The sequence below is a fragment of the Rhodococcus sp. NPDC059968 genome (assembly GCF_042738615.1).
Taxonomy (GTDB): Bacteria; Actinomycetota; Actinomycetes; order Mycobacteriales; family Mycobacteriaceae; genus Rhodococcus_F.
In genome coordinates, this window is sequence record NZ_JBHWUE010000010.1 from 1 (window position 1) to 111858 (window position 111858).

General features: G+C 67.9%; 110 protein-coding genes and 1 riboswitch (1 of these 111 only partly in view). Of the genes, 49 read left to right on the top strand and 61 right to left on the bottom strand.

What is annotated here, in order from left to right:
* A partial coding sequence (locus ACFWAY_RS11800) for a family 1 encapsulin nanocompartment shell protein (RefSeq protein WP_378510734.1) occupies nt 1-498 on the top strand: 498 nt, incomplete at its 5' end.
* Between the two features lie 15 nt (nt 499-513).
* On the opposite strand, the gene ACFWAY_RS11805 is transcribed toward ACFWAY_RS11800, so the two are convergent.
* From ACFWAY_RS11805 to ACFWAY_RS11820, 4 genes are read right to left on the bottom strand one after another with little or no spacing between them, the layout of a single operon-like run.
* Nucleotides 514-1848 (bottom strand): hypothetical protein, encoded by a 1335-nt coding sequence (locus ACFWAY_RS11805; protein ID WP_378510735.1) that lies wholly within the window; start codon nt 1846-1848, stop codon nt 514-516.
* Entirely contained in the window at nt 1845-2207 is a 363-nt protein-coding gene (locus ACFWAY_RS11810) for a hypothetical protein (protein WP_378456019.1), read from the bottom strand. The genes ACFWAY_RS11805 and ACFWAY_RS11810 overlap by 4 nt, the downstream gene beginning before the upstream one ends.
* Entirely contained in the window at nt 2207-2401 is a 195-nt protein-coding gene (locus ACFWAY_RS11815) for a hypothetical protein (RefSeq protein ID WP_378456020.1), read from the bottom strand. The genes ACFWAY_RS11810 and ACFWAY_RS11815 overlap by 1 nt, the downstream gene beginning before the upstream one ends.
* Nucleotides 2398-4248 (bottom strand): hypothetical protein, encoded by a 1851-nt coding sequence (locus tag ACFWAY_RS11820; RefSeq protein ID WP_378510736.1) that lies wholly within the window; start codon nt 4246-4248, stop codon nt 2398-2400. The genes ACFWAY_RS11815 and ACFWAY_RS11820 overlap by 4 nt, the downstream gene beginning before the upstream one ends.
* Before the next feature lie 263 nt (nt 4249-4511).
* Here ACFWAY_RS11820 and ACFWAY_RS11825 point away from each other — a divergent pair, with 263 nt between their 5' ends.
* Complete coding sequence (locus ACFWAY_RS11825) at nt 4512-5024, top strand: CGNR zinc finger domain-containing protein (RefSeq protein WP_378456022.1); 513 nt, start codon at nt 4512-4514, stop codon at nt 5022-5024.
* Between the two features lie 10 nt (nt 5025-5034).
* Here ACFWAY_RS11825 and ACFWAY_RS11830 read toward each other — a convergent pair whose 3' ends face one another.
* From ACFWAY_RS11830 to ACFWAY_RS11840, 3 genes are read right to left on the bottom strand one after another with little or no spacing between them, the layout of a single operon-like run.
* Nucleotides 5035-5466, bottom strand: a complete 432-nt coding sequence (locus tag ACFWAY_RS11830; RefSeq protein ID WP_378510737.1) for a VOC family protein — start codon at nt 5464-5466, stop codon at nt 5035-5037.
* A gap of 9 nt (nt 5467-5475) precedes the next feature.
* Nucleotides 5476-5928 (bottom strand): helix-turn-helix domain-containing protein, encoded by a 453-nt coding sequence (locus ACFWAY_RS11835; RefSeq protein WP_378510738.1) that lies wholly within the window; start codon nt 5926-5928, stop codon nt 5476-5478.
* Nucleotides 5929-5947: 19 nt separating this feature from the next.
* On the bottom strand, nt 5948-7117 hold the full coding sequence (locus tag ACFWAY_RS11840; RefSeq protein WP_378456025.1) for an LLM class flavin-dependent oxidoreductase: 1170 nt from the start codon (nt 7115-7117) through the stop codon (nt 5948-5950).
* Nucleotides 7118-7252: 135 nt separating this feature from the next.
* On the opposite strand from ACFWAY_RS11840, the gene ACFWAY_RS11845 reads away from it, so the two are divergent.
* From ACFWAY_RS11845 to ACFWAY_RS11855, 3 genes are all read left to right on the top strand, one after another.
* Nucleotides 7253-8578, top strand: a complete 1326-nt coding sequence (locus ACFWAY_RS11845) for an MFS transporter (protein WP_378510739.1) — start codon at nt 7253-7255, stop codon at nt 8576-8578.
* A gap of 107 nt (nt 8579-8685) precedes the next feature.
* Nucleotides 8686-9393 carry a TetR/AcrR family transcriptional regulator gene (locus ACFWAY_RS11850; protein WP_378456027.1) on the top strand — a complete coding sequence of 236 codons (708 nt, stop codon included), beginning with the start codon at nt 8686-8688 and terminating at the stop codon, nt 9391-9393.
* Entirely contained in the window at nt 9390-11045 is a 1656-nt protein-coding gene (locus ACFWAY_RS11855; protein ID WP_378456028.1) for an FAD-binding dehydrogenase, read from the top strand. The genes ACFWAY_RS11850 and ACFWAY_RS11855 overlap by 4 nt, the downstream gene beginning before the upstream one ends.
* A 43-nt stretch (nt 11046-11088) precedes the next feature.
* On the opposite strand, the gene sfnG is transcribed toward ACFWAY_RS11855, so the two are convergent.
* On the bottom strand, nt 11089-12204 hold the full coding sequence (gene sfnG / locus ACFWAY_RS11860; protein ID WP_378510740.1) for a dimethylsulfone monooxygenase SfnG: 1116 nt from the start codon (nt 12202-12204) through the stop codon (nt 11089-11091).
* A 126-nt stretch (nt 12205-12330) separates the two neighbouring features.
* On the opposite strand from sfnG, the gene ACFWAY_RS11865 reads away from it, so the two are divergent.
* Nucleotides 12331-13542, top strand: coding sequence for an SfnB family sulfur acquisition oxidoreductase (locus ACFWAY_RS11865; protein WP_378510741.1), 1212 nt, complete (start codon nt 12331-12333; stop codon nt 13540-13542).
* A 60-nt stretch (nt 13543-13602) separates the two neighbouring features.
* Here ACFWAY_RS11865 and ACFWAY_RS11870 read toward each other — a convergent pair whose 3' ends face one another.
* The 4 genes from ACFWAY_RS11870 to ACFWAY_RS11885 all read right to left on the bottom strand — a co-directional run bounded on the left by ACFWAY_RS11870 (nt 13603) and on the right by ACFWAY_RS11885 (nt 18228).
* A complete protein-coding gene (locus ACFWAY_RS11870; RefSeq protein ID WP_378454265.1) occupies nt 13603-15075 on the bottom strand; it encodes a DUF4185 domain-containing protein in 1473 nt (490 codons plus the stop codon).
* A gap of 286 nt (nt 15076-15361) precedes the next feature.
* Complete coding sequence (locus tag ACFWAY_RS11875) at nt 15362-16438, bottom strand: VIT1/CCC1 family protein (RefSeq protein WP_378454266.1); 1077 nt, start codon at nt 16436-16438, stop codon at nt 15362-15364.
* A 66-nt stretch (nt 16439-16504) separates the two neighbouring features.
* Entirely contained in the window at nt 16505-17173 is a 669-nt protein-coding gene (locus ACFWAY_RS11880) for a vancomycin high temperature exclusion protein (RefSeq protein ID WP_378510742.1), read from the bottom strand.
* A 20-nt stretch (nt 17174-17193) separates the two neighbouring features.
* Nucleotides 17194-18228, bottom strand: a complete 1035-nt coding sequence (locus tag ACFWAY_RS11885; RefSeq protein ID WP_378510743.1) for an ABC transporter permease — start codon at nt 18226-18228, stop codon at nt 17194-17196.
* Between the two features lie 94 nt (nt 18229-18322).
* Between ACFWAY_RS11885 and ACFWAY_RS11890 the strand changes: the two genes are divergently transcribed.
* Together ACFWAY_RS11890 and ACFWAY_RS11895 are read left to right on the top strand one after the other, a co-directional pair.
* Nucleotides 18323-18922, top strand: coding sequence for a TetR/AcrR family transcriptional regulator (locus tag ACFWAY_RS11890; RefSeq protein ID WP_378454269.1), 600 nt, complete (start codon nt 18323-18325; stop codon nt 18920-18922).
* 5 nt (nt 18923-18927) lie between these two features.
* On the top strand, nt 18928-19317 hold the full coding sequence (locus ACFWAY_RS11895; protein WP_378510744.1) for a hypothetical protein: 390 nt from the start codon (nt 18928-18930) through the stop codon (nt 19315-19317).
* Nucleotides 19318-19323: 6 nt separating this feature from the next.
* On the opposite strand, the gene ACFWAY_RS11900 is transcribed toward ACFWAY_RS11895, so the two are convergent.
* Nucleotides 19324-20736 (bottom strand): FUSC family protein, encoded by a 1413-nt coding sequence (locus ACFWAY_RS11900; RefSeq protein ID WP_378510745.1) that lies wholly within the window; start codon nt 20734-20736, stop codon nt 19324-19326.
* 66 nt (nt 20737-20802) lie between these two features.
* On the opposite strand from ACFWAY_RS11900, the gene ACFWAY_RS11905 reads away from it, so the two are divergent.
* A complete protein-coding gene (locus ACFWAY_RS11905; protein ID WP_378454389.1) occupies nt 20803-21327 on the top strand; it encodes a MarR family winged helix-turn-helix transcriptional regulator in 525 nt (174 codons plus the stop codon).
* 11 nt (nt 21328-21338) lie between these two features.
* On the opposite strand, the gene ACFWAY_RS11910 is transcribed toward ACFWAY_RS11905, so the two are convergent.
* Nucleotides 21339-22397: an SDR family oxidoreductase gene (locus ACFWAY_RS11910; RefSeq protein WP_378510746.1), complete on the bottom strand. Its 1059-nt coding sequence runs from the start codon at nt 22395-22397 to the stop codon at nt 21339-21341.
* Nucleotides 22398-22484: 87 nt separating this feature from the next.
* Here ACFWAY_RS11910 and ACFWAY_RS11915 point away from each other — a divergent pair, with 87 nt between their 5' ends.
* On the top strand, nt 22485-22802 hold the full coding sequence (locus ACFWAY_RS11915) for a helix-turn-helix transcriptional regulator (protein ID WP_095862339.1): 318 nt from the start codon (nt 22485-22487) through the stop codon (nt 22800-22802).
* Between the two features lie 5 nt (nt 22803-22807).
* Here the strand turns inward: ACFWAY_RS11915 and ACFWAY_RS11920 are convergent, their stop codons facing one another.
* Entirely contained in the window at nt 22808-23281 is a 474-nt protein-coding gene (locus tag ACFWAY_RS11920) for a hypothetical protein (RefSeq protein ID WP_378510747.1), read from the bottom strand.
* A gap of 152 nt (nt 23282-23433) precedes the next feature.
* On the bottom strand, nt 23434-24249 hold the full coding sequence (locus ACFWAY_RS11925; protein ID WP_378510748.1) for a DUF72 domain-containing protein: 816 nt from the start codon (nt 24247-24249) through the stop codon (nt 23434-23436).
* A gap of 83 nt (nt 24250-24332) precedes the next feature.
* On the opposite strand from ACFWAY_RS11925, the gene ACFWAY_RS11930 reads away from it, so the two are divergent.
* The 4 genes from ACFWAY_RS11930 to ACFWAY_RS11945 all read left to right on the top strand — a co-directional run bounded on the left by ACFWAY_RS11930 (nt 24333) and on the right by ACFWAY_RS11945 (nt 27378).
* Nucleotides 24333-24653, top strand: coding sequence for a GYD domain-containing protein (locus tag ACFWAY_RS11930; protein WP_378454275.1), 321 nt, complete (start codon nt 24333-24335; stop codon nt 24651-24653).
* 80 nt (nt 24654-24733) lie between these two features.
* Nucleotides 24734-24943: a hypothetical protein gene (locus ACFWAY_RS11935; RefSeq protein ID WP_378454276.1), complete on the top strand. Its 210-nt coding sequence runs from the start codon at nt 24734-24736 to the stop codon at nt 24941-24943.
* Nucleotides 24944-24999: 56 nt separating this feature from the next.
* A complete protein-coding gene (locus tag ACFWAY_RS11940; protein ID WP_378454277.1) occupies nt 25000-25854 on the top strand; it encodes an LLM class F420-dependent oxidoreductase in 855 nt (284 codons plus the stop codon).
* Between the two features lie 117 nt (nt 25855-25971).
* The gene (locus ACFWAY_RS11945; RefSeq protein WP_378454278.1) at nt 25972-27378 is read left to right on the top strand and encodes an ABC1 kinase family protein; all 1407 of its coding nucleotides are present in this window, start codon (nt 25972-25974) and stop codon (nt 27376-27378) included.
* An 11-nt stretch (nt 27379-27389) separates the two neighbouring features.
* Here the strand turns inward: ACFWAY_RS11945 and ACFWAY_RS11950 are convergent, their stop codons facing one another.
* The 7 genes from ACFWAY_RS11950 to ACFWAY_RS11980 all read right to left on the bottom strand — a co-directional run bounded on the left by ACFWAY_RS11950 (nt 27390) and on the right by ACFWAY_RS11980 (nt 35868).
* Nucleotides 27390-28958 carry a TerD family protein gene (locus tag ACFWAY_RS11950; protein WP_378510749.1) on the bottom strand — a complete coding sequence of 523 codons (1569 nt, stop codon included), beginning with the start codon at nt 28956-28958 and terminating at the stop codon, nt 27390-27392.
* Nucleotides 28959-28966: 8 nt separating this feature from the next.
* Nucleotides 28967-30214 carry a TerD family protein gene (locus ACFWAY_RS11955; RefSeq protein WP_378454280.1) on the bottom strand — a complete coding sequence of 416 codons (1248 nt, stop codon included), beginning with the start codon at nt 30212-30214 and terminating at the stop codon, nt 28967-28969.
* A gap of 62 nt (nt 30215-30276) precedes the next feature.
* Nucleotides 30277-31155 (bottom strand): HAD family hydrolase, encoded by an 879-nt coding sequence (locus ACFWAY_RS11960; RefSeq protein ID WP_378454281.1) that lies wholly within the window; start codon nt 31153-31155, stop codon nt 30277-30279.
* On the bottom strand, nt 31152-32261 hold the full coding sequence (locus ACFWAY_RS11965) for a cysteine protease StiP family protein (RefSeq protein ID WP_378510750.1): 1110 nt from the start codon (nt 32259-32261) through the stop codon (nt 31152-31154). The genes ACFWAY_RS11960 and ACFWAY_RS11965 overlap by 4 nt, the downstream gene beginning before the upstream one ends.
* Nucleotides 32258-33541, bottom strand: coding sequence for a phosphoribosyltransferase family protein (locus ACFWAY_RS11970; RefSeq protein WP_378510751.1), 1284 nt, complete (start codon nt 33539-33541; stop codon nt 32258-32260). The genes ACFWAY_RS11965 and ACFWAY_RS11970 overlap by 4 nt, the downstream gene beginning before the upstream one ends.
* Entirely contained in the window at nt 33538-34734 is a 1197-nt protein-coding gene (locus ACFWAY_RS11975; protein ID WP_378510752.1) for an HpcH/HpaI aldolase/citrate lyase family protein, read from the bottom strand. The genes ACFWAY_RS11970 and ACFWAY_RS11975 overlap by 4 nt, the downstream gene beginning before the upstream one ends.
* Nucleotides 34735-34746: 12 nt before the next feature.
* On the bottom strand, nt 34747-35868 hold the full coding sequence (locus ACFWAY_RS11980; RefSeq protein ID WP_378510819.1) for a hypothetical protein: 1122 nt from the start codon (nt 35866-35868) through the stop codon (nt 34747-34749).
* A 258-nt stretch (nt 35869-36126) separates the two neighbouring features.
* On the opposite strand from ACFWAY_RS11980, the gene ACFWAY_RS11985 reads away from it, so the two are divergent.
* The 6 genes from ACFWAY_RS11985 (at nt 36127) to ACFWAY_RS12010 (ending at nt 40468) form a co-directional block, all read left to right on the top strand.
* Entirely contained in the window at nt 36127-36702 is a 576-nt protein-coding gene (locus ACFWAY_RS11985; RefSeq protein WP_255971481.1) for a TerD family protein, read from the top strand.
* 119 nt (nt 36703-36821) lie between these two features.
* Nucleotides 36822-37964, top strand: a complete 1143-nt coding sequence (locus ACFWAY_RS11990) for a DUF475 domain-containing protein (RefSeq protein WP_378510820.1) — start codon at nt 36822-36824, stop codon at nt 37962-37964.
* 80 nt (nt 37965-38044) lie between these two features.
* The gene (locus ACFWAY_RS11995) at nt 38045-38668 is read left to right on the top strand and encodes an AIM24 family protein (RefSeq protein ID WP_378510753.1); all 624 of its coding nucleotides are present in this window, start codon (nt 38045-38047) and stop codon (nt 38666-38668) included.
* Between the two features lie 5 nt (nt 38669-38673).
* Entirely contained in the window at nt 38674-39372 is a 699-nt protein-coding gene (locus tag ACFWAY_RS12000; RefSeq protein WP_378454285.1) for an AIM24 family protein, read from the top strand.
* Complete coding sequence (locus tag ACFWAY_RS12005; RefSeq protein ID WP_378510754.1) at nt 39369-40124, top strand: AIM24 family protein; 756 nt, start codon at nt 39369-39371, stop codon at nt 40122-40124. The genes ACFWAY_RS12000 and ACFWAY_RS12005 overlap by 4 nt, the downstream gene beginning before the upstream one ends.
* 110 nt (nt 40125-40234) lie before the next feature.
* Entirely contained in the window at nt 40235-40468 is a 234-nt protein-coding gene (locus ACFWAY_RS12010; RefSeq protein ID WP_378510755.1) for a hypothetical protein, read from the top strand.
* Between the two features lie 83 nt (nt 40469-40551).
* Here the strand turns inward: ACFWAY_RS12010 and ACFWAY_RS12015 are convergent, their stop codons facing one another.
* Both ACFWAY_RS12015 and ACFWAY_RS12020 read right to left on the bottom strand, forming a co-directional pair.
* Nucleotides 40552-41034, bottom strand: coding sequence for a hypothetical protein (locus tag ACFWAY_RS12015; RefSeq protein ID WP_378510756.1), 483 nt, complete (start codon nt 41032-41034; stop codon nt 40552-40554).
* Nucleotides 41035-41086: 52 nt separating this feature from the next.
* Nucleotides 41087-41536, bottom strand: coding sequence for a PPOX class F420-dependent oxidoreductase (locus ACFWAY_RS12020; RefSeq protein ID WP_378510757.1), 450 nt, complete (start codon nt 41534-41536; stop codon nt 41087-41089).
* Between the two features lie 239 nt (nt 41537-41775).
* Here ACFWAY_RS12020 and ACFWAY_RS12025 point away from each other — a divergent pair, with 239 nt between their 5' ends.
* The gene (locus tag ACFWAY_RS12025) at nt 41776-43116 is read left to right on the top strand and encodes a potassium channel family protein (protein WP_378510758.1); all 1341 of its coding nucleotides are present in this window, start codon (nt 41776-41778) and stop codon (nt 43114-43116) included.
* A gap of 4 nt (nt 43117-43120) precedes the next feature.
* Here the strand turns inward: ACFWAY_RS12025 and ACFWAY_RS12030 are convergent, their stop codons facing one another.
* Genes ACFWAY_RS12030 through ACFWAY_RS12040 form a run of 3 tightly spaced genes read right to left on the bottom strand, consistent with a single transcriptional unit; the run spans nt 43121 to nt 45330 of the window.
* Nucleotides 43121-43525: a RidA family protein gene (locus tag ACFWAY_RS12030; protein ID WP_009475147.1), complete on the bottom strand. Its 405-nt coding sequence runs from the start codon at nt 43523-43525 to the stop codon at nt 43121-43123.
* A 46-nt stretch (nt 43526-43571) separates the two neighbouring features.
* Nucleotides 43572-44321 (bottom strand): IclR family transcriptional regulator, encoded by a 750-nt coding sequence (locus ACFWAY_RS12035; protein WP_378454290.1) that lies wholly within the window; start codon nt 44319-44321, stop codon nt 43572-43574.
* Nucleotides 44322-44325: 4 nt separating this feature from the next.
* On the bottom strand, nt 44326-45330 hold the full coding sequence (locus ACFWAY_RS12040; RefSeq protein WP_378510759.1) for a sugar kinase: 1005 nt from the start codon (nt 45328-45330) through the stop codon (nt 44326-44328).
* 220 nt (nt 45331-45550) lie between these two features.
* Here ACFWAY_RS12040 and ACFWAY_RS12045 point away from each other — a divergent pair, with 220 nt between their 5' ends.
* From ACFWAY_RS12045 to ACFWAY_RS12060, 4 genes are read left to right on the top strand one after another with little or no spacing between them, the layout of a single operon-like run.
* Entirely contained in the window at nt 45551-46873 is a 1323-nt protein-coding gene (locus tag ACFWAY_RS12045; RefSeq protein WP_378454292.1) for an amino acid deaminase, read from the top strand.
* 22 nt (nt 46874-46895) lie between these two features.
* Nucleotides 46896-48515: an amidohydrolase family protein gene (locus ACFWAY_RS12050; protein ID WP_378454293.1), complete on the top strand. Its 1620-nt coding sequence runs from the start codon at nt 46896-46898 to the stop codon at nt 48513-48515.
* Complete coding sequence (locus ACFWAY_RS12055; protein WP_007297628.1) at nt 48512-49141, top strand: bifunctional 4-hydroxy-2-oxoglutarate aldolase/2-dehydro-3-deoxy-phosphogluconate aldolase; 630 nt, start codon at nt 48512-48514, stop codon at nt 49139-49141. The genes ACFWAY_RS12050 and ACFWAY_RS12055 overlap by 4 nt, the downstream gene beginning before the upstream one ends.
* Before the next feature lie 42 nt (nt 49142-49183).
* Nucleotides 49184-50575 carry a GntP family permease gene (locus ACFWAY_RS12060; protein WP_378510760.1) on the top strand — a complete coding sequence of 464 codons (1392 nt, stop codon included), beginning with the start codon at nt 49184-49186 and terminating at the stop codon, nt 50573-50575.
* Here the strand turns inward: ACFWAY_RS12060 and ACFWAY_RS12065 are convergent.
* On the bottom strand, nt 50572-51423 hold the full coding sequence (locus ACFWAY_RS12065) for a spermidine synthase (protein ID WP_378510761.1): 852 nt from the start codon (nt 51421-51423) through the stop codon (nt 50572-50574). The two genes, ACFWAY_RS12060 and ACFWAY_RS12065, sit on opposite strands and share 4 nt — an antisense overlap.
* 120 nt (nt 51424-51543) lie before the next feature.
* Here ACFWAY_RS12065 and ACFWAY_RS12070 point away from each other — a divergent pair, with 120 nt between their 5' ends.
* From ACFWAY_RS12070 to ACFWAY_RS12085, 4 genes are all read left to right on the top strand, one after another.
* A complete protein-coding gene (locus tag ACFWAY_RS12070; protein WP_378454297.1) occupies nt 51544-51873 on the top strand; it encodes a hypothetical protein in 330 nt (109 codons plus the stop codon).
* A 108-nt stretch (nt 51874-51981) separates the two neighbouring features.
* Nucleotides 51982-52049: riboswitch (cobalamin riboswitch) on the top strand.
* 64 nt (nt 52050-52113) lie between these two features.
* Nucleotides 52114-53163, top strand: coding sequence for an ABC transporter substrate-binding protein (locus ACFWAY_RS12075; RefSeq protein WP_378510762.1), 1050 nt, complete (start codon nt 52114-52116; stop codon nt 53161-53163).
* Nucleotides 53145-54200: a FecCD family ABC transporter permease gene (locus tag ACFWAY_RS12080; RefSeq protein ID WP_378510763.1), complete on the top strand. Its 1056-nt coding sequence runs from the start codon at nt 53145-53147 to the stop codon at nt 54198-54200. Before ACFWAY_RS12075 ends, ACFWAY_RS12080 begins: the two co-directional genes overlap by 19 nt.
* Nucleotides 54197-54985: an ABC transporter ATP-binding protein gene (locus tag ACFWAY_RS12085; RefSeq protein ID WP_378510764.1), complete on the top strand. Its 789-nt coding sequence runs from the start codon at nt 54197-54199 to the stop codon at nt 54983-54985. The genes ACFWAY_RS12080 and ACFWAY_RS12085 overlap by 4 nt, the downstream gene beginning before the upstream one ends.
* 21 nt (nt 54986-55006) lie before the next feature.
* On the opposite strand, the gene ACFWAY_RS12090 is transcribed toward ACFWAY_RS12085, so the two are convergent.
* On the bottom strand, nt 55007-56086 hold the full coding sequence (locus ACFWAY_RS12090) for a PQQ-dependent sugar dehydrogenase (RefSeq protein WP_378510765.1): 1080 nt from the start codon (nt 56084-56086) through the stop codon (nt 55007-55009).
* Nucleotides 56087-56190: 104 nt separating this feature from the next.
* On the opposite strand from ACFWAY_RS12090, the gene ACFWAY_RS12095 reads away from it, so the two are divergent.
* Genes ACFWAY_RS12095 through ACFWAY_RS12105 form a run of 3 tightly spaced genes read left to right on the top strand, consistent with a single transcriptional unit; the run spans nt 56191 to nt 58462 of the window.
* On the top strand, nt 56191-56781 hold the full coding sequence (locus ACFWAY_RS12095) for a hypothetical protein (RefSeq protein ID WP_378510766.1): 591 nt from the start codon (nt 56191-56193) through the stop codon (nt 56779-56781).
* 31 nt (nt 56782-56812) lie between these two features.
* Nucleotides 56813-57637, top strand: coding sequence for an arylamine N-acetyltransferase (locus ACFWAY_RS12100; protein ID WP_378454303.1), 825 nt, complete (start codon nt 56813-56815; stop codon nt 57635-57637).
* A gap of 45 nt (nt 57638-57682) precedes the next feature.
* Nucleotides 57683-58462, top strand: coding sequence for an IclR family transcriptional regulator C-terminal domain-containing protein (locus ACFWAY_RS12105; RefSeq protein WP_378454304.1), 780 nt, complete (start codon nt 57683-57685; stop codon nt 58460-58462).
* A 36-nt stretch (nt 58463-58498) separates the two neighbouring features.
* Here the strand turns inward: ACFWAY_RS12105 and shiA are convergent, their stop codons facing one another.
* On the bottom strand, nt 58499-59857 hold the full coding sequence (gene shiA / locus ACFWAY_RS12110; protein WP_378510767.1) for a shikimate transporter: 1359 nt from the start codon (nt 59855-59857) through the stop codon (nt 58499-58501).
* Nucleotides 59858-60135: 278 nt separating this feature from the next.
* Here shiA and ACFWAY_RS12115 point away from each other — a divergent pair, with 278 nt between their 5' ends.
* Nucleotides 60136-61551: an amino acid permease gene (locus tag ACFWAY_RS12115; RefSeq protein WP_378510768.1), complete on the top strand. Its 1416-nt coding sequence runs from the start codon at nt 60136-60138 to the stop codon at nt 61549-61551.
* Nucleotides 61552-61665: 114 nt separating this feature from the next.
* Nucleotides 61666-62643 (top strand): Gfo/Idh/MocA family protein, encoded by a 978-nt coding sequence (locus ACFWAY_RS12120; RefSeq protein WP_378510769.1) that lies wholly within the window; start codon nt 61666-61668, stop codon nt 62641-62643.
* 10 nt (nt 62644-62653) lie between these two features.
* Here ACFWAY_RS12120 and ACFWAY_RS12125 read toward each other — a convergent pair whose 3' ends face one another.
* From ACFWAY_RS12125 to ACFWAY_RS12165, 9 genes are all read right to left on the bottom strand, one after another.
* A complete protein-coding gene (locus ACFWAY_RS12125; protein WP_378454308.1) occupies nt 62654-64189 on the bottom strand; it encodes a phospholipase C in 1536 nt (511 codons plus the stop codon).
* 56 nt (nt 64190-64245) lie between these two features.
* Nucleotides 64246-65112 (bottom strand): TauD/TfdA dioxygenase family protein, encoded by an 867-nt coding sequence (locus ACFWAY_RS12130; RefSeq protein WP_378454309.1) that lies wholly within the window; start codon nt 65110-65112, stop codon nt 64246-64248.
* Between the two features lie 270 nt (nt 65113-65382).
* Nucleotides 65383-66144, bottom strand: coding sequence for an SDR family NAD(P)-dependent oxidoreductase (locus ACFWAY_RS12135; protein WP_378454310.1), 762 nt, complete (start codon nt 66142-66144; stop codon nt 65383-65385).
* Nucleotides 66144-66635, bottom strand: coding sequence for a nuclear transport factor 2 family protein (locus ACFWAY_RS12140; RefSeq protein WP_378454311.1), 492 nt, complete (start codon nt 66633-66635; stop codon nt 66144-66146). The genes ACFWAY_RS12135 and ACFWAY_RS12140 overlap by 1 nt, the downstream gene beginning before the upstream one ends.
* A gap of 47 nt (nt 66636-66682) precedes the next feature.
* Nucleotides 66683-67513, bottom strand: coding sequence for a mycofactocin-coupled SDR family oxidoreductase (locus ACFWAY_RS12145; protein WP_378454312.1), 831 nt, complete (start codon nt 67511-67513; stop codon nt 66683-66685).
* A 2-nt stretch (nt 67514-67515) separates the two neighbouring features.
* On the bottom strand, nt 67516-68316 hold the full coding sequence (locus ACFWAY_RS12150) for a mycofactocin-coupled SDR family oxidoreductase (RefSeq protein WP_378510770.1): 801 nt from the start codon (nt 68314-68316) through the stop codon (nt 67516-67518).
* Between the two features lie 12 nt (nt 68317-68328).
* On the bottom strand, nt 68329-68583 hold the full coding sequence (locus ACFWAY_RS12155) for a hypothetical protein (protein WP_378454314.1): 255 nt from the start codon (nt 68581-68583) through the stop codon (nt 68329-68331).
* A complete protein-coding gene (locus ACFWAY_RS12160) occupies nt 68584-70275 on the bottom strand; it encodes an FAD-binding protein (protein WP_378510771.1) in 1692 nt (563 codons plus the stop codon).
* A 118-nt stretch (nt 70276-70393) separates the two neighbouring features.
* On the bottom strand, nt 70394-70912 hold the full coding sequence (locus tag ACFWAY_RS12165; protein WP_378510772.1) for a flavin reductase family protein: 519 nt from the start codon (nt 70910-70912) through the stop codon (nt 70394-70396).
* A gap of 130 nt (nt 70913-71042) precedes the next feature.
* On the opposite strand from ACFWAY_RS12165, the gene ACFWAY_RS12170 reads away from it, so the two are divergent.
* Nucleotides 71043-71780 (top strand): PadR family transcriptional regulator, encoded by a 738-nt coding sequence (locus ACFWAY_RS12170; RefSeq protein WP_378510773.1) that lies wholly within the window; start codon nt 71043-71045, stop codon nt 71778-71780.
* Here the strand turns inward: ACFWAY_RS12170 and ACFWAY_RS12175 are convergent.
* The 5 genes from ACFWAY_RS12175 to ACFWAY_RS12195 all read right to left on the bottom strand — a co-directional run bounded on the left by ACFWAY_RS12175 (nt 71777) and on the right by ACFWAY_RS12195 (nt 77027).
* Nucleotides 71777-72730 carry an alpha/beta hydrolase gene (locus ACFWAY_RS12175; protein ID WP_378510774.1) on the bottom strand — a complete coding sequence of 318 codons (954 nt, stop codon included), beginning with the start codon at nt 72728-72730 and terminating at the stop codon, nt 71777-71779. The genes ACFWAY_RS12170 and ACFWAY_RS12175 overlap by 4 nt on opposite strands.
* Before the next feature lie 20 nt (nt 72731-72750).
* A complete protein-coding gene (locus ACFWAY_RS12180; protein ID WP_378510775.1) occupies nt 72751-73542 on the bottom strand; it encodes an IclR family transcriptional regulator in 792 nt (263 codons plus the stop codon).
* A 171-nt stretch (nt 73543-73713) separates the two neighbouring features.
* Entirely contained in the window at nt 73714-74619 is a 906-nt protein-coding gene (gene bphC, locus ACFWAY_RS12185) for a biphenyl-2,3-diol 1,2-dioxygenase (protein ID WP_378510776.1), read from the bottom strand.
* A 37-nt stretch (nt 74620-74656) separates the two neighbouring features.
* Complete coding sequence (locus ACFWAY_RS12190) at nt 74657-75838, bottom strand: acyl-CoA dehydrogenase family protein (protein WP_378510777.1); 1182 nt, start codon at nt 75836-75838, stop codon at nt 74657-74659.
* Between the two features lie 28 nt (nt 75839-75866).
* Nucleotides 75867-77027, bottom strand: coding sequence for a Rieske 2Fe-2S domain-containing protein (locus tag ACFWAY_RS12195; protein WP_378510778.1), 1161 nt, complete (start codon nt 77025-77027; stop codon nt 75867-75869).
* 226 nt (nt 77028-77253) lie between these two features.
* On the opposite strand from ACFWAY_RS12195, the gene ACFWAY_RS12200 reads away from it, so the two are divergent.
* A complete protein-coding gene (locus ACFWAY_RS12200) occupies nt 77254-77760 on the top strand; it encodes a hypothetical protein (protein ID WP_378510779.1) in 507 nt (168 codons plus the stop codon).
* A gap of 73 nt (nt 77761-77833) precedes the next feature.
* Here ACFWAY_RS12200 and ACFWAY_RS12205 read toward each other — a convergent pair whose 3' ends face one another.
* The 3 genes from ACFWAY_RS12205 to ACFWAY_RS12215 form a co-directional block, all read right to left on the bottom strand.
* Nucleotides 77834-79456 carry a flavin-containing monooxygenase gene (locus ACFWAY_RS12205; RefSeq protein WP_378510821.1) on the bottom strand — a complete coding sequence of 541 codons (1623 nt, stop codon included), beginning with the start codon at nt 79454-79456 and terminating at the stop codon, nt 77834-77836.
* 155 nt (nt 79457-79611) lie between these two features.
* Nucleotides 79612-80388: an RsiV family protein gene (locus tag ACFWAY_RS12210; protein WP_378510780.1), complete on the bottom strand. Its 777-nt coding sequence runs from the start codon at nt 80386-80388 to the stop codon at nt 79612-79614.
* A gap of 32 nt (nt 80389-80420) precedes the next feature.
* Nucleotides 80421-84947: an amino acid adenylation domain-containing protein gene (locus ACFWAY_RS12215; protein ID WP_378510781.1), complete on the bottom strand. Its 4527-nt coding sequence runs from the start codon at nt 84945-84947 to the stop codon at nt 80421-80423.
* Nucleotides 84948-85146: 199 nt separating this feature from the next.
* On the opposite strand from ACFWAY_RS12215, the gene ACFWAY_RS12220 reads away from it, so the two are divergent.
* On the top strand, nt 85147-86130 hold the full coding sequence (locus tag ACFWAY_RS12220; RefSeq protein WP_378510782.1) for an LLM class F420-dependent oxidoreductase: 984 nt from the start codon (nt 85147-85149) through the stop codon (nt 86128-86130).
* Between the two features lie 110 nt (nt 86131-86240).
* Nucleotides 86241-87245, top strand: a complete 1005-nt coding sequence (locus tag ACFWAY_RS12225; protein WP_378510783.1) for an LLM class flavin-dependent oxidoreductase — start codon at nt 86241-86243, stop codon at nt 87243-87245.
* A 34-nt stretch (nt 87246-87279) separates the two neighbouring features.
* On the opposite strand, the gene ACFWAY_RS12230 is transcribed toward ACFWAY_RS12225, so the two are convergent.
* The 6 genes from ACFWAY_RS12230 to ACFWAY_RS12255 all read right to left on the bottom strand — a co-directional run bounded on the left by ACFWAY_RS12230 (nt 87280) and on the right by ACFWAY_RS12255 (nt 95671).
* The gene (locus ACFWAY_RS12230; RefSeq protein ID WP_378510784.1) at nt 87280-88392 is read right to left on the bottom strand and encodes an NDMA-dependent alcohol dehydrogenase; all 1113 of its coding nucleotides are present in this window, start codon (nt 88390-88392) and stop codon (nt 87280-87282) included.
* A gap of 23 nt (nt 88393-88415) precedes the next feature.
* Nucleotides 88416-89924 (bottom strand): aldehyde dehydrogenase family protein, encoded by a 1509-nt coding sequence (locus ACFWAY_RS12235; RefSeq protein WP_378454329.1) that lies wholly within the window; start codon nt 89922-89924, stop codon nt 88416-88418.
* A gap of 116 nt (nt 89925-90040) precedes the next feature.
* Nucleotides 90041-91696, bottom strand: coding sequence for a sigma-54-dependent Fis family transcriptional regulator (locus tag ACFWAY_RS12240; RefSeq protein ID WP_378510785.1), 1656 nt, complete (start codon nt 91694-91696; stop codon nt 90041-90043).
* Between the two features lie 157 nt (nt 91697-91853).
* Complete coding sequence (locus ACFWAY_RS12245; protein WP_378510822.1) at nt 91854-92996, bottom strand: lipase family protein; 1143 nt, start codon at nt 92994-92996, stop codon at nt 91854-91856.
* Between the two features lie 93 nt (nt 92997-93089).
* On the bottom strand, nt 93090-94415 hold the full coding sequence (locus ACFWAY_RS12250) for an MFS transporter (RefSeq protein WP_378510786.1): 1326 nt from the start codon (nt 94413-94415) through the stop codon (nt 93090-93092).
* A complete protein-coding gene (locus ACFWAY_RS12255; RefSeq protein WP_378510787.1) occupies nt 94412-95671 on the bottom strand; it encodes a M20 family metallopeptidase in 1260 nt (419 codons plus the stop codon). The genes ACFWAY_RS12250 and ACFWAY_RS12255 overlap by 4 nt, the downstream gene beginning before the upstream one ends.
* Nucleotides 95672-95719: 48 nt before the next feature.
* Between ACFWAY_RS12255 and ACFWAY_RS12260 the strand changes: the two genes are divergently transcribed.
* Nucleotides 95720-96394, top strand: coding sequence for an Lrp/AsnC family transcriptional regulator (locus tag ACFWAY_RS12260; RefSeq protein WP_378510788.1), 675 nt, complete (start codon nt 95720-95722; stop codon nt 96392-96394).
* Nucleotides 96395-96436: 42 nt separating this feature from the next.
* Nucleotides 96437-96976 carry a DinB family protein gene (locus ACFWAY_RS12265; protein ID WP_378510789.1) on the top strand — a complete coding sequence of 180 codons (540 nt, stop codon included), beginning with the start codon at nt 96437-96439 and terminating at the stop codon, nt 96974-96976.
* 1 nt (nt 96977) lies between these two features.
* Here the strand turns inward: ACFWAY_RS12265 and ACFWAY_RS12270 are convergent, their stop codons facing one another.
* Entirely contained in the window at nt 96978-97739 is a 762-nt protein-coding gene (locus ACFWAY_RS12270) for a class I SAM-dependent methyltransferase (protein ID WP_378510790.1), read from the bottom strand.
* Nucleotides 97740-97822: 83 nt separating this feature from the next.
* On the opposite strand from ACFWAY_RS12270, the gene ACFWAY_RS12275 reads away from it, so the two are divergent.
* Entirely contained in the window at nt 97823-98164 is a 342-nt protein-coding gene (locus ACFWAY_RS12275) for a TraR/DksA family transcriptional regulator (RefSeq protein ID WP_378510791.1), read from the top strand.
* On the opposite strand, the gene ACFWAY_RS12280 is transcribed toward ACFWAY_RS12275, so the two are convergent.
* Nucleotides 98161-98445 carry an ANTAR domain-containing protein gene (locus ACFWAY_RS12280; protein ID WP_378510792.1) on the bottom strand — a complete coding sequence of 95 codons (285 nt, stop codon included), beginning with the start codon at nt 98443-98445 and terminating at the stop codon, nt 98161-98163. The genes ACFWAY_RS12275 and ACFWAY_RS12280 overlap by 4 nt on opposite strands.
* 217 nt (nt 98446-98662) lie before the next feature.
* Here ACFWAY_RS12280 and ACFWAY_RS12285 point away from each other — a divergent pair, with 217 nt between their 5' ends.
* From ACFWAY_RS12285 to ACFWAY_RS12300, 4 genes are all read left to right on the top strand, one after another.
* Complete coding sequence (locus ACFWAY_RS12285) at nt 98663-99145, top strand: YybH family protein (RefSeq protein WP_378510793.1); 483 nt, start codon at nt 98663-98665, stop codon at nt 99143-99145.
* Nucleotides 99146-99303: 158 nt separating this feature from the next.
* A complete protein-coding gene (locus ACFWAY_RS12290; RefSeq protein ID WP_378454339.1) occupies nt 99304-99522 on the top strand; it encodes a ferredoxin in 219 nt (72 codons plus the stop codon).
* Nucleotides 99512-100876: an NAD(P)/FAD-dependent oxidoreductase gene (locus tag ACFWAY_RS12295; protein WP_378510794.1), complete on the top strand. Its 1365-nt coding sequence runs from the start codon at nt 99512-99514 to the stop codon at nt 100874-100876. The genes ACFWAY_RS12290 and ACFWAY_RS12295 overlap by 11 nt, the downstream gene beginning before the upstream one ends.
* Before the next feature lie 14 nt (nt 100877-100890).
* Nucleotides 100891-102102 (top strand): cytochrome P450, encoded by a 1212-nt coding sequence (locus ACFWAY_RS12300; RefSeq protein ID WP_378510795.1) that lies wholly within the window; start codon nt 100891-100893, stop codon nt 102100-102102.
* A gap of 228 nt (nt 102103-102330) precedes the next feature.
* On the opposite strand, the gene ACFWAY_RS12305 is transcribed toward ACFWAY_RS12300, so the two are convergent.
* Both ACFWAY_RS12305 and ACFWAY_RS12310 read right to left on the bottom strand, forming a co-directional pair.
* The gene (locus ACFWAY_RS12305) at nt 102331-103770 is read right to left on the bottom strand and encodes a DUF222 domain-containing protein (protein WP_378510796.1); all 1440 of its coding nucleotides are present in this window, start codon (nt 103768-103770) and stop codon (nt 102331-102333) included.
* A 65-nt stretch (nt 103771-103835) separates the two neighbouring features.
* Nucleotides 103836-104783: an AraC family transcriptional regulator gene (locus ACFWAY_RS12310; RefSeq protein WP_378454343.1), complete on the bottom strand. Its 948-nt coding sequence runs from the start codon at nt 104781-104783 to the stop codon at nt 103836-103838.
* A 239-nt stretch (nt 104784-105022) separates the two neighbouring features.
* Between ACFWAY_RS12310 and ACFWAY_RS12315 the strand changes: the two genes are divergently transcribed.
* The 4 genes from ACFWAY_RS12315 to ACFWAY_RS12330 all read left to right on the top strand — a co-directional run bounded on the left by ACFWAY_RS12315 (nt 105023) and on the right by ACFWAY_RS12330 (nt 108970).
* On the top strand, nt 105023-105595 hold the full coding sequence (locus ACFWAY_RS12315) for a flavin reductase family protein (protein WP_378454344.1): 573 nt from the start codon (nt 105023-105025) through the stop codon (nt 105593-105595).
* Nucleotides 105596-105616: 21 nt separating this feature from the next.
* Nucleotides 105617-107233 (top strand): 4-hydroxyphenylacetate 3-hydroxylase family protein, encoded by a 1617-nt coding sequence (locus tag ACFWAY_RS12320; RefSeq protein WP_378454345.1) that lies wholly within the window; start codon nt 105617-105619, stop codon nt 107231-107233.
* Between the two features lie 21 nt (nt 107234-107254).
* On the top strand, nt 107255-108103 hold the full coding sequence (gene catA / locus ACFWAY_RS12325) for a catechol 1,2-dioxygenase (RefSeq protein WP_378454346.1): 849 nt from the start codon (nt 107255-107257) through the stop codon (nt 108101-108103).
* Between the two features lie 72 nt (nt 108104-108175).
* Entirely contained in the window at nt 108176-108970 is a 795-nt protein-coding gene (locus ACFWAY_RS12330) for an alpha/beta fold hydrolase (RefSeq protein WP_378454347.1), read from the top strand.
* A gap of 17 nt (nt 108971-108987) precedes the next feature.
* Here ACFWAY_RS12330 and ACFWAY_RS12335 read toward each other — a convergent pair whose 3' ends face one another.
* The 3 genes in view from ACFWAY_RS12335 to ACFWAY_RS12345 are tightly spaced (each overlapping or abutting the next) and all read right to left on the bottom strand, a layout consistent with a single transcriptional unit that may run on beyond the window.
* Entirely contained in the window at nt 108988-110694 is a 1707-nt protein-coding gene (locus tag ACFWAY_RS12335; RefSeq protein ID WP_378510797.1) for an AMP-binding protein, read from the bottom strand.
* A complete protein-coding gene (locus ACFWAY_RS12340) occupies nt 110691-111539 on the bottom strand; it encodes an alpha/beta fold hydrolase (RefSeq protein WP_378454349.1) in 849 nt (282 codons plus the stop codon). The genes ACFWAY_RS12335 and ACFWAY_RS12340 overlap by 4 nt, the downstream gene beginning before the upstream one ends.
* Nucleotides 111536-111858, bottom strand: partial view of a hypothetical protein gene (locus tag ACFWAY_RS12345; RefSeq protein WP_378510798.1) — the 3' portion only. It continues 481 nt past the right edge of the window; only the last 323 of its 804 coding nucleotides appear in the window; the start codon falls outside the window, past its right edge — the gene reads right to left on this strand; its stop codon occupies nt 111536-111538. The genes ACFWAY_RS12340 and ACFWAY_RS12345 overlap by 4 nt, the downstream gene beginning before the upstream one ends.

The window sequence follows — 111858 nt, forward strand, 5'->3', positions numbered from 1 at the left end:
TGGCAGCCCGTCAAAGACGCGGCGAAGGCCGTCGCGTTCGCGGAAGACCAGTCGATCTTCCAGGGATTCGACGAGGCGGGCATCCGCGGACTCGGGCCGTCCAGCGACAACCCGGTTCTCAGTCTGCCGGAGGATCCGCTGCTGATCCCCGACGCCGTCGCGTCCGCGTTGTCGGCGCTGCGACTCGCCGGTGTCGAGGGACCGTATTCGGTGGTGCTCGACGCCGACGCGTACACCGCGGTCAGCGAAACCCGCGACGAGGGGCATCCCGTGTTCCACCACCTGCGCGACCTGGTCACCGGCGACATCATCTGGGCACCCGCCATCAGCGGCGGCTACGTGCTGTCCACCCGCGGCGGCGACAACCAGCTGACCCTCGGCACGGATCTGTCGATCGGCTACGACAGCCACACCGCCACCGAGGTCACGCTCTACCTCGAAGAGACGTTCACGTTCGCCTCGCTCACCGCGGAGGCGGCGGTCGTCCTCGCACGCTGACGCACGCCGGGGTCGTCAGCCGCCGAACAGCAGGTACAGCCCACCGAAGGTGTATGTCACCATCGTGAACAGCAGTGCCAGCTGCCCGGTCAGCTGATGACCCCGGGGCAGGACCCGCACGGATTTGTCGTGTGCCGCAATCACTCCGAGTACGTGTCCGGCGAGGACGCACATCACCTTGATCGATGCCGTCGCGGCCGGGTGCTCGGACAGCACGTACCAGACCTCGGCGTCACCGAGCCCCAGCGGGTTCCATCCGCGCCCCATCGGGTCGGCCAGCAGGATCACCGTCGCCTGCCCCTTCTCCACCAGATACGTCAGATAGTGGGCGAAGACGTAGCCGATGATGATCGGGATCAGCGAATGCGACAGCAGCCCCGGGAGAGCGGCGCGCTGTTCGGGCCGTAGTCCACCCGTGGCCCGCGAGGCCACCCAGAACGACACCCCGACGAAGCCGATGAAGACCAGGAGCCCGGCGGTGCGTGCGAGGGTGGCGCCGATCGGGGATCCGATTCCGTCCACCAGCCGTGACCACCACGGGAACGCCGAGAAACTGTCGAAGGCCGTGGATCCCAGCAGCGTTGCCATCAGCGCCACCGATCCGGCGCGAACGGGCATCGAACCCAGGTGGCCCAGCGGATTGCGCAGCACGATCCGGCCGTCGTGCCGGTCCCGGCTCAGCGGAGACAGCCGGGAGGCCAGCGTGCTGTACACCTCGAACGGATCGCCCCGCTCACACCAGCGCTCGCCGCACGCGAAGGCCCCGGCCGTCGTGACCACGACGTAGACCAGCAGCCAGGTACGCACGGCGGCAACGGAACCCGGGTCGGCGGAGGCGAGTTCGAGCCAGACGAAGGCGAACAGTCCCGCGACCGCGGGCCGATACCCCCACGAGTCGCGGTATCGTGCATTGCCTTCCGCCGGCGAGCGCCCGATCGCCGCGCACACCGACCGGTGAAGCGTGCGGACCGGGGAGAGCACTCGCCACACCGGTCCGAACGCCAGCGACACCGCGACCAGTCCCACCCAGAGCAGCACGTAGAACACGCCCGGCAGTGCATTCTCCGACGATGCCGCGGGTCCGAAGAACGCGGCGAGCGCCACCCATACCGCGAACACCACACCGAACGCCGCCAGCACGTTACGCGTGATCGGCGCGTCGGCAAATCGCGTCACCCAGCCCGGCAGTCTGCGACCCGGACTGTCCGGATCCAGTTTCGGGGTGCGCCACGCGAACGCCAGGACCACGAACGAGACGGTGAGCGCCCAGCTCGCCCCGATCAGCGCATACGTGAACGGGATCGGAAGGTCGGTGGATCCGCCGAGGCCGTGCGCGAGAACAACGGTCATGGACGCACGAGCAGGGTGGCCACCGTCTTACCCGTGTCGTGCAACTCCACCGCCACCTGGCCCGGAACATCCACGGAGAACTGGGTTTCCTGCGTTCCGGGGTGAATCTCGAACGAATGCTCCGGCACGGCGTGCACGTGCAATTCGTCGTCGGCGTCGCTCTCGATCCGCACGGTGACGGTCTCCCCCACCGTGGCCTCGATGCGCTCGTTGTTCGGCGTGACCGATCCGCTGGCGATCACGACGTCGATCACGGCACCGTCCTCCGTTGCCGGCGTGTTGCTCTCGCCTCCACAGCCCGACACCAGAGCGACCACGACAGCAGGTACCACGACAACTCCGGCCAACCGCCTGATCACTAATTTTCCTCGTCTTTCTCATTCGGGCCGTGTTTCGCACTCTCGGCATTCTCGGCGGCTTCCGCCTTGCGGTCCCGGACCGCCAGGTAGATGACCAGGCCGGCCACCAGGAAGGCGGGGACGAACGCGGGAATCGCCAGCAGCACCGAGTGATCGGCGAGGTAGACGACGCCCGGGTCGTTCACCGGATTCATGTCACCTTCACGTCCTCGCGGGTGCCGGTGGTCGCCTGTCCCTGCGTGTATTTGCTGATCCGGCCCGCTCCCCAGGCCAGCGCGGTGATCAGCGCAAGAGTGCACACGAGCACGACCAGCGACGCGGCACCGAACAGCCAGGACGGGTGGTCGAAGTTCCGCTCCCGCTGCAGGATGGTGATCTCCGGGACGAAGTCGCGGGTCGAGGATGCGACGGCGGGGAGTTCCTCGGCGCCGATGCCCGGGTCGCTGGGCAGGTAGATGGGGACGGCTGTCATCGTGCGCCCGTCCTGTACGCGCAGCAACGTCTTCCACGTTCCGTGGACCGGCACAGGTTCGTGAGTCCGGTAGGCGCCGGGCCCGGTGCGTTCGAGTCGGTCGACCGTGAAACCGTTGCCCAGTCCGGGTCCGCCCTGCCAGGACAGAATGGACACCCATTCAGGATTGTCGCCGGCGAGATCGGGTGGGTCGATGCGAACCTCCGCGTCGACCATCCGGCCGCCGTCCGGGGCGGCCTCCGTGAGCGCGATTGTCGCCGTGGCGTTCTCCGGGACGGTCGCGACGAGTCCGTTGGCGGTGGCCCCGGCGATCACCACGACCGTGGCGACGACGATGGTGCGGCTGATCGCGGGGCGCGGAAGTCCCTCGGATCGGAGCACCCGTCCGAGCAGCGCTCCGCAGGCACCGGCCGCGATGCCCACGGGCACGGCCATGACCAGCGCCTCCGGCCACATGCTGGTGGGCCAGGGGTAGATGTATACGGCGCCGATCCACAGCGACTCGAGCCACAGCCCGACCGTCGCGACGAGGAGTCCGCCGACGGCACCGAAGGCCACCCGATTCTTGATCAGCGGTGTCAGGGCGAGCAGTTCGATCAGCACGGCGGCGCCGAGGCACAGTTCGAACACGTTCGTGGGGGCGCCGAGAACCGGTCCCACCATCAGTGCCGTGATCGCGCGCACCACGCCGGCCACCGCCACGGCCACGATCGCCGCGAACGGTCCGAGAACGATGCGCGCCGCCACCAGGGTGAACGCGGCCGCGCCGGCGATCATCATCGGTTGCAGGACGAGGCGGAACTGTTCGACGCCGAAGTCGTATTCGATCTGGAAGACGGACAGGCCGATGAGCAGGCCACCGAACGTGCCGCACCGCAGGAACCAGATCAGCCTGCTGTCCTCCTTCGCGTCACCCGGGGTCGCCATCCGGCCCTCGTAGTCAAGGAGCAGGACGCCGATCAGCGACAGTCCCGCACCGCCGATCAGCATCAGGTGCGTCGGCCCCCACAGCGTGACGTCCTGACCGAAGATGCGATGCCAGACGTCGTCGAGCGGGAACCCGATGAGGGCGTACAGCCCCGCACCGGCCACCAGGACGCCGCCGACCGGGACGTACCAGGTGCGGGTGATCTTGATTGCTGCCGGACCGGGTTTCTCGTCGCGCGGCAGGATCATCGCCAGCATTCCGGTGATGAACAGCAGGAAGAGTCCGACGAGGATGAAGTAGTGCGCGGGGTTCGCGAGCGGCCCGTCGTCGCGGCCTCGCCCGATGTGCAGGCTGACGTCCCAGATGAAGCCGAAGAACGCCGTCAGGATGGTCCCGACGAAAGTCACCAGGGGCAGGGCCACCCACGGGGGGCGGTCGAGCGCGCGTGCCGCCGTGTCGGCGGTCGTCTGTAGCCACGTGATCCTGCGTGTGCGGTGCAGGTACGCGATCCACAGCAGACCCACGGTGATGATCGCCGTCGCCACCGTGATCCCGATGATCTGGTCGAACGCCGCACCGCCACCCTCTCCGCCCGATTGGGCAAGAATGAGTGAACTCGGAGTAACAGTAACTTGGCTCACGTGGTGATTATGTGCGCCGCATCCCGAAAACGCCAGACCCTCGACCCCGCACACGGCGGTTCGTAGGCAAATCTATTCAGATCTGCGATCGAACGTAGATATGGCTAGATTCCTCTAGCGACGCCTCGACCAGCGATAACTGCCACCGCCCGCACGGGCAGCCGAGGTAGGTGACGACTCCCGTGCTCGTCCGATGCCGAGATACTTCCTGCCAATCGTGTTCGTGATGTCCGTTCATGCACCCAGCGTGATGTAATGGCATTGTGCATCTCAACCCTTACGGCGAATATGCGGTCACACTCGCCGCCGACCTCGCCAATCACAAGCCCGACTCCACCGGCGAACTAATCGACCGGTGCGTCGAGGCGGGGATCGTCGTCGACTTCCCCGTCACCGACGACGACCTCGCCGACGTGCTCGCGATGCTGGACCAGTGGTCGTCGATCGCGGACACCACGAGCGACGAAGCCCGGGCCGAACAGGTGAACCTCATGCTCACGAAGGCGTCCGCCTACCCGCGACTGACCAACCACGTCGGCGACGGCTGGCACCTCCACTACCGCGACGACCAGCAGTCGCTGGCGGGCGTGCTCGAGGCGCTGTTCTCGGTCGGCACCGCACTGCACCTCGTCGGCCGCGGCATGCACCGGCTCGGCCGCTGCGCACTCGAGGAGTGCACCGCCATCTACGCCGACACGTCCCGCAACGGCCGTCAGCGGTACTGCTCGCCGAAATGCGCGAACCGGGACGCCGTGCGACGCCACCGGGCGCGCTGACCCCTATCGCTCAGTGCGGGAAGTCTTCGCCGGTGTACGCACGCTTCTCCACCAGCACCAGCCAGTTGCCGGAGTTGTCCCGCATCACCGCCTCGACGCCGTAGGGGCGTTCGGCCGGAGGCTGGGTGAACTCGACGCCCTTGGCGACCAGATCCTCGTACGTCTGATGACAGTCGGTGGTTGTCAGCCCGAAACCGCCCATCGTTCCGGCGGCCAGCGACCGGCGGATCGCCTCCGCCATGTCGGCGTCGAGCGGCGGCCCGGGCTTCATGAGCGTGACCTCGAGTTCCGGGTGGTCGGGGTGCAGGATCGTCACCCACCGGAACCCGTCGCCCATCGTGACGTCGGTGCCCTCGGCGAAACCGAGCGTGTCGATGTAGAACTTCTTGGCGTCGTCCTGGTCGGTGACCCACAGGGTGACGAGAGAAACATTGGTGATCATGCGACCAACCTATGTCCGGCGCGACTGCCTGCGCTTCTCGGAAATTGCGGCATTTCTGTCGCTCAGCCCGTGCATGAACACATAGCAGCCGGGGATCCGCGGCGCCCCGTGCTCGGCGAACTTCGCCTGGTACACCGACGGTGACGTGCCGACCAGCTGACGGAACTTGGCACTGAACGACCCAACGCTGGTGTACCCGACGAGGTGGCAGATCTCGGTGACCGTCAGGTTCGTCGACCGTAGCAGGTCCTGGGCGCGCTCGACGCGACGCTCCGCGAGATAGACGCCCGGAGTCCTGCCGTAGACCCCCGCGAAGCAACGGAGGAAGTGGTACTTCGACACCCCCGCCGTCGCCGCCAGTTCGCCGAGGTCGAGCGGTTGCGCGTAGTCACGGTCGGCGAGGTCGCGGGCACGGCGCAGGTGCGGGAGCAGTTCCCTCGGCACTCGCGCAGTTGCTGGCATGCCCTCAGTCTGGCAGTGACTACCGACTCGAGGACAGGAACGCCGTCGACCCGGACAGGTCGCCGGGGCGGTGACTACGCGACTGCACGAGCCCGCGACGTTCGAGGATCGGCCGGACCCCTTCGCCGAAGTTGAAGGCCTCTTCGAGGTGCGGGTAGCCGGAGAGGACGAAGTGATCGAGCCCGAGCGCCGCGTATTCGGCAATGCGGTCGGCGACCTCCTCGTGGGAGCCGACCAGCGCGGTGCCTGCGCCGCCGCGGACCAGTCCGACACCGGACCACAGGTTCGGGGCCACCTCGAGGGCGCGCGCTCCAGCCTCCTTCGAGTAGGCGCTCCCGCCGCCGTGCAGTTCACGCATGCGGCGCTGGCCTTCGGAACCCGACCTGGCCAGACTCTGCTGCGCCTGCTCGACCGTCGCCGGGTCGAGCGCGGAGAGCAGGCGATCGGCCTCGGCCCACGCCTCCTCGGACGTGTCGCGGCTGATCACGTGCAGCCGGATGCCGTAATCGAGCGTGCGGCCCTGGACGTCCGCGAGGTCGCGGATCCAGGCGATCTTCCCGGCGACGGCGCTCGGCGGCTCACCCCACGTGAGGTAGGTGTCGGCGAACTGGGACGCGACGGTTCCCGCGGCCGGCGACGACCCGCCGAAGAAGATCGGCGGCACCGGGTCGGGGATGCGCTGCAACTGGGCGTTCTCCACCCGGAGGTAGTCGCCCGCGTAGTCGACCGGTCCGGTTCCCGCCCACAGCTGCCGGATGACGTCGAGGAACTCGCCGCAGCGGGCGTAGCGCTGGTTCTTGTCGAGGTAGTCACCGTAGGTGCGCTGCTCGTGGTCCTCACCGCCGGTGACGACGTTGAGCAACAGCCGCCCCTGCGACTGCCACTGGAACGTCGCCGCCATCTGTGCGGCCAGCGTGGGGCTGAGCAGGCCCGGCCGCAGCGCGACCAGGAACTTCAACGTCTCGGTGGTCTCCAGCATCATGGCCGTGGTGAGCCACGCGTCCTCGCACCACGCACCCGTGGGCGTCAGGACCGATTCGAAGCCGTTCGACTCCGCCGCCGCGCCGATCTGATTGAGATACCGCAGCGTCGCCGGACGGTCTCCTGCCATGGAACTCCCGTGACCACCCGCCATCAGGTTGCGGGAATCACCGTAGGTGGGAAGGAACCAGTGGAAATGCAGAGACACGCGCGATCCTCTTGTCGACGACAGATGGGCAGCGCAGGACAGTTCAACAACGACGAAGCCGGCGCGCGAGGGTTTCGATCACCGTGATTCGGAGTAGTGCCCGACCGCGGCGAGCAGGGTTACGGTCGCCGCGCTATGACTACGCTGTCCGACGCCCCGTACACATCCTCGACCGAATCCGACCTCGAGCGGCGCAAGCGGCTCCGCACCGTCGTCGCCGCCAGCCTCCTCGGGACGACCGTCGAGTGGTACGACTTCTTCCTCTACGCGACGGCCGCCAGCCTGGTGTTCAACCAGCTGTTCTTCCCCGATCAGAGTTCGTTCGTCGGCACCATGCTGGCGTTCGCCACGTTCGCGGTCGGTTTCGTGGTCCGGCCGATCGGCGGAGTCGCCTTCGGCCACATCGGCGACCGCATCGGACGCAAGAAGACACTCGCGCTCACCATGTTCATCATGGGCATCGCCACCGCTCTGATGGGTGTGCTGCCCACGGCCGCGCAGGTCGGGGTGATCGCGCCGATCCTGCTGCTCCTGCTGCGCATCCTGCAGGGGTTCGCACTGGGCGGTGAATGGGCGGGCGCAGTGCTCCTCGCCGTCGAACACAGTCCCGCGAAGAAGCGCGGCATCTTCGGCAGCATCCCCCAGATCGGACTCGCGCTGGGGCTGGCCCTGGGCACCGGCGTCTTCGCCGCGTTGCAGGTGATCTTCGACGACGCCCAGTTCCTCTCCTACGGGTGGCGAATCGCCTTCCTGCTGAGCCTGATCCTCGTGTTCGTCGGATTCGTGGTCCGGCTGAAGGTCGAGGAGACTCCGGCGTTCCAGGAGGTGCACGACCTCTCGAAGCGCTCCTCCGCTCCACTGAAGGACGTGTTCCGCGGCCGGGTGCGCCGGGGCACCGTCCTCGGCCTGCTCTCTCGCTGGGGTGAAGGCGCCGCGTTCAACACGTGGGGTGTCTTCGCGATCACGTACGCGACCAAGAACCTGGAGTTCGCGAAGATTCCCGTCCTGCTGGTCGTCACCGTCGCCTCGACGGTCATGGCCGTGCTCCTGCCGTTCTCCGGTCTGCTGGTCGACCGGTACGGCGCCAAGAGGATCTACCTCATCGGGATCGGGGCCTACGGACTCGCGGTCTTCCCCGCGTTCGGGTTGTTCGGCACGGAGAATCTCATCCTGTTCGGTGTCGCGATGGTGCTGGTGTTCGGCGTCATCCATGCACTCTTCTACGGGGCGCAGGGCACGCTGTACGCGAGCCTGTACCCCACCGAGATCCGGTACACCGGTCTGTCCGTGGTGTATCAGTTCTCCGGGATCTACGCGTCGGGCGTCACGCCGATGATCCTCACCGCCCTGATCGCCGTCGGCGGCGGAACTCCCTGGCTGGCCTGCGGATACCTGGTCGCCACCTCGGTCGTCAGCGTCGTGGCGACGGCTCTGATCCGAAAGCAGGACCTCTACCTCTGAGACCGCCGAACTCTCCGAACAGGCTCTGACAGCCAAGTTCGATACACTGGTGTATCCGATACGCTAGTGTATCGACGGCTGCTGTCGACCCGATCGGAGGAGGGACCATGCCGACGTCACCGGCGCGCTCCTCCGAGCCTGCCACCGACACACCCCGCCGGGTGACGAAACGGCGAGGCCAGACTCGCCGGCGTCTGCTCGACGCCGCGGTCGAGGTGTTCGCCGAAAACGGCTTCGGCCGGTCGACGGTCGAGCAGATCTGCGAACGCGGCGGCTACACCCGCGGCGCCTTCTACTCCAACTTCGCCTCGCTGGACGAGATGTTCTTCGCCATGTGGGAACAGCGCTCGAGCGCGATGCTCGCACAGATCCGGGTGGCCGCCGACTCGTCGAGCATCGACCTCTCGGGGCTCACGCCTGCCGAAAAACTGCGCGCCGGTACCGAACTGGTGCTCGGAGTCGTCCCCGTCGACGACCAGTGGTACCGGATCAACGCGGAATTCACCGCACACGCCCTGCGCAACCCGTCGCTGAAGAAGGCCCTCGCAGCGCGTGAGGACACGATTCTGGAGACCATCGTGCCGATCCTCGAGAAGGCGCTGCACCGGCTCGGGCGGCGCGTCGTCGGCGATCCCCGGGTGCTGGGCCGCGCGCTCGTGGCCCTGCACGACGGCACGAGCGTCCAGTGCCTCATCGAGGACGACGACGCGTCCGCCCGGGACCTGCGTCTCGAACTGTTCACCCACATCGTGGCCGCGTACACCGAAACCGACACCACCCACACCCACACACACCGGAAAGAGGGGTCCTCGTGACCGAACAGGCTGATGTGATCGTCGTCGGCGCCGGACTGGCCGGACTCGTCGCCACCTACGAGATGGTCAAGGCGGGCCGGAAGGTCCTCGTCGTCGACCAGGAGAGTTCCGCGAATCTCGGCGGGCAGGCCTTCTGGTCGCTCGGCGGCCTGTTCCTCGTCGACAGCCCCGAACAGCGGCGCCTCGGCATCAAGGACTCGTACGAACTGGCGATCCAGGACTGGATGGGCACCGCCGCGTTCGATCGCGCCCGCGAAGACCAGTGGCCGCGGCTGTGGGCCCAGGCGTACGTCGAATTCGCGGCAGGCGAGAAGCGTCAGTACCTGCACGACCTCGGGCTGCGTCTGATGCCGAACGTCGGGTGGGCCGAACGCGGACGCGGATCCGCTCTCGGACAAGGCAATTCCGTTCCGCGCTTCCACATCACCTGGGGCACCGGTCCGGGTGTCGTCGAAGTCTTCCTCACGCGCGTGATGGCCGCGTCGAAGCGGGGCCTCGTCACGTTCAAGCACCGTCACCAGGTCGACGAGATCGTCGTCACCGACGGCGCCGCCACCGGCGTGCGCGGCACCGTCCTCGAACCGTCCACCGAAGCACGCGGTGTGAAGAGTTCGCGTACCGCGGTCGGGGAATTCGAATTCTCCGCGCAGGCCGTGGTCGTCACGTCCGGCGGCATCGGCGGCAATCCCGAACTGGTCAAGAAGAATTGGCCCGCCCGCCTCGGCAAGGCTCCCGAGAACATGCTCGCCGGCGTCCCCGCGCACGTCGACGGCCGCATGCTCGAGATCACCGAGAACGCCGGCGGCAACATCGTGAACCGCGACCGCATGTGGCACTACACCGAGGGCATCCAGAACTGGGACCCGATCTGGCCGAACCACGGCATCCGCATCATCCCCGGACCGTCGTCGATGTGGTTCGACGGCAACGGCAAACGCCTCCCCAGCCCCAACTTCCCCGGTTTCGACACCATGGGAACCCTCGATCACATCATGAACAGCGGCCACCACCACACGTGGTTCGTCCTCGACCAGAAGATCATCGAGAAGGAGTTCGCGCTGTCGGGCTCCGAGCAGAATCCCGACATCACCGGCCGCGATTTCAAACTGCTCGCCGAACGCCTCAAGAAGGGCGCACCCGGTCCCGTCGAGGCGTTCAAGCAGCACGGTGCGGACTTCGTCGTCCGCGGCAATCTTCGCGACCTCGTCGACGGCATGAACGCCCTCACCCCCGAGGCACCGCTGAAGTACGAGGACCTCGAACGCGAAATCGTGGCCCGCGACCGGGAGGTGAAGAACAGCTACACCAAGGATTTCCAGATCATGGCGATCCACAACGCACGGAATCTGCTGGCCGACAAGATCACCCGCGTCGTGAGCCCCCACGAACTTCTCGACCCCAAGAACGGGCCGCTGATCGCGGTCCGGCTGCACCTGCTCACCCGCAAGACCCTCGGCGGCCTCGAAACCAACCTCGATTCGCAAGTGATCAGGCCCGACGGCACACCGTTCGAGGGTCTCTACGCGGCCGGTGAGGTCGCCGGATTCGGCGGCGGCGGCGTCCACGGTTACAGCGCACTCGAGGGCACCTTCCTCGGCGGCTGCATCTTCTCGGGCCGGGCCGCGGGTCGCGCGCTGGCCCGGCACCTGTAGGCGGCTCCGCCACCCGTGCGCGGTTGACGAGTCCCTGGACTCGCTAACCGCTCACGGGTGCAAGTCTCTCGGACGCCTCGAGTTCGCGGACCAGCGGCAGAACGTTGGCGCCGAAGTACTCGATCTCCTCCTGGAAGTGCAGGAAACCGCCCAGGATGAGGTCGACTCCGCGACGACGGTATTCGACGATGCGCTCGGCGATCTGCTCCGGCGTACCGACCAGCTGGGAGCGGAATCCGTCGTTGTACTGGACGAGATCCTCGAACGTGGAGTCGGCCCACATCCCCGACTTGTCGGCGGTGGACGCGCCGGCCTGCTGGACGGCGGACCTGAATCCCTCGACCGCGGGCTTGTTCGCCTTCTCGATGATTTCGCGGAGGGTGTCGCGCGCTTCCTTCTCGGTGTCGCGGGCGATGATGAACCCGTTGAGCCCGAACTTCACTTCCCGGTTGTGCTCGCGCGCCACCCGTCGCACGTCGACGATCTGTTCGGTGACGCCGTCGTAGTCCTTGCCGTTGCTGAAGTACCAGTCGGAGTACCGGCCCGCGTTCTGCCTCGCGGCGGCGGAGTTGCCGCCCTGGAACAGTTCGGGGTTCGGACGGTCGGGCGTGTTCAGCGGCTTCGGCTTGAGGGTGAAGTCGTGGATGCGGTAGAAGTCGCCACGGAAGTCGACGTCGTCCTCGGTCCAGATCTTGCGGAGCACCTGCAGGAACTCGGCGCTGCGCCGGTACCGCTCGTCGTGCTCGAGCCACGGCTCCCCGAGGTGGGTGAATTCATCCTTGAACCAGCCGCTCACGACGTTGACGGCGAACCGGCCGTTCGACAGGTGGTCGGCCGTGGCGCCCAGCTTCGCCAGCACCGCGGGCCGCCACAGACCTGGGTGGACGGCAGCGATCACCTTCAACCGTTCGGTGGCCAGCAGCAGTGCGAGGCTGAAGCTGGTCGACTCGTGCTGGTACTCGGCCCCGTAACTGGCCTCGTACCGGACCTGGCTGAGCGCGTACTCGAAACCGTTGTTCTCGGCGGTCTGGGCGAGCTTCTTGTTGTACTCGTAATCCCAGCTGGTCCGCTGTTCGATGTCGGACGTGACGAGCCCGCCACTGACGTTGGGCACCCAGTAGGCGAACTTGATCTGCTCAGCGATGTGTTCGGTTGACATACCCAGCATGCAACCCGCCCATGCAGCGCACGCCCACCCTTCCGATCAGCGCGCGTACAACCCTTCACCCGGCTCGCGGGTCCGTGTGAGGTTCGACGGCATGACCGCAGTACAGGGAGATCAGGCATGACCGCCGTTCAGAGCGCCCACCGCATCAGTGACGAGGCGGAAGCCCTCGCCGTCGCTGCCGATCTCGCCACAGAATTCGCCGAGGAGGCGGCGGCTCGCGATGCCGGACGGCAACTCCCTTACGAACAGGTAGGCGCTCTCGCCGCGTCCGGGCTGCTCGCACTCGGTGTTCCCCGAGAGCACGGTGGCATCGACGCGCGGACCGAAACCCTCGCCGAAGTGTTCCGCCTTCTGGCCGAGGGCGATCCGAGCATCGCGCAGATCCCGCACAGCCACTACACGTTCCTCGAGGTGCTACGTCACCAGGGCACGCCGGCGCAGCAGGAATTCTTCTATTCCGAGGTACTCGCGGGGCGCCGGTTCGCCAACGCCCAGAGCGAGCGCGGAACGAAGACGATCGACATCGACGCCACGACGCTCACCGAGCAGGGTGGCGACTTCGTCGTCGACGGTCGCAAGTACTACAGCACGGGCGCACTGTTCGCCGACTGGATCGCAGTACGGGCCACCCTGCCGGGGACGACGACGCCGACAGGGAAACCCGCCAAGGCCGTCGCCTACCTGCCGAGCACCGCCGCCGGGCTGTCGATCGTCGACGACTGGGACGGCATGGGCCAGAAGACCACGGCGAGCGGAACCGTCACCCTGGACGCCGCCCGGGTGCCCGCATTCCACGTCGTGCCGTTCTCCCCCATCTTCGACACACCCACCACGTACGGGTCGCAAGCCCAGATCCTGCACGCCGCCATCGACGCCGGGATCGCCGCAGCAGCGCTGAACGAAGGCGTGCGATCCGCGCGTCAGGCAAGGCCCTATTTCGAGGCGGGCGTCACCGACGCCGTCGACGATCCCCTGCTGATCCAGCTGGCCGGAGAGGCGGCGGTCACCGTCCGGTCCGCAACGGCACTCCTCGGGGAGGGTGCGCGCAGCATCGACGCAGCGCGGCGCGACCTCACCGAGCAGAGCGCCGCGGTCGCCTCGATCGACGCCGCCGCAGCCAAGGTCGCCGCCGCCCGCGCGTCCCTCGAGGCGTCGAGCGTGCTGTTCGAACTGGGCGGCACCCGCAGTGCGTCGGAGGCGTCCAACCTGTCGCGGTACTGGCGCGACGCCCGCACCCACACCTTGCACGACCCCACGCGGTGGAAGATCCAGCACATCGGCAGGTGGACACTGTCGGGCACCGTCCCGCCCCGCCACGGCCTGCTGTAGGGCCCTCCGGGCCTGTGCGCCTTTCTGGTTGCCGGAGCTACCAAAAAGGCGCACGGGGCGCTACGCGCCTAGATCCGCCTTCATGAGGAAGACGTTGTAGTCGGACCACGTCGACATGGTGAAGTACAGATCGTCGCCGCTCGACCACGGGTGGATGAAGCCGCCGTACAGTTCCGGGTACTCGACAGCGCTGACCATCGGTGCCCCGCCGGACCAGACGCCCTGCGGCGAGTCGGACTCACGGAGAACGATCGCCGCCTGGGACGTGTCGAGGTACGCCATCTGCCACTTGCCGGTGGCCTCCTCGTAGCGCACGGACAATTCGGCGGCGGGCGCGTCCACGATCGGCGTCGCCTCCGTGTAGCCACCGACCGGCGTCCAGTTGCCGTTCTGCCAGTACTGGTACGCGGACGTGTTCAGCACGTCGGCGGCCGGGACACGGGCCAGGCCGATGGCTCCGAGCCTCGTGTTGGGGGTGCCGAACATATACACGAAGTCGCCCGCCGGGACCATCGACGCGACCTGGAACTTGGTGACCCCGAAGATGTTGTCCCACTTCGCATACGGATCCTTGGTCCACGTCGAGCCACCGTCGTCCGAGTAGGCGATGCCGCCGTAGTTCGTCCACCACGTCGCGGGGATGCTGTTCCAGGTGCGGATCGACATGTAGCTCATGTACTGCCGGTTCCCGACGGCGAAACCGGAGGTCGGGATGGTGGTGATCTCCACGTTGTCGAGCTTGCGGCTGTCGAGCAGTTCCGCCGCGTGGCACCGGCTGTCCTGCACCATGCTGTCGAGGCTCATGCCGTCGGACAGGTTGCGGTCGGAGCTGAAACCGAGGACGTTGCTGCGCCAGTCGTCGCCCTGACCACCGGGCGGCTGAAATCCCTTGCCGACGGTGTCGCCGAACGCGACGGCGATCTGGTCGGGGGCGCTCTCCCACATGATGCCGAGGTCGGTGCCGTTGACCTGGTAACGCTTGTCGGTGCGACTGACGGAACCGGACCCGGTCACCTTGGCCACGCGGGTCACGTCGCCGATCTTCGGGGTTGCCGGGGCCGCGCTGCGCGGCGCCTCCTCGGTCGCCGGGTGCACGAGGGGCGGCCGCGGGGGCAACTGGATGTCGGCGCCCGGGACGGGAATGCCGAAGTGGAAGGGCGTGAACTTCACGCTGACGTCCGGAATGTTCAGCACGCTCGACAGGTTGCCCGGGGCCTTGTCGGTCTCGTCCGTGAGGTCGGGGCACGGATCGGTGCACGTGTCGGCGGGCAACGCCTGCGAGACGCGGACAGGATCCGTGACGGGAGCGGGATACGGCACCGTCGTGATCTTCGGGTACGGGATCGGAATCTCGAGCTTCTCCGGAATCAGCGAGTGCGTCTCGTTCGACACCTCGCTCGCGCAGGAACCGCTGCCGGGAATGCCGTTGGACACCGGCTCGGGTTCCGCGACGGCAGCGCTCTGGTTCGAATAGGCGATCATGCCCGAGCCGATCGCCACTGCCGCGACCGACGCGACCCACCTCTTCGACATCCCCGACCCCTCCGTCAACTCCGGCCACTCCCGGCGGGGGGAACATAACATCGCCTTGTACGCTCGCCGGTTCCCACACGCCATACCTGGCGGTAACATTTCCGTCCCGATCCGGCGGTAGACGCTCGAATTTGTCTCCGTCCTGGCCGCTCTCGCCGATCCCCTGCGACTGCAGGTCGACCGCGGCATTTCCCGGATGGCCCAGCTGCGGAGATTCGACATCGGGTGGGCTCCGCCGCTCGTGCGCCTTTCTGGTAGTTCCGGCAACCAGAAAGGCGCACGGGTGCTACGCGCCTGTCCCGAACAGCATGCCCAGCAGGTAGGTGGCGGCGGCTGCGCCGTACCCGATTGCCAGCTGGCGTAGCGCCCGTTTGACCGGGGGTCCACCCGACAGCAATCCCACCACCAGACCGGTCCCGAGCAGCGCGACGCCGACCAGCGCCGCCGCGACGATGAGCGCGGCGGTGCCTTCCATGCCGAGGAGGTACGGAAGCACGGGGATCACCGCACCGGACGCGAAGAAGCAGAAACTCGCGGCGGCCGCACCGAGCCCGGTGCCGATGGCCTCGTGCTCGTCGACGGCCTCCGTACCCGAAACGGGCTCGGGCTGAACGGCTCTCCGCAGCACGTCGGCCGCGCGTTTCTCGGCGTCCTCCGCGGGCATGCCCCGCGCCCGGTACACGAGTGCGAGTTCGTTCGCGTCGACGTCGAGGAGCGGCACCGCCTCACGGGCGCCCTGCCCCGGTGCCGAAGCCTCGAGCAGTTCACGCTGTGACCGCACGGACACGTACTCGCCCGCGCCCATCGACAACGCCCCCGCGAGCAGACCGGCGAGCCCGGTCAGCAGGACGATGTGATTGTCGACGCCGCTACCGCTGATGCCGAGCACGAGGGCGAGGTTGCTGACCAGGCCGTCGTTGGCACCGAACACGGCGGCACGGAACGTGCCGGACAGACGATTTCGCCCGCGCGCCGCCAGCGCCCGCACCACCTCTTCGTGGATGCGCTCGTCCGCGCCCATGGCGTCGGTGGCGTCGACGTCCGTCGGATACGGCGACCGGGTCTCCGCACGCTGCGCGAGTGCGAGCACGAACACCGATCCGAACCGCCGGGCCAGCACACCGAGGATGCGTGTGCGGACGTCACCGCGCACGGGCTTGCCGACGTGTTCGCCGAGCAACTCGCGCCAGTGCGCCTCGTGCCGTCCCTCGGCGTCGGCGAGCGCCAGCAGAATCTCGCGTTCCTCACCGGTCCGGCGTTTCGCGAGGTCGCGGTAGACGGCCGCCTCGGCACGTTCGTCGGCGAGGTAGCGGCGCCACTTCCGGACTTCACGCGGACCGGGATCCGGTCTTGCACCAACCATCGTCAACCTCCCGATCGTCGGGGAGAAGCCTACCGACGAGTCTCTCCCCAGCGCGGCGGTTCGAGGTCAGTCCTCGGCGGCGAGAGCCTTCCCGAGTGAGTCCTCGGGTTCGGAGACCACCACGGGATCGCGTCCGGACAGGATGTCGAGGACGGCCTTCGGCCGGGCCAGCGATTCGCGCACGGTGTTCCTGACCATCGTGATCGTGCGGCATTCGCAGCCGGCGTTGACTCCGGCGACGTCGATCCCGGCACCGCGACACAGCGCGACCGCGCGGGGGACGTGGAAACCCTGCGTGACGATCAGCGCCTTGGTCACTCCATACGTGTGGACGGCCCGCACACACGTGTCGTAGGTGTCGAGCCCGTATCGGTCGCCGACGATCTTGTTGCGGTCGATGCCCTTCTCGACCAGGTATTCCGTCATTGCCGCGATCTCGTCGCCGGATCTGCCTGCGCCGTCGCCCGAGACGAGCACCGCCCGGGCCCGGCCGTCCTCTACGAGGCGGACGGCGACGTCGAGGCGCCCGGCCAGGTACTCCCGGGGTTTGCCGTCGCGCACCTGCGCACCGAGGACGATGACCACCGGCGCTTCGGGTGCGTCGTCGACGTCGTAGACGTGACCGGAGGACTCGCGTGATATCCACACCGTCGAGGCCGCGACGACGAGGACCGCGAGCGCGCCGAGGCCCGCTCCGATGCCGACCAGTCGGCGGACGATCCGTCGTTCCCCCATGCCGTCATCAAACCACAGGCTCAGGCGACGACCGGTTCTTCCCCGGCGCGCCGCTCACGCAGTCCGGATACCAGGCACAGGCCGAGCCCGAACAGGACCCAGCAGGTCAGCACGAGCACTGCCGCACCGGCTCCGTGTCCGTCGAAGAACGCCGTCGACCGCACCATGGTTCCCGCCGCTCCGGACGGCAGCAGCTGACCGAATGCGCCCCACCCCGACGGCAGCCACGCCGCGGAGGTCGCCAGGCCGGACAACGGGTTGGCGAGGAAGATCATGGTCACCGCGCCGAGCGCGAACCCCGCTGTGCCCAGCACGGATTCGAGCCCGAGAACGGTCAGCGAGATGGCGGCGATGCCGAGCACGACGGCGCCGGTGGTCGTCCAGTAGTTGCCGTCGACGCTTCCGAGACCGAACTGCAGAATTGCCGTCAGCACCACCCCGGCACTCACAGCGAACAGCACCGCCCCCGCCACCCGCCGACCGACACTGCGCGGAAACAGCCGCACGAGCGCAAGCGCGGGGATCATTCCGCCGAAGACGAGGGGAAGCGCCAAAGCACCCAGACCGACACCGGCGGGATCATCGGCCGTCAACGGAACGACGTCCTCGACCGGAACGGGTCGTCCCGCAGTCTTGCTCATTCCCGCCGCGAGACCGTTCATCGTCTGCGCGACGGGCGCCCCACCGGCGCCGGCAGACAGGACCGTCATACCGTCCGGTGTCGCGACGATTCCGCCGACCACCTCCCGGTGTTCGATCGCCGTCCGGACCGCATCGGAGTCGGGGAAGCGCTCGGTGACGAACGCGCCCGGGTGTCCCGCGGCGAGCGCGCTGTCGATCCGGGTGACGGCCGCGTCGGGTCCGGCGACGCCCAGTCGGAGGTCGTGCGGGCCGCTGTTGACGGCGGGCAGCGCGAACGCCAGCAGCATCAGCGCGATCACCGCGGTGAGTCCCAGCACGACAGCGGTCAGTTTCACGGGATCCGCCGGGCGGTGCGCAGACGGCCCGGCGGGCTCCGTGCGCGGCTCGAGTGTCCCGGTATCCGAAGTGCTCATCGGACTCCCCTTCACTAAGTGGAGGAATTTCCTCCGGTACTTGTGGAGAATATTCCTCCGGTTATGCTGGGTTGTCAACGGAAGAGGTGAAATCGTGCGGGCAGATGCGCTGGAACGACGCAACATCCTGATCAAGGCCGCCCGCGCGGTGTTCGCCGACCGCGGGCACGATGCGCCGCTCGACGCCATCGCCGCAGAAGCGGGCGTCGGGATCGCCACCCTCTACCGGAACTTTCCGAGCCGGGACGAACTCGCCCACGCCGTTGCCCGCACGACGCTCGCCGAGGTCCGCGAACTCGCCGTCCGGGGACTGGACGAATGCCGGGACGACCCGGAGGGAGCGTGGCGGCGATTCGTCGACGCTGTGGTCGAACTGCGCATGGGAGCGTTGGTTCCCGCACTGGTCAACAGCCTCGACGAGCTGCCACCCGACGTCCGCGAATCGAGGGAGCTGACGAAGGCGACGGTCACCGACCTCATCCGCAGGCTGCAGGACGTCGGACTGGTGCGCGAGGACGTCGTGCCGCTCGAGATCATCATGGGGATCGCCATGCTCACCCGGCCTCACGTGCTGATGTTCGAGGACACGACGGCGAATCTCGTTCCGCGGCTGATCACGGTGTTCCTCGCCGGATTGCGCCCGGACGGCGCTCCGTTACCGCCGCCGATCCCCCCGGAGTCCGTTGTACTGTGACGAACATGCAGCCAGGGGGGCCTCTGCCACATCCATGGAATCACCTTCGTGCGGGTGACGATCAGCCGCCGCTGAACGGCTGGGACGTGGCGGTGTCGGCGGCCGCGCTCGTCGTCGCGGTCGCCGTCGCCAGCATCTCCGCAGTCGCGGGGCTGTTCTGGCTGCTGTTCCTGGACTACTGCCCGCCCGAGACGTGCAGCGCCGAGAACGCGTGGATCGCGGTGTGCGTGGCGCTCGCGGTCGCCGCACTCGTGACCGTGATCGGCGGCGTGGTCACGATCGCGCGCATCGCGCGGCGCACGATCGCGTGGCCGGTGGCGTGCGGAACCCTGATCCTCTGCGCGGGCGCGTGCGCGATCGGATTCGCCGGTTACGTCTCCGCGACGGGGATCTGAGCCGCCTCAGTCCGCGTGATGGTGGTCGGTCCGGCTGATCGCGACAGCCGAGACGATCACCCCGACCACCACACCGACGAGCGTGTCCACGACGCGGCTCACCGCGATGTCCGGTGCGACCGCCGAGCCGAGGCCCGTGAGCAGCAGCGCCATCGGTGTGATGGCGACGGACGCGAACGCGTAGTTCTTGATGACGACCAGTTCGGTCACGGTCTGCAGCACCACGATGACCACGACGGCCTGCCAGTACCCCATCGCCGCGGCGATCAGCCCGGCGGCGAGAACGGCGCCCGCCACATTGCCGACGAGCCGTTGAATTCCCCGCTGCACGGTCTGACTGAAGTTGAACCCCTGCATCGCGGCCATCGCGCCCATCGACGCCCACAGCGGATGCTCCAATCCCAGTGCCACACAGACCCACCCGGCCAGCGCGGCGGCAGCGGCGATGCGGGCCGCGTTGACGATCCCCTCTCGCGACCGCAGCGCCCGGAGACCGTCCGCGAAGAAGCCTGCGGGCTGCGGCAGCACCGCGGTCTCCGCGGCGAACGCCGAAAGGTCGCTGCGGCGCTTCACCTTACGAAGCTCGGACTCGTGATCGACGAGCGCACGCAGGGTGTCGTGGTCGCGCTCGTGCGCCCACCGATCGACCACCGTGTCCGCTTCGGCGAGAAGTGCGAACAATTGGTGGGAGTGCCCGTCCCGGCCCCGCCCACTGTGTGCGATCACGTCACGCGCGTTGTCGATGGCCTTGCGTGCGGACGTGATCGCGGAGGCGTCGTGTGCACGCTCCAGTTCCGCGGCCGCGGCGAGTGCGCGCGCCACCGCGAGCCGGGCGGGACCGAGGGGAACGAACAGGCAGGGCGTCATGGCGGCGAGCCAGCCCACGACGACACCGATCGTCACGGCCACGACGGCCGGTCCGAGATCGGAGAGCTGGGTCGCGTGCCCGACCGCGGCGGTGGCCGCGAAGATCAGGATGACGGGCCCGGGACCGGCGATACGGAACGCCGCCAGCAGCCAGGCGGCGACTCCCGACGCCACGGACATGACCGCGATCTGCAGCCAGAGCGGCAGCCCCGCCGCACCGAGGAGCGCTCCCCCGGCGACGAATACGATGAGCGCGACACCGACGAGCCCCGTCTTGCGGGCGAGCCGCGGGTACGGCTCGTATCGACCGAACGCGGCGGTCAGCGCACCGAGTGCCGCGAAGCCCGCGAGGTTGCCGTGCCCGAGAAGACCGCCGATCACCAGCACCAGAGCCGTCGCCGCGCCCACCCGCAGCGCGGGGGCGATGGTGGCATCGGCGTTCCGGACCTCGAACGCGCGACGCCACGTCGACGGCGCCACCGAGTAGGCCAGCGCCCCACGGGAGTGATGGAGCCGGCTGAGGTCGGGTGCGTATCGAGGGGAAGCCTGCATGGCTACAGCGTACCGTATACTTCACTAGTAAAATAGTTATGAATTAGTGTGAAGTTGGTCGCTACGATGGTTTTCATGAGCACTGCCCCACGTCCGGATGAGGACTTCACCGATCGCGTTCGACGCGAATGGGCCGAGACCCATCCCGAAGTGGACACGTCACCGATCGAAGTGATGGGCCGCATCACCCGGATCGGATCCCAGGCCCTGCAGCAACTCGACCGCGCCCTGGACGCGAGCGGCGTCTCGCGCGCCGAGTTCGACGTCCTGTGTGTACTCGCCCGCAGCGATCGGCCACTGCGGGCCAGCGAGGTCACCGCCGTGACGATGCTCAGCGGCGCATCCACGACCAAGCACGTCGACCGCCTGGCCCGGCTGGGCCTCGTGGAACGACTGCCCTTCGAACGCGACGGGCGCGTCGTGCTGCTCCACCTGACCGAGTCCGGGCGGGAACTCGTCGACACCGAGTTCCCGCAGCGCGTCGAACGCGACCGGCAATTCCTCACCGGACTCGACGAGGACGAATGCGCCGTCCTGGCCGGGCTGCTCCGGCGGATCGCCGCCAACGTCGAATCCGGGATTCGCCGGTAGTTCCCCGCCCCTCACGGAATGATCTTCCGGGCCCGAAGGTCGCGGAAGATGTCGAGGAACATCTGCTCGGTCTCGACGTGACGGTGGAAACCCAGCCGGCGCGCCTTGGAACCGTCGGCGATGACGTCGTAGTCCCAGCCGAAGACGAAGTCGCCGAACGCCCACGACGAGACGTCCGAGTACGGCGTGGGCTCCAGTCCGTGCTTCGCGACGAGGCGGTTCCACACCGGCTCCTTGTCGGCCATCACGACGTCCATCGACATCGGCAGCGGCGGCGCGACGTCCAGTTCGAAGAAATCCGCGATCTTCGGCAGCATCTCGTCCCAGCGGAACAGATCCCCGTTATTGATGTTGAACGCCTGGTTGGCACACTCGGGCGTGGTCGCGGCCCAGACGGTCGCCTCCGCCAGCAATCCGGCGTCGGTCATCTCGATCAGGCTCGTGTACGCGCCGGGCTTCCCCGGAAACCGCAGCGGCACTCCGAGTTCCTTCGACATCGTGGCGTAGACGGCAATCACCAGCGCGAGATTCATCGGATTGCCGAGAGCGAATCCGCACACGACCGAGGGGCGGATCGCGGACCACGTCCAGCTCTTGCCGCGCTGACGGTCTTCGAGGAACTGCTGCTGGTCCACGTTGAACTCGGGCGGCATGTGCGGCGGATCGCTCTCGCGCGCCGGCGTCTTGAACGGTCCGAGGTGGGCGCCGTAGACCTTGTAGCCCTGCATCAGGCTGATGTGCTCGAGCCTCGCAGCCACGGGTTCTATCGCGTTCACCGTGTTGACGAGCATCGCGACGTTGGGCGCGACGAGCTCCGCCCACGACGGCCGGTCTTGGTAGGCGGCGTAGAAGATGTGGGTCGCGTCGCGCAGTTCGGCCAGCTTCTCGGCGGCGTCGCGCTCGTCGAGCAGATCGACCGCGATGTGCCGCACCCGGTCGGTGTCGGGTCCGCCTCGGCGCGACAGTCCGACAATCTCCCACTCTCCGGTCGCCTCGAGGTGGTCGATCAGATTGCCGCCGATCACGCCGCGCGCACCGACGACCACTGCCACTCTGCGCTTCGCCATCATCACTCCTATCGGTATATCGCGAAGTTGCGATATCCTGAGTGAAGCACATATATCGGAAAATCGCGATATAGCGGTACGATGGATCGTGTGAGTGAACTTCCGGACCCGACCGACCTGGCCCTGGTCTTCAAAGCGCTGTCGAACCCGACCCGCGTGCGCATCCTGCAGTGGCTGAAGGAGCCGGACAGCTTTCCCCCGCAGCTCGAACCCGCCGAAGAGGTGGGCGTGTGCCTGAAGCACATTCAGGCGAGGGCCGAGGTCTCCCAGTCGACGGCCTCGCAGTACATGGCCGCCCTACAGAGCGCGGGTCTGGTCACCAGCCATCGGATCGGCCAGTGGACCCACTACCGCCGCAACGAAGACCGGATCGCCAGGCTGGCCGATCACATCCGCACCGAACTCTGAACGAATCAGGGCATCTCCACGGTTTCGGCGCGCGCGATCTCGTCGAGCGCCCGGCGGACGTAACCGTCGGCGGGTACCTCCGCCGCACGCAGCAGATCGGCGATCACCAGGATCGCGGCCTCCACGGCACGCTCCGGTCTGCGCGGGTTCTCCTCGACGTCGGCCACACCGAGTGCACCGGTCAGCACGGTGACCAGCGAGTCGACGTCGACGGCCGGAAACCAGAGTGCCGCCGCCCGCGCGCAGCGGGTGAGAACGTCCTGGACGTCCTCCCCCGTCAGACCGTCCGGGTGCAGCGTCTCGAGTAGTTCCCGGACCACCCCCGCCAGCACCGCACCGACCTGCTCCACGGGCAGGGCCGCGAGTTCCTCCGTCGCCTCGGTCAGAGCCGCCGCGTCCGACGCACGCGCCGCGACGATGGCGGCATCGAGCGCTTCGGCGATGTCACGCGCGACAACAGGCCAATGAGTGGGCCACATCCGGTAGATCCTCTTCTCGTCTTCGTCGAACCGAAGCTCACTGTGCCATGGGGCACCGACAGTCGGCGCACGGCGCCATGGGGCACCGACAGTCGGCGCACGGCGCCACGGGGCACCGACAGTCGGCGCACGGCGCCACGGGGCACCGACAGTCAGCGCAGCCGCTCGATCAGCCGCAGCGCGTCGAACGGCGCGTACCCCTTCATGTCGTTGTCGAAGTAGGCAAAACAGTCGAGGCCCTGCCCGAGCCATCGCTCGAGTTTCCGGGCCCATTCGTCCAGCGCCTCGTCGGTGTAGCCGCTGGCATACAGCTCCTTGTCCCCGTGCAGTCGGGCGTAGACGAAATCGCTCGTCACCGTCTCTACGTACGGGTACCGGCCGGCCGTGTCGGCGACGACGAACGCGACGTCGTGCGCGCGGAGCAACTCCCTCGCTTCCTCGGTGTCGAAACTGGGGTGCCGAACCTCGAGCGCGTGGCGGATGGGGCGCTCGGCGTCCGTTTCGGTCCACGCCCTGTCGTCGGTGAGCTTGTCGTCGTGTCGTGTCGCGAGCGTCGCGGCGTCGGTGGTCGTCCGCGGCAGTTGGTCGAAGAACGCTGCGAGACTCGTCGAATCGAACGCGAGCGTCGGGGGCAGTTGCCACAGCAGCGGTCCGAGCTTGGGGCCCAACGCGAGCACCCCGGATGCGAAGAAGTTCGCCAGCGCCGTCTCGGCACCGACCAGCCTCTTCATGTGCGTGATGTAGCGACCGCCCTTGACGGCGTACACGAAACTCTCCGGTGTCTCGTCGCGCCACTTCGCGTAACTCGTCGGTCGCTGCAGCGAATAGAAGGACCCGTTGATCTCGATGGACGTCAATCGCCCCGCGGCATAGGCCAACTCCTTGCGATGCGCCAGACCGTCCGGGTAGAAGTCACCGCGCCAACCGGGATACGTCCAGCCGGAGATACCGACGCGGGCCTCAGCCATCTCACGACCCTAGCGCCGGAACCTATTGCATGTGGCCCGTCCCGGGAGAACCATGAGAGGACCCCACAATCGAGGAGGCACTGATGCCGAGATATCTCTGGCAGGTCACGTACTCACCCGAAGGCGCGAAGGGACTACTCGCCGAAGGCGGCACCACACGACGCGACGCGATCACACAGATGGTCGAAAGCGTCGGGGGCACAGTCGAATCCTGCTACTTCGCACTGGGTGGCCGGGATCTGTTCGTGATCGGTGACGTGCCGGACGAAGTGGCGGCCGCCGCGCTCGGCATCCGCACCACCGCCTCCGGTGCGGCGAGGTCCGAATCGGTGGTGCTGCTGACGCCGGAGCAGGTGGACGACGCTGTGCGCCGGGACGCCGAGTACCGGGCGCCCGGCAGCTGACCGGCCTCCCGGCCCTGCGGTAGCGAATATCGTTCTGCAGGATGATGTGCGGCGGCGGAATCGGTCGATAGCGTCGAGCCATGTCGACTGACCAGGCAAACTCGACGTCGGTGAACACGTTCACTACCGAGTCCGCTCGCCGTGCCCTGTTCGCGTCGAGGGCGTTTCCCGCCGGCCTCGTCTCGCTCGGCGCCGCGGCAACCGGACGGTACCGCTGGGCCGCGCGGTGGCAACTCGCTGCCACCGACCCGAGCGCGCTCCTGTTCCGCGCCTGGCTGCATCAGGCCTGAGAGCCGCGAATCCGAAACACCGGAATGAATGACCACGAGGGAAGGTTGCACGCCACATGACGGAGACCACAGCAGAAACCCCGCAGCTCGGACAGTTCGGCGTCTGGCGTCACGCCGGCGGATTGGCCCCCGAGGTGGGTGCGGCAATCGAATCGGCAGGCTACGGCGCGATCTGGATCGGCGGCTCTCCGCCGGCCGACCTCGAAGTCGCCGAACGCCTGCTCGACGCGACATCCACCATCACTGTCGCGACCGGAATCGTGAACATCTGGACCGCCCCCGCCGACGAGATCGCGACCTCGTTCCACCGGATCGAGGCCCGCCATCCGGGACGCTTCCTCCTCGGCATCGGCGTCGGCCACCCCGAACAGCCCGGCCTGAACTACAGCAAGCCGTACGCCGCGCTCGTGGAGTATCTCGATGCCCTCGATGCTGCCGGTGTCCCGGCGGGACGACGCGTCCTCGCCGCGCTCGGTCCGAAGGTTCTCGAACTCTCCGCAGCCCGCGCCGCCGGCGCCCATCCGTACCTGACCACTCCGCAGCACACCCGCGAAGCGCGTGAGCTGCTGGGCCCGGGCCCGGTGATCGCGCCGGAGCAGAAGGTCGTGCTGGACACCGATCCGGAACGCGCTCGCCCCATCGGACGTTCGGCCGTCGAGAATCCGTACCTGCACCTGCGCAATTACGTGAACAACCTGAAACGGCTCGGGTACACCGACGAGCAGATCGAGAACGGCGGCAGCGACGACCTGATCGACGCGCTCGCCGCCCACGGCGACACGCAGTACGTCGCCGGCCGCCTCCGGGAACACCTGGACGCGGGCGCCGATCACGTCGCCATCCAGGTACTGCCCGCAGGCGACGATCCGGTGCCCGCCTTGCGGGAACTCGCAGGCGCGCTGGGACTCTGAGTTCTGCTAACGAAATGGTGTGATGGTGGGTACCTCATACTGGAAGGGGTTCGCCGAAACGGTCGGGGTATGGTCCCCTTCTGAACGGCAGGCAGGACTGAACGCAAGGTAGGAACTGTGCAAGAGCCAACGGCACGTCCGGTCGGCCCGTACGCTGCGGGGCCGCCACCGGCAGCCCTGACCGTGCACTCCGCTAGCCTCGATCGTTTCCGCGCCGCGGAGTTGTGGCGGGCGCTGGTCATCGGCGTGGTCGTCGTCGCCTACACACTGTTCGCGCTGGTCACCTGGCCTGTCCGACGTCGCGGCCGCACCCTCGCGGACGCGGCGTCGGAGGGCCTGGTCAACGGTTTCGAGGTGCTGGGCCCGACGTTCGTCAAGGTCGGGCAGCTGATGGCGTCGTCCTCCGGTGTGTTCCCCGCCCCGCTGGCCAACGCCTGTCTGCGATGTCTCGACGACGTGCCGCCGGTGCCCGCCGAGGAGGCCCGCCGGGTCATCGAAGCCGACCTGGGGCATCCCGTCGACGCGCTGTTCGCGTCTTTCGGCGACGTCCCCCTCGCCGCCGCCTCGGTCGCGCAGGTGCACGGCTGCGTACTCCCCGACGGCAGAGAAGCCGTCATCAAGGTGCAACGCCCCGACATCTTCCGCCGCATGGTGGTGGACCTGCGCACCGCGTACTGGGGTGCGCGGATGCTCGAGAAGCTGTTCGAGTTCTTCCGCATCGCCAACGCCACCGCCATCATCCGCGACCTCCACGCGGCCACGATGACCGAACTCAACAGTGCCGTGGAGGCCGACCGGCAGGCCCGGTTCAGGACGAACATCGGGGCGTTCGGCGACAACAAGGGCGTCACCACCCCCGAGGTCTACTGGGACTACTGCGGTCCGCACGTCATCTGCATGGAACGCATGTACGGACTGCCGCTCGACCGGTTCCCCGACCTCGTCCACATGGACACCCGCATGCTGATCCGCCGCGGCGTCAAGGTGTGGATCGAGTCCGTCGTCCTCCACGGCCCGTTTCACGGCGACGTGCACGCCGGCAACCTATGGGTCCTCGACGACGGACGCATCGCGATGCTCGACTTCGGCATCGTCGGTGAGCTTCCCGAGTCGTGGCGGCAGATCCTGCGCGACATGTTCTACGCGACCCTGATCGACGGCGACTTCTCCCGCATGGCCCGCGGAATCCGGAGCCTCGGCTACGCGACGGACAACGACGCCACCGACGACGAGATCGGACTCCAGGTGGCCGCCGCCCTGGCACCGCTGCTGGGCCGGGACCTCGGCGAGCTGCGACTCAGCGAACTCATCATGGCGCTCATCGGCATCGGCAAGAAATGGGGCGTCGCCAGCCCCGAGGAACTCGTCCTGTTCGGGAAGCAACTCGGCTACTTCGAGCGGTACGCCACGGAACTCGCACCCGGCTGGGTGATCGGGCAGGACCTGTTCCTGTTCCGCAACGTCTTCCCGGACGCCGTCGCCGCGAAGGCCCTCGAACTCGGGGTCGAACTGCCGGACGAGTGACGGCGGGGGATTTATTGCCCGGTCAAGGAGTCCAGCACCGAGGCTCGATGGAGGGGATGGTCCGGGAGCCGGTCCGGCGTGAGGATCCAGTCGTTGCCCGTCCACGGGTCGGAGACGGTGAGGACCCCCGACGTCGGAACCTGTTGCGCGATGCGTTCGAGCACCGCGACGCCCGGATCCGAATCCGCGGAGGCACTGTCGCCGACGATGATCAGCGACGTCCCGACCGCGGGACCGTGATCGGCGAGGTGCACGATGCGGGCGGCGTCCTCGGCGCCGTACCCGTGCGGGAAGTCGCCCAGGATCACCAGCCGCGGCTCCGGCACCGTGTCGCGGATTCCGCTGCGGGCCGCCATTTCTGCGAGGTCGACGCTCTCGGACAGCGCGGTGAGTCGGGCAGTGATGTCCGACGCCGAGGACACGACGGGCGAGGCCAGCAGAGCACCGAGGGGTTCGGTGAACGTGCGCAAGGTTCCGCTGAGGTCGACCACCTCCAACCGCTGTGCCGCCGCAGGTGACGCCACCAGCATGCGCGCCGCCAGCGCCGCGACCACCGGTGCGGCCTCGGCCGGTTCGCCGACGATCCAGAGCGGACGCCCCAGCGGGTGATGGACGCAGAACGGCACCCGCAGCTCACCGAGGTCGGGTGCGGACAACTCGCCGAGCCGCAGTCCGTCCGTCACTGCCCTGCTCGTGACCGGGTTCGTCCAGGCGGCGGATTCGAAGGTGGCCAGCGACCGGGGCAGCAGCGGGTCGATGACGCGGAGTTCGTCGGCCAGTTGCGAAGTCTCGCCGTCGAATTTGCGCTGCGCCTCGGCGACGAGGGCATCGCACCGCTCCTGCGCCCTGGCCTGTGATTGCACGACCACGGGACTGTTGCGCGTGGACGGGTCGGCCACCGACTCGCACAGTTCGTCGTCCAGCCGCGCCTGCGCGTAGTCGCGAGAGGATCGGAACGAGGCCGCCGACCGGGCAGCGTCCTCGAAGATCATCCACGCCCTCTCGAACGAGTGGGCCGGGTCGAGCGGTATGCCCGCCGGACCGGGCATCGCCGGAATCTCCTCGGCGACAGGGTGTGCGGGTTCGTCCACCTCGACGCCGTGCCGAATGACGAGTTCGGCGAGGCCGCCGTCGCATCCCTGCCCGACGGCCCGTACCTTCCAGTCGGTACCGCGCCGATAGATCTCGAGGCAGATCGCGGCTGCTTCGGAACCGACCAGCGGGACGTCGAAAACGACCAGGGGACGTTCATTTTCGTCGGTGAGGGTGGCCGACAGCCCCTCCCTGGCCAGCGTCGACGGACCGTTCGGGGATGCCGGATCGACACTGACCACGCAGAGCACGCCGGCCGCAGCGGCGTCCACCTCGTCCAACTGCAGCCGGACCGTTCCGTCCGCGTCGAGTTCTACCCCGGCGGCCCGCCGCTGGTTGTAGAACACGAAATGGTCCGACGACAGCGTGCGGAGATCGCCGTCCACGATCAACGCCGAGACGTCGATCGGCGTCGCATCGACCGCGCGGAAACGCAGTGCGCGCGACGGCAGCGGGGCGTTCTGGCCCGGAACGAGGTGGACCGTCACCGCCGCCCCTAGACGCCGAGGAAGCGGGCGAGTTGAGGCGCGGCCTCACCGGCGTGCTTGGCCTGAATGCCTTCACCGATGGCCTGCAGCTTCCATTCGCCGCCCACCCGGTACACCTTGGCCATCACCATTCCGGTGAACGGCATCCCGCCCTGCAGCGTGAACCGGGCGAGTTCGGCCGACGACGTGGTGTCCACCAAGCGGCAGAAGGCGTTCTTCACCTGCTCGAACGTGTGCCCGCGGTACGACGTGACGATGAACACGATGGTCGAGACGTGCGGCGGAATGCGGGTGAGATCCACGAGGATCACCTCGTCGTCGCCGGCGCCCTCGCCGGTGAGGTTGTCGCCCTGATGCCGGATCGACCCGTCCTTCGACGTCAGCTGGCCGTAGTAGGCGACGTCGACCATGTTGTTGTCCGCGAACAGAACCGCCGACGCGTCGAGGTCGACGTTGGCGGAACGGTTCCCGAACATGCCGCGCTTCTCGATCGGGTCCCAGCCGAGTCCCATCTGGATGTACGTCAGCGCGACGCCACCGTCCTTGCGGAGCGTGACCTTCTGGCCCTTGGACAGGCTGACCGGTCGCGACTTGGTGAGACTGACCTCGGCCGGAGCGGCGGGCGCGGCAGGTGCAGCGGGAGCCGGCGGTGCAGCGGGCGCGACGGGCGCGGCCGGCGGCGGGTAGGCGGCCTGCGGTGCCGGTGTGGGCGCGGGCGGCTGCTGAACGGGAGCGGCGGCGGGTGCGGGAGCGTCGTCGACGGACACGCCGTGATCGGTGACGAGCGCGGCGAACCCGCCGGCGTAGCCCTGCCCGACGGCCCGCACCTTCCAGGCGCCCTGGCGTCGGTACAGCTCGAGCGCGATGACGATCGATTCGGAGTTCAGTCCCTCGATCTTGTATTCGTACAGCGAGTTTCCGGCGCCGTCGGACACCCGGGCGGTCGGCGGCGCGGAGCGCCCGAAGTTACTGGTGGCGTCGTCGAGGGTGATGACCGCCCGCACCTGGGCGATGTCGGCCGGCACCGCGCCGAGAGACACCTTCAGCGACGCTGCCTGTCCGGTGGCTCCGGGGACGAGCTGCACGCCGGGACCGGTCGGCTGGTTGAAGAAGACGAAGTCGGCGTCCGAGCGGACCTTCCCCGAGTCCGCGACGAGCAGCGCGGACAGGTCGGCGGCGGCCGTCAGTTCGAGGGAGACGATGACGTCGTCGACGCTCAGCGGGCCGTTCTGACCCTTGGCTAGCGGAGTGGACACTGCGGTGGTTCCTTCACTGTGGGAGCGTCGGGTTTGTCCCGTTTGGCCTGTTTGCCTACAACCTACAAAAGAGAGCCGACGGCCGTCGTCCCCGCACCCCGCCCGAGACGGTCCGCGAACCAGCGCAGGATCTCCTCACCAGCGGCGATACCGCTGCTTCCGGTGACCGACAGGGTCGGATGCTGCCAGTCGATGGTTTCGAGTTCGCCGTGCCGGGGGCGGATGGCGGCGTCGGCGGCACGGAGCATATTGGCGTCGAGTGCCCCGTCCCCGGCCGCCAGCACGGGCGCTTCCGGCTCGAGCACACCGTCGTCGACGAGCCTCGAACGGACCTCCGCGACCGCACGGCTCTTGCACACCGCATCGGGCATTGTGTAGATCTTGCGGCCCTGCCGGGACGCTCCCCATCCCCGATCTACGCACCAGGCGTTCCACTCCTCCACGAAGCCGGCCGGCATCGCGTCGAGGTCCACGACCAGGTAGGAGAACAACTCGTCGGCCACCCGGGACGAACGCACCCAGCGGTCGTCGATCCGGCGGCTCAGCTCGGCGCCGACCTCCACCAGCGAGGCTCCACCGTCGGCCATCGCGACGTCGACACCCGACCGCCACCGCGCATCGGGCACCCCGTCGACGAGGATGTTGCCGCCGTTGGTCGTGATCGCGTACCGCCACGGCGCCCCCGGCAGATCGATGCGCTGGAACTGTGCGACGGTGCGCGTGGTGGTGGGCACGACGACGGCGGACGCGGTGAGCTTCCGCAGCATGGCCTCGGCGGCCGACGTGACGTAGGACAGCGGTTTGCCGTCGTACACCTCGACGCACAGCAGGTCCTGGTCGCCGGGCCGCTCGGCCACGTCGCTCTCGGTGACGGCGAGTTCCATGGCCCCGCGCGAGTAGATCATGGTGCGGTCGAGGTCGGTCGCGATCAGCGCGGTCATGTCACATCCTTGATCAGGCCCATACACGAATACGCCAGGCCGGGAACCTTTTCGACGGGGACCGAACGCGCGGCGGCCAGGAGCCGGATGTGCGCGTGTTCCGGGGCGTCGAGGTCGCGGACGAGCACCCGCCACGGCACGCGGCGCAGCAGCACCCGGGTGGTCTCGCCGACGCCGGGCTTCACGAAGTTCACACTCGAGATCCCGTACTGCTCCCGGACCGCTTCGACGGACTTCCAGCCGTCCCAGGTGGGGGTACGGTCCGACCGCAGCAAGCCTTCGACGTCGCCGGGAACGTGCTCGCGCACATCCCCGAAGGACGCCCTGACGGAATCGAGGAGGTGATTGGACACGTCCTCGCCCGCCAGGTGCGCGTAGAACTTGGCGCCGTGGAAGTCGCCGGGGCCGATCAGCGTGTCGTTGAGGACGGTCCGCGACACCAGACCCGACACGGTGGAGTTCAGGCACGCGGAGGCGATCAGGAAGTCGTCGCGGGTGCCGAACGTGCGGACGCAGTGCCCGGGATCGGCGAGGACGGCGAGGTCGTCGTCGAATTCGGCGCCACCGGCGTCGCGGTACTCGGCGAGTGCCTGCGACAACTCGCGGGCGATGGCGCCCTTGCCCGTCCAGCCGTCGACGAACACCACGTTCTTCGAGTCGTGATGACGCGCAAGGTAGTCGAGCGCGACGGCGTCGATCCCCCGGTCGCGGACGATGGAGACGGCGTAGTGCGGCAGCGTCAACCCGTGGACGTCCCACGCCCAGCGGCGCATGAGCACACCCACCGGGGTTCCCGCACGTGCCAGGGACACGAGCGTGACGTCGCGGCCGCGCTCGGCCAGCACGAGGTCGGTGACCGTCCCCACCGCCCGCGCCAGCCGGATGGAGCTGTCCTGCAGCACCTTCTCGAACAGCTCGCGGTACTCCGCGTCGGGCTGGTACTCGATGGGCAGCGTCTCCGCGTAGTGGGCTTCACCCGACTGAATGCGGCGCTCCCGCTCGGCGACATCGGCTTCGAGGTCCACGTGCGACAGGTCTGTGAGCAGCCAGCCCACCTCATCGGCGGCGTACGAACCGAACGCCGGACCGGTCAGCGGCGCCGTCATGTCGACGCTCCCGCACGTGCGGCCCGCAGCGACAGCGGGTCGGCGCCGGACACGACGGCCAGGAGCACATCCGTCCCCGACGCCGTGAGGACGTCGAGGAGTCCGCCGGCTACCGCGAGCCGCTCGGTGTCGGCCGCGGCGTCGATCACCGCGACCACGACGGCGTCCTCGTCCGGCCACTGCGCGTTGTAGACGAAACGCGGCTGCTCTTCCCCGATCTCGGGCGCCGCGAAGCGGAATCCGCGGCGCAGCGGGTATCCCGGCCGGTCGAGCACGTAGGCGGGTGACCGCGTCGTCGTCTGGAATCGTACCCGGAAACCGGACGCGGACAGCGCGTCCGCGAGTCGCAACGGCAGGTACATCAGCTCTTCGTGTCCGACGACGATCACCGGACGCTGCGGGTCGAGCCGGTCCCGGAGCACCGCGGCCCCCGACGCGACGGCGGCGTCGAACTCCTCGGTGTCCTCCCGCAGGAACCCGTGACGACCACCTTCCGGAACTGCTGCGGGCCACGGTATGTCGGCGCGCTCGACGGTCCCGGTTCGCTCACCGACGGGGTTGAGCACCGGATCCGGGAGGGCACCGACCGAGTCGATCAGGCCGTCGGGAAGCTCGGTGCGTCCCACCGCCAGACTCACGCTGTCGATCCGCACCCCCAGTTCGGCGGCTGCGGCGTCGACGGCGTCCCGGTGGCCCTGCTCGCGCATGTCGACGAGCGACGCCACGACGTAACGGCTGCGGGGGTTCTGCCGGTGCAGCGCGCGGATTGCGTCGACGGCGGTGGCGCCGGTGGAAATCTCGTCGTCCACGAGGACGAGCGGGCGATCGCCCGTGAACAACTCGACGGACGTCGGCTGCAGCTGGTGACTGGTCGCGTGCGAGTGCCCCTCCTCGAACCCGGCGGACGTCCCGATCTCGGGGACGTCCCGGCGCGTGGAGTGCAGGTAACAGCGGGCGCGCAGCCGGGCCGCGACACAATGCCCCAGACCTGTTGCGGTCTCCGCGAATCCGAGCACGACGGGATCTGCATCCGGTCCGAGAACGTCGGCGACCAGATCGCCGAGGCGGTCGCCTGCGCCGATCACGGCACCCGGGTCGGTGGGCACGTGCTTGCCGAGGACCGTCGAGACGAGCAGGTGGGCACGTCGCGGGTTGCGCCGCAGGCCGGGCTCGACGAGTTCGGGGATGGTCAGCCCCGCGCCCGAACCCACGTGGGCGAGCGTCAGCCCCAGATGTTCCGTGGCCCAGGGCACTGCGCGCACGGCAGTGGGTGAGCTCATCGGACGGCCAGTGCGGTCAGTAGATCCACGAACGTGATTCCCTCGTTTGTCACGCCGAACACCTTCGCCCGGACAAGTGTCTTCTCGGCCCAGCTGCGGTGCGGGCGCATTTCGTTCATCTTGTTGCGATATCCCGACGCCTGGACGCCGCCGACGCTCTCGGCGCCGAGAATGTCGAGCGCATCGTGGTACTCCTCGTGCGTCACCGCGGACAGGGCGTGCACGGCCGCGACGTGGGTCGGGTGGATGACCGTCTTGCCCTGGATGCCGTTCGCGCGGTCGAGGGCGATCTCCCGCAGCAGACCGTCCAGATCCCGGCTTACCAGCTGCTGACGGAACCGCACCTCGTTGTGCTCCTCGAACGGCGTGGCGCGCAGGGTCGGCCGAAACATTCGCTCGTGGTCGGCGAAGTACTCCCACACGGGACCGGTGATGACGTGTCCGGTGTCGTCGGCACGGCCCAGGAAGTTGACGATGCCGGCAATCGCGTCCGCGACCACCCGCACGTCGTAGATCGTCAGGTCGCGGTCGCGGCGGATACCGAACGTGGCACACATGTCGGTGGCGCCGATGCGCACGGCGAGGATCCGCTCGCGGTGTTCGACGAGCAGTTCACCGATGTTCGCGAGTTCGTCGTCGCGGGTCTCGCGGTGCACCAGCGCCGGTGATTCGAGCACCGGCATCGCGTACAGGTGCTTGCCGAGCCGCTCCGACGCTGCGGCCAGCTCGTCGAGGAATGCACCACCCGTCGCACTTCCGAACTTCGGAATCACGAACCCGGACAGCACCTCGACGCCGGTGGTCAGCAGGTCGGCGATCCGCCGAAGGTCCTCGGCGGCCCGCACCCGGACGAACAGCTGCATCCGCGCACCACCGTGGACCGCGAGCCGATCGAGTGCGTCGACGGCGTTGAGTAGCGCCGCTTCCACCTGGTCGTCGGCCACCGCGTCCTCGAGGTCGAGGACCATCGAGCAGACACCGTCACCGGACCGGCGAAGGATGGTGTCCGCGAGATCGGACCTCGTCGCAGGCACGTACAGCGTCGCGCCCAGCGCGACGGCAAGCACCGTTCGATCCTCGTCCGGCCCGAGCGCCTGCGGAGCGTGCAGGAACAGCCGGCCGTGCGTCTCGGGATCGAGGTGGTGGAAGTGCCGTACATGCCGCACAGCCGTCATATTTTCGCTAATGCTCATCGTCCCCCCGTGTCATCGCTGCCCTATGTGTCCTCTCATCTTCTGAACCACCTCGGCAATGAACGCCGACACGGCATCGAGCTGGGCGACGTACGCCCAGTAGTCGGGATGCCTCCCGGTCAGTGTCCCTGCAATTCGGTCTATCCGCTCGAGCTGAGCGTCGAGGACCGACCCCCATTCCCGCACGAGCCCACGATTGACAGCCAACATCTGGGCGTCGCGCAGGCGAAATCTGATCTCGTTTTCCTTCGCCCGCGGGTTCTCGCGGACCTGCCGCAGCAACAGCAGACGATCGGTGACGCCGTCGACGTTCGCCTCGGCGTCGACCAGATGGGTCCGCGCCGCGGCGGTCAGATCCAGCGCCCCTTCCGGATTACCCGCGGTCAGAGCCTTCTGCGCCTGCTGCAGATCGGTCTGCGCCTGCTCGATGTGCCTGCGGCTCTCGCGGTCGTTGTGGACGAGATCCGCCGAACTGGCCGCGTTGAATTCGCGCAGCAGAGCGGAGTAGGCGGGCGCGAGCCGTTCCGCCCGAGTCTGCACCGCGGCGATCCTCGTCGTCACCGACGACACGGCGTGAGCGGCGTCCAGCTCCTTGGACGGGGCCGCGGCCAGTGCCTTCTCGAGCGTCGCCGACTTCTCCCGCACGCGCGCCGCCGCTTCGCGGATCGGGTTGGCCCCACGGGCGCCCTGCAGCGCCACGACGGCCGCGTCGAGTGCCGCTCCCCGGTCGCGCACCGACGGATAGCCGGCGTACGCAGCGCCCTCGGTCTGCACCCGCTGCTGCGCCGCGGAGGCGACCTGAAGCGCCTGCTGGGCGACCTGGGGAACGGCCGCCAGCATCGCGGTCGACTCCTCGAGATGGCCCCGATGTGTGCGATAGAACTCGTCGAGGGACTGCGTCGCAGCCACCAACTGCCGCGTCACCTGCTCGTACGCGGCGGCCGCTGCGGGTGACTGCACGTTCTCGAACTGGTCTTCCGCCGCCAGATATGCCGTCGCGGCCTGGTAGCACCCGTTACGAACCGGTTCCCAGGCCCGCCGGATTCCGCGTTCCGGAGTCAGCTGTCCGGAGGCGTCCACGGCCGCGGCGGCGATGCTCTGCCGGTTGTCCATATCGAGAAACGCTGCGACCATCGTGTCGTGGGCGCGACGAGCCGAGTCGTCGCCTCGGGCTCTTCCTCGGAAGCGTCCCGCCCATCCGCTCGTCACGTCCTGAATCGTACTGGTCGGGCCGACAACCCCGAGTGGTCCGGAATTGCCTGTGGACAAACCTGTGGACAGTTCGCGGGATGGGACAAGTCGGACAAATTCATTATCGTGGTGGTGCACGACGAACCCGGAACTTCGACAGTTGTCGAGGGTCCACCCACCTCCTCTCGAAAGGACCCCTGAATGGGCGTCAGCTTGACCAAGGGCGGCAATGTTTCTCTCACGAAGGAGGCCCCGAACCTGACCGCGGTGGCTGTCGGACTCGGATGGGATGCCCGCTCGACCACCGGCACCGATTTCGACCTCGACGCCAGCGCCATCGGTGCAGGTGCCGACAAGAAGGTCGTGTCGGACCAGCACTTCGTGTTCTTCAACAACCTGCGCTCCCCCGACGGCTCGATCGAGCACATCGGCGACAACACCACCGGTGAGGGCGAGGGCGACGACGAGGTGATCAACGTCAACCTGGCGGCGGTCCCCGCGAACATCGAGAGCATCCTGTTCCCCGTCTCGATCTACGATGCGGAGACGCGTTCGCAGTCGTTCGGTCAGGTGCGCAACGCCTACATCCGCGTCGTCGACCAGGCCAACGGCAACGAGCTCGCCCGCTACGACCTGTCCGAGGACGCGTCGACCGAGACCGCTATGGTCTTCGGCGAGCTGTACCGCAACGGCGCGGAGTGGAAGTTCCGCGCCATCGGCCAGGGCTATGCGTCCGGGCTGGCCGGGATCGCCCGCGACTACGGCGTCAACGTCTGACAGTCGTCACGTTCTCCAGCCGGGGGAGGGTTTTCACGGCCCTGACGTGAAACCCTCCCCCGGTGTTCGTCCACCTGCAGTAGCCACCCTGCATGCCCACTAGAGAAAGGCCACGCTTCGTGGTTCTGCGAATATTCGGTCTCTCCTTCGCGGTGACGGTGATTTCCCTCATCGTCGCGGCGATCTACGGAGGCCCCCAGGCCGTCCTCCTCGTGGTGATCCTGTCGATCCTCGAGATCTCGCTGTCCTTCGACAACGCCGTCATCAACGCCACCGTGCTGCGCCGGATGAGCGAGTTCTGGCAGAAGATCTTCCTCACCGTCGGCATCGTCATCGCGGTGTTCGGCATGCGCCTGGTCTTCCCCCTCGTCATCGTGTGGCTCGCGTCCGGCCTCGGCCCCGTCGCCGCCCTCGACCTGGCCCTCAACCCGCCTGCCGACGGCGCCGCGTACTTCCCCGACGGCAGCGCCAGCTACGAAACCCTGCTCACCGACGCGCACCCGCAGATCGCGGCGTTCGGCGGCATGTTCCTGCTGATGCTGTTCCTCGGCTTCATCCTGGAAGAGCGTGAGATCACCTGGCTGTCCTGGCTGGAGAAGCCCCTCGCCCGCGCGGGCAAGCTCGACCAGCTGGCCGTCATCATCGCCGGCGCCCTGCTGCTGATCACCGCCGCGTACATCGCCCCCGAGGACACGGTCTCCACGGTGATGATCGCCGGCGTCCTCGGCATGGTCACCTACATCGCCGTCAACGGTCTCGGTGAGCTGTTCAACACTCCCGAGGAAGACGAAGACGGCGAACTGGTCGAAGGGTCCAAGGGCGGACCGACCGAGCTGGCCAAGGCCACCGGTAAGGCCGGGTTCTTCCTGTTCATGTACCTCGAGGTCCTCGACGCGTCGTTCTCCTTCGACGGTGTGATCGGCGCGTTCGCGATCACGTCCGACCCGATCATCATCGCCCTCGGCCTCGGGTTCGTCGGCGCGATGTTCGTCCGTTCCATCACGGTGTTCCTGGTCCGCAAGGGCACCCTGTCGGACTACGTGTACCTCGAGCACGGCGCCCACTGGGCCATCGGCGCACTGGCCGTGATCCTGCTGGTGTCCATCGGCTACCACGTCAACGAGAACGTCACCGGACTCGTCGGCGTCGCCCTCATCGGTGCCGCCTTCATCTCCAGCATCGTCCGCAATCGCAAGGCCGTCGCGACGGCCGGCGAAGCGGAAGACGACGTGGACGAGCAGAAACCGGTGTCCGTCGGCTAGGTTCTGCCTGTACTCACATCCAGCGGCAGTGCTCGTGACTCGGTCACGGGCACTGCCGCTCGACACTGGAAAGGGCACCCATGGGGCGGCTGCTCGACAAGTCGAAGAAGGTGGTGGAGGCGCAGCTCGCCGGAACCACCATCCGGGCGATACAGGGTTCGATGATCGCCTACGAGGGCAATGTTAGTTTCAAGTCGGCAGGTTTCGGTAGCGGTGACGGTGTGCTCGCCGGAATGAAGAGGCGTGCCACGGGCGAGGCGCTGTCGCTGATGGAGTGCTCCGGCCACGGTGTCGTGTACCTCGCGGTGGGCGGTCAGTACGTCTCCGTCGTCGACCTGGCGAACGAGACCCTACAGGTGGAGTCGCAGCAGCTGCTCGCCTTGAGCGGCAACCTGAACACCAACGTCACGTTCACCGGACTGCGCGGCGGGGTCGGCGGTCAGGGCCTGTTCACCACGACCGTCTCCGGGCAGGGTCAGGTGGCACTGCTGTCGGCCGGCGGGCCGCTCATCCACCTCGAGGTGTCGCCGCAGTACCCGCTGGTGGTCGATCCCGACGCGTTCGTCTCGGCGCGCGGACAGGTGACGCAGTCGTTCGTGACCGACGTGTCGTGGCGCAACGCCGTCGGGCAGGGCAACGGTGAGGCCTTCTCCCTCAAGTGGGACGGTCACGGCGTCGTCTCCATTCAACCGGCAGAGCGGTGAGCCCCATGGTCTTCTCGAAAGTGAACTCGAAGGTCGTCAAGGTCGACGTCGGCGCCGCCGGCGGTGTGGTGGCCCGCACCGGCGCGATGCTGTTCTACACGGGCCAGGTCCAGTTCACGCCGCATCAGGTTCCGGGTTCCCAGTCCATGGCGGGCATGGGTGGATTCACCCGGATGGCCGGACGCATGATGCAGGGCGAGCACGAACGCACGATGCTCGCGCAGGGGCAGGGCGAGGTGCACTACGGTCACGCCGGGCTCGAGGTGCATGTCGTCGACATGTCGCAGGGCGGTGCGCTGTGCGTCGAGGCGTCCCGGTTGCTCGCTCACAATGCGGGACTGCAGAGTTCGGTGATCTCCGTGACGAGTCAGGGCGGTGGCGGCGGGCGCGGCATGCTCGGTGCCCTGCGCGGCGCGGCGGCAGGCGCCCTCTCCGGTACCGGTATGTTCACGACGCAGCTGTCCGGGTACGGGTCGGCGGTACTCCTCGCGCACGGCGGCTTTATCGAATTGCCTGTGGGCGGGCCGAATCCGGTCTTTGTCGACCCTGACGCATTCGTCGGCACGTACGGGAGCGTCCAGGTGGAACTGAAATCCGCCGTCGGCTGGCGTGAGGCCATGGGCCGCGGTGTCGGGGAAGCGATGCAATTGCAGTGCACGGGTCAGGGCATCGTCTACGTTCAGGCTTCGGAGGAGAAACTGTGACCGCCATCCACAATCCGTCGACTCTCGGCGCCAGCGACAACATTCCCGACAACAGCTACGCGTTCTGCATCGACCTCACCGCGCCCTGGTTCATCCGCAAGGGTGCGATGATCGCCTACTACGGGCAGATGCAGTTCCAGGCACTGACCCACGGATTGCACGGCGCCGCACTGCACATGGTCGCCAACCAGTTCTCGGCGCCGCTGTACATGGGCGACTACGCGGTGGCCGAAGGATTCGGGAAGCTGATCATCGGCGACCGCGGTTACGACATCAACTCGTACGATCTCGACGACGGCAACCTCACCATCCGGGCGTCGAATCTCCTTGCGTTCGAGCCGGGTCTGGCCCTGAACCAGTCCATCGTGCCCGGCTTCCTGACGCTCATCGGGACCGGCAAGTTCCTGGCGTCGTCCAACGGCCCGGTGATGTTCGCCGAGCCGCCGCTGCGGATCGACCCCGAGGCCCTCGTCGGGTGGGCCGACTGCCCGTCCCCGAGCCACCATTACGATCAGGGGTGGATCAGCAACTTCCTCGCGGCGGGCGCCCACATGATGGGAATCAACTCCGGGGAGGAACGGCAGTTCGACTTCACCGGCGCCGGAACGGTTCTGATCCAGTCGAGCGAGAAGGTTCTCAGCGACACGTATGTCGTGCGCAGCATCGAGGGTCAGATCCACGGCATCACCCCGAGTGGTCTGCAACGGCTCAACGGCGTGATCGCCGCCAAGCTCGCGGAGCAGCCCCGCTGACACCCAGGAGATTGACAGGCTGAGCGAAGAGTTGTGGCAGGGACGGGGAGCAATCTGAATTGTGTCAGGAAGTTCTGACACCGCATCCGATACGTTCCAGGAGGAACCGCATGAAGTCCATCGTGACCAAGGCCGTCGCAACCGCTGGTATCGCCCTCGCAACCCTCGGCATCGGAGCCGGCGTTGCCAGCGCCGACCCGGTGGGTCACAACCCCGCCCCCGCCCAGCAGCAGCAGGCACCGCAGCCTCAACCGCAGCAGCAGCAGCACGCTCCGCAGCAGCAGGCCCCCGCGCCGAGCCCGCACGGATTCTGGTTCTTCGGCACCTGGGTTCCCCTGCCCTGATCTACGTTCCCCTCGCAGGGCGAAGGTGCCCTTCGACGCTCCCATGGCGCCGAAGGGCACCTTCGTATATCTACCCGCGATGACTATCGGGCGGGTCGCATACTCGGATTCGGGCCGAGAGTGATCGTCCGGGTTCTCGGCAGTAGCCCTATTTCCTTCCACCCCGCGGTCAGCGTGATCGTTCCCGACTCCGGGTAGTCGCTGATCCAGTAGTGCGGCGCGGAGTGATATTCGGACGCGTCGACGGTGTCCGTCTTCGACGTCGAATGCGGGTGGCGTGGATCGGCGACACCCTCCATGTCGTCGACCCGCACGTTCACCGCGAGATACGACCACCGCGCCGAGGGGTCGTCGGGATCGTCCAGCGGACGCGTCTCGTGCCGCGCGAGATCAGCGGATCTGCCTCTCGCCGTCAACTCGACGCGCAGCAGCATGCCCGTCGGGTGCGCGACGACCTCGGCCAGGCGCAGGGTCAGGTCGCGGCTCGTCACGAGCTCCACCGGCCCGTGCACCACAATTCCCTCCGTGGCAGGCGGCGGTGCCGCCGGCCACCGTCTCCTGCGCATGACTCAATCGTCCCACCGGCTCCGACCGGCTGCCACAGCTACGTTCGCACACTCAGGGCAGCTGGGCCATGCCGTACACCTTCGCCGCGCAGACCCGGAGGACCTGCCGGTGCTCGGCCACCATCGCGCGGCGGAACTCTTCCCAGTCGTCGTGCTCTTTTCCGGACGCGAGCCGGAACACGTCGACGAGCTCGTCCGCCGCCGAGTCGTGCGGATCCGCCGCGACCGCGCTCAGTTCCGCGTCTCCCTCCACGACCGCGTAGCTCCAGAAGTCGGTCGCGCTGACGTGCAGCGACACCCGTGGGTCGCGGGCGGCGTTCCGGGTTTTGGCCCGATCCGCCGTCACCGACACCCTCGCGGTCTGCGTGCCGGGGTCCCAGGCATAGATCACGTTGGACAATTGTGGGCGCCCGTCGCGTTTGATCGTCGCGAGGACCGCACGGTTGTGTGCGGCGACGAGGTCGAGAAGGGGGCGCCGGTCGTCATTCGCATCGAGGCTCATACCTCACCCAACCACGGTCACCGAGGCGGTGTTCCCGGCGGCCTCGGCGGCCTGGTCTGGATCGGTGCGATCGGACTCGTCCTGGCGATCCGGTGCGCTCCTACCGACGAGTAGGGCGGATGCATCGCAAACTCATTGGCCGATAACGTGTTCCGGCTACTCATCGGTAGACGTTCTCGTGTGGGATCTGTGGTTTTTCTCGGGTACGCTCTCGTGATCCCGAGCCGGAAGGACCACACGTGAACGACTCATATCTCGTCATCGGCGAAACCACCGTGGCCCGACGGGTCTGTGCATCCCTCCGCGAAAGGGACTTCCACGTACGCCATCTCGTCGCCCCCGACGACGACGAACTCCGTCTGGCGATGGCGGACGAACCCCGCGGTATGGCCGTACTGGTGCGCGACGACGTCGTCGCGCTGCGGTATGCGCTGGCCGCCGCGCACATCTCGGCGTCGATCCCGTTGGTGGTGACGATCTTCGACCGCACGGTCGCGGACCAGCTGTCCCAGCTGCTTCCGCAGTGCGAGGTGACGTCACCGGCCGACCTCGCCGCGCCCACACTCGCCGGTCCGTGCCTGGAACCCGAACTCGTCGCGGCCCGGCACGCGGGCGAGCACATGCTGACGGTCCGCATGATCGACGGCCACCCCGAAGGCGCACACGTCGACCTTCCCCGGCGGAACTGGTGGCGCACCGCGGCGACCGGCGCGACCGGACTGCTGCGGTCGCACGACATCGGCACGCGCATCCTGCTCGGCGGGCTCGCCGGACTTCTCGCCGTCCTGTTCGCCGACTGGCTGTGGCTGATGCTCGGCCAGCACGTGGCACCGCTCGACGCGTTCAACGAGGCGGTGCGCGTGGTGACCACCGTGGGCCCGGGAACCGACACCCACGGCAGCCCCGCCTACGCGGTGTTCGCGTCGGTGGCGATGCTGTTCACCGTCGTCTTCACGGCCATGTTCACGGCCGGAATCATCGAGCGCCTGCTCGGCCCCCGGCTCGTCGGCCTGGTGGGCAGCCGCGTCCTGCCCCGCTCCGGGCACGTCATCGTCGTGGGCCTCGGCCAGGTCGGGCTCCGGCTCTGCCGGGAGCTGCAGGCTCTCGGTGTCGCGGTGGTGGGCGTCGAGCGCGACCCCCACGCCAAGAACCTGAGGCTCGTGCGGTCGATGAACATCCCGACCGTCGTCGGGCACGGTGGCGACCGTGAACTCCTCGAGCGACTGGGTGTGCGCCGCGCGCTGGCCCTGGCGGCCGTCGGCTCCGACGACCTGGACAACATCGCGGTGTCCGTAGCCGCGCAGGCCCTGTCACCCGGACTGCGGCTGGTCCTGCGGGCCGGTGAGCAGGAGGCGATCGCGGAGACGCGGTCGTTGCTGCGGCTCGGCATCATCCGCGACGTCACCAGCCTGAGCGCCACCTACGTGGTGGCCAAGCTGATCGGCCTGCAACCGCAGGGGGTCGTGGCAGACGGCAGCCACCTCTACCTGGAGGTGCCGACGACGGAATCGTCCGAGCCCGTGTTCACAGAGCTGCCCGTGTCGCCGCGGATGAGCTGCCGGCACCTCGTCACCGCGTAGTGACCTAGCCGGTCACTGCCAGCGCGTCGATCTCGACGAGCATGACCTCATGCGGGAGGTCGACGAACACCGTGGTCCGGCACGGCAGCTGTCCGCTCGGCACGTTCGCCGCGATGAACTCTCCGTACACGTCGTTCATCGCGGCGAAGTCGTCGCGCGTGGTGAGGTAGACGCGGAACATCAGCACGTCCTCGACGCTCGCACCGCCGGCTTCGAGGATCGCCTTGACGTTCTCGAGGGTGCGACGGGTCTGCTCGCGCACGTCGCCCTCCGCGATGTACTTGTTGGTGACGGGGTCCATGGGGCCCTGCCCCGACACCTGGAGCATGTTCCCCTTTTTAATGCCCTGGCTGAACGTGTGCGCGGGGGCGGGGGCGCCTTCGGTGCGGATGACGGTGGTGTCGGACATGTCGATTCTCCTGTGTGTCGTTACTTTTCGGGTGGACGGGGGACGGTCAGGGCTGGGCGCGGTATCCGCAGTCGCGGGAGATCCGCGCCCCCACGGCCTGAAGGGGTTCGAGCAGGTCGAGGACGCGTTCGTAGCTGAGCACGACGTCGGGCACCGAGACGGAGACGGCGGCGACGACGCGGCCGGACGCGCCGCGGATGGGCACTCCGATGCAGTTGACGGACGGCTCGTTCTCCTCCTGATCGTGCGCCCAGCCCTGCTCTCGGACCATGCGGATCTCGTCGAGGTAGCGTCCGGGTGTCGTGATCGTGTTGGCGGTGCGGGCGGAGAAGTCCATCGTGTCGACGATGGGCCGCAGTTCCGAATCCGGCAGGTCGGCGAGGATCACTTTCGCGACCGCGGTGGAATTGAGGTTGGCGCGCAGCCCGATTCGCGAGTACATCCTGATCTGATCGTGCGATTCGAGCTTGTCGATGTACACCACGTCACCTCCCTCCATCGCCGCGAGGTGCGTGGTGCGCCCGTATTCGCGGTTGAACGCGACGAGGTGCGGTGACGCGATGCGCCGGACTTCCCGCTGATCGGTGGCCTGCGCGGCGAGCTCGAAGATGCGGGAACCGAGGTGGTACTGGTTGCTGTTGTCGCGGAACGTGAACCGCTCGTCGGACAGCGTGCGCAGCAGCCGGAGCACGGTGGTCTTGTGGACCCCGGTGGATTCGGCCAGCTGGTCGAGATTGGCGGGACCGTTGCCGAGTTGCACCAGCAGGTGCAGCGCGCGGGAGACACTCTGGCTCATCGGTTCACTCCACTTTCTCGAGGGAGAAGCCGTTGGCGGTGACGCTGGTTGCCGCCCAATCCGATTCGGAGCACCGGAGCAACTCGTCCAGCAGTTCGGCGGGCGGCGGGGGCGCCGAGTCCGCTGCCACCGTCAGGGTGGCGGCGGCACCGATGTGTCCGCGGCGCAGGCACCGCGCCTGATCCTCGCCGCGCACCACACCGCTGAGATATCCGGCGGCGAAAGCATCGCCTGCTCCGACGGGTTCGACGACGTCGACGCGGAGCGCGGGAACCGCCACACTGCGGCCACTTCGGTCGACGGCCAGCGCCCGGTGCGCTCCGTCCTTGACGACGACGGTGGCCGGGGCGGGCAGGATGAGCCGCAACTCGTGTGGATCCGCGGTACCGAGAACACGAAGGGCCTCGTCCGCGCCGAGGAGAACCAAATCGGCGAGATTCGCCAGTTCCACGACCATCCGCGGGTCGCCGTCCGGCCACAGCTGTTCACGCCAATTGACGTCGAAGCTGACCACACCGGAGATTCCCGGCCGGTCGCGGAGAAGTCTCCGCATCAGCGCGAGGCACGAATCGGACAGGGCCGGTGTGATTCCGCTGCAGTGGACCACGGCGGCGCGGCCGAACAGGTCCGCGACCGCCGGCCGGTCGAGGAATGCGGGATCCATGGCCGACGCCGCCGAACCCGCCCGGGAATACAGGCTGTCGGTTCGCGGCTCGCCGTGCTCGTCGAGGGCGGTGGATTTCGAGTAATGCCCGGTGGGCCTGTCGGGATCGACCTCGATCGCGCGGACGTCGACACCCCGCGCCTGCAGTTCGGCGCGGATGAGGGCGCCGAACTCGTCGTCGCCGAGCCGGCCGACCCAGGAGGCGGGAACGCCCAGCGCGGCGAGCCCGGCGGCGACGTTCGCCTCGGCGCCGGCCAGGTGGAGTGTCGAGTCCGGGGCCACTAGGACCATCGCCTCACCGAGGCACGCGACACCGGACTCGGGGGTGGGGGTCGATTCCTGCACTTGTTACCTCTACGACTGCTCGGACCGGCACTGGAGTTGCGTTTCGAGAGCCCTCGCCCCGGCGATGCATGCCACACCGGACCGTTGACGATGACCCAGGCCAATGCTAGACATAGGTGACTCAAAAACGCAATCACCGTTGCATAGAGTGCAACGTAGCACTTCACGGTCTTTCTCCGATGAAGACCAGCCCCACAGAACCCGAACGACAGGATCGACGATGACGATCAGCGGACCGGACACACTCGATTCCGGCGCCTTGGCAGAGCTCGACGAGCTGCGCTTGTCCGACGTGGACAAAGCCCTCCCCTCCGCGGCGAACGGCCTGACCAAGACCGAGTTCCTCGGAACGCAGCCGAGGCTGTCCGCCTTCAGCACGCCCGTGATGGTCCTCGACGAGACGGCCATCGCCGGCAATCTCGACACCATGGCGGCCTGGTGTGAGGCGCATGGGGTCGATCTCGCTCCGCACGGGAAGACGACGATGTCTCCGGTGCTGTGGGACCGGCAGATCCGAAGCGGCGCGTGGGGCATCACGCTGGCGAACTTCGGTCAGCTCCGGGTGGCGGTGCGATTCGGCGCGCGCCGGGTGCAGATCGCGAACTCGCTCGTCGACCCGACCGCGCTGCGGTGGCTGGCCGAGCAGATGGACACGAACCCGGAACTCGAAGTACTGATGTGGGCCGACTCCCCGCAGACGGTCGACGCGATGACAGCGGCGCTCACGGACGTCACGGTGGTCCGTCCGCTGCCCGTGCTCGTCGAACTCGGCGGAGAGGGAGGACGCACCGGCGCACGCTCCGTGGCCGAGGCTGTGGCGGTGGCCGCACGTATCGGGGAGAGCCCCGCACTGCGGTTGGCCGGCGTCTCCGGTTACGAGGGCGCCCTCGCACACGACGCCTCCGAGGATTCCCTCGCCCGGGTCCGCACGTACCTCCGGTCGATGGCCGAACTGCATCGCCGGCTCGAGGCCGAAGGCCGCTACCCCGAGGGTCAGGACGTGTACGTGACCGCGGGCGGCAGCGCCTACTTCGACGTGGTCGCCGAGGTGCTCGCCGAACTGGCCGGCGGCAGAACCAAAGTGGTGGTCCGCGCCGGTGCATACATCATCCACGACGACGGCTTCTACACCGGGATCTCACCGTTCGGCCGCGGCGAAGACACCCAGGCGCGTCGTCTCACGTCGGCGATGCACACGTGGGCCCGGGTGGTGTCCCGCCCCGAGCCGGGCCTCGCCCTGCTCGACGCCGGCAAGCGCGACGTCCCGTTCGACGAAGGACTCCCCACCGCGCAGGCCGTCGCCGGCCAACTCGGGGCGACGCCGCGGCCCCTCGTCGGCGCCGAAGTGACCGCCGTCAACGACCAGCACGCGTTCCTCCGGCTCGATCCCGCACGGCCCGAACATGATCTGCGCGTCGGGGACGTCGTCCGGCTCGGTCTCTCCCACCCGTGCACCGCGTTCGACAAGTGGCGCTGGATTCCGGTCGTCGGTGACGACTCCGACGATCCGGTCGTCGTCGACCTGATCCGCACTTTCTTCTGATCCCCGGCCGAGGACTCACATCATGACCACTCTGATCCGTTCCGCCACCGTCGTCGACGGTTCGGAGGCGCCGAGGTACCGCGCCGACGTGCTCGTCGACGGAGACCGAATCGCCGAAATCTGGCCCGAGGCCGACCACTCCGAGACCGCCCGCCCTCGCGCGGATCGTGTGATCGACGCGGACGGCCTGGTGCTCGCGCCCGGTTTCATCGACATGCACGCCCACTCGGATCTGCAGATCCTGCTGAACCCCGAGCACCCGTCGCGGATCACCCAGGGGGTCACCACCGAGGTACTCGGTCAGGACGGGCTGTCCTACGCACCCGTCACCGACGACGTGCTCGCGGTGGTCCGGCGCAAGATCGCGGGGTGGAACACCGATCCCGAGGATTTCGACTTCTCCTGGCGGAGTGTGGGCGAATACCTCGACCGACTCGATCGCGGTATCGCCACCAACGTCGCATATCTCGTCCCGCACGGGGTCGTCCGGGCGCTGGTGGTCGGCTGGGACGACCGCGCGGCGACGCCCTCGGAGATCGAGGAGATGCAGCGGATCGTGGCGCAGTCCATGGCGGAGGGTGCCGTCGGGTTGTCCGCGGGGCTGACCTACACGCCGGGGATGTATGCGGACAACGAGGAGTTGCTGGCACTGTGCCGGACCGTCGCCGAGTACGGCGGCTACTTCTCCCCGCACCACCGGTCCTACGGCGCCGGTGCCATGGAGGCCTACGCCGAGATGGTCGACCTGACGTCGCGGGCCGGGTGCGCACTGCATCTCGCCCACGCCACGCTGAACTTCGGCCCCAACAAGGGCCGCGCCCCGGAACTGCTCGCCCTGCTCGACACGGCCGAATCCGCCGGTGCGGACATCAGCCTCGACACCTATCCGTACCTTCCCGGCGCCACCACGCTGTCGGCGATCCTGCCCAGCTGGGCGTCGGCGGGCACCATGGAACAGACTCTCGATCGCCTCCGGGATCCGGTTGCCCTCGAACGCATCCGGGAGCATCTCGAGGTCACCGGCTCCGACGGCTGCCACGGGGTGATCGCCGAGTGGCACACACTCGAGATCAGCGGCGTGCAGAACGCCGAACTCGACGACTACGTCGGGAAGACCGTCGCGGACATCGCCGTCGCGGAGAATCGCGACCCCTTCGACGTCTGCATCGACATCCTGATCCGCGACCAACTCGGCAGCGGCATCCTGCAACACGTCGGCCACGAGGAGAACGTGCGCGCAATCATGCAGCACCCCCGGCACACCGGCGGCAGCGACGGACTGCTGGTCGGCGCGAAACCGCACCCGCGCGGGTGGGGAACGTTCGCACGCTACCTCGGGCACTACAGCCGCGACCTCGGCCTGATGTCCCTCGAGGAGTGCGTCGGTCACCTCAGCGGCCGAGCCGCGACCCGGCTGCGACTTGTCGATCGCGGGTACGTCCGCCGCGGATACGCCGCTGACCTCGTGCTCTTCGATCCGGAAACGGTCAGCGACACCGCGACCTACGCGCAGCCGCGCCAGGCGGCGGCCGGTATCACCCACGTATTCGTCCGCGGCCGCCTCGCCCTCGAGGACGGCCGCCTCACCGGCGCGACCGCCGGTAGATCGTTACGCCGCGAAGAAGGAGGAGCAGTTCGATGACCGAGATCGACATTCTGCGTGCCGACCGGGTACTGACGGTGGTGCGAGCGGAGACCATACCCGACGCCGCAGACCTGTGCCACGCACTCGCCGAGGGCGGAATCCGGACGGTCGAGCTGACGTTCACCACGCCCGACGTGCTCCATCATCTCGGCCGCGCCGCCGACGCGGCCGCAGCGGCAGGCAGCATCCTCGGCGTCGGAACCGTGATGACCGGCGATCAGGCCGCCGCCGCGATCGACGCCGGCGCCCGGTTCCTCGTCACCCCCGGCATCCGTCCCGACGTCGCGAAAGTCGCGACGGGACGCTCGATTCCCGTCTTCCTCGGCGCGTTCACCCCCACCGAGGTGGCCATGGCCGTCGATCTCGGCTCGGCCGCGGTCAAGATCTTCCCCGCCAAGCGACTCGGCCCCGACTACCTGTCGGACCTGCACGGCCCGTATCCCGGCGTGGAACTCCTGCCGTCGGGTGGGATCAACGATTCCAACGCCCGCCAGTTCCTCGACGCCGGCGCGCTTGCCGTGTGCGCGGGCACCAGCGTCGTCCCACCGTCCAGCGTCGCGGCAGGCAACTGGACCGACATCACCGACCGCGCACGATCGTTCGTCGCCGCGCTCTCGAACTAGACCCACTCTCGCCCGACCCCACCCACCTCCCCTGGAGACGCAATGACGTCGTTCGTCGACTGGCTGCAGCACGACACAGCCGGACTACTCACTCTCGCAGCGGTATCCATCGCCGTGCTGTTGCTCCTCATCATCAAGCTGAAGCTCGAGCCGTTCATCGCGCTGATCGTCGTCGGCGTCGGCGTCGCGCTCGTCGCGGGAGTGTCGGTGGTCGAACTGGTCGGCACACCGACGTCGGCGGCCGACTCGATTCTGGAGAAGGGGTTCGGCGGCATCCTGGGGCACATCACCCCGATCATCGGCCTGGGCACCGTCCTCGGCGCGATGATGGAACGCTCCGGCGGTGCCGACGTCCTGACCGAACGACTACTGAAGTTGTTCGGGCCCAAGGGCGCTCCGCTCGCGATGGGTGTCACCGGCCTCGTTCTCGGCATCCCGGTCTTCTTCGACATCGGCATCTTCATCCTCGCCCCGCTCGTGTACGTGGCGGCGAAGCGCGGCGGCAAGTCGCTGGTGATGTACGCGATGCCGATGCTCGCCGGCCTGTCCATGACCCACGCGTTCCTGCCGCCGCACCCGGGCCCCGTCGCCGCGGCCGGTCTGCTGCACGTCGACATGGGCTGGATCATCATCATGGGCCTCGCCTGCGGCATCCCCGCCTGGTTCGTCAGTGGTGTCGTCTGGGGTAGCTGGATCGGCAAGCGCGTGATCATCGAGGTCCCCGACGAGTTCATCCCGGAGGAGAAGGACGCCGACAAGAACCCGCCGCCACTCTGGCTGATCTCGTTCATCATCCTCGTGCCGATGGTGCTGATCCTCGGTGCGACGGTCGGCAACGTGGTCCTCGACGAAGGCTCGACGCTGCTGTCGGTCCTCATCTTCCTCGGCACGCCCACGATCGCGCTGACCATCGCCGTCCTGCTGGCGCTGTACCTGCTCGGTACCCGGCGCGGAATCACGGCGCAGGAGATCGGTGCGATGTCCGCGGCGGCGTTGAGGCCGGTCGGCATGATCCTGCTGGTCGTCGGTGCCGGCGCGTTCTTCGGCGCGGTGCTGCGGGCCACCGGAGTCGGTCAGGCCCTGGCCGACTCGATGGACGCACTCGGTCTCCCGGTCATCCTGTCCGCGTACCTGATCAGCTGCGCACTCCGCATCGCCCAGGGTTCGGCGACCGTCGCCATCGTCACCACCGCAGGCGTCATCGAACCGTCGGTCGCGGCCGGAAACTACTCGTCCGCGCAGATCGCCCTGATCGTGATCGCCGTGTCGGCAGGATCCATCATCGCCAGCCACGTCAACGACGGCGGATTCTGGATCGTGTCACGATATTTCAACATGTCGGTGAAAGACACCCTGAAGACGTGGACGGTGCTCGAGACCATCCTGTCGGTGGTGGGCTTCGCGATGGCCTCGCTGATCTGGGTGCTGGTCTAGCTCCCGGAGTCCGCGTCGCGCAGCACCCGCGCCGCACCGGCGAACGTCCGCACCTGCCGGTCGTCCCAGACATGGGCAGGCACACCACCGCCCAGCAGTGTGCGGACGAGTGCAGGGTCGTCGCCGATCGGCACGTCGCTGCCCGCGATCACGATGTTGCCGTAGCGGCGGCCCTTGAGCATGGCCGGATCGGCGATGATCGTGGTGTGCGGAAACACGCTGCCGATGGTCGCCGCCTCCCGGCGCGCCAGGACGAGGTCGCGGGTGTCGCCGCAATTGACCGCATAGATCCCGCCGGGCGCCAGCACCCGTCGCACTTGCCCGGTGAACTCCGTCGTCGTCAGCGGTGCCGGGGTCGTGTTGCCGGCGAACACGTCGCGCACGATCAGGTCGCGGCTGGACTCCGTCAGCGTCTCGGTGACCGCGCGCGCCTCACCCACCCGCAGTCGCAGCAGTGGGGCCCGGGGCAGGTCGAACCATTCGCGTACCAACTCGGCGAGCCTGCCGTCGAGTTCGACCACGACCTGCCGGGCGTCCGGATACGTGACGGCGAGATGCCGGGCCAGCGAGCAGGCGCCGCCGCCGAGGTGCAGGGCCCGCACCCGCTGGTCCGTTCCCCAATGCGAAGCGACCAATTCGGCGATCCACCGCATGTACTCGAAATCGAGGTGTGCGGGATCCGACAGGTCGATGTGGGAACTCTCGACCCCGTTCACCTTCAGCACCCAGCCGTGCGGGTTGAGGTGGTCTTCCGCCAGTTCGCACGTGCCCGTGTCGATCGGGTACACGCCGGCGACGGGACCCCCGCCGGCTGTCCGGGCAGCCCGACCGCCGCGCTGCCTGCCCATCGCCCGTCTTCCCTACTGCTCGCGCCGCCCGCTCGCGTCTGCTGCGAGAATCGTCCTCCCACGATACCGGGACGAGACACGGGTGACCTACCGTGGTGACGCGCACGAGAAGGGAAGACGATGGAACCTCAGGAAGTCGACTTCGCGCACACCGAAGGCGCTGCGAAGCGACGACGCGAGAAGGCGATGGGACTCGCGCGGTACGTGTGGGATCGCGGAATCAGCGGTCAGGAACTCCTCGACCTCACCGATAGCACGCTGCGGAAACTCGCCCGGGCGGCCGGGTCGAACCCACCGAGCACCATGGAGACGTGGCTGACCGTGGTCGAGTTGCTCGACCAGAAGTCGGCGTGGGCGGAGCGCCACCCCGACCATCCCGCCGCCACCCCGGCGCACCGCGACGAGAAGATCATGTGGGTGAAGCCGCCGATCGTCCCCTGGACCGACTGACCTGTGAGTACTTGTTAACCGCGGGCGGTTAACAAGTACTCACAGGCGGCGGAGCCGCAGGCCGGGTATATGGTGTCCGAGGCCGTCCGTACGGCCACGATCGGCGAGGGAACCCGGTGTGAATCCGGGGCTGACGCGCAACGGTAACGGTCCTTCGAGGGCCGGAGCCCGAATACTCCTGATCGCGTTCGGTGAATTCTCGGCTCCGCGACTGGGCCCTGATGAAGGAGTTCCCGCGCCATGCGCATCTCGTTCCGGCAGGCTGCTGCCGTTCTCTGCGCGGCATCCGCGCTGCTCGTCTCCGGTTGTTCGTCGGCCGGCGACTCCCCCGCCACCGAGGAGACCGCCGCCGCGGATTCCTCCCGCTACCCGATGACCCTGGAGAACTGCGGGCACACGGTCACCGTGGACGCGCCGCCTCAGCGGGCGGTGTCGCTGAACCAGGGTTCGACCGAGATCCTGCTGTCCCTCGGTCTGGCGGACCGCCTGGCGGGAACCGCCACCTGGACCGACCCCGTCCGCGACAATCTGACCGCCGACAACGCGAGGGTTCCGCGGCTCGCCGACAACAAGCCGTCGTTCGAGGTGGTACTCGACACCGAACCCGATTTCGTGACGGCGTCGTTCGGCGGCACCCTCGGGCCGGGCGGTGTGGCCGATCGCGACCAGTTCGACCAACTGGGCGTCCCCAGCTATCTGTCGCCGACCGATTGCGTAGGCAAGACGGACGAGAGCGTCAACGCCGACGGGGCGCGCACCGAGCCGCTGCGCATCGACACCGTCTACGAGGAGATCCGCGAACTCGCCGCGATCTTCGACGTCCGCGACCGCGGTGAGCAGTTCGTCGCGGAATTGCAGCAGCGGTTCGACGCCGCCTCGCGTGAGGTCGAGGCCTCCGGGGTGTCGCTGGCGTACTGGTTCGCCGACACCAAGACCCCGTACATGGCGGGTTGCTGCGGATCCTCGGGCATCATCACCAACTCGGTCGGGGCGCAGAACATCTTCTCCGACACCACCAACGAGTGGCCGCAGGTGAGCTGGGAGAGCGTGCTCGACCGCGACCCCACCGCCCTCGTCCTCGCCGACCTCAGCCGCCGGAGCATCGACGGCGATGCGCTCGACAGCAAGATCGCGTTCCTCGAGTCGAACCCGGTGACGCAGCGGCTCACCGCCGTCCGGGACAAGCGGTACATCGTCGTGAACGGCGCCGACATGAACCCGTCGATCCGCACCGTCGACGGCGTGGAGAAGACGGCGGCCGCGCTGAAGCAGTGGGGACTGGCGAACTGACCTTGGCGGCAACACGGTTCGACTCCAGGCCGCTGCTCGCCGCGCTCCTCCTCGGCGGTGTGGTGGTGCTCGCGGCGTCGATCGGGGTCGTCATCACCCTCGGTCCGGCGAGCCTGTCGGTGGGCGACGTGTACGCGGTGGTCCTCGAGCACTTCGGTCTGGGCAGTTCGGGGGTGAGCAGGATCAAGGACGGCATCGTGTGGGAGTTGCGCCTGCCGCGGACCCTTCTCGCGGCGGTGTGCGGCGCGGGTCTGGCGTTGTGCGGAGCGATCATGCAGTCGCTGCTGCGCAATCCGCTCGCCGACCCGTTCGTGCTCGGCATCTCGTCGGGCGCGTCCACCGGGGCGGTGCTCGTCGTCGTCCTCGGTCTCGGCGCCGGGGCGGTGTCGTTGTCGGCGGGTGCATTCGCGGGTGCGGTGATCTCGTTCGCCCTGGTGATGCTGCTGGCGACCGGCGCAGGCGGCGGCACGTCGCGGGTGGTGCTCGCGGGAGTGGCCGGTACGCAACTTTTCTCCGCGTTGACGTCGTTCATCGTGATCTCGTCCGCCGACGCCGAGCAGACCCGCGGGGTGCTGTTCTGGCTGCTCGGGTCGCTGTCCGGGGCCGACTGGGCGGACGTGGCGCTCTGCGGGGCCGTCACCGCGATCGGCATCGGCGTCTGCCTCCTCACGTCCTCCGCGCTGGACGCCTTCGCATTCGGGAACACCGCGGCCGCATCCCTCGGAGTGTCCGTGCGGTGGATCCGCCTCCTGCTCCTCACCGTCACCGCGCTGGTCACGGCGGCGCTCGTCAGCGCGGCGGGCGCGATCGGGTTCGTGGGGCTGGTCCTGCCGCACGCCGCACGGTTCCTCGTCGGCCCCCGGCACAGCCGGCTGCTGCCCACCACCGCCGTGGTCGGCGCGATCTTCATGGTGTGGGTGGACGCGATCGCCCGCACCGTGTTCGCACCCCAGGAAGTTCCCGTCGGGGTCGTCACCGCCCTGATCGGCGTCCCGGCCTTCGCCGTCATCCTCTTCCGCATGAGGACGAGCCCATGACCCTGCGCGCCGCGAACCTCGGCTGGAGCCGCGGCGGACACCTCGTGCTCGACGGGGTGTCCGTCGACCCCGCAGCAGGCGAGACCATCGGACTTCTCGGCCCCAACGGTTCGGGCAAGTCCTCACTGCTGCGATTGCTCAGCGGGATCGCCGAGCCCGACACCGGCCGGGTCCTCCTCGACGACACCGACATCAGGACCCTCCGGCGACGGCAGATCGCCCGCCGGGTGGCGATGGTCGATCAGCATTCCGACACGGAGGTCGACATCACCGTCCTCGACGTGGTCCGGCTCGGCCGCATCCCGCACCGCGGAATGTTCGGCGGCGACGAGTCGGCTGACGCCCCGGCCGTCGAGCGCGCCCTCCAGCACACCGGCATGACGTCGAAGTCGCACCGGCTGTGGCACACACTCTCCGGCGGCGAACGGCAACGCGCCCAGATCGCGCGGGCCCTCGCGCAGGAGCCGGACGAACTGCTGCTGGACGAGCCGACCAACCACCTGGACATCCAGCATCAGCTCGACATCCTGTCCCTGGTCGCCGAACTGCCTCTCACCAGCTACATCGCCCTGCACGATCTCAACCTCGCCGCGATGTTCTGCGATCGCGTAGTGGTGTTGGAGGGCGGCCGCATCGTCGCCGCCGGCTGTCCCGCCCAGGTCATCACCGAGGCCCTCGTCGAGCAGGTGTACCGGGTGCGGGCGGGGGTCACCGTCGATCCCGTCACCGGCTACCCGACCGTCACGTACCGTCCGGTGCGCTCCGCGCCCGTGAGTACTTATTAACCGCCCGTGGTTAATAAGTACTCACGGGCGCAGCATGAGAATGCGGTCGTCACCGTCCCCGGGATCGCCGCGCCCGTCGCGGTTGCTGGTGCTGAACCAGACGGCACCGTCCGGTGTCGCGACGACGGTACGTAGTCGCCCGTACTCGCCTTCGAACAGCGACTGCGGTTCGCCGAGCGAGCCGTCAACGCCCACGGGGATCCGCCACAGTCGTTCGCCGCGCAGCGCCGCGACCCACAGCGCGCCGTCCTGGAACGCGAGCCCGGACGGGGACGCCTCGCCGGTGGACCATTGGACCACCGGGTCGACGAAGCCTGCCTCGTCCGACCGCCCCTCGACCTCCGGCCATCCGTAGTTGCCGCCCGGTTGGATCAGGTTCACCTCGTCCCAGGTGTTCGCCCCGAACTCGGTGGCCCACAGCCGGCCGGCGTCGTCCCACGCGAGGCCCTGCACGTTGCGGTGCCCGAGCGACCAGACGGGTGAACCGGGGGTGGGGTTGTCGGCCGGGATCGACCCGTCGGGGTTGATCCGCAGGATCTTGCCGCCGAGCGAGGACGGGTCCTGGGCGCGGGGCCGGTCGCCGGCTTCACCGGTGGCGACGTACAGCCTGCCGTCCGGGCCGAATGCGATCCGCCCGCCGTCGTGGATGGATCCGGCGGGGATGCCCGTCAGGATCGGGGCCGGCTCGCCGAGGCTGCGACCGTCGAACCGCAGGGCGACCACCCGGTTGTCGTCGTCCGTGGTCAGATACGCGTAGATCGTCTGATCCGACGCGTAGGAGGGCGAGACGGCCAGGCCGAGCAGCCCCGATTCGCCCCGAGCCGCCACGCCGGGCACCTCGCCGATCACGGTCGTGTCGCCGTTCGCCTGCAGGTGCCGGATCGCGCCGCTGTCGCGTTCCGCGATCAGTGCCGTTCCGTCCGGCAGGAGCGCTATCCCCCATGGCACGTCGAGGTCGGCGGCGATCACCGTGGGCTCGCTGCCTGCGGACGCGGCGACTGCGGTGGTCGCCGACGGCTCCGCGGAACTCCCCTCCGACTGGCATGCCGCGCACGTGACGGCCACCAGCAACGCTGTGGCCGCGAAAAGTCGCCGTCCCATGGGTGTCCTCCCGTCACGCGACCGCACCCTGTTCATCCTCCCCCAGGTGAGTGGCAAAGTATCCTCGACCACGCATCGCCACTCACATGAGGAGGTGACGGCGGGTGATCCTTCCGCGGAAGATCGCGCAGGGGGTGGCAGACGGCATCGTCACGGTCGCCTTCCGCCGCTGGGCAGCACCGCGGGTGCTCGAGGGCTCGGAGTTCCACACCGTCTCCGGAATGGTCCGGATCAGCTCGATCACGACCGTCGACCCGGACGGAATCACCGAGGCCGACGCCCGCCGCGCCGGGGCCGCGTCCGTCGCCGACGCGCTGGCCGCGCTGCGCGGCACCCCCGGACAGCCGGTGTACCGGATCGGCCTCGAGTGGGTCGGCGAGGATCCCCGCATCGCACTGAGCAGCGACGGCGACCTCTCGGACGACACGATCGCGGATATCGCGCAGCACCTGGAGCGCCTGGATGCGCGGAGCAGTCACGGCCCGTGGACGCGCACGATCCTGCAGCTCGTCGCCGACAACCCCGGCCGCCGCGCGCCCGATCTCGCGGAGAGCCTCGGCCGCGAGACGCAGCCGTTCAAGCGGGACGTCCGGAAGCTGAAGAACCTGGGGCTGACGCACAGCCTCGACGTCGGGTACCGGATCTCGCCGCGTGGCGCCGCCTACCTCGCGGCAACCGCTCCCGACGACCTCTGATCGGTGATTCGCCGCGCTTACACTGTGCTCCATGGCCACTGCGGGCGATCTGAATCTGGAGCGGTATTTCGAACGGATCGGATACGACGGCGACCGATCCGCGACGACGGCGACGCTGAACCAGGTTGCCGCACATCACGCCCGGTCGATCCCGTTCGAGAACCTCGACCCGTTCCTCGGCACACCGAACCGGCTCGATTTGCCGTCGCTTCAACAGAAATTGGTCGAATCACGAAGAGGCGGTTACTGCTTCGAGCAGAATCTTCTGCTGCGGGCTGTCCTGCTCGAGCTCGGATTCGACGTGACGCCGCTGGCCGCGCGGGTTCTGTGGGGATCTCCGATCGATGCGGTCACTCCGCGCTCACACATGCTGTTGCTCGTCGACGTCGCCGGCGAGCGGCGGCTCATCGACGTCGGGTTCGGCGGCATGACCCTCAACACGACGCTGCGCCTCGAACTGGACACCGTGCAGGAGACCCCGCTGGAACCGTTCCGGCTGGTCGACGTCGCGGGCGATTACGCGATGCAGGCGCTCGTCGGTGACGAGTGGCGGACCCTCTACCGGTTCGACCTCACCAGGCAGTACCCCGTCGACTACGAGGCCCCCAACTGGTATCTGTCGACCTGGCCCGGATCGCATTTCGTGACCGGACTCATGGCGGCGCGGGCCACGGAAGACCGCCGCTACGCCCTGGCCGGAACGCGACTGACGGTGCACCACCTCGGCGGGTCGTCCGAGCGGCGCGAACTGGCGACCGTCGACGAACTGCGGGACAGTCTCGAGACCGATTTCCTCATCGACACGAGCGGACTGCCCGCACTGGATGCGGCGTTCAGCCGGCTCCGGCACACGTAGTCGCCCGGTAGCATGACGGCGTGCGCGAAACAGGTGGCTGCTGAGGTGGCCGAGCAGCCGGCGTCGGGGGAACGGTATTTCCTCGAGTCCCTGGACCGTGGCCTGAGCGTTCTCGAATGCTTCGACGACCAGCACCGGGAACGCACACTGAGTGAGGTGGCGCAGGCTGTCGGGATCACCCGGTCCACGGCGCGCCGTATTCTGCTCACCCTGGTGGACAAGGGTTTCCTGCGTCTCGACGGACGCAACTTCTCGCTCACGCCCCGCGTGCTGCGGTTCGGCTTCTCGTACCTCGCCGCGCTGCGACTACCGCAGGTCGCCGATCCGCACATCGAGGCTCTCGCGAAAGAGCTGGGCGAGACCATCTCGGTCACCATCCTCGACGGTCCCGACGTGGTGTACGTGGCGCGGGTCCGCTCGCCCAGGATCATCCGTATCTCCATCACGGTGGGCATGCGGTTCCCCGCGTACGCGACGTCGACGGGACGGGTTCTGCTGGCGGGACTTTCGGCCGACGCGCTCGACGGCTACCTGAAAGCCACCGAATTCCAGTCCTTCACACCCCACACGATCTCCGACGCCGAACAATTGCGCGCCGAGGTCCGGAAGGCCGCCGCGGACGGCTGGTCGATGTCGGAGAACGAACTCGAGATCGGTATCCGCGGCGCGGCCGTTCCCATCCGGGATCGGACGGGCGCCGTGGTCGCCGCCCTCAACTCCTCGCTGCAGGGCACCCAGTACACGCGGAACGACGTCGAGGCGTCGGTGGTGCCGAAACTCGTCGCGACCGCGGAGCGGATCGGTTCCGACCTGTCCCTCGGCTGACCACCTACGCGGCGCGCCTCGCCTGTGCAGCCATGTTCAATGCGCGTTCTCGAGCTTGGCTTGTGTGGCGGCGTCCGACTCGTCGGCACTCGAATCGGGCTGGAGTCGCCACGCGATCAGTGCGCTGACGATGCAGCCGCCGGCCAGGTACACGGCCACGAGGTGCCAGGACCCGCCGCTGGCGGTGACCAGCGCTGCCGCGATGAACGGGGTGAAGCCGCCGCCGATCGCGCTGGCCACCTGGTATCCGACGCCCGCGCCGCTGTACCGGTACTCGGCCCCGAACATCTCGGTGAACAGGGGCTGCTGCACGCTGACGACCATGTCGTGCGAGATGTTGACGAGGAGCACGGCGAGGATGACGGTGCCGACCATCGACCCGTTCTCGAGGAAGAGGAAGAACGGGAACGCGCACACCGCGCCGATCAGGGCGCCGAGGATGTAGACGCGCCGCCGGCCGTGCTTGTCGGACAGCCACGCGAACAGCGGGATGGTGCCGATACCGACGGCACCGACGAGCAGGCCGACGTTGAGCATGAAGTTGCGCTCCATCCCCAGTTCCTGAGTGGAGTAGCTCAGCGCGAACGTGGTCACGATGTACATGGAGAACAGTTCGGCGAAACGCAGACCGATGATCTGGAGGAAGGCCTTCGGGTGGTTGCGCAGTGCCTCGACGAGCGGAATCCGCTTCTTGTCCTGCGCGGTCTGCTCCTCCTCGACTTTCTCGACCTTTTCGACGAACTCGGGGCTCTCCTGGACTCCGGCGCGGATCCACAGACCGATACCGACCAGGACGACGCTGGCGACGAAGGGGACACGCCAACCCCACTGACTGAACGCGTCCTCGGTGGTCAGGTTGCTCATGAGCATGACGAATCCGGTGGCGAGGATGAGTCCGACTGAGTAGCCGACCTGCACTCCGCTGCTGTAGAACGCCTTCTTCTTCGGCGGCGCGCTCTCGACGGCCATCAGCGCGGCCCCACCCCATTCGCCGCCGACGGCGAAGCCCTGGATGGCGCGCAGCGTGACGAGCAGGGCCGGTGCCCACCAGCCGATCGACCCGAACGACGGCAGCAGTCCGATCAGGGCGGTGCTCGTGCCCATGATCAGGACGGTGAGGATCAGCATCCGCTTGCGTCCGATGCGGTCGCCGTAGTGGCCGAACACCACGCCTCCGAGCGGTCGGAACAGGAACCCGACGCCGAACGTCGCGAACGCGGCGAGCGTTCCGATCGCCGGGCTGACGTTCGGGAAGAACTCCGAGTTGAAGACCAGTGCGGCGACCAACCCGTAGAGCAGGAAGTCGTACCAGTCGATGACCGCGCCGACGAAACTGCTCAGCGCTGCTCTTCGCGCCTGCTTCTCGGCTGCCGGGGTGAAGGCGTGATCGCTCATTCCGAAGTCCCGTCTAGGTTGGTGCCGGACAACCCTGTTCGCATACCGAACGCATGTCCGCTGACTGAATAATGTGACGGTAGCCATAGCGTTTCCGCGTTGTCAAGACAAAGCAGATGCGCGGCACCCACTGGGCAGATGCGTGGTACTGCCGTTTCGTCTATCTCGACCGCACGAAATTCACCGAATCGGCGGTTCCGGAGCCCCCGCGACTCGTACACACTTTCCCGAATCAGCGACGCACATCACACCCGGAGTAGCGCCGAAGGGATTTCTTCATGTCAGGAACCACCGATCCGCAGCTTCAGCACACGCTGAAGAAGCGGCACCTCTCGATGATCGCTATCGCGGGGGTGATCGGCGCAGGCCTCTTCGTGGGCTCCGGGGTCGCGATCCGCGAGACGGGCCCCGGCGTTCTCGTGGCCTACGCACTCGCGGGCATCGTCGTCATCCTGGTGATGCGCATGCTCGGCGAAATGTCGACCGCCAACCCCGAGACAGGATCGTTCTCGGCGTACGCCGACCGCGCGATCGGCCGCTGGGCCGGCTTCAGCATCGGCTGGCTCTACGCGTGGTTCTGGATCATCGTCCTCGGCATCGAGGCGACGGCAGGCGCAGTCATCATGAACCGCTGGATTCCCGACGTCCCGCAGTGGAGTTGGGCACTGATCCTGATGGTGTTGCTCACGCTGACGAACATCGCGTCCGTGAAGTCGTTCGGCGAGTTCGAGTTCTGGTTCGCGTCGATCAAGGTCGCAGCGATCGTCATCTTCCTGGTGCTCGGTGTCCTCGCGATCTGCGGAGCCCTGCCCGGCGTCGAAGCGCCCGGACTCACCAACCTCACCGGCCACGGCGGGTTCTTCCCCAACGGGGCAGGTGCCGTGTTCGCAGCGGTCCTCGTGGTCGTGTTCTCGTTCTTCGGTGCCGAGATCGCCACCATCGCCGCAGGTGAATCCGCGAACCCCGTGGCGGCAGTGCGCAATGCGGTGCGTTCCGTCGTGTGGCGCATCCTCATCTTCTACATCGGCTCCATCGCCGTCGTCGTGACGCTGCTCCCCTGGGACGACGCCTCCGTCGCGCTCAGCCCGTACGTCGCCGTCATGGACTCGTTCGGCATCCCTGCGGCCGGCAACATCATGGACGTCGTCGTGCTCACCTCGGTGCTGTCCTGCCTGAACTCCGGCCTGTACACGGCGAGCCGCATGATCTTCTCGCTCTCCCGCCGCGGCGACGCCCCGGCCTCGCTGTCGAAGATCGGCTCGTCCGGCGTTCCGCGCCAGGCCGTGCTCGTCTCGACGGTTGTGGGATTCCTGACCGTGGGCCTCAACTTCCTGTACCCGGACACCGTGTTCCTGTTCCTCGTCAACTCCTCGGGCGCGATCGCCCTGTTCGTGTGGCTGGCCATCTCGGTGTCGCAGTTGCGCATGCGGCGCAGCCTCGAGGCGGAGGGCAAGGACCTGTCGCTGAAGATGTGGTTGTTCCCGTACCTGACGTGGTGCACCATCGCCGCCATCATCGCGCTCTGCGTCGGCATGCTCGTGCTACCGGAGACCAGGAGCCAGATGTACGTCTCGATGGGACTCGCCGCCGTTGTGGTCGGAATCGGGATCTATCGTCAGCGCACGCGCGGTACCACCGACGAGACGCCGGATCCCTCGACCTCCGGCGAAACGGTCGACGTCCTCCGCCCCTGAGCTCGGACCGGCCGCCGCCGTTCGCATAACGAACAGTAGTGCGCTCTCAGAACTCGGCGTACAGTCCCGCCGAGGGAAGGCCGGACCCACCGGCCCGAGGAAGGACCGAAGCTCATGAGGTGGGCGATTCTCGGCGCGAGCAACATCGCTGCCACACGCGTGCTCCCCGCGCTACGCGAGTGCGGGCAGGCCGCGGCAGTCGTGCTCAGCGGTGACGCGGCGCGCGCGGAGGACTACCGGCGGACCCACGACATCGAGTCCGCTACCGGCGACCTGCGCGAGGCCGTGGGCGGGGACGTCCAGGCCGCCTACATCTCCTCGACCAACGACAAGCACTTCGACCACGCCATGGCCGCGATCGACGCGGGCTTGCACGTGCTGTGCGAGAAGCCGCTCTCCTTCGACGTCACTCAGGCGCAGAAGATGGTCGACGCGGCCGCGGCCGCGGGGGTCGTCTTCGCGACCAACCATCACCTCCGCACCCATCCCGTTCACCGCGCAGCGCGAAAGATGCTGGCGGAGGGTGCGATCGGCGACATCCTGTCAGTGCGCGTCAGCAACGCCATCCTGCTGCGCCAGGCCCTGCGTGGGTGGCGCCTCGACGGCGTCGGCGGCGGAGTCGTCCTCGACCTCGCGGTGCACGACATCGACACGCTCCGCTTCGTCACCGGGATGGAACCGACCACGGTGACGGCGGTGGGCGTGTGCCAGGGACTGAGCGAGGGTCCGGCGGACGCCGTGATGACGAGCGGCGTGCTCGGCACTTCCACCCTGTTCTCGCTCCACGACGCGTACACGGTCCCGGGCGCCGTGACCGGATTCGAGATCCACGGAACGTCCGGCACTCTCGTCGCCACCGACTGCATGCGCCCCGATCCCACCGGAACGCTGCGGATCGTCGCGGACGGGCAGGACACGACCGTCCCGCTCGAAACCGTCGACAACCTGTACGCACCGGGGATCCGGGCGTTCGTCGACGCCGTCCGCGGGGACGGTGGGCCCGTGGCGACCGGACACGACGGACTGCGTTCGGTGACCGCCGCGCTGGCCGTCCTGCAGTCGATCGAGGAGGGCCGCGCGGTGCGTCCCTGAGGAGAGGTCGCTACATGATCAGCCCGCTGGGGCGTCGCCGCAGCGGCGACTGTTCCTGCACGGGCATCGAATTCGGCGGGACGGGGTAAGGTGCACCGGCGTTGAGCGTCCCAGCGGCCACGTTCGGCCCGCACTGCGCGATCGCCGCCTGCAAGCGTGGCCCGGGGTCGGTCATCACGGGAACACCGGAGTTCGGTGCCGACGAGAAGTCGAAGGCGGACGTCATGTCGCCGACGGCGCCGCGGCGCCACTCGGTGAGGTTGGGGACGGGCACGCCGAACCGCTTCTCCAGCAGCCGGAGCTGCGACGTGTGGTCGAACGTGTCGGACGCGACGAGGCCGCCGCGACTGTACGGCGAGATGATCAGCGACGGCACCCGGAAACCGAGGCCGATCGGACCGGGGTTGTTCTCGCTCTCCGACACCGTGTTCAACGGAACCGTGAGGTATTCGCCCGGGGTACCCGGCGGCGGGGTGGGCGGGGTGACGTGGTCGAAGAAGCCGCCGTTCTCGTCGTAACTGATGATCAGCGCCGTCTTCTCCCAGATCGCCGGGTTCGACGTGAGGATGTCGAGTACCTCGACGATCCCGACCGCGCCCGCGGCCGGCGGAAGCGCCGGATGCTCGCAGGTGAAGATGTTGGGCACGATCCAGGACACCGCGGGCAGGGTGCCGTTCGCGACGTCGGCCCGGAAGTCGTTCGGGTACGTCGGATCGAGGCCGCGGCGAGCGAGTTCCGAATTCGGGTCGCTGTACTGCGTGAAGCAGCCGAGCATCCCGTCGAGAGCCACACTCGACACGGGGCCGAGGTCCTTGTTGGCGTACACCTTCCAGCTGACGCCGGCCTCCTGCAGGTTCTCCGGATAGGTGCGCCACGAGTACACGAATTTGGGGATCACCGTCGGCGTCTCGACCAGCGGCCCGCCTGCCAGCCCGTCCGGGTCGATAGTGCCCGTCATCCAGTACAGCCGGTTCGGGTCCGTCGGTCCGAGTACCGAGCAGAAGTAGTGGTCGCAGATCGTGAAGGCATCCGCGAGGTCGTAGTGCACCGGGATGTCGGCTCGCGTGTAATAGCCCATCGTCGCGGGACCGTTGAGCGGCCCCTCGTGCGCGATGTGCACCGGCATCCACCGGTCCATCGCGCCGCCGTTCCACGCGTCGTGCTGAGGACCCCACGAATGGGTGGGGTCGTTGATGCACTCGCCGTCGAGGTGCGTGCCCTGCGTGGTGTCGAGCCGGAACGGGTTGAGAAACCCGGTCGGGGTCGGCCCGGCACCCGGCGTCCAGCCGTACTGCTGCCACGCCGGTGACGGGTCGTCGAACCCGCGCACCCCCGACAGCGTGCCGTAGTAGTGGTCGAACGAGCGGTTCTCCTGCATGAGGTAGACGAAGTGCTCGATGTCGTTCAGCGACCCGCTACCGCCCGGGTCCTGCGCGTAGGCGCGGTCGATCACCGGTCCCGCCCACGAACTGAGAAAGGCGGCGCCACCGGCCGCTGCGGCGGAGGCGAGGAACTTGCGTCGTGAGATGTCCGATGCCGGGGTCACGGATCGTGACGGTAGTCGCTGCGAAGGCCGCCCGCCCGGCGAATGCGGAGGTTGCCCTACTGCGGGCCGAAAGGCACATCACCTTCCAACGTGATGCGGTGCATGACACGGTGCTGGGTGCCGTAGTCGCGGTTGGCGTAGTGCACGGTGCTGCGGTTGTCCCACAGCACGAGGTCGCCGAGGCGCCAGCGGTGCCGCACGATGTGCTCGGGTTTGGTCAGGTGTGCGTAGAGGAAGTCGAGGATTCCCCGGCTCTCCGCCTCGGACACTCCGGCGATGTGGGACGTGAAGCCCGGGTTCACGAAGATGCCCTTGCGTCCCGAATCCGGGTGAACCCGCACGACGGGATGCTCGACGGGCACGAGCGCCGTGACTTCCTCACCGTCCCAGACGTTTCCCTTGCCGCCACGCTTCTGCGCGAGGTAGTACCCGAACTCGCGGTTGCCGTCGTGCACCGCGGTCAGCTGGTCGATCATCTGCCGGACCGGCAGCGAGAGAGACTCGTACGCGAGTTGGCTGTCGGCCCAGTTGGTGTCGCCTCCGTGCGGTGGGAGGACGACGGGGCGGAGGATCGACCCCAGCGGCGGTCGCTTCATGAACGTCACGTCGGTGTGCCACACGTCGGCGAAACCGTTGTCCTGGCTGTCGAGCGCGTACACCTCCTGCGCGACGTCGCCGCTGTCGTGGACGGGGTGCCCCGCGGTCAGCTGCCCGAGACGGCGACCGAACTCGATGTGGCTCGCGTCGTCCAGTGACTGACCCCGCAGGACCAGCACCTTGTGTTCGGTCAACGCCGACCGGATCGCGGCCACCTCGCCGTCGGTGGCGGCCCCGACGTCCAGGCCGATGATCTCGGCCCCGAAGTGGGGGCCGAACTTGTCGAGCGTCAGCGACGCTGTTCTGGTTTCGAATGCAGTACTCATGATGTCTTTCCGCGATGGTGATCGAGCCTGGAGACGGGCGCACCGGCCCGGACCTGCGAACGCGGAGAATGCGTGAGGAATTACCGGATGCCGGAGGCTACCGAGGACTGGACAGCACGCGGTACGCGCGCCGGGCCATCAGCAACAACAGATGTTGGCGCACGTACGGCACAGGTCGACGGTGAGGCGTCGCACCAGGTGAGTCGTATGCACGACGCAATTCCTACCGGATGGGAGGGAAATGAGCAAGCTCGGGGCAATCGGCGGCGATCAGCTCCAGCGCGCCTGACCGCCGTCGAGCGGGATGGTGGCGCCCGACAGGTAACCGGCGTCGGGGCCCACGAGGAAGACGACGGCACGTCCGATGTCCTGCTCGCAATCACCGATCCGGCCGAGCGGGATCGACTTCACGAACTCGGCGGCCTCCTCGGGATTGTTCTCCGTCCACCATTTCAGGCCCGGGGACAGTGCATGCGGCGCAATCGCATTGACACGGATCCCGTCGGGTCCCCATTCGCTGGCCGCGGTCCGGGTGAGCGAGCGCATCGCCTCCTTCGTGGCCGCGTAGAGCCCGTAGCCGCTGGTGTCCCACCGCACCGCCGACGAGCTGACGAGGTTGATGATCGAGCCGCCGCCGCGCGCCTTCAGGTGCGGGTAGCACAGCTGCATGAGGAACAGGGTGGCCACCGGACCGACGGCCATGGCGCGGTCGAGAAGTTTCGGAGTGATGTCGAGGAGCGGTCCGAGCGCGCTCGCGTTGGCGTTGTTGACGAGGATGTCGATGCCACCGAACGCGTCCACGACCCGGTCGACCATCGGGCCCAGCTGATCGCGTTTGCTGACGTCGCAGACGATCGGCTCGGCGACGCCGCCGAAGTCGGCGATGGCGGCGCACGTGTCGACGAGTTTCGCCTCCGTTCGCCCGACCACCGCGATCCGGGCGCCCTCCTTGGCCAGCGCGAACGCCATGCCGGCGCCCACTCCCTGACCGGCGCCGGTGATCAGTGCGACCTTGCCGTCCAGTGTCCCCATCACGAGTCTCCTTTGCCGGGTTCCGTGTCCGCTGCCCACCGGTTGGACGTCAGCCGGAAGCTGGGAATGTCGGACAGCGACATCACCGCCTCGTAGGTGCGCTCGTATCCGGTGTGCGCGATCCGCCATCGGCCGTCCGGTCCGCGGAAGTAGCGGTCGGAGTAGAACGCCGCCCCGCGCAGCAGCATGCCGTGTTCCGGGATCAGCACCGTGTCGGAGAGGTACCAGCGTCCGGTCGCCGTGTCGCCGTCGACGTCGATCTCCGGGTGACCGCAGTGGTGTTCGGTGATGGTGTTCGCTCCGAGGGTCGACTTCATGTATTCGACGAGCGCGTCGCGGGAGTCGAAGGTGAGGCGCTCACCGTAATTCGCGGTGGCGTCCGGCAGCAGGGTGTCGGCGAACTCGTCCCAGCTCTTCGTGTCCAGCGCGCGCAGGTACGCGTACTTGAGCCTGCTGATCGCGGCGACGTCCTCGAGATCGGAAACTGACACCTGTTCTACATACCACGGATGGCACACCACACGGACCGACTAGGGGATTATCGACTGACGCTGCCCGCGTCGACCGGCAGGGCGACGGACGTGATGTACCGCGCCTCGTCCGAGGCCAGGAACAGCGCGGCGTTGGCCACGTCGACCGGCTCGATCCACGGAATCGACAGCATGTTCATCGTCACGGCGGCCGCCGCGAACTCTTCGCGGGTGGGGTGCACGAGGTCGGGCCGGAACGCCCGCCGCACCATGTCGTTCTGGATCATGTCCGTGTCCACGTTCGTGGGATGCACGCTGTTGACCCGCACCCGGTGCGGCGCGAGCTCCTTGGCCAGCGACCGCATCAGTCCCACCACCCCGTGCTTGGCCGCGGTGTAGTGGGCGACGCCGACGAGCCCGCGCAGACCGGCGATGGAGCTCGTCAGGACCATCGCCCCGCCGCCCCGCTCGATCAGGTGCGGGGCCGCCGCCTTGCACGTCTGCCACACCCCCGTCAGATTGACGTCGAGCATCGTCTGCCACGTCTCGGAGTCGAGCTCCAGCGCGGCACCCGAGGACGTGATGCCTGCCGTCGCGCACACGAAGTCCAGCCCGCCCAGCTCGCCGGCCGCCGCGGTGACCGCCTCGGCGAGCGCCGTCCCGTCACGCACGTCCACCTGCGCGGTCACGATCCGGCGGCCGGTGTCCCGGACCAGTTTCGCGGTCTCCTCGAGGTCCTCCGGACTCGCCGGTGGCGTCACCACCGTGCCGACCGGGCCGCACAGGTCGACGGCGACGACGTCCGCGCCCTCCTGTGCGAACCGCAACGCCTGCGCCCGGCCGATCCCGCGTGCGGCACCGGTGACCAGGACGACTCTTCCGTTCACTCGACCTGTCATCTCTACACCTTCTGGGTCAGTCCGGCGTCGACCACGAGTTGTGTGCCGGTGATGTAACGCGATTCGTCCGAGGCCAGGAACAGCAGCGCATTGCTGACGTCCCGCGAGTCCAGCCACGGAACGGGCAGCATGTGGTTCGCTGCGAGGACGGGGACGACGTCGTCCCGGGTCGGATTCTCGAGGTCCGGCCGCAGCCGTGCCATCGTCTCGGAATTCAGGGTCATGCGGGTACCGACGGCACCGGGGTGCAGCACGTTCACCCGGATGAACTGCGGTCCGAGTTCGTTGGCGAGGGTCCGGGCCAACCCGACCACGGCGGTCTTGGACGCCGAATAGTGGGCGGCCCCGGCCACTGCCTTGATGCCGGCGGTCGAACTGACGATCACGACGGAACCGCCGCCGTCCCGCATCGCCGGAACCGCAGCCTTCGCCGTGTTCCAGATGCCGGTGAGGTTGACGTCGAGCGATCGATGCCAGACCGAATCGTCGATCGTCCACGCCGGTCCGGGGTTGTCGCAGACACCGGCATTCGCGACGACGACGTCGAGGGGGCCCAATTCCGCGACTCCGGCGTCGACCGCCGCGCGCAACGCCGACGGGTCACGCACATCGGCGTGGGCGACGACCGCCCGCCGGCCGAGTTCGCCGACCAGCCTTCCCGTTTCGGTGAGATCCGATTCGGCCGACGGCAGATCGACGACGACGACGTCGGCGCCCTCCTCCGCGAGCCGGACCGCGTGACTGCGTCCCATGCCGTTTCCGGCACCGGTGATGAAGGCGACCTTGCCTGCCATCCGTGACATCGGTTGTCCCTTCTAGTCCAGGCGGCCCGGAGTCGGGTAGCTGCGCAGGGAGAGCCCCACCCGCCCGGTCTCCACCGCATCGTCGATCGATCCGCGCAGCGCGCCGCAGGTGGGGACGAACATCGAGTGCTCCCCCTCCTGCGCACGCTGGGCGAACTCCGGGCAGGTCTGCTCGGCGTCGCCCAGCCACTGCACGCTCGTGTGCGCCTCGCTGTATTTCTCCACGAGCACCGCATTACCGCAGCGCCGGCATTCGACGGGAAGCACTCAGCTCACCGCCCCGGTGACATTGCGGGGCCCCGCCCCGGCTGCATGCCGAGCGCCGACCCAGCCGAACACCATCGCGGGACCGATGGTCGCGCCTGCACCGGCGTAGTCGTTGCCCATCACGGACGCCGACGTGTTGCCCGTGGCATAGAGCCCGGCGATCGGTTCGCCGCTGCCACGGCACACCTGGCTGTGCTCGTTGCACACGAGCCCGCCCTTGGTGCCGAGGTCGCCGGCTTCCATCCGCACCGCGTAGTACGGGGCCCTGTCGACCTCGTCCAGGGTCGGGTTGGGCAGTCGCGGGTCGCCGTAGTACCGGTCGTAGGCGCTGTCGCCGCGACCGAAGTCGGCGTCGACCCCCGCACGCGCGAAACCATTGAACCGGGCGATCTCCGCGGACAGCGACTCCTCGGGAACGCCCATCTTCTGCGCGAGCTCGCCGAGGGATGCGGCGCGCTGCATCAGCCCAGTCTCGAACCACTCCGCGGGGAACTTCTGGCCGGGCATCACACCACCGAACTGGTAACGGCTCTTGGCCTTCGAGTCGAACACGAACCACACGGGGTCGTGACCACCGGCGATCTGGTCGTGGACGAACGACACGTACGGGGACGCCTCGTTGGTGAACCTCTTGCCGTTCTGGTCGACGATCAGCGACGGCGGGATCGACCGCTCCGACACCAGGACGTGCATGATGCCGTCCGGCCGCCGGAACGACGGCATCCACCAGGCGTCGTCCATCAGATCGACGGCGGCGCCGACCTGCTCCCCCGCGACGATTCCGTCTCCGGTGTTGTCGGGTGAGCCGGCGCTGTAGTTGTCCTTGCCGCCTTCCCGGAGGAACCGCTTCCGCATCTCCTCGCTCTGCTCGAATCCGCCGGTGGCCATCATGACGCCGCGGCGGGCGCGGATCCGCAGTTCCTGTCCCCCGGACTCGACGACCGCGCCCGTGACAGCTCCTGATTCGTCCGTGACCAGACCCTTCAGTGGGGAGTTCAGCCACAGCGGAACCCCTGCCTCCTGGAGCGTGAGCCGTAGCCGGCCGACGAGGGCCTGCCCCAGAGTCTCCATCCGCCTGCGCCGCAGCATCGCCAAGACCGAACGCCAGCCGACACCCAGCGCGGTCCTGCGTCCGGCCCAGGTGCGGAAGAACATGTTGAGGTGACGGAACTCGGTGGACGTCATGTACAGCCCACCCGGCATCGCGAGGGAGTTCGGCCGCTGCAGGTCGCCGTCGGCGCCGAGCTGGTTCATGTCGAACGGCAACGGTTCGACCGTCCGCCCCTTCGGCCGTCCGCCCACGTTCTCGGGGTGGTAGTCGGAATAGTCCTCGCACCAGGAGAACCGGAGATGCGGGCAGTTCTGTTCGAAGAACCTCATCATGGCCGGCCCCTGCTCGATGTACGCGTCGAGACGTTCGGCCGGAACGCTGTCGCCGACGATCGACTCCAGGTACTTCCGGACGTCGCCGGGGTCGTCGGCGCGACCTTCACGGACGAGAATCGGAGAGTTGGGAATCCACAGGGCGCCGCCGGACAGTGCCGTCGAACCGCCGTATACCCCGGCCTTTTCGACGACGAGGGTGTCGAGTCCTCGCTCGGCCCCGGCGAGGGCGGCGGTCATTCCACCCGCACCGCTGCCGATCACCAGGAGATCTACCTCCCGGTCCCAGTTCTGCTCGTCTACGCTCATCGTGCACACCTTCCGAAGTGGTCTCGATCACACCCTGCCGGTGTCAATTGCTTTTTCCCACAGCCTTTCCCGCGGAGCGGGAGACAGCGGCACCGCCGCCGAGCGGGAGAAAGCGCGGCTACGTGGCCGCGGTGAAGATGCCGAGCCCGCCGCGGTACACCAGGAGCGGCGGCGCATCCCGCAGCACGTCCAGGCCGCTGACGCGCGCGACGACGATGGTGTGGTCACCGGCGTCGTGCTCGAACTCGACGGTGGCCTGCACCTGCGCGAGCACACCGTCCAGCGCCGGGGCACCGTTTCCGGCGTGCGACCACCCGACGCCGGAGAACTTGTCGGCGCCGCTGGTCGCGAACGTGTCGCACACGTCCCGCTGGTCGTGGGCGAGGACGTTGACGCAGACGTGTTCGCTCGCCCGCAACCGCGGCCAGCTGGTCGACGTCCGTGCGGGGCTGAACGACACGTACGGCGGGTCCAGCGACAGCGACACGAAGGACTGGCACGTGAAGCCGTGCGGACTCTCGCCGTCGTGTGCGGTGATCACCGTGACGCCGGTGCAGAAGTGCCCGAGCACCGCCTTGAGCTCGGCGGCGTCGATGCGTCGTGCCACCGGCGGCACGGGTTCTTCGGTTCGGGTCATCGTGTCTCCTCGGATCGACGGGTTGCGTTCAGCCTGGCCGCGGCACCTCCCGGCGGGGAATGCCCCGTCCCGCCCAGCGGCAGGGTTTCGCGCTGTCCAGCCGGCGGCGCACGGTTGATAGGCTCGGGAAATGCCATCGTCCGACCCCACACAGAGCTCCGGGTTCGCCGGCCTCCGATCGACGAGCTGGCCGGTACTCGGCATCCTGTCGTTCGGCGAGGAACTGTCCGGCTACGACCTGAAGAAGTGGGCGTCGTACAGCGTGCGTTTCTTCTACTGGAGCCCGTCCTTCAGCCAGGTGTACTCGGAGCTGAAGAAGCTCGAGGACCTGGGATACGTGACGTCGCGGACCGTCGTGGACGACGAGGCGCGGGTGAAACCCAAGCGCCTGTACAAGATCACGGACGCGGGCATGGCCGTCATGCGCAGCTGGGCGCGGGAGGCGCCGATCGATCCGCCCGTCCTCAAGCACGGCGTGATGCTGCGCATGTGGCTCGGTCACCTCACCGAGCCGGAACAGCTCAAAGATGCCCTGAAGGAGCACATCTCGTACGTGGAGGGGATGAGCAGGCAGGCCGCACTCGACGCCCGCGATTCCGACGTCGAACCCACGTGGGCGTTCGCGCACATGGTCAACAAGTGGTCCGAGCGTTACTACGCAGCCGAGAGCGAGCTCGCGAAGCAGATGCTCGCCGACATCGACGACGCCGTCGAGCGGATGCACGGTGAAGGGACGCCGGAACATCCCGGTGTGCCGAAACCGACCGCATCACATTCGATCCGGCGCTCCCGCGAGGCGCAGCAGGAGTACCAGGCCGCAATGAAAGCGGCACAGGACGCGGACGACGAGGCGGAGCGCGAAGACTAGCCGGACGGAGTCCGCACCGGTTCGGCCAGCAGATTCCCGAGCTGAGGCCACAGCTCTCGCCGCGCGGTCTGCGCCGCGGCCATCGCGTCAATCGTCAAGAATCCGTGGAACATTCCCTCGACCCGCCGGCATTGCACGGGAACACCGGCGTCGGCGAGCGCCCCGGCGTATTTCTCCCCCTCGTACCGGAGGGGATCGCGTTCGGCGGTGATCACGATCGCGGGTGGGAGCCCGCCGAGGTCCTCCGCCCGGACCGGGGCGGCGTAGGCGGGTACGGTCTCGCGGTGGGTCGGCAGGTACTGATCCCAATACCATTGCATCGCAGAGCGGGTGAGGAAGTGATCTTCCGCGAACTCCTCGTAGGACTCGGTGTCGAAGACCGGTTCGATGACGGGGTAGATCAGTAGCTGTCCGGTGACGGCGGGGGCCTCCCGGTCCCGGGCCATCAGCGCCGCGACCGCCGCGAGGTTGCCTCCGCTGCTGTCGCCGGCGACGAGAAGACGGTCCGGATCGCCGCCGAACTCGCGGGCGTGCTGCGCGACCCAGCACGTCGCGGCGTAGGCGTCGTCCGCTGCGGCGGGCCACTGCGATTCCGGAGCGAGTCGGTAGTCGACGGAGACGACGACGGCGCCGATCCCGTTGCACATCGCGCGGCAGAAGCCGTCGTGGCTGTCGAGGTCGCAGATCACGAACCCGCCGCCGTGGAAGAAGACGACGACGGGCAGGAACTCCGCGGGATGCCCTGCCGGCGAATAGATGCGTGCCGCAATCGGTCCGGCCCCGCCGGGGATCTCCCGGTCGCGCACACTACCGACCGACTCGGGGTCGACGACGGGCTTACGTCCCGCCTTCGTCGCCGCCCGCGCCTGCGCGCCCGTCATGGTCTCCACCCGGGGAAAGTTCTCGTTCAGTCCCCGGAGGATGGACTCGGCCTGCTCGTCGAGCGGCATTCGTGCTCCTTCGTCCCGCCTCAGGCGGAGTATCGGTCGGCGCGTCCGGCGCCCGGCGTCGCGGTCGACATGTAATTACGCCAGGTGCCCTTGGCGGACATGCGAATCGGTGCGGTCAGACGGTGATCGAGCTTGATCTGGCTGCTCGGACCGCACACGGAGATGGCCGCCACCACGTTGTCCTCGGTGCCCACCGGCACGGCGACGCAGCTGACGCCCACGAGATCCTCTTCCCGGTCGTATGCCGCCCCGCGTTCACGGGTCTTCTGCAACTCCGCGCGGAACGCGGCAGGTGAGTCGATGCTGAATCGTGTGCTGCGGGGCAGACCCGCCTCGACGACGCGGTCGACCACGGACTCGGGCGAGTGCGCCAGCAGCACCTTGCCGACACTCGTACAGTGCGCGGGCTGGCGGCCGCCGACGCGGGACGGCAACCCGACGCCGAACCGTCCGGCGATCTTCTCCAGGTAGACGACGTCGATTCCTTCGAGCACTGCGAGGTGCACGGCGTGCCCGGTGAGCCGGTGGAGTTCGTGCAGGAAGGGCAGCGCGGCCCGGTGCAGACGGTCCTGATGCACGGCCAGCGACCCGAGTTCGAACAGCCGCATGCCGAGTTCGTAGTCGCGGCCTTCCCGGCGGAGCCACCGCAGCTGGACGAGACGTTCGAGCATCCGGTGCGCGGAGGATCGCGGAAGCCCCGTGCGGCGCACGATCTGCGCGAGCGTGAGCCTGCCCGGGCCGTCGAAGGCGTCGAGGAGAAGGGCGGCGCGATCGAGGCCGGCGGTGGGGGTGGGGCTGAGTGTCGTCGTCATGGGGACCTCCGTAGCGGCGCTGCTCGATGCGGCGACGCGGTGTGTGACTGGCGACACTTACTATAAATAGGCATATACCTATTTGCAATAGTGCTGGCTGAACGACCCCGAACAGCCCACAGGCCCGGCGCACGCATCGAGTGGATACGCACACCGGGCCCGGACACCCCTTTACATGGCCGCCAGCGGCTCGCTTCCCGACCAGTCGTGGCCCCAGTAGCTGTCGGCGGTGATCTCCTCCGCGGAGTAGTACTTCTCGTCCACCTTCATGCCCTCGGTGCCGAACTCGATGTCCCAGCCGCCGGGGGCACGCACGTAGAACGACACCATCTTGTCGTTGGTGTGGCGGCCGAGGGTCGAGGAGACGGAGAACCCGTCCTTGACGACGCGGTCGAGCGCCTGCCCGACGGCGTCGAGCGTGTCGACCTCCACCATGATGTGCACCAGTCCCGGCGCACCGCCGTGCGGCGCGGGGCACAGAGCCAGGCTGTGATGACGCTCGTTGACGCCCAGGAAGCGCACCCGCATCGGACCGAACTCCGGCGGCGCCGGGATGCGGAAGGCACCGCGAGGCAGGAAGCCGAGCACCTCGGTGTAGAAGTCGAACGCGCCACTGAAGTCCATCACCGGCAGCACGACGTGGCCGAGGCCCTGCGCCCCCGTGACGAACTTCGCGCCGAACGGGGTGACCACCGGGCTGTGGTCGAGGACGGCGCCGTGGAAGATCTCGATCGTCGCACCGGTCGGGTCCTGGAACGTGACGACCTCCTCGACGCGGCGGGCGTCGGCCTCTTCCACCGAGAGCGGTTTGACGGCGATCCCGGCGCCCTCGACCGCCTCCTGAACCCGGACCAGGCCCGCATGGTCGCGAACCTCCCACCCGATGGTGACGACCTCGTCCGTCTCGCCCGGCACGACCACGATGCGGGCCGCGCGCTCGTCCATGCGGAGGTACAGTGCGTCCTCGTCCGGGCCCGAACCCTCGGCGAATCCGAGCACGTCGAACGCGAACGTGCGCCACCGCTCCAGGTCGTTGGTCTGGATCTTGACGTAGCCAAGCCCCTTGATGTCTGTCATGTGTTGTCCTTCTGCTGTTTTCGAGATCCGACGCCGGTCAGATCATCGACTTGAGGTTGTCGGCCGGGTCGAGGCCGAGTGAGCTGAGCGCCGAGGCGTGGTAGACGGTGCTCGGCACATGGATGGCGTGTGCCAGGCCGGCGTGCGCGTCCCGCCAGTACCGCTGCAGGGGCTTGTCCATCCGCAGCGCATTGCCACCCGACCGCGCGAAGATCTGGTCGACGGCGGTGACCGCACGCCATGCGGCCCGCACCTGCGTCCGGCGTCCCGCCGCACGGTCCTCGAAGGTGACCTCTCTGCCCGACTCGACGAGGTCCCAGATCCTGTCGACGTTGGCGAGCAGTTCCTGGCGGGCGGCGTTGATGTCGGCCGCGGCCTCGCCCACGGCGAACAGGACGTAGGGGTCGTCCTTGATCGCGGTGCCCTGCGCGCCGACGCGGTCGCGCTGGTAGTCGAGGTGCGCGGCCAGGGCGCCCTCGGCGATTCCCACCACGGCGGAGGAGATCCCGAGCGGGAACATCGTCGACCACGGCATGTTGTACAGCGTCTCGGTGCGCCCGAACTTCTGCACCGCGGTGCCGTTCATGACCTCGTCGGCGTCCATCACCCGGTAGTCGGGGACGAAGGCGTTCCGGACGATGATGTCCTTGGAACCGGTGCCCTTGAGCCCGACGACGTTCCACGAGTCCTCGACGATCTCGTAGTCGCTGCGCGGCAGGATCATGTGCAGCATCTTCGGCGGCAGGGCCATGGCGCCGTCCCTGTCGCCGAGCATCGCGCCGAGGAAGATCCAGTCGCAGTGATCGGTTCCCGACGAGAACTGCCAGCGTCCGCTGAAGAGGTAGCCGCCGTCGACCGGGGTCGCGATCCCGGTCGGCGCGTACGGCGAGGCCATCCAGGTGTCGGAGTCGGCCGCCCACACCTCGTCCTGCACCTTCGGATCGGCGAACGCCAGCTGCCAGGGGTGCACGCCGACGATGCCGCACACCCAGCCCGTGGCCGGGTCAAGGGACGCCGCGGCCATCACCGTCTCCGCGAACTCGCGCGGATGAGCCTCGTAGCCGCCGTACTTGCCGGGCTGGAGGAGCTTGATCGGGCCGGCCTCGCGGAGCTTCTTTGCCGTGTCGTCGGGCAGCCGGCCGATCCGCTCGGCCTCGGGCGCCTGATCGCGGAGCTGATCCGCGATTGCCATGATGTTGTCGAGAACCTCGTGGGTCATCTGTCGTGTCCTTCTTCTGCGAGCGGGCTCAGGCGTTGGTGTCGAGCGGCACGACGCCGTTGGCGAGGTTGTCGGCAACCTCGGCCTCCCAGCTCTGCACCGCCCTGGTGGTGTCGATCTCGAATTCGAAGCGCTTGGTCATGTCGTCGGTGATGTCCTCGACGTCCACGTAGAACTGCTGGTACCAGCGACGCAGCTGGTACACCGGCCCGTCCTCCTCCGACAGCAGCGGGTTGTCGATGCGCGACTTGTTCAGCCAGATGTCGACGTCCTGCTTGAACCCGAGTTCCACGCCCTCGGCGAACTGCGCCGCCATGCCGTTCGCCACCTCGTCGGACAGCCCCTCGGGCTTCTTCACCATGGCGCCCCACTGCAGGACGAACGAATCGGCGGTGACCGGGTAGTGGCAGTTGATCAGCACCGTCTCGATCATCATGCCGTTCGCTTCGCTCCACAGCTTGTCGATCATGTAGGACGGGCCGAAGTACGACGCGTCCGAGCGCAGCGTCGAATTGGGGTCGTCATAGCTGGTGCCCACCGAGATGTCGTGGCGGGGCGTCGACTGCATGTACTGGGTGGCGACGTGCCCTTCGAAGACGTTCTTGAAGTAGCGCGGGAACGAGAAGTGGACGTAGTAGAAGTGCGCCATGTCGACCACGTTGTCGACGATCTCGCGGCAGTGCGAACCCTCGACGAGCAGCGAATTCCAGGTCCAGTCGGTCCATTCCGAAGAACCGAACCCCTCGATCTCGGGGATCGTCACGTCGGCGGGCGGCGGGTTGCCCTGCGGGTCGTTCCAGACGTAGAGCTGCCCGTTGCGCTCGATGGTCGTCCAGCCCCGGGTCCGCGCCAGCGGCGGGACACGCCGGGCATACGGGATTCCCGTGCACTTGCCGTTGCCGCCCCAGCGCCAGTCGTGGAACGGGCAGGCGATGGAGTCGCCCTTCACGGTGCCGTGCGCCAGGTTGCCACCCATGTGGCGGCAGTAGGCGTCGAGCACACTGAGGGTCCCGTCGGACGTCTCGAACACCACCAGCGACGTGCCGAACGCATCGATCTGATGCGGGGCGCCGTCACTGAAGGTCTTCGCCAGACCCAGGCAATGCCACCCGCGCGCGAAACGCGTTGGTGCCGATCCCACTTCGATCATCCGGACTTCGTCGCCGTCAACGGCACTGTTGCGCGCCATGTCTACCTCCGCCTCGCTGTACGTCAAGAACACCCTCGGGGTGTGGTGTAGCTCATAGTCGGCGCTCGCGGTCGGCTGCGGTACCCGACTCTCCCACTCAGCGAGAGGCTTTCGCATCCACCCATCGCGGCGGAACTTCCGCGTCCCGATCACAGGGACCACACCCCCCGTTCACAGGCCGCGGCGACTACCGTGCGGATCACATACCCGGAAATTGGGAGGAACGATGGCCGCACTCATCTCTTCGCAGCTGTACACGGCAGAGATTCGCCGGCTCTGCGCCGACGCCGTCCCGAGCGGGGTGGTCGTCGCACCCGAGCCGGGGGCGGCCGTCGAGCAGGACTTCCTCCTGCTGCGACCGCACCGGACGTCGGACGACGCCCTGTCCGCGCACGTCCGGAGGGTCGGCGACCACGACCTCCTCGTCCGCCTCCGCAACCGCGACGAGCAGCTGGTCTTCGAGTTCTGGACGAACAGCTTCACCGGCACCGCGACCCCCGACGACCAGTCGGTGGACCTGCTGGAGCGCTACTGCGCCGAGCAGTTTCCCGGGACGCTCCGCAGGTTCCGTACCCGCATCCGGCGGGCTGTGCCGTCCGGTGCGGCGTTCTCCGCGTCGCTGCAGCAGACGTACGTCCAGGACGGCGCACGCATGGCGGACGTCACCGTCACGTGCACGCGGGGCGGTGACGTGCTCGCTCGAGCGTGGGCCACGTACGCGCTGCCCGACTGATCTCGACTCGTTCTCCCACGAATTGGTCAGCCGCGCAGGCAATTGCCTGCGCGGCTGACCAATGCCCGTGAAACTATCCCACGGGGTCGGCCAGCCTCGCCCGGGACCGGCTGAACTCGAAACCGCGGAACCCCTCCTCCGCGACGTCCGCGCAGATCCGCCCGTACGCGCCGAAGCCCCCGAGGTACGGCATGAACACGCGGGGCTTGCCCGGGATGTTCGCGCCCATGTACCAGGAGTTCGCCAACGGGAACAGGGTCTGCGCGGCGAGCTCGCGGCAGTGCTCCACCCACTGCTCGGTGGCGGGGACGGACGCCTCGATCGCGTCGTAGTCCTTCTCCCACAGGTGCTCGATGCAGTCCGCGATCCAGTCGACGTGCTGTTCGGCGCCGAGCACCATGTTCGCCAGCACCGACGGGCTTCCCGGCCCCGTCACGACGAACAGGTTCGGGAACCCCGGAACACCAAGACCGAGATAGGTTTTCGGACCCGCACTCCAGCACTCGGACAGCGGCACACCGCCGCGTCCGACGATCCGCATTCGGTCGAGGGCGCCGGTCATGGCGTCGAATCCGGTGGCGAACACCAGCGTGTCGAGGGCGAAGTCGGCGTCGGTGGTGGTGACACCCGACGGGGTGATCGACTCGATCGGCGCCGCCTTCAGATCCACCAGGGTGACGTTCGGCCGGTTGTACGTTTCGAAATAGTGGGTGTCGGTGACGATCCGCTTGGTCCCGATGGGGTGATCGTTCGGGATCAGCTTGTCCGCGACGGCGGGGTCGTCGACGAGCAGGCGGATCTTCTCCTCCGCGAACTCGCGTGCCGTCGCGTTCGCGGCCTCGGTCTTCGTCTGATCCGGAAAGGTTTTCGCGAACAGCACCCCGCCGAGCTTCCATCGCGTCTCGTAGGCGTCGCGACGTTCCTCGTCGGAGACCTCCCGCGCGGACTTCGGGTGCGCGTTGTACGGCGAGCCGCCACCGCTCTCCCGGGACAGCCTCCGGCGCTCGTCGTATCCGGCCTTGATCGCTCGCCGCATCTCGTCGTCCCATGTCTGGTTACCCGCCGGGACGCTGTAGTTGGCACTGCGCTGGAACACGTACAGGTGTTCGGCCTGCTCGGCGATGAGGGGAATCGACTGAATACCGGAGGAACCGGTACCGATGATCCCGACCCGCCTGCCGGTGAAGTCGACACCCTCGTGCGGCCACTGACCCGTGTGATGCGTGTCGCCGGTGAACGATTCGCGGCCCGCGATGTTCGGCATGTTCGCGGTGGACAGCGCGCCGGTCGCGAAGATGCAGTACCGGGCGGACAGGACGTCGCCGCGGTCGGTGCGCACCTCCCACCGCAGCGACTCCTCGTCCAGTTCCGCGGAGGTCACGCGGGTACCGAACAGGAAACGGTCACGGAGGCCGAACCGGTCCGCGACGTGATTTATGTACGCCAGGATCTCGGGCTGGGTGGCGTACTTCTCGCTCCAATCCCACTCCTGCTCGAGTTCCCGCGAGAACGAGTACGAATAGTCGACGCTCTCCACGTCGCACCGGGCGCCGGGATAGCGGTTCCAGAACCACGTTCCGCCGACGCCTCCCGCCGCCTCCACACCCTGGACGGTCAGACCCAGGCTCCGCAGCTTGTGGACGGCGTACAGACCCGCGAATCCCGCGCCGACGACAACCGCGTCCACGTCGCCGATCCGATTCGCACGAGCATCAACTTCGGTGCGTGCACTCACGGGCGCGCTCCTCTCCCATTCGACAGACACATTCGGCAGCAAAGGCCTGTCTGGGACGGTAGGTCGCGGCACCGGGGCAGCCACAGGTTCGTTCCCGGTGAGCGGTCGGGCAGCGCTTAACTCGACACGACGGGAGCCAGGGCGGGGTCGATCACGTCGGCCAGGGCGTCCCACGGCACGGTGACGGTGACGAGCCCGATCGCGTGCGGTCCCACCTGGTAGTCGTTGAAATGGATCTCCATGCCTGCCGGGGTGGCCAGCCAGTTCGCGAAGTTCGCCTCGGTCGGCTCGATGCCGCTGCGCTCGAAGTCCGGTCCGGCGACCGTCGCGGGGAGCAGGCGCGCGGATTCGTCCGACAGCGCCTGCAGTCCGGCCGGGAGGTCGGGGAAGAGATCGCCGAGCGTGATCGGCGTGGCCGTGTCGGCATTCACCACCACCGTCGCGACGATCGGTGTGGGATGCGCACCGGGTGGATCGGCGTTCCACGACGTCACCAGCAGCCCGCTGATCACGTGCTCGCCGATGTGCGCGACGCTGTGCTCCTGGCTGCTCAGCGTGAAGGCGTCGGTGCCCCAGCCGTCGATCTGGTCCTGGAGTGCGGCGCGCATCGATTCGTTGAACTCGCCGGTGACGGCCGGATTTCCGCCCTCGATCTGCGGGATGAGCACGTCGTAGCGGACGCGGCCGGTGGAACCCGTGACCTGCAGTTCGGTCTCGTTGTAGGGCAGGCTCGCCGACGTGGTCGCCTCGGTGGTGGGCGTGTCCGCGGCAGACGCGGTCGTCGTTGTCGACGGCTCGCTCACCGCGGTGCCCGCCTGGTCGGAACAGGCGGCCAGGGCGAGGACGACCGCGACGAGCGCCACTGCCCGACCAGATCTCCGGATGCCGCTCATGAAGCTATCTCTACCACGTCGATTCGCCCGGGTCACCTACCGATCGGGTCGACGATGGTGTGCAGCGTGTCGACGAAACCCTCTGCGGTGGACGCGTCGTAGAGATCGGCGGAATACACCAGTTCGGCATCGATTCCGTCGGGCCTCCCGTCGACGTCGTGACGTTCGGTGAAGTGGAAGTGCAGATCGCATTTGGCGATGTCGAGTGGACGGGGTGTGACCTCGAAGTCGAGCCCGGACACGTTCAGGGCTGCGGGAGCGAAGTTGTTCAGCGACAGCGCAACCTGGAACAGCGGATGCAGGGACGGCGACCTCGGCGGGTCGAGCACCTGGACGAGCCGCTCGAACTGCACGTCGGCATTCGCCAGAGCCCGAAGCTCCACGCCGCGCGATCGATCGACGATGTCGCACAGCGTCATCGTCGGGTCGACCCGGGTGCGCAGAACCAGCGTGTTGACGAACATTCCCACCACGTCGTCGAGCGCGGGGTCTCCCCGACCCGCGATCGGCGTTCCGATCGCGATGTCGGGATCGCCGCTGACGCGGGCGAGCAGTACCGCCACTGCCGACCTGAGCGCCGTGAACAGGCTGGCGTGGTGCTCGTGCGCGGTGGCAAGCAGGCCTCGATGCGCATGCTCGTCGAGGGAGAACGGAAGTCGTCCCGCTCGATAGGTCCACCGGCGCGGCCGGGGACGATCGGTGGGCAGCGCGAGCTCCCCCCGAAGTCCCGACAGTTCCTTCGTCCAGTGGGCGATCTGCTGGGACGCCACACTTTCCGGGTCGTTCTCGTCCCCGAGCAGTGCCCGACGCCACACCGTGTAATCGGCGTAGTGCACGATCGGCGGCTCCCACGTGGGCTCACTGCCCGTCGCCCGGGAACGGTAGGAGTCGGCGAGATCTCGTGCCAGTGGCGCGAGCGACCAGCCGTCGGCGGCGATGTGGTGGAGGACGCAGGCCAGAAGGTGGTCGCCGTCGCCGAGCCGGAACAGCCGGGCGCGCAGCGGAGGCTCGCGGCGCACGTCGAATCCCGCGGACAGCAACTCCGACGTCTGCGCCGCCATGTCCGCGGCGCCGGTCTCCACCGGCGTCAGGTCGGGCAACGCCTCCGCCACGTCGAGCACATGCTGGTACGGCCCCGACGGCGAGTCGGGAAACACCGTCCGCAACGAGCGGTGCCTGCCCAGGACGTCCGCCATCGCCGAACGCAGGGCGTCGACGTCGAATCCGCCGCGTACTCGCACCGTGAAGGGGATGTTGTGGAGAGCGGGTTCCACGACGGTGCGGTCGATGAAGTACTGCGACGGGGACAGCGGCACGAGGTCCGGCAGCGGTGCGGCGCCCAACTCCGGTCCGCGCGGGCGCCCCGCGTTCTGCGAGTGTGCGCCGGCCTCCGCGATCGTCCGTGCGAGTGCCGCGACCGTCGACGCATCGAAGAGTTCACGCACGCCCAACGTGGTGCCCAGCTCGGCGTTGATCGTCGCGACCACCCGGATAGCCGACAGCGAATCGCCGCTGAGATCGAAGAAGGAATCGTCGGCGCCGACCGAATCCACACCGAGTACCTGGGCGAACACCCGCGCGACGCGGCGCTCGGCCGGGGTCTCGGGGTCACGATGGGGCACCGAATCCGAGCCGAACTCCGGCAGCGGGAGAGCCGCCCGGTCGAGCTTTCCCGTCGGTGTCAACGGGATCGAGTTCACGAGCATGATCGATTTCGGAACCATGTAGTCCGGCAGGAACCGTGCCAGGTGCGCCTTCAACGTCTCGCGATCGATCGACGTGTCCCCCTCGGCCATGATGTAGGACACCAGGTTCGGATCGCCTGCCGAATTCCGTTGCACCACCGTCGCGGCGAAGGCGACGCCCGGATGCGTGTTCAGCGTGGCGTTGATCTCGCCCAGTTCGACACGGAATCCTCGGATCTTGATCTGGTCGTCCGCCCTGTCCAGGAACTCGAGCGTTCCTGCCGCCGTCCACCGCACCACGTCCCCGGTGCGGAACATCCGGGATCCACTGCGGCCGAACGGGTCGGCGACGAACCGGGCAGCGGTCAGCCCGTGCCGCCGATGGTAGCCACGGGCGACTGCCGGGGTGGCGAGGTAGAGCTCACCGACAGCGCCGGGCGGAAGCGGACGTAGGCGGTGATCCAGAACCACCGCGTCCACGCCGCGCATGAGCGAGCCGATCGTCATCCGCTCGTCGGGTGACACCGGATCCGTGAGAGTGACGCTGCACGTCGTCTCGGTCGGACCGTACGCGTTCCGCATGGTCCGGCCGCCGGCCCACCGCCGCGCCAGCTCCTGCGGACACACCTCCCCGCCGACCAGCACCAACTCCAGTTCGTCCGTCGCGCAGGAGTCGATGGCGGCCAGGGCGGACGGCGTCGTCAGGAGGTGGGTGACGTGTTCCTCGCTCAACAGTCGTGACAGTTCCTCGCCGCCGAACACTCCGGGCGGGGTCACGACGAGCGTCGCGCCGCCGATACAGGCCGCGAGCACTTCCACGAGCGCGGTGTCAAAGCTCGGCGAGGCGAAATGCAGGACACGAGAACGCGCGGACACCGCGTACTTGTCTCGAATCTCCTGCGCGAGGTTGGCGAGGCCGCGATGGGTGACGACGACGCCCTTCGGCGCTCCCGTCGACCCGGACGTGTAGATCAGATACGCGGGATGGTCCACGAGCAGCGGACGGGTCCGTTCCGCATCGGGGAGGGTTTCTTCACAGAGATTTTCGAGGTCGTCGATATCTGTGGTCAGCCATGCGACGGTGCCGGGCAGTCGGGCGCGCTCCGAGCGGACGGTCAGCCCGACCGTCGCGCCGCAATCGTCCAGGGTGTACGCGATGCGAGCGCTCGGGTGCGAGGGATCGATCGGAACGTAGGCCGCGCCGGCCTTCGCGACCGCCCACAACGCCAGCACCGACTCCATCGACCGCGGGATGGAGACCGCGACGATGCTCTCGGGTCCGATGCCCCGGCCGGTCAGGAGCCGGGCGAGCCGCCCGGCGAGCCGGTCCAGGTCGCCGTAGGACAGTTCACGCCCGCGGTCGCGGATCGCGATCGCCTCCGGGTGGTCCGCGACGGTCCCCGCGAGGAGACGGTCGAGTGTGATCGGGTCGGCATCCGGAAGTCCCTGCGCGGGAGCGAATTTTTCGCGTTCGCCGGCGAGGAAGACGTCGAGGTCGGCGACCGGTCGTTCCGACTCGATCGATGCGGTGAACCTGTCGAGGTAGGCGAGGAAACGCGCGTGATGTCCGGTCAGTTCGGCGTGGTCGTACAGTGCCGGATTTCCCTCGAAATCGATCCGGGCGGCACTGCCCTCGGCCCCGGGATAGATGTTGACGGCGAGGTCGGCGACGGGACCGGTGGTGAGTACCCGGACCGTCCCGTTCACGGCGCCCAGCGTGATCTCCTTCGTGAACATCATGACGTTGACCACCGGACCGAAATGCAGGAGTTCGACACCGCCCGTGCCGAGGTCCCGGCCGATGTCTTCGCGGCGGTAGCGTTGATGGCGCAGTGCCGCCGTCAACGCCGTCTCGGCGGTTCCGACCGCGTGACGGACGGTGGCAGAGCCGATTCCGTTCAGCCGCAACGGGATCACATTGGAGACCGAACCGCCCGAATACCTGAGCCGGGCCGTCGTCCTCGCCGACACCGGCAGCGACAGGACTACGTCGTCGACACCGGTCATCCTGGCGAGATAGGAGGCGAAGGCGGCGATCGTCACGGCCGTCGAATTCCGTGAGCTCCCGCTCGGACTCGTGTGCCCGGTCGCCGTCCGGGCGTCGGTGTCCGGTCGCGCCGTGCGACCGCTGAGGCTGAGGACCGAAGCCAGGTCGCTGCCCTGCCCGCGCCAGTAGTCGCGGTCCCGGGCGAACCGGGTGGAGGCACGGTAGGTCGCGTCTTCCCGCACGAGACGTTCCGGTCCCACGATCCGGCTGTCCGGCGGTTCCCTGCCCTCGAGGGCAGCGACATACAGTTCGGCCGTGCGGCTCATCAGCATCATCGCGGCGTACCCGTCCGACACGATGTGGTGGGCGCGGGAGTACCAGTAGTAGTGATCGTCGCCCAGCTGCAGAATGTGCGAGACGAGGAGCGGTCCGTCGTACATGTCGGTGCGTGCGCTCCGGTCGTTCCGCATCCAGCGGTGGGCAGCGTCGACGGGATCGTCCTCGCCGCGAAGGTCGGTGGTGGGTACCCGCTCGTCGACGGTCGGGTCCACGATCTGATGCGGCTGTCCGTCGATGTCCACCAGGCGCACCGCTCCCCAGCCGAATTCGAGATTCGTGCGACGGGTGGCGTCACACAGAACGGCAAGTTCGACCGGACCGTGCAGATCGACGTAGTGGGCGATGACGTACGGGATCTCCGGCGTGAGCTGTTGCGCGAACCAGATGGATCGTTGTGCCGCGGTCAGCGGAAAGGCGCCCACGGTCGATCGCGTCGGGTGCCCCAGCGGGCGTTCCACGATGGCGACTTCAGGCCGGATATACGTGGGCCTGTCCGGGCAGGCGCACGCCGTGCCGCCGGACTGCTGCGAATCGAAATCGAAGTTCATCGTCCCCCCTCGGGCTGTGCTCTGCACTCCATCACCCCACTGTGCAGAGTCGTCGCGGATATCGGATCGGCGCCGTATACGGCACCAACCATCAGCCTCGTCGACCCGCACCGCCTCCACCAGGCACCCCAGGGTGCGCATCTGCCTACCCTCGAATTATGAGAGGTGCCCGGGCCGCCATCCGAGTAGCGTCGAACGGGTGACTATTCGCCTTGGATACCAGATGCCGAATTTCAGTTACTCCACCCCCGTCGCGGACCTGTTCCCGACCGTTATCGCGCAGGCCCGTGAGGCCGAATCCGCGGGTTTCGACACCGCATTCGTGATGGACCACTTCTATCAGCTGCCGGGCCTCGGTGCGCCCGACGAACCGATGCTCGAGGCATACACCGCCCTCGGCGCCCTCGCCACGGCCACCGACAACATCCAGCTGTCCGCGCTGGTCACCGGCAACACCTACCGCAACCCGCCGATGCTCGCCAAGTCGGTGACCACCTTGGACGTCGCCAGCGGCGGACGGGCCGTCCTCGGCATCGGCGCCGGCTGGTTCGAACTCGAGCACAACCAGTACGGCTACGAGTTCGGCACGTTCACCGACCGATTCGAACGACTAGACGAGGCGCTGCAGATCATCGCGCCGATGCTGCACGGCGAACGTCCGACATTCGACGGCAAGTGGTATCACGTCGAGAACGCGATCAACGAACCGCGGATACGCGACAACCTGCCGATCATGCTCGGCGGTGGTGGTGAGAAGAAGACGTTCGGTCTCGCCGCCCGGTTCGCGGACCACCTGAACATCATCTGCAATGCCGGTGAACTGCCACGCAAGCTCGAGGCCCTCGATGCCCGGTGCTCGGAGATCGGTCGCGACCGGTCCACGCTGGAAACCAGCTACCTGGCCTTCGTCATCATCGACGAGGACGGCGACCGCGCCCGGCAACTCCAGCACGACTTCCTGCTTACGCAGGGCGTCGACCTGTCGAAGGCGTCGGACGAGGAACGCGCCGCCGCCACCGACCGGCAGTTCTGCGGTGCCCCCGACGAGGTGGCCGAGCAGCTGAAGACCCGAGTCCTCGACGCGGGAATCGACGGCATCGTCCTCAATCTCGTCGCCAACGGGCACGAACCCGGCATCGTCGAACTCACCGGGCGCACGCTGCGTCCCTTGGTCGACGCCTGACCGTTCCGGCAGGCCGGAATACGCGCACTACCTCTGCGGTTACACCCAGAGGTAGTGCGCGAGGCTAACCTCTCGCGCCTGTTTTTTGGTGACGAAAGGTGACGAATCCGGTGAGCGCTGTTCTGTCGATTCTGGATCTGGCTTACATCCGCGAGGGCGACACGGCGCGGGACAGTTTCGATGCGAGCGTGAAGCTCGCGCAACTCGCGGAGACCCGCGGGTACCGCCGCATCTGGTATGCGGAGCACCACAACATGCCCTCGATCGGCTCGTCCGCGACGAGCGTCCTCATCGCGCACGTCGCCGCGCACACCGAGAACATCCGGCTCGGCGCCGGCGGCATCATGCTGCCCAACCACGCGCCGCTGACGATCGCCGAGCAGTTCGGCACCCTCGCAACACTGCACCCCGGTCGCATCGACCTCGGACTCGGACGCGCCCCCGGCAGCGACCAGAAGACGATGTACGCGCTGCGCCGCGACCCGGCGTCCGCGGACCGGTTCCCGCAGGATGTCCTGGAACTCCAGGCATACCTCCGAGGTGTGTCACGGGTTCCCGGCGTCGACGCGATCCCCGGCAAGGGCACGAACGTTCCCCTCTACATCCTCGGGTCCTCACTGTTCGGCGCGCAGCTCGCCGCGAAGCTCGGCCTCCCGTACGCCAACGCGTCCCACTTCTCCCCCGACTCGCTCGTCGACGCCGTCACGCTGTACCGGGAGCGGTTCGAGCCGTCCGAGGACCTGTCCGAGCCGTACGTGATCGCCGGCGTCAACGCCATCGCCGCGGACACCACCGAGGACGCGCATCGACAGTTCGAAGCGTCCCTGCGGCGGCGGGTGGTGCAGATGGTCGGTCGCGGGCAGAAATTCACCCCCGAGGAGGTCGACCTCATCATGACGTCCCCGGCGGGTCAGCAGGTCGCGCAGATGGTGCGCTACTCCGCCGTCGGCACCCCCACCGAGGTCAAGACGTACCTCGACGAGTTCGCCGAGCACGCGCAGGCCGACGAGCTGATCGTCGCCTCCCATGCCGAGAACACCGAGTCCTGGCTGAAGACGTACGACCTGCTCGCCGATGTGTGGCGCGGAGCGCCCGTGCGCCTTTCTGGTAGCTAGCACAACCAGAAAGGCGCACGGGCGGCGAAGCCGCCTACTGCTGGTGGACGATCACGCCACGCAGGTTCTTTCCGTCCCGCAGATCCTGGTAGCCCTCGTTCACCTGCTCGAGCGTGTACTTGGTGGTGATCAGCTCGTCGAGCTTGAGCTGGCCCGCGTCGTACAGGCGCAGCAGGCGGACGATGTCGTACTGCGGGTTGGCCGAGCCGAACAGCGAACCCTTGATCGTCTTCTGGTTCAGGGTCAGGTCGGTTCCCGAGATGTGCACCGTGAGCTTGGCAGGGTCGGCGAGGCCGGTGATGACAACGGTGCCGCCCTTGCCGATGACGGCGGTCGCGTTCTGCACCACCTCTTCGTCGACGGTGCCCACCAGGATGAGGGCCTGATCGGCGCCCTGACCCCAGGTCAGTTCGTTGACCTTCTCCGCGGCGGTCGCGGCGTCCGCGAACGCGTGGGTGGCGCCGAACTTCAGCGCGGCCTCCCGCTTCATCGCCACCGGATCCACCACCACGACGTACTTGGCGCCGGAGCTGACCGCACCCTGCACGGCGTTGATGCCGAGTCCGCCGATGCCGTAGATGACGACGGTGTCACCGGCGCGAACTCCGCCGGCGTACACCGCGGTGCCCCAACCGGACGGCACACCGCAGCCGACGAGGACGGCGGTCTCCAGCGGGAGCCAGTCGTCCACCTTCACCACCGAGTGCTGCGAGATCGTGGCGCGCTCCGCGAACGTGCCGAGCATGCACATGGCACCGAAATCCTCCTTGTCCGAGTGGAACCGGAACGAGCCGTCGGGCATCGAGCCCTCGAGGATGGTGGCGCCCATGTCACACAGGTTCTGGCGGCCGGTGGCGCAGTAGCGACACGTGCCGCAGTTCGGGATGAAGCTGCAGACCACGTGGTCGCCGGGCTTCACCTTGGTGACACCGGGGCCGACTTCCTCGATGATGCCGGAACCTTCGTGCCCGCCGACGATCGGGAACCGCGGCGGCAGATCGCCGTCGGTCAGGTGCAGGTCCGAATGGCACAGGCCTGCCGCGACATACTTGATGAGCACTTCTCCGGGACCCGGACCGTCCAGCTCGAGTTCCACGATCTCGAACGGCTTGTGCGTTTCGAACAGAACCGCTGCTTTGGTCTTCATGTCTTCTCCTCGTTGAGTGACGGTCAGAGTGCGATGTTGACGGCTTTGGTCTGGGTGTAGAGGTCGATGGCGGTCGCCCCGAGCTCACGTCCCCAACCGGACTGCTTGTATCCGCCGAACGGCATGGCGGTGTCGAACCCGTTGTACTGGTTGATCCACACCGAACCGGCCTTGAGCTGACGGGCCGTGAGGTGCGCCTTGGACAGGTCCTTGGTCCAGATTCCGGCGGCGAGGCCGTAGATGCTGCTGTTCGCCGCCTTCGCGACTCCCTCCTCGGCGTTGAACGGGAGCGCTGCGACGACGGGGCCGAAGATCTCCTCCTCGACGATGCTGAACTCGGGCTTCACGTCCACGAACACCGTCGGCTCGACGTAGAAGCCGGTGTCGCCCCAGCGCTTTCCGCCGGTGAGGGCGCGGGCGCCGTCGGCGAGTCCGGCGGCCAGGTAACCGGTGACCTTGTCGAACTGCTCCTGCGACACCAGCGGTCCGAGCTGGGTGGTGGGATCGAGTCCGGGGCCGATCTTGACCTGGCCGGCGGCCTCGGCAACCGCTGCGGTGAAGTCGTCGAAGATGCTGTCCTCGACGAACATCCGGGTGCCTGCGACGCAGCACTGACCGTGGTTGAACAGCCAGGCATTGAGCGATCCGGTGACGGCGGCGTCGAAGTCCGCGTCCGCGAACACGACATTGGCGCTCTTGCCGCCGAGTTCGAGCGACACTTTCTTGAGGTTGCCCCGGGCGGCGTCGACGATCTTCTTCCCGACCTCGGTTGAGCCGGTGAACGCGATCTTGTCGACGTCGTCGTGCGCCGAGAGTGCCGCCCCGGCATCGCCGTAGCCGGTGACGATGTTGACGACGCCCGGCGGGAAGCCGGCCTCCTCGAACACCTCGCCGAGCAGGATCGCGGTGAGCGGGGTCTGCTCCGCGGGCTTGAGGATCACCGTGTTTCCGGCGGCGAGCGCGGGGGCCAACTTGAATGCGGCCATGAGCAGCGGGAAGTTCCAGGGAACGATCAGCCCGCAGACGCCGACGGGTTCACGCAGCGTGTACGCGTGGAACTGGCCGCCGGGAACGAACGGCATGCTCACGTTGACCGTGCTGCCTTCGATCTTGGTGGCCCAGCCCGCGAAGTAGCGGAAGATGTCGGCCGACCAGGCGACGTCGACAGCCGCGGCGATGCCCGCCGACTTGCCGTTGTCCAGCGCCTCGAGCTGACCGAATTCTTCGGCGCGCTCGGAGAGGATGTCGCCCACCCGCCAGATCAGCCGTTCCCGCTCGTTGGGCTTCATCGTCGACCACGGGCCCTCGTCGAATGCCGTGCGTGCGGCGCGGACCGCCCGGTCGACGTCTTCGGCGCCACCGCGCGCGACGGTGGTCAGCACCTGCCCGTTGGCCGGGTCGATCGTCTCGAACGTCTCGCCGCTCGCCGATTCCACCCACTGCCCTCCGACGAGGAATCGCTTGGTGCCGGACAGAAAGTTCCGTACCGACGGCAAGAGTTCCGCTTGGCTGGGTTCGATCGTCGCTGTCATCAAAACCTCCGAAGTTGCGAATGTGACGTGGCTCATAGTGCACTGGTTGCCATATCACTAACTGTCCTGACTTCGGACACCTCCGGACGGTCGCGGATCGGTGGATGAAACTGCAGCTAGACGGTGATATCCAGGGCTCTGATCCGCACGTAGAGCGTGCTGCGGCTGATGCCCAGCGCGGCCGCGGCGTGCACCTTGTTGCCGCCGCATTCCTGCAGTGCGTCGACGATGGCCTGGCGTTCGGCGCGCTCGCGGCCGGCCAGCCGGGACACCCGCGTCGGCGTCCGATACTGGTCGGGTAGATCCGCGACGGCGATGTTCGCGCTGGTGCGCCTGCCCGCGGCCGCCTGCAGCACGACGGACAGTTCCGCGATGTTCCCCGGCCAGTCGCGGGCGATCAGAGCGTCGAGCGCGCTCGCGGTGAGCCGGAGACCGGGATCGACGGAATCGAGAATTCCCTGCGCGATGTCCGCGAATTCGCGGCTGCGTTGCCGCAGCGGCGGAAGCACCACCTGTCCCGGGCAGCGGCCGACCAGACCCGCAACGCCCGGTGGCAGATCACCGAGGGGAGAACTCGTCATCACGATTCGTGGCCCCGCGTCGGCCGCTGGCATCTTCACGACCAGCGGCAGCATCGACTCGGGCAGCAGTTGCACTTCCTCGATCGCCAGGACCGCGGAGGATCCCGTGGCCAGCGTGAGAAGCCGGTCGATCCAGGCCTCGGCGCCATCGAGAGCGATGGCGGCCGTGTCCATACATACGAGCGACTGGTCGCCGGCCAGATCACGAACCGCCGTCGTCCTGCCGGTTCCCGGTTCGCCGCTGATCACCACCGGCTCCCGGGTCTCGCGCAGCCGCGACAACTCCGCCCTGCTGCGTTCGACGACGGAACTCGACGGAGACTTTCCGCGTCGGATGGGGGTGCTCGTCCGGCGATCCAGGCGGACGACGAAAACGGCCCCGCCGTCCGTGCCTGCCACGTGGTCGGCGCGGACCAACGCCGGTTCGCCCGAGGACAATTGGATCCGCACCGTCTTCGACTGCTCCGGGCGCAGGTCCGCGGCAAGCCCCCGCAGGGTCGCGTGATCGGACACCTGGAGCAGGTCGAGCGCCACCCGGTTGCTGAGCAGAATATCCTCGCCGATCGCGGTGACCGCCATCTGATTCTGCGGCGACACCCGCTGGAACGCGTCCACGAGCCGCTGCTGAGACACCCGGGACCCTTCGAGCAGTCGTCGTTCGATGTCCCCGGCCGCGCGGGCCAGGAACGGGGCGAACAGCGGGTTGGCGCGCGACGCGACGCCCGTCATGTCGAGGATGCCCTCGACGCGGCGCGTCACCGGATGGACGATCGGGTGGCCGTAGCAGCTAAGGTCCTTGAACCGCTCGAGGTAGTGCTCCTCGCCGTGGATCACGACACCACGCCGGACTTCCATCGGCGTCCCCAGCGCGGTGGTCCCGACGCAGTCCTCGCCGAACCTCGACCCCAGCACCGCCCCGGCGCCGTCGATCAGGCGCTCGAGTTTGGGGCCGTCGAAGAGCCGGGCGACGATGCGGCAGTCGCGGTCGGCGAGCAGGACACAGAATCCGGTGCCCTGGATCTGCTGTTCCATTTCGTCGAGCACGGGTCGGGCCGCCTGCAGCAGGCGACTGGACTTGTCCAGGTCGGAGCAGGGGTCACCGGTCGGCGTCGAACTCGGTTCCAGGCCGCTGAGCGCCGAACGCTTCCAGGACAACGCAATCTCCGGCCGCATCGCCGCGTGCCCGGTCATGCCGCCAAACTCCAACCTCGACTCCTTGCCGCGCACGAATCCGGTCGTGCATCGGCGCACGACTCACACCCGAACGTACCCACACAGTGTGACCCACGCCATAGTGCCTGCGGACGCGGCGAGCAACTGTCCGGAATCCGGACAGTGCCGAGTTCCCTCAGTCGAACAGCCCCCGCACGAACGGGATGGTGTCGGCCTGCGAATCGATGAGCGTGCCGCTGTGGTCGGTGGGATAGGTCTTGAACGTGACCGGCTCACCGTTGGCGGTCAGGGCCGCGACCAGCGAGAACGCCGACGGTGCGGGCACGTCGATGTCGGTGAGCCCCTGCCCGATGAACAGGGGACGGTCGTACCCACTCGTCGGGACGCCCATGTAGTCCACGAGCAGCCCGTGGAAGTTCGGGATCTGGTTCAGCGGTTTGCTGAACAGGTCGCCGACCACCACACCTTCCACGACGTCGTGCAGTTCGTTGACGCACAGCTGCTCGGCGGCGTTCACGTACTGGGCGCCGAGCGGGGTGAGGTACGAGTCGAGGTCGATCTCGGGGTGCGCCGACCGCAGTCCCGCGAGGATGTAGAACAGGTACGACGTGAGGCCGGCGGGGATCGCCGTGGGTGGCACTCCCGGGCCCAGCGGCAGCAGTGTCAGCTCGATGTTCGCGGGTACGCCCGTTCCCACTGCCCCGCGGTAGTCCAGCGTCTCCCCGCCGTACTCGGTGGCGTAGCGGGCGGTGGTGATCGCGGCGCCGCCGCCCTGCGACTGGCCGACCACCACCCACTTGTCCGACAGGGACTCGTCGACGGCGCGGGCGGCCTTCACCGAGTCGACGACGCTGTGCGCCTCGACCTTTCCGTCGAGGTACGGCATCACACCGGGTGTGCCGAGGCCGACGTAGTCGGTGGAGACGACGGCATATCCCTGCTCGAGCCAGTGTCCGAGATACGGGTAGTCACGCTCGGGGAGCGCGGGCCCGACGAGGGAGGGCGCGCAGTCGTCCGCGAGCCCGGACGTGCCGTGCGCCCACGCGACCACCGGCCAGCCCCCGTCGGGCGCCTCCCCCGGTGGCACGTACACGGCGCCGCTGCTGAGTGCGGGGCTCCCGTCGGACCCGATCGACCAGTAGGTGATTCGCTGCGCGTCGGCGGTGCCGGGGATCCAGAGGCCGGTCGGCAGCGGCTCGACGTTCACAACGCCCCCCGGCGCGCGTTCGGCCTCGTCGGCGAACGCGGCCGGGGAGGCGAGGCAGGTGCCGCCCACCGTCAGGGATGCGATCGCGACGCTTGCCGCGGCTCGCGCCATTCGTACCGAGTGTGTCTTCACCGCTTCAAGATAGAGCCTCACCCGCATGTGAGTGGCAAAGCGCACGGGAGCACGCTTTGCCACTCACGTGCACTACGTCTGGGACGCGAGATCCCGTCCCCGGGTCTCGGGAATCGTGATCAGTGCGGCGATCGAGACCGCGACCAGCGCGAGCGCGTACCACTCGAACAGTTCCGGCGAACCACGGTCCGCGAAGAATGTCTGGACATATGCGGCCGTCCCGCCGAATGCCGCCACACCGATCGAGTACGGCACTCCGACACCGGCCGCACGCAACCCGGTGGGGAACAGTTCCGCCATCATCGCGGGCATGACCGACAGGATCGCGCCCATCACGAACAGGGCGATCGCCATCGCGAAGAACAGCGTGACCGCGCTGTGCCCGATCATGGCGTTGAGCGGAAACAGCAGGGCAGCGATGCCGACGTTGCCGATGTACAGCACCGGTTTGCGTCCGATCCGGTCCGACAGCGCACCCCAGAACGGCAGCGACGCAATCAGTACGAGGTTTGCGCCGACCCCCGCCCACAGTGCGCCGGCCGGATCGATGCCCCGGACCGCGATCGCGTACGCCGGCGCCGACACGGCCCACACGTAGTAGACGACGGTGCCGCCGACCGTGAAGAACAGGATCTGGAACACCTGCCGCCGGTGCGCCAGGAACAGCTGCCACATCGACTGCTTCGCGGTCTCGTCGCCCGACTCCTCGTAGACTTCGGTCTCCCTCATCCGGGACCGCATCCACAACACGAACAGACCGAGCACGCCGCCCAGCAGGAACGGCACCCGCCAGCCCCAGGTGGCCATCTGCTCCGAACTCAGCGTCGTCGTGAGCAGTGCGCCGAGAAGCGTGCCGACGACGACTCCGGTGGTGTTGGAGATGTAGATGAGGCTGGACCACAGTCCACGCCGGGCCGTCGGCGCGAATTCGACGATGTAGGTCTGCGCGGACGGCAACTCGCCGCCGTGCGCGACGCCCTGCGCGAGGCGCGCCACGACGAGGACCACCGCCGCCGCGACGCCGATCGTCTGATGAGTCGGGGTCAGACCGATGACCAGGCTGCCGACCGCGGCCAGTCCGACGGCGAGCGTCATCGACAGCTTGCGTCCCCGTCGATCCGACATCCAGCCGAACAGCAGACCGCCGAACGGCCTGGCGACGAATCCGACGGCGAAGACACCGAACGACGCCAGCAGGTCGGAGACCGCGGAGCCGGTGTGGAAGAACTGCGGGGCGAAGAACGCGGCGAACGTCGCGTAGACGGTCCAGTCGAAGTACTCGATCCCGTTGCCCGTGCCCACGCCGACGATCGCACGCGCCTTCTCCCAGCGCTCGGACCTCTGGGTAGTGGCCGGGCCGGCGTTCACGGACCCGCTCTCGGTGACGATCTCGGTCATCGTGCATCACTCCCCGCCGCCACAGCGGCACTGTCGAGTCGGGCATTGTCGAGGCGGGCCTTGTCCAGCCGTCGAACGGCCAGTCCGGCGTAGATGGTGGCGGCGTCGGCGAGCACCGCGTCGTCGAATTGTGCTCGGGGCGAATGGTTCATGGGAGCGGCAGCGGGATCAGCGCCGGGCATGCACGCGCCCAGTCCGATGAACGCACCGGGCACTTCCTGCAGGACGTAGGAGAAGTCCTCGGACCCGGCCATCGGATGCGTGACCGTCTCGTAGCGGTCCTCGCCCATGAGGTCGCTGACCACTTCGGCACCGAACGCGACCTCGTCGACGTCGTTGATCGTCATCGGGAACTCGGGAGCCACGGTGACGTCGACCTCGACCCGTTGCGCGGACGCCACGCCCTCGAGCACCCGGCGCAGCGCCGCCGGCACCTTCTCGTACGTGGCGGGCGAATAGCACCGGACCGTCGCCTCGAACCGCGCATCGTCGGGAATGATGTTGTGCCGCGACCCGGCCTGAACGTTCGCGACCGTCACGACGACGGGATCGAACACGTCGAACGTCCGGGTGATCATGGTCTGCAGCGACGTGATCATCTCGGCCATCGCGGTGATCGGATCCCGGGCGGTCGACGGGGACGATCCGTGTCCGCCCGCCCCGCGCACCGTGACCGTCAGCTTGTACGACGCCGCGAGCAGCGTGCCCGCCTTGGAGAAGAACCGCCCCTGCGGCTTCTGGCAGGAGAAGACGTGCATGCCGTAGGCGGTGTCGGCGCGGCGGCCGGCGGCGTCGAGCACCCCCTCGTCCACCATCACCTTGGCGCCGTCCCACCCCTCCTCGCCGGGCTGGAACATCAGGACGACGTCGCCCGCCAACTGGTCGCGATGACGGCTGAGCAGTTGCGCGGCGCCGACCAGCGCAGCGGTGTGCAGATCGTGCCCGCATCCGTGCATGGCGCCGTTCTGCGCCGCGAAGTCGAGTCCGGTCTGTTCGGTGACCGGGAGTCCGTCCATGTCGGCGCGCAGCAGCACCGTCTGCGCGGCGTCGACCGAACGCTTGCCGCCGCGGAGCACCGTGCTTACCGACGTCGTGTTCGTTCCGGTCGAGATCTCGAGCGGCAGGCCGTCCAACGCCTCGAGGACACGTTCCTGCGTGCGCGGCAGGTCCAGTCCGACCTCCGGTTCGCGGTGCAGCACGCGACGCAGTTGCACGAGGTCGCCCTGGAGGGCGCGGGCGTCGTCCAAGAGATTCATTGCTCTCCCTTATGTCGGTGGTCACTTTCTCGACCGAATGCGTGCGAGTTGTCGGACCTGGTGCTCGAGGAGTTGCCCGGCCACCCGAGCGTCAATTCGACCCGGACTCACACGTGCACCGCACTCCACGCGGAGGGCAGTCGCTGGCGCCTCGATTCCCTGGACACGGCACAGTCCGCCGCGATCGCTGCACTGGAGAGCACTTCTCCGCAGTCCGGATCGGCTCGGCCGGAAAGCCTGACGGACGAGGTCGCCCGCGCGCTCGTCCGCGAACTCACCCGGAACGGCCGGGCGTCCGCGCGCGAGATCGCCTCCGTCATCGATCGGCCCGCGTCGTCGGTCCGCAGGCAGCTCGCGGGGTTGCTGCGCTCCCGTGCCGTGGTGCTGCGCTGCGACGTCGCCCAGGACGCGACGCGGTGGCCCATCACCGTCACGTGGTGGTGCCGCCTGCCCGTGCGTGCACACCGGGACGTCGTGGAGGTCGTCAACACCCGGCCCGAACTGAGGTTGTGCATGTCGCTCACCGGCCCTGCCAACTTCCTCGTCAGCATGTGGGTGCCTTCGCTGCCCGACCTGTTGCGGGTGCAGGAGTGGCTGGAGAGCCGTGCCCCCAGCCTCGAGATCATCGACTCGTCGGTGACACTCCGGTCCCGGAAGCGGATGGGGTGGGAACTCGACACCCGCGGCCGCGCGACCGGTTATGTCACCGCGCACGGCGGCTGACCGCTACGGTCGAATGCGCCATCATCGGACCGGCTGGAGCAGGTGATCACCGTGACCTCTACCGCGAAAACGTCGACTACCGGCGAGCGTGCCGACTTGCTGGAGTCGCTGGCGAAACACCGCTACTTCCTCCGCTACACCGTCCGGGACCTCACCGACGAACAGGCGGCCCAGCGCACGACGGCGAGCGAACTGTGCCTGGGGGGACTCGTCAAACACGTGTCGGACGTCGAACGGGTGTGGGCCGACTTCATCGTGCGCGGCACCGACGCCGTGCACGGCGGTCCCGCGGACGGCACCGGCACCGGCAATCGCGAGAAGGAGTTCACCCTCCGCGACGGCGAGACGCTGGCCGGCGTCCTCGACCGGTACGCGAAGGTGGCGCACCGGACCGATGAGATCGTGGCCTCGCTACCCGACCTCGACATCTCGCATCCGCTGCCGAAGGCGCCGTGGTTCGAACCCGGATCACGCTGGTCCGCGCGCCGGGTCCTGCTCCACATCATCGGTGAGACCGCCCAGCACGCCGGGCACGCCGACATCATCAGGGAGGCTCTCGACGGGTCGAAGACGATGGGCTGAGTCAGCCGCGTTTACGGGCCTCGATGAGGAAGCGGGTCGAGTGGGCCACGAACGGACCCTCCGCCTCGATCAGGTCGTGAAGTCCCTGCAGGCGCTCGCGGTACTGGGGGACGGTGAAGCCGGGCACCATCCAGATCACTTTGCGCAGGAAGTAGATGACGGCGCCGATGTCGAAGAACTCGATCCGCAGAGATTCGAAACGGAGATCGACGATCTCGAGACCGGCGGCCTGCGCGTCCGCACTCTCGTCCTCGTAGTGGCGGCCACGCCGCACGTTCTCGGGTTGCGGCCCCAGGAAGTACTCGACGAGTTCGAAGACACTGGCATGCCCGACGTGCTGCGAGAAGTACGTGCCTCCGGGTTGCAGGACGCGGGCGATCTCGTCCCACCACACCGTGGCGGGGTGCCTGCTCGTCACCAGGTCGAAGGCGCCGCCCGCGAAGGGCAGCGGCGGTTCGTCCGCGTCGGCCACCACCACCGCTCCGAGCGGATGCAGCAGCGCCGTGGCCTTCGCGACGTTCGGCGGCCACGATTCCGTCGCCACCATCACGCGAGGCATTTTCGCGGCGCCGGCGAGGACCTCCCCTCCCCCGGTCTGGATGTCCAGAGCGGCGTTCGCGCGCGCGAGCCGTTCACCCATCAGGCGCTGATACCCCCACGACGGCCGCCGTTCGGTGGCCCGGCCGTCCAGCCAGGAGAAATCCCAGCCGTCCACCGACACGGATTCCGCCTCGGCCACCAACTCCTCGAATGTGCGTGCCATGCCGGGAAGCCTGACAGAAAGTTCCGGATCGATCGAGCGGATTACGGGGGAAGCACCGGGCCGTCGCCGACGTTGATCCACATATGACCGTCCCGGAACACCGCACCCGAATCGCCGAGGAACGCGCCGACGCCGAACGCCGCATCGCGTCGCTGACCGGCCGTTTCAACACGATCGTGGAAGGGTCGGAATTCACCACGGACGACGACGAACACGACCCTGAGGGCTCGACCATCGCGTTCGAACGGGCCCAGGTGTCGGCGCTACTGGCCGACGCCCGGCGCGAGGTCGAGGATCTGGCGGCGGCGCAACAGCGACTCGACAGTGGGACGTACGGCCTCTGCATTCGGTGCGGCCTGCCGATCGCCGATGTGCGACTCGACGCACTACCTGCCGCTCAGACCTGTATCGACTGCGCCGGTTAGCCGGTATTGCCGGGCAGGAGGGCTCCCCATTCCCGGGTTGCCACGTCCCGTGCCCGTCGATGGTCGTCCGCGGCAGGGTGCACGCCATCGGCCAGGTCGGCGAGGGCTTCCGCCAGATCCCCGACATCGACCTGATGCCGCATGGAGGAATCGAGTAGTTCGTCGAAGGCCTGATCCGCGCTGTACGAGCTTCCGCGCGCGGTGGTCAGGATCTGAATTGCAGCGTCCAAAGCGGACAGGTGCCGTGTCGCGCGGGTGTCGCGGTGAGCTTCGATCGTCAATATTCCGCCTCTGAGGTGTCGCCACTGGGCGTTGCCGGTCTCTTGTCACCACATCACATCACGATCCGGACGTCCGTGTTGCCGAATCGAGACCGTGTCCGAAAGTTGTTTCTCGACAGCAGGATACGAACTCCGGCAAGATACTTGTAACTCTCGTTACTACTTCGGGGTTCTACCCGTCGGTAGGAGACGGGCGGCGCCACCGAACGGAGGCCGCATGGACGCGCGGGTTGTGCCGGCGGTCGCCGTTCTCGTGCTCGCGGCGGCCGCGGGCTGCGCCGACGAGCAGGCCGTCGCGCCCGACCCCAGCCGAGACGAGGCGTCGATCGTGGACGCCCTGAATCAGTGGCCACGCGACTTCGCGAACAAGGATGTGGCTGCGGTGTGCTCGCTGTTCGCCCCCGACGTCGTCGTGATCTACCCCGGCGCCGAGGACCGCGACTACGACGCCACGTGCGCGCAGTTTCAGCGCGTACTCACCGCCCCCGACCGGACCTTCACGTATGCGGCGCCCGAGATCGCCGACGTACTCGTCGACGGCGACCTCGCCGCGGTGCGCCTGGTGTGGCCGCTCACCGTCACCGACGCTTCGGGCACCGTTCTCGAGAGTGTCCGCGAATCGGGCGCCGACGTGTTCCGCCGCCAGCCGGGCGGCAGCTGGAAGATCCACGTGTCGCACGCCTTCCCGTTGACCGGGTAACGCATTTCTGAATGGCTCCAGAACAGCGGATCGAAACCGAACAGACCGGCCATTCCGGAATACTGGTTCCGGGTGGAGGTCTCCGCCCGACGCGATCGGACGGCCGTGCGCCGCGCAGCCCCTGTGGACCCGTGTGACCAGAACTGTTCAGAATCGGGATGATTGACGTGAAACTCGTCGTCGACCTCAATCGGTGCCAGGGTTACGCACAGTGCGTGTTCCTCGCACCCGACGTCTTCACCCTGCACGGAGAAGAGGCTCTTCTCTACGACGCGGGCCCCACCGACGACGAACGCGACCACGTGTCGCAAGCCGCCGCCGCGTGCCCGGTGCATGCCATCACCACGGACATCCCCGACCGACACGATGGGCAGTGAGGTGCGGATCGTCATCGTCGGTGCGTCGCTCGCGGGCGTGCGCGCCGCGGAGGCACTGCGGGGGCAGGGCTTCGACGGCTCCCTGACCCTGATCGGCGACGAACCCTACGAGCCGTACGACAGGCCCCCGCTGTCGAAGGCCGTGCTCCTCGGAATCATGCCGCCCGACCACGCGGCGCTGCCCTACCGCCCGGACCTCGACGCGGAGTGGCGCCTCGGCGTGCGGGCCACCAGTCTCGACCTGGAGAACAACCGGGTGGTTCTGAGCGACGGCGACACCGTCGAGTTCGACAAGGTACTGATCGCGACCGGCGTCCGCGCCAGGCCGTGGTCGAACTCGTCCGAGGCCGCGCTCGACGGCGTCTTCACCATCCGAACCTGCGACGACTCGCGCCGGCTGAACGAGCGACTGTCGGCCGGACCGCGTCACGTCCTGGTGATCGGGGCCGGGTTCACCGGCTCGGAGATCGCGTCGGTGTGCCGGGAGCGCGGGCTGTCCGTGACGGTCACCGAGCGTGGGCCGGCACCCCTGGTCGGTGCGCTCGGCGGAGTGGTGGCGGCGGTCGCGGCCGACATGCAACGCGACCACGGTGTCGACCTGCGCACCGGGGTCACGGTGACCGGCCTCGACGGGGACGGCAACGGGCAGCTGTGCCGTGCGCATCTGTCGGACGGGACCACACTCGACGTCGACGTGGCGATCGTCGCGCAGGGCAGTATCCGCAACACCGACTGGCTGTTCGGCTCCGGTCTCGCCGCCGGACCCCGGGGAGTCACGTGCGACGCCGGTTGCCGGGCGTTCGACATCAACGGCATCGTCACCGACAACGTGTTCGTCGCCGGCGACGTTGCGCGACAACCTCATCCGCTCTACGACTACCAACTGCTGGCACTGGAGCACTGGGGCAACGCGATCGGTCAGGCCGAGGTGGCGGCGCACAACATGATCCACGACGGTCTCCGTCGGCGGCCGCACCTGGAGATTCCGGCGTTCTGGTCCAGCCAGTTCGGCGTCAACATCAAGTCCGTGGGTATCCCCACCTACTCCGATCAGGTAGTGATCACGCAGGGTTCCGTCGCCGACCGGCGATTCGTGGCGGCGTACGGCTTCCGCGGACGCGTCACGGCCGCCGTGGCGTTCAATCAGGGTAAGTGGCTCGATTTCTACCGGGGACTGATCGAGTCGGCCGCCGCGTTCCCCCCGGACTTCGACGTCATGGACCGGGCGGAACCGTTCGAGGTGCGCTCGTCGGAGTTGCCGGACCCGGCCGTTCTCAGCCACGGACCCACCGTCGCGGTGACCGGCCATCTGCCCACCGAACGTCGTGTCGAGTTCGTCTCGCTACCGAAGTAACAGGGAGAGTGTCCATGTCGCGTGCGCAGCTGTTCCAGCGGATCACCGACCAGGCGAGCCGGCCGAATCCGTATCCGCTGTACGAGGAACTTCGTGAGACGCGGGTGGCGCCGCAGGACAACGGTTCCTACCTCGTCGGACGGTATTACGACGTGATGGCACTCCTGCACGACCCGAGGATCAGCTCCGACCTGCACAACCGTGGGCCCGGACTCCCCGGAGCGGATCGCGCCGGCGACGGGCCGGAGTCGTTCCTCAAACTCGATCCGCCCGAGCATGATCGGTTACGCAGACTGACGACGCGACAGTTCGGTCCGCCGCACAGCCCCGACCGCATCGACTCCATGCGTGGCGAACTCTCCACACTCGTCACGAAACTGGTCGACGGACTGGACGGCAAGGAGCGCATCGACATCGTCGACGACTTCGCCTACCCCTTCCCCGTCACCGTCATCTGCCGACTGCTCGGGGTGCCCCACGAGGAGGAACCCAGGTTCCACGTCTGGGCCGACGCGCTGGTGGCAGCCATCGACCCGCGGCGCACCAGCGCCGACAACGAGCAGGTCAAGGTGGCGCAGAAGGCCCAGATGGAGATGGCCATGTTCATGGCCGGTCTCATCGAGGACCGTCGCCGCGATCCCGGGGACGACATGCTGTCGGGGCTCGCCAACGATTCGGGGCCCGACGGTCAGTTGAACACCGTCGAGTTGGTCACCAACTCCATCCTGCTGTTCATCGCCGGGCACGAGACCACCGTCAACCTCATCACCAACGGCATGCTGACGTTGCTGCGCAATCCCGACGTTCTCGAACGACTTCGCGCCGAACCGGAGTTGATGCCGCAGGCTGTGGAGGAACTGCTCCGCTTCGAACCGCCCGTGCATCTCCTGGGCCAGCGAACGCCGATCGTGGACATCGAAATCGACGGTGTCACCGTCCCGAAGGGTTCGCCCCTCGTCCTGGCATTGGCATCGGCGAATCGCGATCCCGAACGCTTCGTCGACGCCGACAAGTTCGTCCCCGACCGCGCGGACAACCAGCACGTGGGTCTGGGCAGCGGCATCCACAGTTGCTTCGGCGCTCCCCTCGCCCGCCTCGAAGGGCAGATGGCGCTCGCCGAACTCATCCGCCGCCTCCCCAATCCGCGCCTCGTCGAGGACCCGCCGCCCTACCGGCCCAACCCGGTCCTGCGAGGCCCCCGGCACCTGCTGGTGGACTGCGGGTGACAGTGGCATCCCGAGAATTGCTCGAGAATGCCGTCGATGTGGCGGCTCGTGTCGAGCACAGTTCCGAACGTGTGCTGTAACGAACAGCTACTGCCGGTCATTGGTGGCCGGGCGACGGTGCGCCGACCGGTTCCCTCGACGATCCGAGGCATTTCGATTTGATGCCTCGGATCGTCGAGGAGAAGCCAACACAGTCGCATCGGGTCCGGGGTAGCTGACAGCGTGTTGTCACGGCGCCCGGGCCTCTCCTCGCGCATGCCCGATCAACTCACCAGGGTGATGCCGGTGGTTGATGCGCGGTCCTCGGGTGGGGTCGATGTGCGGCGGTGGGATCCATTCGGTCCGGCCCGCGTGCGTGGAAGGCGCTGGCGCGGACCTCGTCGCCCAGCCAGCCGGTCCGTCGTTAACCTGGGCGTGGCAGGCGTCGCAGACCAGGGTCAGACCTTCGATGTCGGTATTTCCGCCCTTGTGCCAGTCCGTGACATGGTGCACCGCACACAGACTCGCCGGCGCCGAACACCCCGGCCGGGTGCAACCCCCGTCCGCGGCGATCAGGGCGAGCCGCTGGTCGGCACTGGCCAGACGACGCCGTCGACCCAGGTGCAACGGACGACCTGCATGGTCGAACAATACGAGCACCGGATGCGCATTCTCTGCCAGGGCCAGTGCGTCCTCGATCGGGAGCAGGCCTCCGGTGGCCGTCGTGGCCAGGCCACCGACCGCCTTCTCCAACTGCTCGAGGGTCATCGTGACGATCACCGTCGTCGGCAGGCCCCGGTGCCGACCGAGCACCCCCGACTCGAGCAGCGCCCGGAATACCGCGCTGAACGCGTCGTGATTGCGCTGCGCTGCGGTGCGGGTATCGCGTGCGACCGCGGCCGCCAGCACGTCACGATCGATCGCCGGGTTCTCGCCGTCGCCGGCCGGCGAGTCGGGATCGTCCGGGTTGTTCATTCCGGGTCGCGCCCACTTGGCGAGGATCGGATCGAGCATCGCCCGTGCGACAGGGTCGAGTTCACCGGAGATTCTCGACATCAGTTCGGTGTCCTGTCGACCGATCGAAATGCCACGCCGGCGTTTCCGGTCGCGGTCGTCGCCGAGATTTCCGTCCGGATTCAGATATGCCAGCAGCCGGTGTCCGGCCTGCTCCACATCCTCCGGGGTTCCGCTCCGCGCCAGCATGGCCAGTACGGCCTCTGCATCTGCCACCGCGTCGTTGCCGACGGCATGGGGAATCTTCCGCATCACTTTCGCGATCGCCCGGACATGATCCGTGCCGATGTCACCGTCGGCTTGTGCCGCAGCGGTTTCCGGCAAGACGGGTGGCATCGGATCGCCCGCCAGGGTGTGCCACATCCCCAGTTCACGGGCGGCGGTGACACGGGCGGACGCGTCCGCGCCCGAGATCCGGAGCACCTCGATCAAGAGCTTCTTCGGCGACGAGTATCCCAGGCTCGCCGGGACCGAGCGTTCCACGCTCTCCACCACCAATCGGTGTGAGACCGCTTCCGCGCGGCGAAGGGACTGCTCCACCCCGCACATCACCTCGATGAGCTCACTGTCCGACAGTTCGGCCAACCCGGCATCGAGCAACCCGTCCACCGCGGCAGCGAGCATCGACAGATGCTCCGCCACCCGGATACCCACCGACCCCCCAGTCGAACTCATGTGCGAATACTATCGCGAGGGTCCGACAAGTTTCGGAGGCGAAACTCGACCTTCCACCGGACCGATCAGCGCCGGCGATCTCGCAGTGATTCGGATGGGGTCACGCCGTACTTGCGGCGGTAGGCGGCGGCGAATCTGCCGGTGTGCATGATCCCCCAGCGTGTTGCGACTTCGGAAACGGTTGCACAGGAACCGCTTCCGGTGAGGTCGGCATGGACACGTTCGAGGCGCACGTCGACGAGGTACTCCATCGGCGTCATGCCCACATATTCGCGGAACCCCTGCTGCATCCGCCGGACGCTCACGCCGACGAGTTCGGCCATCTCCCCCGCGCTCCACGGGCGGGCCGGGTCCTGCTGGATCGCGTCGATGACCCGCTTGACGATGCGCGGCCGGATACCCGCGGCGCCCGTGTCGTCGTCCGGCATCGCAGTGAGCACCAGCGCGGTGGTCAACGCTCCGCACAATTGCTGCGACACCTGATCACTGTGCAGGAGAACGCTGTCGCGCAACGCCTGGTCGGCGACGGAACGGACGAATCTGAGCCACTCGGCGCCGGCGCCGGTTCGCAAGTCGAGTTGCCGCGGCAACTCCTGCCCGGGCCGTGCGAGCACCCGGTCCATCTCGCGCTGCAGATAGTCCCTGTCCACCTTGAAACCGATGATCTCGCAGGAACTGCTCCAGTTGGTGATGACGGTCCGAGTGTCGGGCGGGCAGATTGTGGCCAGCCCCGGCGTCGATGTCACTTCCGTGCCACCGGTGACGGAAACGATACGGCCGGTCAGGGGGATGTTGATGCCGTACGCACCCGGATGGTCGGACTCGATCGACACGGGCGCCCCGAAACCGATCCGGGCGAGCCTGGACGCCCCCATCGCGGAGGACTCCAGCGACGACCGCGCCGCGGTGTCCCGAGACAGCGGACGCAGCTCGTGCGGGAAGTACGCGTCCGCGACCACCTCGTGAACCTCGTCCCAGTCGGTGAACCCGGGACCTTCCAGCTGTCCTCGCATGCGTACGTCCAGACCTCTCACCTCGCCCCACGACCGCGCATGGGCAACTCCCGACCCTAGCATCGCCTGTGACTCACGTCACTGCAAGTGCCGACGACCCACGTCCGGCAAACCCGTTTCGCGTTCCGGATCGCGGCTTCGCAATGAGGATCGACGGACTGTGACGCCCGTCATACGTTGTGCAGGTCCCCAATCGCAGGGGCTATCGCACGAATCGTGCAGAAAGGCGGTCAGGAGAAATGGACCAGCGCACTCTGCGTAACATTTTCGGCCAGTTCGCCAGTGGTGTCACCGTGATCACGTGCGCCAATGTTGCCGGCGAGCCGCACGGCGCGACCGTCACCGCCTTCACCGCCGTCTCGATCGAGCCGCGGCTGTGCCAGGTGACGTTGACCCGGAAGTCGAAGGCATGCAGCTACCTCAGCGATGCGCCGTTCGCGGTGAACATTCTGGCCGCCGATCAGCTCGACACGGCCATGCATTTCGCCGGCAAACCGCAACGGACGGAACCGTTGTGGGATTCCGCGGGAATCGCTCCCGCACTGTCCGGCAACGCGGCGACGCTGATCTGTTCTCCCTGGGCTTCCTATGACGGTGGTGACCATGTCATCTTCATCGGCGAGATCGTCGATGCCTCTGTCGACTCAAAGAAGGATCCACTGCTGTTCTACCGCAGTACCTTTCATGATCTCGGCGCCGCATCGGGCGCCACGGCGTGGAACGGCTGCCTCGACGACCCCCACAGCGGATGGTTCGACGCCGCTGCATCCTTCACTCCTCTCCACTTGCAGCTCGCCCAGGCTGCCTCGTAATCCTGACGGAAGGACAACACCATGACCACCACAGAAGCTGCCCCCGAGAACACCGTCGACCGCAGCAAGGTCAACGTCGCCGAAGACTGTGAGGCCAATCGCACCGCGAACTTCGCGTCGCGCCCGATGACCGGTGACGAGTACATAGAGTCGCTGCGCGACGACCGGGAGATCTACCTGCACGGCGAACGTGTCAAGGATGTCACCACGCATCCGGCGTTCCGCAACCCGATCCGGATGACCGCCCGCCTCTACGACGCGATGCACACCGGCGAGCATGTCGAGACCCTGACCACCCCCACCGACACCGGCAACGGCGGCGTGACGATGCCGTTCTTCCGGGCATCGAAGAACTCCGACGATCTGCTGAAGGATCGTGATGCGATCGCCACCTGGGCGCGGATGACGTACGGGTGGATGGGCCGCTCCCCCGACTACAAGGCCTCGTTCCTCGGCACCCTGCACGCGAACAAGGAGCTGTATTCGCCGTTCCAGGCCAACGCCGAACGCTGGTACAAGGAATCGCAGGAGAAGGTCCTGTACTGGAACCACGCGATCATCAACCCGCCGGTCGACCGTCAGCTGCCGCCGGACGAGGTCGGGGACGTGTTCATGAAGGTGGAGAAGGAGACCGACGCCGGCCTGATCGTGTCCGGCGCGAAGGTGGTGGCCACCGGCTCGGCCATCACCAACTACAACTTCATCGCCCACTACGGGCTGCCGATCAAGAAGAAGCAGTTCGCGCTGATCTGCACCGTCCCGATGGACGCGCCTGGGGTGAAGCTGATCTGCCGCACGTCCTACACCCAGCAGGCCGCGGTAATGGGCTCCCCGTTCGACTACCCGCTGTCGAGCCGGATGGACGAGAACGACACCATCTTCGTCTTCGACAAGGTGCTGGTGCCGTGGGAGAACGTGTTCATGTACGGCGACGTCGACAAGATCAACGCGTTCTTCCCGCAGTCCGGGTTCCTGCCCCGGTTCACCCTGCAGGGCTGCACCCGCCTGGCGGTGAAGCTGGACTTCATCGCCGGCCTGCTGATGAAGGCCCTCGACGCCACCGGGGCGGGCGGCTTCCGCGGAGTGCAGACCCGCGTCGGCGAGGTCATCGGCTGGCGGAACCTGTTCTGGTCGTTGACCGAATCGATGGTGCGCGACCCCGAGCCGTGGGTGGGCGACACCGTCATCCCGAAGCTCGAGTACGGGCTGACGTACCGGATGTTCATGCAGCAGGGGTACCCGCGGATCAAGGAGATCATCGAGCAGGACGTCGCGTCCGGGCTGATCTACCTGCCGTCCTCGTCCGCCGACTTCAAGAGCCCCGACGTCCGCCCGTACCTGGACAAGTACGTCCGCGGCTCGGAGGGGATGCCCGCGGTCGAGCGGGTGAAGATCATGAAGGCGCTGTGGGATTCGATCGGCAGCGAGTTCGGTGGCCGTCACGAACTGTACGAGCGCAACTACGCCGGCAACCACGAGGGTGTGAAGGCGGAACTGCTGATGTTCGCCGAGAACCGGGGCACGGTCAGCTCCATGAAGGGGTTGGCCGAGCAGTGCCTGGCCGAGTACGACCTCGACGGGTGGACGGTCCCCGACCTGATCGGCAACGACGACGTGTCCTACTTCGGCCGCAGCTAGCCCCCAGGATCAGGAGAAGCCATGACCACCATCGACAGCCCGACCGCGGTCGGCTCCGGCAACGCCGCCACCGACAAGTTCAAGGGCGCCCGATTCACCGCCGACACGTCCCCGCAACGCCTGTCCGCGATCGCCACCGAGGCGCTTGCCGGGTTGAGCGCGCTGATCCACAAGCATGCCGTCACCTACCCGGAGTACCGCGTCCTCAAGCAGTGGCTCATCGACGTGGGCGAGGGCGGCGAGTGGCCGCTGCTGCTCGACGTGTTCGTCGAGCACGACATCGAGGAGGTGAACTCCCGCAGGTTCCGGGGCACCAAGGGCAGCATCGAGGGACCGTACTACGTGCCCGGGGCACCGGAACTGCCCGCGCGGTGCACCCTGCCGATTCGCGACGAGGACCGGGCGCATCCCGCGCTCGTCCTCCGGGGCCGGGTGACCGACCTCGACGGTGCCGGACTCGGCGGCGCGATCATCGAGTTGTGGCACGCCGACGACGAGGGCTACTACTCGCAGTTCGCTCCGCACCTGCCGGAATGGAACCTGCGCGGGACCATCGTCACCGATCCGGAGGGACGGTACGAGATCACCACCATCGAGCCTGCCCCGTACCAGATCCCGACGGACGGCCCGACCGGACAGTTCATCGAGGGGGCCGGCTGGCACCCGTGGCGTCCGGCGCACCTGCACCTGCGGGTGACGTCCCCGGGCAAGGAGCCGATCATCACGCAGCTGTACTTCGCGGGTGGCGACTGGATCGACGACGACGTCGCCACCGCAACGAAACCCGAACTCCTCCTCGATCCGCAGCTCGACGGCACCGGGCGTAAGGTTGTCAGCTACGACTTCGCGCTCGATCCCGCCGTGGACTGAGACACTCATCATTCCCCGGGCGACACGAAAGATCGTGTCGCCCGGGGTTTCAACGTCTGTGGAGGAATTATCATGCCGAGCACATCACACGCGCGGACGACGGAATTCGTGCACACCACGACGGCCGCGATCGAGGTCGTGGTCGAGGGCAGCGGCCCCTCGGTGATCCTGCTGCCCTCGCTCGGGCGCGAGTCATACGACTACGACGACGTGGCGACTGGACTCGCCCAGAACGGGTTCCGGGTCTCCCGTCCCCAGCCGCGTGGCATCGGCCGGAGCACGGGACCGCTGGAGGACGTCACGTTGCACGACCTGGCCGCCGACGTCGGAGCGGTGATCGAGGAACAGGACAACGGCGCGGCCGTCGTGGTCGGTCATGCCTTCGGGCACTACGTGGCACGAATGCTGGCCGCCGACCGGCCCGACCTGGTGCGCGGCGTCGTCGTAGCTGCGGCGGGTGCACGCGACTACCCGGCCGCGCTGACAGTGCTGGCCGTCAAATGCTCCGATTCCTCACTGTCCGAAGCGGAGCGGATCGGCTACCTGCAGGCCGGATTCTTCGCCCCCGGCAACGATCCGACCGAGTGGCTGACCGGCTGGTATCCGGAGGTGTCGAAGCGTCAGCTTGCCGCCTCGGCCGCCACACCCAAGGACGAGTGGTGGGAGGTCGCCCGCCAGCCGATCCTGGACTTGCAGTCCGCTCTCGATCCGTTCCGTCCACGCGAGACGGAGAACGAATTGCGGGACCGGTTCGGCGAATTGGTCACCGTGACCGTCGTCCCGAACGCGAGCCACGCGCTGATGCCGGAAGCGCCCGCACAGGTTGTGCGGGCGCTCACCGACTGGATTCGGGCTCTCGACAGCTGAGCGGTCAGCTCTGCTTCTCACGCAGTGCGGAAATCCCTTTCGTGATCGGTCCAGCGCTGCGCCCATTCTCGCAGTTCGACCGCTCGGATCTTGGCTCCGTTACCGCCCACGGTGGTCGGCATCTCCTCGATCACGTGCACCGCGGCCGGAACCTTGAACGCCGCCAAAGACTCTGCGCACCAAGCCTTGAGCTCGACGGCATCGGCCGACGTGCCTTCGGCGGGAACAACGAACGCCACGGCCTCGGTGTATCCGCCGGTGCCGGTGATGCCCACGACCTTCGTCAGGTGGACGGCCTTGTGTTCGGCGAGCCGGTGCTCGATCTCGGCGGGGTCCACCAGGAACCCGCGTAGCCGGAGCACGTCCCCCATTCGGCATACATACGTATAGCCTCCGTCGCCGGTCGCGACGGCCAGGTCGCCGCTGCGGAACCACCCGTCCTTCGTGAATGCGCGTGCAGCGGCATCCGGATTGCCGAGGTAGGCGTCGACGACATTCGGTCCGCGCACCTGAAGCTCACCCTGCTCACCCTCCGGGAGGACCGTGTCATCCAACGGGTCGGCGATGCGAACCTCGATGCCGGGTTCGACCGGACGTCCACCGCCGTTCCAGCGCAGGGATTCCGGATCCGCGGCATCCCACAGCAGCATCAGCGCGAACACCTCGGACGACCCGAAGACGCCCGTCGTGACGGTGCCGAACTCGTCACGCACCCACGCGGCCACCTCGTGCGACCGACCGAGGAAGTCGGCGATCCCGAGGCGCTTCAACGACGACAGGTCGGCGCGTTCGCCCCCGTGCCACGTGTCGTAGAGCCGGGTGAAGAGATCGTCGCCGCCGACCACGTGGGTGACCTTCATCGACTCCATGCGGGCCAGCGTGGCCGCGGCGTCGAAGACGGGTTCCATCAGCAGGGTGCCGCCGCCGGCGAGAGTCGCCAGGGCGGTGCTGTATCCGAATACCCCGGAGACCGGTAGCACGCACAGTGTGACGTCGCCGGGTTCGATGTCGAGGACGACAGTGTCGGCACGCGCGTGGCGAACCACCGCCGATTCGCGATGGGCCGCGAGTTTGGGAACACCAGTGGATCCGGACGTCGTGAACGCGACTGCGAGCGCGTCGTCCGAGGCGGCCCGCTCGCCGGCCGCCGTGGTGGTTGCCATGTCGGGTGTCTCCGGCACCTGGACGGTTCCGGTGTCCGCGCTGCCTGCGGTCCAGGCGCCGCCGCCGAGGTCGAATCGCGACGGGTCGGGAGCGTCGCCCGTCGTTCCGGGACCGCGCACGACGGCGACAGCCGGAGCCGGGAGGTCGAGGGAGTGCTGTGCCTCTTGGAGTCGGCCGAACAGGTCGAGACCGTGGAAGTGGTCGGCGACGGCCACAACCGCGGGACGCGCCGACGTGAGGATGTGTGCGATCTCGTGCGTGTTGTAGCGGGTGTTGACGCCGATGACGTGTGCACCCACGGCGGACGCGGCGAGTTGCCAGACGATCGCGTCCGACCAGTTCGGCAGCAGGACGGCCACGCACTGGCCGCGCAGGACGCCTACCCGCAGGAGCTCCGACTTCAGTGCGTCGACGCGGGCACGGAGTTCGGCTCGGCTGGTGACGATCGGCTCGCCGTCGACAACGTCGAGGGTGGCAGCGGCATCCGGGGCGGCGGCCACGAGTTCGTCGAGAAGCGAGGCGAGTGTGCCACGGCGCGTGGCCGTGTCGTGCGCCGTCACGAGAGCACCACCGCCGCACGCTGTTCGGTCAACCACTCGTCCGCGACCGAGGCGAAGTCGTCGATCTCCTCCATCGGGTAGTGGCCGATGCCCTCGAGCAGGGTGAACGACGCAAGCCCCGGCCGGGCGGCGTCGAGCGTCGACGCGGTCTGCTCGACGCGTCCGGCGTCGATCCACGGGTCCTGCGCCCCGGCGACGAGTCTGAGGGGGCAGGTGATCTCGGCGATCCGGTCGCGGACGTCGTGGGTGCCCCAGCCGATGAGGTCGGAGGACGAGATCTCCGGGTCCTCACGCTTGTGCATCGTGGCGATCAGGCGCGCCTTGGCCTCGGGCACGGCATGTCCGACGGAGGCCAGCGTGCCCAGGTAGGTGCGGTCGGCGCGGCTGGGTCCGGCGACGTCCTCGAGTTCGCGGCGCAGTCCACTCACGTTGACGCGGCCGGGACCGGCCTCCGCTGCCATCGCGATCGCTCCGGCGAGCGGCCTCGACGGCCGCGTGGCGAGCTCGAGTGTCAGCTTGCCTCCGATGGAACACCCGATGACGAAAGGCCGTTCGACTGCGAGCGCATCGAGGACCTTCCCGAGCCAGTCCCCGAAGGTGACGATACTGGTGACGGGTCCGTCGACCGCGGGCTCGGAACGTCCGTGCCCCGGAAGGTCGGGGACGATCACCCGGTAGCCCCGGCCTGCCAGTTCGGACGCGACGTGCCGCCACTGGACTCCGCTCTGGCCTGCGGTGTGCAGGCACAGAACGGTGGGCACGCCGGTGTCGGGGTGATTGTCGGGGGTGATGATCTCGACGAAGCCGAGCGCTCCGTCGATCTCCAGATATCGGGCCTCGATCATGGCCGGGCCTCCCTTCCGCACGTGAGTGGCAAAGTGTGCCCCGCGACGCTTTGCCACTCACGTGCGGCGGTGCGGGCATGGGCAATGATGATGTCGAGTGGTTTGGTGAGTCGCAGGTACTCGTACCCGTCACCGCTGGAGGAGAATTCACCACTGATGGCGCGGCGTAAGAATTCGTTCCGTTCGGCGAACACCAGGTCGACCCAGGTGACGGCCGGGGCGATGAGCGTGAACGTGGCCCCGCCCGGGACTCGGCGGGCGACGTCGATGATGCGTCCGCGGTAGATCCGCAGTTGCAGTTCGCGGGCCCGGCCCGAGG

What these genes read in the sequence shown, in the direction of transcription:
- ACFWAY_RS11975 (WP_378510752.1), bottom strand. Translation starts at nt 34,734, where the DNA reads ATGAGCATTAGCGAAAATATGACGGCTGTGCGGCATGTACGGCACTTC.
- bphC (WP_378510776.1), bottom strand. Translation starts at nt 74,619, where the DNA reads ATGACAGACATCAAGGGGCTTGGCTACGTCAAGATCCAGACCAACGAC.
- ACFWAY_RS12015 (WP_378510756.1), bottom strand. Translation starts at nt 41,034, where the DNA reads ATGCGCAGGAGACGGTGGCCGGCGGCACCGCCGCCTGCCACGGAGGGA.
- ACFWAY_RS12195 (WP_378510778.1), bottom strand. Translation starts at nt 77,027, where the DNA reads ATGGCGCGCAACAGTGCCGTTGACGGCGACGAAGTCCGGATGATCGAA.
- ACFWAY_RS12315 (WP_378454344.1), top strand. Translation starts at nt 105,023, where the DNA reads ATGGACCAGCGCACTCTGCGTAACATTTTCGGCCAGTTCGCCAGTGGT.
- ACFWAY_RS12055 (WP_007297628.1), top strand. Translation starts at nt 48,512, where the DNA reads ATGACCGAGATCGACATTCTGCGTGCCGACCGGGTACTGACGGTGGTG.
- ACFWAY_RS11835 (WP_378510738.1), bottom strand. Translation starts at nt 5,928, where the DNA reads ATGCCAGCAACTGCGCGAGTGCCGAGGGAACTGCTCCCGCACCTGCGC.
- ACFWAY_RS12215 (WP_378510781.1), bottom strand. Translation starts at nt 84,947, where the DNA reads ATGAACTTCGATTTCGATTCGCAGCAGTCCGGCGGCACGGCGTGCGCC.
- ACFWAY_RS11925 (WP_378510748.1), bottom strand. Translation starts at nt 24,249, where the DNA reads ATGGCTGAGGCCCGCGTCGGTATCTCCGGCTGGACGTATCCCGGTTGG.
- ACFWAY_RS11875 (WP_378454266.1), bottom strand. Translation starts at nt 16,438, where the DNA reads ATGGTTGGTGCAAGACCGGATCCCGGTCCGCGTGAAGTCCGGAAGTGG.
- ACFWAY_RS11900 (WP_378510745.1), bottom strand. Translation starts at nt 20,736, where the DNA reads ATGCAGGCTTCCCCTCGATACGCACCCGACCTCAGCCGGCTCCATCAC.
- ACFWAY_RS12200 (WP_378510779.1), top strand. Translation starts at nt 77,254, where the DNA reads ATGGCCGCACTCATCTCTTCGCAGCTGTACACGGCAGAGATTCGCCGG.
- ACFWAY_RS12270 (WP_378510790.1), bottom strand. Translation starts at nt 97,739, where the DNA reads ATGGCACGCACATTCGAGGAGTTGGTGGCCGAGGCGGAATCCGTGTCG.
- ACFWAY_RS11885 (WP_378510743.1), bottom strand. Translation starts at nt 18,228, where the DNA reads ATGAGCACTTCGGATACCGGGACACTCGAGCCGCGCACGGAGCCCGCC.
- ACFWAY_RS12255 (WP_378510787.1), bottom strand. Translation starts at nt 95,671, where the DNA reads ATGAATCTCTTGGACGACGCCCGCGCCCTCCAGGGCGACCTCGTGCAA.
- ACFWAY_RS12120 (WP_378510769.1), top strand. Translation starts at nt 61,666, where the DNA reads ATGAGGTGGGCGATTCTCGGCGCGAGCAACATCGCTGCCACACGCGTG.
- ACFWAY_RS11995 (WP_378510753.1), top strand. Translation starts at nt 38,045, where the DNA reads ATGGGGCGGCTGCTCGACAAGTCGAAGAAGGTGGTGGAGGCGCAGCTC.
- ACFWAY_RS12075 (WP_378510762.1), top strand. Translation starts at nt 52,114, where the DNA reads ATGCGCATCTCGTTCCGGCAGGCTGCTGCCGTTCTCTGCGCGGCATCC.
- ACFWAY_RS11940 (WP_378454277.1), top strand. Translation starts at nt 25,000, where the DNA reads ATGACGGAGACCACAGCAGAAACCCCGCAGCTCGGACAGTTCGGCGTC.
- ACFWAY_RS12035 (WP_378454290.1), bottom strand. Translation starts at nt 44,321, where the DNA reads ATGAGCCAGAGTGTCTCCCGCGCGCTGCACCTGCTGGTGCAACTCGGC.
- ACFWAY_RS12090 (WP_378510765.1), bottom strand. Translation starts at nt 56,086, where the DNA reads ATGGGACGGCGACTTTTCGCGGCCACAGCGTTGCTGGTGGCCGTCACG.
- ACFWAY_RS12310 (WP_378454343.1), bottom strand. Translation starts at nt 104,783, where the DNA reads ATGCGAGGACAGCTGGAAGGTCCCGGGTTCACCGACTGGGACGAGGTT.
- ACFWAY_RS11980 (WP_378510819.1), bottom strand. Translation starts at nt 35,868, where the DNA reads ATGGTCGCAGCGTTTCTCGATATGGACAACCGGCAGAGCATCGCCGCC.
- ACFWAY_RS11910 (WP_378510746.1), bottom strand. Translation starts at nt 22,397, where the DNA reads ATGATGGCGAAGCGCAGAGTGGCAGTGGTCGTCGGTGCGCGCGGCGTG.
- ACFWAY_RS12300 (WP_378510795.1), top strand. Translation starts at nt 100,891, where the DNA reads ATGTCGCGTGCGCAGCTGTTCCAGCGGATCACCGACCAGGCGAGCCGG.
- ACFWAY_RS12070 (WP_378454297.1), top strand. Translation starts at nt 51,544, where the DNA reads ATGGAACCTCAGGAAGTCGACTTCGCGCACACCGAAGGCGCTGCGAAG.
- ACFWAY_RS12245 (WP_378510822.1), bottom strand. Translation starts at nt 92,996, where the DNA reads ATGGCGCGAGCCGCGGCAAGCGTCGCGATCGCATCCCTGACGGTGGGC.
- ACFWAY_RS12065 (WP_378510761.1), bottom strand. Translation starts at nt 51,423, where the DNA reads ATGGGCAGGCAGCGCGGCGGTCGGGCTGCCCGGACAGCCGGCGGGGGT.
- ACFWAY_RS12175 (WP_378510774.1), bottom strand. Translation starts at nt 72,730, where the DNA reads ATGCCGCTCGACGAGCAGGCCGAGTCCATCCTCCGGGGACTGAACGAG.
- sfnG (WP_378510740.1), bottom strand. Translation starts at nt 12,204, where the DNA reads ATGTCAACCGAACACATCGCTGAGCAGATCAAGTTCGCCTACTGGGTG.
- ACFWAY_RS11845 (WP_378510739.1), top strand. Translation starts at nt 7,253, where the DNA reads ATGACTACGCTGTCCGACGCCCCGTACACATCCTCGACCGAATCCGAC.
- ACFWAY_RS11815 (WP_378456020.1), bottom strand. Translation starts at nt 2,401, where the DNA reads ATGAATCCGGTGAACGACCCGGGCGTCGTCTACCTCGCCGATCACTCG.
- catA (WP_378454346.1), top strand. Translation starts at nt 107,255, where the DNA reads ATGACCACCATCGACAGCCCGACCGCGGTCGGCTCCGGCAACGCCGCC.
- ACFWAY_RS12145 (WP_378454312.1), bottom strand. Translation starts at nt 67,513, where the DNA reads ATGACAGGTCGAGTGAACGGAAGAGTCGTCCTGGTCACCGGTGCCGCA.
- ACFWAY_RS12060 (WP_378510760.1), top strand. Translation starts at nt 49,184, where the DNA reads ATGACGTCGTTCGTCGACTGGCTGCAGCACGACACAGCCGGACTACTC.
- ACFWAY_RS11935 (WP_378454276.1), top strand. Translation starts at nt 24,734, where the DNA reads ATGTCGACTGACCAGGCAAACTCGACGTCGGTGAACACGTTCACTACC.
- ACFWAY_RS12010 (WP_378510755.1), top strand. Translation starts at nt 40,235, where the DNA reads ATGAAGTCCATCGTGACCAAGGCCGTCGCAACCGCTGGTATCGCCCTC.
- ACFWAY_RS12340 (WP_378454349.1), bottom strand. Translation starts at nt 111,539, where the DNA reads ATGATCGAGGCCCGATATCTGGAGATCGACGGAGCGCTCGGCTTCGTC.
- ACFWAY_RS12305 (WP_378510796.1), bottom strand. Translation starts at nt 103,770, where the DNA reads ATGAGTTCGACTGGGGGGTCGGTGGGTATCCGGGTGGCGGAGCATCTG.
- ACFWAY_RS12130 (WP_378454309.1), bottom strand. Translation starts at nt 65,112, where the DNA reads ATGAGTACTGCATTCGAAACCAGAACAGCGTCGCTGACGCTCGACAAG.
- ACFWAY_RS11880 (WP_378510742.1), bottom strand. Translation starts at nt 17,173, where the DNA reads ATGGGGGAACGACGGATCGTCCGCCGACTGGTCGGCATCGGAGCGGGC.
- ACFWAY_RS12150 (WP_378510770.1), bottom strand. Translation starts at nt 68,316, where the DNA reads ATGTCACGGATGGCAGGCAAGGTCGCCTTCATCACCGGTGCCGGAAAC.
- ACFWAY_RS11870 (WP_378454265.1), bottom strand. Translation starts at nt 15,075, where the DNA reads ATGTCGAAGAGGTGGGTCGCGTCGGTCGCGGCAGTGGCGATCGGCTCG.
- ACFWAY_RS12275 (WP_378510791.1), top strand. Translation starts at nt 97,823, where the DNA reads ATGACCGTCCCGGAACACCGCACCCGAATCGCCGAGGAACGCGCCGAC.
- ACFWAY_RS11920 (WP_378510747.1), bottom strand. Translation starts at nt 23,281, where the DNA reads ATGTGGCCCACTCATTGGCCTGTTGTCGCGCGTGACATCGCCGAAGCG.
- ACFWAY_RS11830 (WP_378510737.1), bottom strand. Translation starts at nt 5,466, where the DNA reads ATGATCACCAATGTTTCTCTCGTCACCCTGTGGGTCACCGACCAGGAC.
- ACFWAY_RS12190 (WP_378510777.1), bottom strand. Translation starts at nt 75,838, where the DNA reads ATGACCCACGAGGTTCTCGACAACATCATGGCAATCGCGGATCAGCTC.
- ACFWAY_RS12290 (WP_378454339.1), top strand. Translation starts at nt 99,304, where the DNA reads ATGATTGACGTGAAACTCGTCGTCGACCTCAATCGGTGCCAGGGTTAC.
- ACFWAY_RS12235 (WP_378454329.1), bottom strand. Translation starts at nt 89,924, where the DNA reads ATGACAGCGACGATCGAACCCAGCCAAGCGGAACTCTTGCCGTCGGTA.
- ACFWAY_RS11905 (WP_378454389.1), top strand. Translation starts at nt 20,803, where the DNA reads ATGGTTTTCATGAGCACTGCCCCACGTCCGGATGAGGACTTCACCGAT.
- ACFWAY_RS11960 (WP_378454281.1), bottom strand. Translation starts at nt 31,155, where the DNA reads ATGACCGCGCTGATCGCGACCGACCTCGACCGCACCATGATCTACTCG.
- ACFWAY_RS12250 (WP_378510786.1), bottom strand. Translation starts at nt 94,415, where the DNA reads ATGACCGAGATCGTCACCGAGAGCGGGTCCGTGAACGCCGGCCCGGCC.
- ACFWAY_RS12330 (WP_378454347.1), top strand. Translation starts at nt 108,176, where the DNA reads ATGCCGAGCACATCACACGCGCGGACGACGGAATTCGTGCACACCACG.
- ACFWAY_RS12020 (WP_378510757.1), bottom strand. Translation starts at nt 41,536, where the DNA reads ATGAGCCTCGATGCGAATGACGACCGGCGCCCCCTTCTCGACCTCGTC.
- ACFWAY_RS12030 (WP_009475147.1), bottom strand. Translation starts at nt 43,525, where the DNA reads ATGTCCGACACCACCGTCATCCGCACCGAAGGCGCCCCCGCCCCCGCG.
- ACFWAY_RS11805 (WP_378510735.1), bottom strand. Translation starts at nt 1,848, where the DNA reads ATGACCGTTGTTCTCGCGCACGGCCTCGGCGGATCCACCGACCTTCCG.
- ACFWAY_RS12050 (WP_378454293.1), top strand. Translation starts at nt 46,896, where the DNA reads ATGACCACTCTGATCCGTTCCGCCACCGTCGTCGACGGTTCGGAGGCG.
- ACFWAY_RS12320 (WP_378454345.1), top strand. Translation starts at nt 105,617, where the DNA reads ATGACCACCACAGAAGCTGCCCCCGAGAACACCGTCGACCGCAGCAAG.
- ACFWAY_RS12000 (WP_378454285.1), top strand. Translation starts at nt 38,674, where the DNA reads ATGGTCTTCTCGAAAGTGAACTCGAAGGTCGTCAAGGTCGACGTCGGC.
- ACFWAY_RS12100 (WP_378454303.1), top strand. Translation starts at nt 56,813, where the DNA reads ATGGCCACTGCGGGCGATCTGAATCTGGAGCGGTATTTCGAACGGATC.
- ACFWAY_RS12115 (WP_378510768.1), top strand. Translation starts at nt 60,136, where the DNA reads ATGTCAGGAACCACCGATCCGCAGCTTCAGCACACGCTGAAGAAGCGG.
- shiA (WP_378510767.1), bottom strand. Translation starts at nt 59,857, where the DNA reads ATGAGCGATCACGCCTTCACCCCGGCAGCCGAGAAGCAGGCGCGAAGA.
- ACFWAY_RS12230 (WP_378510784.1), bottom strand. Translation starts at nt 88,392, where the DNA reads ATGAAGACCAAAGCAGCGGTTCTGTTCGAAACGCACAAGCCGTTCGAG.
- ACFWAY_RS12160 (WP_378510771.1), bottom strand. Translation starts at nt 70,275, where the DNA reads ATGAGCGTAGACGAGCAGAACTGGGACCGGGAGGTAGATCTCCTGGTG.
- ACFWAY_RS11930 (WP_378454275.1), top strand. Translation starts at nt 24,333, where the DNA reads ATGCCGAGATATCTCTGGCAGGTCACGTACTCACCCGAAGGCGCGAAG.
- ACFWAY_RS12165 (WP_378510772.1), bottom strand. Translation starts at nt 70,912, where the DNA reads ATGACCCGAACCGAAGAACCCGTGCCGCCGGTGGCACGACGCATCGAC.
- ACFWAY_RS12295 (WP_378510794.1), top strand. Translation starts at nt 99,512, where the DNA reads ATGGGCAGTGAGGTGCGGATCGTCATCGTCGGTGCGTCGCTCGCGGGC.
- ACFWAY_RS11965 (WP_378510750.1), bottom strand. Translation starts at nt 32,261, where the DNA reads ATGACGGCGCCGCTGACCGGTCCGGCGTTCGGTTCGTACGCCGCCGAT.
- ACFWAY_RS11895 (WP_378510744.1), top strand. Translation starts at nt 18,928, where the DNA reads ATGCAGCCAGGGGGGCCTCTGCCACATCCATGGAATCACCTTCGTGCG.
- ACFWAY_RS12180 (WP_378510775.1), bottom strand. Translation starts at nt 73,542, where the DNA reads ATGACGACGACACTCAGCCCCACCCCCACCGCCGGCCTCGATCGCGCC.
- ACFWAY_RS11865 (WP_378510741.1), top strand. Translation starts at nt 12,331, where the DNA reads ATGACCGCCGTTCAGAGCGCCCACCGCATCAGTGACGAGGCGGAAGCC.
- ACFWAY_RS12135 (WP_378454310.1), bottom strand. Translation starts at nt 66,144, where the DNA reads ATGGGGACACTGGACGGCAAGGTCGCACTGATCACCGGCGCCGGTCAG.
- ACFWAY_RS12170 (WP_378510773.1), top strand. Translation starts at nt 71,043, where the DNA reads ATGCCATCGTCCGACCCCACACAGAGCTCCGGGTTCGCCGGCCTCCGA.
- ACFWAY_RS12210 (WP_378510780.1), bottom strand. Translation starts at nt 80,388, where the DNA reads ATGAGCGGCATCCGGAGATCTGGTCGGGCAGTGGCGCTCGTCGCGGTC.
- ACFWAY_RS12085 (WP_378510764.1), top strand. Translation starts at nt 54,197, where the DNA reads ATGACCCTGCGCGCCGCGAACCTCGGCTGGAGCCGCGGCGGACACCTC.
- ACFWAY_RS11985 (WP_255971481.1), top strand. Translation starts at nt 36,127, where the DNA reads ATGGGCGTCAGCTTGACCAAGGGCGGCAATGTTTCTCTCACGAAGGAG.
- ACFWAY_RS12285 (WP_378510793.1), top strand. Translation starts at nt 98,663, where the DNA reads ATGGACGCGCGGGTTGTGCCGGCGGTCGCCGTTCTCGTGCTCGCGGCG.
- ACFWAY_RS12045 (WP_378454292.1), top strand. Translation starts at nt 45,551, where the DNA reads ATGACGATCAGCGGACCGGACACACTCGATTCCGGCGCCTTGGCAGAG.
- ACFWAY_RS11970 (WP_378510751.1), bottom strand. Translation starts at nt 33,541, where the DNA reads ATGAGCTCACCCACTGCCGTGCGCGCAGTGCCCTGGGCCACGGAACAT.
- ACFWAY_RS12240 (WP_378510785.1), bottom strand. Translation starts at nt 91,696, where the DNA reads ATGACCGGGCACGCGGCGATGCGGCCGGAGATTGCGTTGTCCTGGAAG.
- ACFWAY_RS11850 (WP_378456027.1), top strand. Translation starts at nt 8,686, where the DNA reads ATGCCGACGTCACCGGCGCGCTCCTCCGAGCCTGCCACCGACACACCC.